The following is a 113,583-nucleotide window of genomic DNA, read 5'->3' on the forward strand; positions in this document are numbered from 1 at the left end:
GCCGGGACGGCGACCGTCGGGGATTATGCTGGCCCGCCACAGAGAAACTCATCAAGATCCGACTCCTTCGCCGTGAGATCATCCGATCAGAGAGGGGCGGAACGGGACGACTGTACCCGCCGCCCCCAAGCAGCCGGAGACGCGAAGGAATAGCCAGGGACCTAACCTTTATTTTTCTTGAAGTCCGGCTTTACCCCGACTTTCCGGTGCATTGTCGGCGACTTATCCCGCCGCCTCTGCGCCGCATCGCCGGGCGTAACGTCCGGATTTTCAAATACTGTAACCGCGCGTGTTCACGTCGTTACGGTCACAGGTCGCGGTCGGCACACCTCGGCACTACGCGGCGTGCTCCAGCACCACCTTGCCGAAGACCTGGCCGGAGAGAAGCCGGGAGAAGGCCGTGCGGACCTCCGGAAACGGGTACCTGCCGTCGATCACCGGCCGAATCTCCCGCCGGACGCAGAGGTCCAGCAGCTCGGCCAACTCCGCCGCCGTCCCCATGCTCGAACCCAGGATCTCCAGCTGCATGGCGAAGACACGGCGGAGGTTCACCGATGGCTCGTACCCGGCCGTCGCGCCGCAGACGACGATCCGGGCGCCCGGGGCCGCCGACTTCAGCGAGTGGTCGAAGGTGGCGGCACCGACCGTCTCGATGACCACGTCGACCCGCTCCGGCAGCCGGGCTCCGGGCTCCACCGCCGTCGCTCCGAGTGCGGCGATGCGCTCCCGCTTGCCCGGGTCACGGCTGGTCGCGTACACCCGCTTGCCGAGCGCCACCGCGAGCACCACGGCGGCGGTCGCCACGCCGCCACCGGCCCCCTGCACCAGCACCGAATCCCCGGCCTCCACCCGCCCCCGGGCGGTGAGCATCCGGTACGCGGTCAGCCACGCCGTCGGCAGGCAGGCCGCCTCGGCGAAGGAGAGACCGGCCGGCTTCGGAACCAGATTGGCGCGCGGCACCGCGACCCGCTCGGCCAGCGTGCCCTGGTGCCGCTCGGAGAGCAGCGAGAACCCACGGGGGTCGGCCCGATCCGGGATCACCGGATAGAGCACGACCTCGTTGCCGTCCGGATCCACCCCGGCGGCGTCACAGCCGAGGATCATCGGCAGCAAGTCGGTGCCGAGCCCGACCCCGCGCAGCGACCACAGGTCGTGATGGTTGAGCGAGCTGGCCCTGACCTGCACCGTCACCCAGTCCGGCTCCGGATGTGCCGGCTCCGGCCGATCCCCGACGACCAGGGCGGCGAGGGGGTCGTCGGCATCGAGGGTCGAGGCGTAGGCGGCACGCATGATCGAAACGCTACACCCGGTCGACACCCTCCGTCCCCGCCCGGCCAGCCCGAGCGTGCCCTTCCGCTCAGGCGCGGGCCACGCCGTCGCGTCGGGCCGCCTCGGCCACCGCCTCGGCCACCGCCGGCGCGACCCTCGGGTCGAGCGGTGACGGGACGATGGCGTCGATCCGGAGCTGCCCGACGTCGGCACCGTCCCGGCCCGCACCGTCCCGGCCCGCACCGTCCCGGCCCGCACCGGCCGGCTGTGCGCCATCCTGATGGGCACCGTCCTGATGGGCACCGTCGGACCACGCCGCCTCGACGGCGACCGCCGCGATGGCGTCCGCGGCCGCCACCTTCATGCCCTCGGTGATCCGGGTGGCCCGCGCCGAGAGCGCGCCCCGGAAGATACCGGGGAAGGCCAGCACGTTGTTGATCTGGTTGGGGTAGTCGCTGCGGCCGGTCGCCACCACCGCCGCATACCTGGCGGCCACCTCGGGGTGCACCTCCGGGGTCGGGTTGGCGAGCGCGAAGACGGCGCCGCCGGGCGCCATCCCGGCCACCGCCTCTTCAGGAATCTCGCCACCGGAGACGCCGATCAGCACGTCGGCGTCACGGAGCGCCTCGGCGACCCCGCCGACCCGGCCGGCGGCGTTGGTCAGCTCGGCCAGCTCGGCCTTTGACGCCGTCAGGTCCGGCCGGTCGGGATGCAGGATGCCCCGGGAGTCGCAGACCACCACCTCGTCCGGGTTGACGCCCCCGGCCGCCAACATCTTGGTCACCGCGACACCAGCCGCACCGGCGCCGCTGACCACCACCCGCAGGTCGCCGAGCTTCCGGTTGAGCAGCGTGGCGGCGTTGCGCAGCGCGGCGAGCACCACGACGGCGGTGCCGTGCTGGTCGTCGTGGAAGACCGGGATCGGCAGCGCCTCCTCCAGTCGGCGCTCGATCTCGAAGCACCGCGGCGCGCTGATGTCCTCCAGGTTGATGCCGCCGAAGGACGGTGCCAGCGCGGTCACCAGCGCGACGATCTCGTCGGTGTCCTGGGTGTCCAGGCAGATCGGCACCGCGTCCACGCCGCCGAACTGTTTGAAGAGCACCGCCTTGCCCTCCATCACCGGCATCGCCGCACGCGGGCCGATGTTGCCCAGCCCCAGCACTGCCGAGCCGTCCGTGACCACCGCCACCGTGTGCGAGACCCACGTGTAGTCGTCGACCAGGGCGGGGTCGGCGGCGATCGCCTCGCAGACCCGGGCCACCCCCGGGGTGTACGCCAGAGACAGGTCCTCCCGGGTGGCCAGCGGCACGGTCGAAGCGACCGAGAGCTTGCCGCCCCGATGCAGTTCGAAGGCAGGATCGGACGGATCCACAACAGTGGGTGACATGGTGACTCCAGGAATCGCGACGAGCAGTGGAGCCGTCGGCTGGACGCGAGATCGGCGGCCGCCAGCGGCGGTGCGGGGGTCACCCGGGTATGGACTACAGAGCATAGTGCCGCCGGACGGTCCGGTTGGCCCGCAGGGTCACACCGACGGGACGGCGAACCCTTGCAGGGTCACACCGACGGGACGGAGAACCACGTCGGGCGGGGCCAGTACCGCAGGACGACCCGACCGAGGACGTCGGCCACGCCGTACACCCGGGAGTCGTCGGTCACCAACGCGTTGTCGCCACGCAGTTCCCAGCCACCGTCCACGGGACGCGCCGCACGCTTGACCACGAGCAGGTCGGGCCGGGTCCGGAAGGTGCCGACCACCAGGTCGCCGGCGCGGACGGCGCGACCGCCGCGCCGCACCAGCAACGCGTCGCCGTGCCGCAGGGTCGGCGCCATCGAGGGCCCGACCACGAGTACGGCGAAGAGCGGTCCACCGGGCCGCCCGGCAGCGGCCGAAGGGGCGGTGGACACCGAGTTTCACCTCCGCCCCTTCGGGGACATATCGCAGGAGTACTGTCATCCTGGATCATCACAGACGTGCCTTGGAGGGTCCCATGCGGCTTCCACGCATCCTTACACCACGCCTCGTCGCCCGCGCCCACTGCGACCTGCCCTGTGGGGTCTACGACCCCGCGCAGGCTCGGATCGAGGCCGAGTCGATCAAGGCCATCGACGAGAAGTACGCGGCGAACACCGACCCCGAGTTCCGCACCCGGGCGCTGATCATCAAGGAGCAGCGCTCCGAGCTGGTCAAGCACCACCTCTGGGTGCTCTGGACCGACTACTTCAAGCCCCCGCACTTCGAGAAGTACCCGCAGCTGCACCAGCTCTTCAACGAGGCCACCAAGCTCGCCGGTGGTGGCGGCGGCACCAAGGCCACGACCGACGCCTCAAAGGCCGACGAGCTGCTGCAGAAGATCGACGAGATCGCGAAGATCTTCTGGGAGACCAAGCAGGCGTGAGTCCTGCCACCCGCCGGAGGTCAAGTCCCGGCGGGACAGCGTCGGCGGCGTGCCGGCCGGATCGCGGATCCGGTCGGCACGCCGGTGCGACGGGCCGGTAGAGTCCGAAGACGGGGGGCAGCGCTGGTGACTTCACTGACCACACCGCCGACGACCGGCGACGACGTCGTCCTGCTGACCGTGCCCGCCGACGGTGGATTCCTCGGCGTGCTGCGGACCGCGACCGCCGGTCTCGCCGCGCGCCTGCACTTCGCTCTCGACGAGATCGAGGATCTGCGCATCGCGGTCGACGAGGCATGCGCCATGCTGCTGGCCGTGGCCACCCGGGACGCCGAGCTCGACTGCCGGTTCGCGGTCACCGACGACGCGCTCACCGTGGAGGTCTCGGTCCCCACCACCCGGGGAGCGCGGCTGCCGGCCGAGTCGTCGTTCGCCTGGAAGGTACTGACCGCGCTGACCACCTCGGCCACCGCGACGGCCACCGGTGACCGGGCCACCATCACCCTGCTCACCCGGCGCGCCGCCGAGGTCTGACCTGCCGCGAGGTGTCACCTACCGCCGAGGTCTGACCTGCCGCGAGGTGTCACCTACCGCCGAGGTCTGACCTCCTGCCGGTCCGACTCCGGTCGAGCCCTGCCGGAGCGTCAGGCCCGTTCGGTGTCGAAGCCGAGGGCGCGGTTGGTCGCCGTGCTGATCAGCAGACCGACGACCAGCAGGCCGAGCACGATCAGCGGTCCCCCCAGCCAGGCCAGCCCGCCCTGGATCATGAAGTAGCCGATCGGCAGCAGCATGAGTTGCAGCACAATGGCCGGGGCCCGGGCCGCCGGCCGGCGCCGGCTGAGCGCGGTGCCGATCAGCCAGAGCGCCGCCGCGCCACCCGCCGCGAACGCGGTGACCAGTACTGCGGAGAGCAGGTCGGTCGCGGTAGCGGTGAAGAGCTCGAAGAGCAGGAAGAGCGTCAGCAGCGCCAGCCCGACCCCCTCGGCGCGGAGCAGCCAGACCGCCCAGCGCAGTGGCCCGGGTGCCGGTTCGGGACGGGTTGTCACGGCCGCCACGATACCCCGGTGGCTCGCGGTACAGTGCCGCCCATGCGGGCCATCCTGGTGGTCAACCCCAAGGCCACCACCACGACGGGTCGGGGCCGGGACGTACTCGTCCGCGCGCTCCGCAGCGAGGTGGATCTCACCGTCGAGTACACCCGACGGCGCGGCCACGCTGTCGCGCTGGCCCGGACGGCCGCCCGACAGGGCGTCGATCTGGTGGTGACCCTTGGTGGTGACGGCACCGTCAACGAGGTGGTCAACGGGCTGATGACGGCGGGGGCCTCGGGCAACGCCGAGGACCGGCTGCCGGCCGGGCAGCTGCCGGCGCTGGCGGCGGTGCCCGGCGGCTCGACCAACGTCTTCGCCCGGGCGCTGGGCCTGCCCCGGGAGTGGCCGGAGGCGACCAGCATGATCCTGGAGGCACTGCGGGTGGGCCGCAGCCGCACCATCGGCCTGGGCCTCGCCGACGACCGCTACTTCACCTTCTGCGCCGGGCTGGGCATGGACGCGGCGGTGATCCACCGGGTGGAGCGGGCCCGGCGCCGGGGCCGGGTCTCCACCCCTGGGCTGTATCTACGGTCGATCGTCAGTCAATATCTCGTCGGCGCCGAGCGGCGGCATCCGGGGATCAGGCTGGAGCGGCCGGGCGAGACCACCGAGGGCGAGCTGGCGACGGTGGTCATCCAGAACACCGCGCCCTGGACGTACGTCGGGGACCGCGAGGTCAACCCGAACCCGGACGCCTCGTTCGACCTGGGCCTGGACGTGTTGGCGCTGCGCCGACTGCGGGTGCCGAGCGCCACCCGGATGGTCACCCAGAGCCTGTCGCGGCGACCGGACCCGCGCGGCCGACAGATTCTGCGGCTGCACGACCTGGAGGAGTTCACCCTGGTCGCCGAGCAGCCACAGGCGTTCCAGCTGGACGGCGACTACCTCGGGGAGCGAAACAAAGTCCGGTTCACGTCCGTCGCGGCCGCACTGCGAGTAATCTGCTGAGCCTGGGGTACAGCTACCGGTAGCGAACCTGTGCGGCAACTTGCGAGGACGGTGCCGGAAATGCCAGCAATGTCGGGCGGACTGTACTATATTGATTCTCGGCTGTGGCGCACCGGGTGCCGACGAGGGCGGAGATCCGGACAAATGGGCCGTGACCTGTCTCACCCGTCCAGAGTTTTTCCGGGCGCTACCCTTGACATCGCGAGTGTTCGTGAAAGTATTCACAAGCGAACTTGAGTTACCGGGAGATTGCGTGGGCGCGGTCGATCGATGACCGACCGGCGCCGCGTGGGTCCCACAACACAAAGCCTGCTCTCGCGCTGCCGAACCGACGGGCTCCACGCCGTCGTGATCGGCACCGCGGACGCATATAGAAAAGATCCACAAAGCACTGCCGCCCACCCAGATTGAGGAGTGTTGCCGCCATGGACTGGCGCCACCATGCTGCCTGCCGCGACGAGGACCCGGAGCTGTTCTTTCCGATCGGAACGTCCGGCCCCGCCGTCCTGCAGGTCGAGCAGGCCAAGGCCGTCTGCCGGCGTTGCTCCGTGACCGACGAGTGCCTGCAGTGGGCGCTCGAGTCCGGTCAGGACGCCGGCGTCTGGGGCGGAATGAGCGAAGAAGAGCGGCGCGCCGTCAAGCGCCGTGGCGGCCTTCGGGTTCTGCGCGCTCACTCCGCCTGACCAACCGCAAGACATCGGACGCCCCGGGGGGATCGACCTCCGGGGCGTTCTGCTGTTCCGCACTAACACGTTCTGTCATTCGCGGAACGCGTTCTGCTGCTGCCGTAACGATGGAGAGTGGATCGACGACATTCCGCTGACCAATTCGTCGATCGAGAACCCGTAAGGCGATTTCCCTTCGTCGGGCGGGTGATTCCGAACGAGCGTTCACACCCCCGCGGCCCACCGAACCATCGCCGGCACCGGCTCTGCCACGCCGGCAGCGGCGGTCTGCCGCGTCGCATCGCCGACGACTACGGTGCGTGGTCACGCACGGCTACGGTGAGTTGTCGCAATCCTCTGTCGACCCACTCCGCCGTGACCGCTACGGCGCGTCACCGGTCGCTGCCGCGTCCGCCCGGGCCAGTACGAGCCGGACCAGTTCCGGCGCGTCGCCCAGCGGGGCGGCCAGGGCAACCGCACCGGCCTGCCGGGCCGAGGCCATTGCCGTCTCGCAGAGCCGGCCCGGCGCCAGGAAGTACGTCGCCACCGCCACCCGCCGGGCGCCGGCACTCCGCAGCGCGGTGACCGCCGTACCGGCCGTCGGTGGCGCCGCGGAGGCGTACCCGACCCGGGCTGGAAGGCCCAGCCTGGCGCCGAGCGCCTCGGCCACCTGCTCCACGGTCTCCCGGGCCGCCGCGTCTCGGGTGCCGGCGGCCGCCAACACCACGGCATCGACCCCGCCGGCCAGGCCCGCCGCATCGTCAACCCCGCCGACCGAGCCCGCCGCAGCACCCCCGTCGGCCGAGCCCGCCGCATCGTCAACCCCGCCGACCGAGGCCGCCGCATCGACCCCGCGCTGCCGGCTCGTGGCGGTGCCGAGCGCCTCGGTGAGCCGACGCAGCAGCCCCGCGACGAGTCGATGGTCGACGCCGGCCGCCGTGGGCCCGAGCACGTCGGCCGTGCGTACCGGCATGCGCAGCCCCGCCCGCCGGGCCGCCTCGACGGCACCGGGAATGTCGACCCGCCCGTGGTACGCGGCGGTGAGCAGCAGCGGCACCAGGACGGCCCGCCGGTGCCCGGCCGCCTCCAGCTCGGCGAGCACGGTGCCGGGCCGGGGCGGGCCGTGGTCGAGATAGCTGGCCAGGGCCAGCAGGCCGGGCCGGGCCGCTGCCACGGCCCGGGTCAGCGCCTCGGTCGCCCGGGCGGCCCGGGGATCCCCGCTGCCATGCGCCACCAACACGACCGGGGCCGGCACCAGCCCCGACGCCGACCCTTCGGGCAGGGCGTCGGTCCGGGCTGGCGCCGCTCCGGCGGCCTCGGCGGTCACATGTGTAGGCCGCACTCGGTCTTCTCGAACATGGCCCAGCGGCCCGCCCGGGGGTCTTCACCCGCCTTGGTGCGGCGGGTGCAGGGCCAGCAGCCGATCGAGGTGTAGCCCTGCCGGAACAGTTCGTTGACCGGCACGTTCCACCGGGAGATGTAGGCGTCGACATCGGCCTGGGTCCAGGCGGCGATCGGGTTCACCTTGACCTTGCCGCGTCGCGGGTCGAAGCCGACCACCGGAGTGTTGGCCCGGGTCGGTGACTCGTCCCGGCGCAGGCCGGCGGCCCAGGCGTCGTAGTCGGCCAGGGCCCGCTCCAACGGCTCCACCTTGCGCAGCGCGCAGCACTCGTCCGGTGCCCGGGAGAAGAGCCGGGGGCCGTACTCGCCATCCTGCTGGCCGACGGTCTGCCGGGCCCGGATGGAGCGTACGTTGACCGGCAGGGTGCGGGCCACGGTGTCGCGTACCCGGAGTGTCTCGGGGAAGTGCAGTCCGGTGTCCAGGAACAGCACGTCCACTCCGGACGCGACCCGGGACACCACGTGCGCGAGTACGGCGTCCGCCATCGAGCTGGTGACGCAGAACCGGCCGCCGAACTCGTCGACGGCCCAGCGGACGATCTCCTGGGCCGGCGCGCCCTCGAGTTCGCGGTTGGCTTCCTCGGCCAGCGCCCGCAACTCGGCCGGATCCCGCCGCGACGGGTCGGCCGGCGCCTCCGGCCCGAGCGTGACCAGGCCGAAGCCGGCCGCGACGACAGGGCTCACGACAACCGTCCCTCGTCCGATACGGCGGTGGCGAGCAGGCCGGTGAACTTCACCGTGAAGACCCGGGCGCAGGCCCGGCACTCCCAGGCACCGTGCGACGCCTCGTGAGGTCGCAGGTCCTCCTCGCCGCAGTACGGGCAGTACAGCGGTGCGGCTCGGGTCTCACCACTCATCGCAGCTCCTCCTCCTCGACTCGCACAACCCAGTTGGCGAAGCTCTCGCCCTCGGTGCGGCCGTCCAGATAGCGCCGGGTCAGCCGCTCGACGTACTCGGGAAGCTCCGCCGCGGTGGTCTTGAGGCCGCGCAGCTTGCGGCCGAAGCCGGCGGAGTGGCCCTGCGCCATGCCCAGGCCGCCGCCGAGGTGCACCTGGAAGCCCTCCACCTGGCGCCCGTCCGGCCCGACCACGAGCTGGCCCTTGAGGCCGATGTCGGCGGTCTGGGTCCGGGCGCAGGCGTTCGGGCAGCCGTTGATGTGGATGCTCAGGCCCGCCTCGCCGAGGTCGGCACCGGCGAGCCGTTCCTCCAGCCGGGCCACCAGCTCCTGCCCCCGGGCCTTGGTCTCGACGATGGCGAGCTTGCAGAACTCCAGGCCGGTGCAGGCCATGGTGTCCCGCCGCCAGACCGACGGGAACGCCTCCAGGCCGATCCGGCGCAGCGCCGCGACCAGCGAGTCGGTCCGCTCCGGCGGCACGTCCAGGACCAGCAGCTTCTGGTACGGCGTGAGCCGCACCCGCCCGCTGCCGTGCTCGGCGGCGGCGTCGGCCAGCTCGGCGAGTTGGGTGCCGGAGACCCGACCCACCACGGGGGCGGCGCCGACGTAGTTGCGCCCGTCCCGCTGCCGGTGCACCCCGATGTGGTCGATCGGCTTTCCCGGCAGCTCCGGCGCCGGCCCGTCGAGCAGCCCTCGACCGAGGTATTCCTTCTCCAGCACCTCGCGGAACCTGGCGATCCCCCAGTCGGCGACCAGGAACTTGAGCCGGGCGCGGTGCCGCAGCCGCCGGTAGCCGTAGTCACGGAAGATCCCGACCACCCCGGCCCAGACATCCGGCACCTCGTCGAGCGGCACCCAGACGCCGAGCCGCTGCGCGAGCATCGGGTTGGTGCTCAGCCCGCCGCCGACCCAGAGGTCGAAGCCGGGGCCGTGCTCCGGATGCTCGACGCCGAGGAAGGAGATGTCGTTGACCTCGTACGGCGTGTCGACCAGCCAGGAGATCGACGACTTGAACTTACGCGGCAGGTTGGAATATTTCGGGTCACCGACGTAACGCCGGACGATCTCGTCGATCGCGGGCGTCGGGTCGAGCAGCTCCGCCTCGGCCACTCCGGAGACCGGGCTGCCGAGCACCACCCGGGGGCAGTCGCCGCACGCCTCGGTGGTCTGCAGCCCGACCGCCTCCAACCGGCGCCAGATCTCCGGCATGTCCTCGACCCGGATCCAGTGCAACTGGATGTTCTGCCGGTCGGTGATGTCGGCGCTGTCCCGGGCGTACGTCTGGGAGATGTCGGCGATGGTCCGGAGCTGCTCCAGGTCGAGCTGGCCGCCGTCGATGCGGACCCGGAGCATGAAGTATTCGTCTTCGAGCTCGTGCGGCTCCAGGACCGCGGTGCGACCGCCGTCGATCCCGGCCTTGCGCTGGGTGTAGAGCCCCCACCAGCGGAACCGGCCGCGCAGGTCCTGCGGGTCGATCGAGGCGAAGCCCCGGTGCGCGTAGATGTTCTCGATCCGGGCCCGTACGTTGAGCGGGTTGTCGTCCTTCTTGGTCCGCTCGTTGGGGTTGAGCGGCTCGCGGTGGCCGAGCGCCCACTGCCCCTCGCCCCGGGGCCGGCGGGCCGGTCGGGCCGCACGTGCGCTGCCGCCCGCCGGTGCGCTGCTGGCGCCGGGCCGGGCCGGGGTGTCACTGACCGCCATCGCGGCGTCCTCCGTTGTCTGCTGTGGCTTCGGGGGGCGCGCGGGGCGGCGGCGCGCGGCCCGAGGGGAGCCGGAACGCCGAGGGGCCGGAACGACGATGTCGACAGCGACGGTGTCGGAGAGGCCGGGGCACCGCGCGCCCGGGACGGAACTGGTCCGAGCGGCGTCAGTGGGCCGGACAGATCGCGCTGCGAACGCGGCCGTAGTCCACGTGGCGGCGGGATGTGAATCCCGGCCTCGCGAAGCGGCGCTCGGCGGCGGTCATACCCGTCATGCTGCCACATCCGTATCCACCGGACCACCGGCAGCGAGTAAGAGTCCCGCCTGGCGGACCCGCTGTGGCCGGCTTCACGCTACGATCTCGAATATTGGAACTAATACGACGAAAGGGGCACCGCTCGAATCGGGTCGTGCCTCGGCCCGGCGCCGGCCCCGGCTGCCGGATCGGCTCGGCCGGGCGTACTGGCTCTGGCCGGGCCTGCTCACCCTCGTCGTCACCGCCGTCCAGCTCGACCGCGCGCCGCTGTGGCGGGACGAGTTGGCGACCTGGAGCGCCGCCACCCGCTCCCTCGGCGACCTGTTCCGGCTCGTCGGCACCATCGACGCGGTCAACGGGCCGTACTACCTGCTGATGTGGGGCTGGCTCGCGGTCGCCGGGGACTCGGTGACCGCGCTGCGACTCCCGTCCGCGCTCGCCATGGCCGGCGCCGCCGCGCTCACCACCCTGCTCGGCACGCGCCTCTTCGGACCCCGGGCCGGGCTGCTCGCCGGACTGCTCTTCGCGGTGCTGCCCAGCACCTCCCGGTACGGCCAGGAGGCCCGCCCGTACGCCCTGGTCACGCTCCTGTCGCTGCTCGCCACCCTGCTGCTGTGCCGGGCGCTGGACCGGCCCTCTCCCGCCCGCTGGGCCGGCTACGCGGCGGCGGTCGCCGGACTGGGCCTGGCCAACCTCGTCGCGCTCAGCGTGCTCCTCGGGCACGCACTCGCCGCCGCCACCCACCGGCCGGCCGGGTCCGCCGCCACCCACCGGTCGGCCGGGGTACGGCCCCGCTGGGCGCTCTCGGTCCTCGCCGCCGGGCTGGTGCTGGCGCCGCTGGCCGCGCTCGGCCGGGGCCAGCAGGGCCGGCAACTCGACTGGGTCGGCCGGCCCGGCGCGGCGAGCCTGCTGGGGCTGCCCGCCACTGTGGTCCAGGCCGGTGTGGTCGGCGGGCTGCTGGTCGGGCTCGCCGCCGTCGCCGTCGCCAGCCGGGGACGCCGGGGCGTGCTGCTGGGGCTCGCCGTGGCGCTGCCGACGCTGCTGCTCTTCGTCGCCGGCCAGGTCACCCCGCTCTTCGTGCCGCGCTACCTGCTCTTCGTGGTGCCGTTCGCCGCCCTGCTGGCCGCCGCGACCCTCGCCCCGCTCCGGCTCGGCGCCGCGCTGGCGATCGTGCTCGCCGCCGGCCTGCTCGGCGCGCCGGAGCAGGCCGCCCTGCGCCGCACCCACGAGTCCCCCCGCAGCGCACCTGTCGACTACCCGGCGGCGATACGCATCGTCGGCACGGGCCAGCAGCCGGGGGACGCCATCGTCTACGCCCCCCGGGACGGCTGGGCGTTCCTCGACCTGGCGACCGCGTACTACCTGCGGTCCGACCGCCCCCGCGACGTGCTCCTGGTCCGGGACCAGGCGCGCCGGGGCGACTTCTGGGCCACCGAGTGCCCCCGACCGGCGGAGTGCCTGGCCACCGTCGACCGGCTCTGGCTGCTGACCTGGGGAGAACACCGGGACCCGCTGGCCGGGGTGCCGGCCGACCGAGCCGACCCGCTGCGGACCGGATTCCGGATCGACAAACGCTGGACGGTGCGCGGACTCACCGTCGCGCTGCTGGTCAGCACCCGCCCGTGACAGCAGGTCCCGCCGCGGCACCGGGTCCCCGACCGGGAGGGCCCTCGCGGTGCCCCGCCCACGCTACAATCCGCCGCTATCGACACTTCTCAGATGCCGGCCGTGTCGGCGGATCTGGACGACGACACCCCTGGCCGACCCGCGCGGCGCACCCTCCTGCCGGCCCCGGTCCGCCGGGTGCGGCTGCCCGGCTGGACCTACCGGGTGGTCTGGCTCTGGCCCGCCCTGGTCACCCTGGCGATCACGACCACCCAGCTGAGCCGGGCCCCGCTGTGGCGCGACGAGCTGGCCACCTGGACCGCGGCGTCCCGCCCGGTCGGCGACCTGTTCCGGCTCACCGGCAACGTCGACGCGGTCAGCGGGCCGTACTACCTCCTGATGCACGTCTGGATCGCGGTCGCCGGCGACTCCACCGTCGCGTTGCGACTCCCGTCCGCGCTCGCCATGGCCGGGGCCGCCGCGCTCACCACGCTGCTCGGCGCGCGTCTCTTCGGCCCCTTCGCCGGACTGGTCGCCGGGCTGCTCTTCGCGGTGCTGCCGAGCACCTCCCGCTACGGCCAGGAGGCCCGCTCGTACGCCCTGGTCACCCTGCTGGCGATGCTGGCCGGCCTGCTGCTGCTCCGGGCCCTGGACCGGCCGAGCTGGCCGCGCTGGGCCGGCTACGCGGCGGCCGTGGTCGGAGCCGGGCTGGCCCATCTGGTCGCGCTCCTCCTGGTCACGGGGCACGCACTCGCCGTGCTCGCCTGCCGCCGGCCCGGGATCCTGTGGCGCTGGGCGGTCGCCATCGGAGCTGCCGGACTGGTGCTGGCGCCGCTGGCCGCGCTCGGCCGGGGCCAGCAGGGTCGGCAACTCGGCTGGGTGGAGCAGCCCGACTTCACCACCCTGATCGGGATGCCCGGCGCGCTGACCCAGGCCAGTGCGGTCGGCGGCCTGCTGCTCGGACTGGCCGCCGTCGCGGTCGCCAACCGGGGACGGCCGGGCGTGCTGCTGGGGCTGGCCGTGGTGCTGCCGGTGCTGCTGCTCTTCGCCGCCGGCCAGGTCACCGACCTCTTCGTACCCCGCTATCTGCTCTTCGTCGTGCCCCTCGCCGCCGTGCTGGCCGCGGCGACCCTGAGCACGCTCAGGCCGGCCGCCGTACTGGCGATCGTGGTCGTCGTCGGACTGCTCGGAGTGCCGGTACAGCGCGAGTTCCGACGGACCCACGAGTGGCCGCGCAGCGCCCCGCTCGACTTTCCGGCGGCGGCCGCGATCATCGCGGAGCGGCAACGGCCGGGCGACGGCATCGTCTACGCGCCCCGGACGGGCACCGGGCGCCTCGACCTGGCGACCGCGTACTACCTGCCGGGCGACCCGCCCCGGGACGTGCTCCTGGCCGAGGACCCGGTGTCCCGGGCCGATCTCTCGGCGACCGAGTGTGACCGGCCGGCGGAGTGCCTGGCCTCGGCGCGGGTCGACCGGATCTGGCTGCTGGCCCTGGGTGAGCAACGGGACCCGTTGGCCAGGATGCCCGCCGACCGGGCCGACCCGCTGCGTGCCGGGTTCCTCGTCGAGCGTCAGTGGACCGTTCCCGGTCTGACGGTGGCGCTGCTCGTCCGCCGGCCCGCCACCTGAAGCCGCCGCCCCGCAGCCGGCTGAACCCGCGGCTCCCGCAGCCGGCTGAACCCGCGGCTCCCGCAGCCGGCTGAACCCGCGGCTCCCGCAGCCGGAGGACGTCCCGCCCAACCGCCGGCCCGCGTGGGTCGGCCGCGGCCCGCCGCCGCTCAGCGGGCCAGTGGGACCACCAGCAGCGCCTCGGTGCCGGCCTCGGCCCGGTTGCGCAGCTCGATCGTGCCGCGCAGCTCCCCGGTGGCCAGCGCCCGGACGATCTGCAGGCCGAGCGTGGCGCCCTGGTCGGCGTCGAACTCCGCCGGCAGCCCCTGACCGTTGTCGGCGACCGTGACGTGGAGCTGCTTGCGGAACCGGTGGGCCGAGACGACCACCTCGGCCGGCGCGGTCGCCGGCGGCACGCCGCCGTCAATCTCGCCGGGCTCCGGAAAGGCGTGCTCGACGGCGTTGAGCAGCAGCTCGTTCAGCACGATCACCAGCGAGGTGGCGATCTCCGCCGGTAGTACCCCGAAGCTTCCCTCCCGGCGCATCCGCACCGGCACGTCGGTCGCGGCCACCTCGGCGGCGGCCGCCGCCACCCGGTCGACGATGCCGTCGAACTCGACCGCCTCGTCGCTGGACATCGAGAGGGTCTCGTGGACCAGGGCGATGGAGGCGACCCGGCGTACCGACTCCTCCAGGGCGGCCCGGGCGGCCGGGATGCCTACCCGGCGGGCCTGGAGCCGGAGCAGCGCGGCGACGGTCTGCAGGTTGTTCTTCACCCGGTGGTGGATCTCCCGGATGGTGGCGTCCTTGGTGATCAGGGCGCGGTCCCGGCGGCGTACCTCGGTCATGTCCCTGACCAGGACCAGCGCGCCGATCGGCACCCCGGCCGGCATCAGCGGCAGTGCCCGGGTGAGCACTGTCGCCCCCCGGGCCTCGATCTCCCGGCGCGGCGGCGCCTCGCCGCGCAGCGCGGCCAGCACCCGGTTCGCCGCCTCCGTCCCCTCCAGCGGGTCGGCGGCGAGCCGGCCGTTCAGCGCCGCCAGGTCCTCGCCGACCAGGTGCGAGGCGAACCCCAACCGGCGGTACGCGGACTGCGCGTTCGGGCTCGCGTAGGTGACCTTGCCGTTGGCGTCCAGCCGCACCAGCCCGTCACCGACCCGGGGCGCCGTGGTGGTCTCGCCAGGGTGCCGGACCGGCGGAAAGGTGCCGTCGGCGAGCATCTGGGCGAGGTCGTCGGCGGTGGTCAGGTAGTTCAGTTCGAGCTGGCTCGGGGTGCGCGCGGTGGAGAGGTTGGTGTCCCGGCCCACCACCGCGATCACCTCACCGTGCTCGCCGTCGCCGGTGCGGAGCCGGACCGGGATCGCCTCGTGCCGGGCCGGGGTGTCGCCGTACCAGACCGGGTCGCCCTCCCGCCAGATCCGGCCCTGGGTGTACGCGATCGCCAGGTGCGCCACCTCGGGGCCGCCGAAGATCCGGCCGACCTGGTCGTCCTGATACGCCGTCGGCGCCGTCGTCGGCCGCACCTGGGCGACACAGACGAAACCGTCGGTGCCGGTGACCGGCACCCAGAGCAGCAGATCCGCGAAGGAAAGATCGGAGAGGAGTTGCCAGTCGCCCGCCACCCGGTGCAGGTGGTCGATGTCGACCGGACGCAGGGTGGTGTGCTCCTCGGCGAGATCGCGCAGCGTGGACACGGGGCAAGCCTGCCACGCCCACCCCGGGCCGAGGTGCAAGGAGGGGGCCCTTCTTATCGGATTCTGTTGTAGAAGGGCCCCCGCCTTACACCTCAGAGGGTGGCGGTGACCTTGTGGAGGCCGCGGGGGGCGTCGGGGTCCTCGCCGCGGGCGAGGGCGAGGGCGAGGGCGAGCCGCTGCACGGGGAGGATGTCCAGCAGCGGTGCGTACCGCTCGTCGACCTCCGGGACGGGCAGCTGGGCGGCTGTTCCGGCCACCTCGCCGGGACCGACGACGACCAGGTCGGCGCCGCGCTCGGCGACCTTGGCGACCACGTCCCGCATGGCTGCGCCGCCGGCCCCGCCACCGACCACGGCCAGCACCGGTACGTCCGGGTCGGTCATCGCCAGCGGGCCGTGCAGCAGGTCGGCGCCGGAAAAGGCCAGCGCCGGCAGGTAGGAGGTCTCCATCAGCTTCAGTGCCGCCTCGCGGGCGGTGGGGTAGGCGTAGCCCCGGCCGGTGGTGACCATCCGGTCGGCGAAGCGGTAGCGGGAGGCCAACTGCCCCGGCGTCGGGTCGGCGAGGGTGCGCCCGGCCAGCTCCGGCAGCGCCTCCAGCGCGGCCCGCTCCTGGGCGGGGAGTGCGCCGTCCCCGGCCCGGATCCCCTCCACCAGCATCAGCAGGGCGAGCAGTTCGGCGGTGTACGTCTTGGTGGCGGCGACCGCCCGCTCGTGCCCGGCCGCCACGTCGACGGCGAGCTCCGCCGCGTTGCTCAGCGGGGAGTCGGGGGCGTTGGTCACCGCCAGGGTCAGCGCGCCGGCCTCCCGGGCCACCCGCAGCACCTCGGTCAGGTCGGGTGACCCGCCGCTCTGGCTCACCCCGACGACCAGCGCCTGGGAGAGGTCGGGCCGGGCCCCGAAGACGGTGATGGTGCTCGGCGAGGCGAGTCCGGCGGGGAGCCCGAGCCGGATCTCGGTGAGGTACGCCGCGTAGAGCGCCGCGTGGTCCGAGGTGCCCCGTGCGGTGAAGACCACGTGCTTCGGCCCGCGCTCCGCGACGACGGCCGCCACCTGCGCGATCGCCGCCGTGGAGGCCGGTTCCAGCAGTCGTGCGAAGCCCTCCGGCTGCTCGGCGATGTCCGCCGCCATGCCGGCTCCCGGTTGCGCCACGATGACCTCCTCATGCGCGATTCCCGCGCGTTCCATGCTCAATCTTGCACGATTTAACGTCTCCGAGCAATCTAACGATCAGTTCTGAGCAGTAGATCACCACCTCGCCTCCCCATGCCCTAGGCTCCCCAACCCAGGGGAATTTCCACGTACGTGAAGGGTCGACCCGGTGCCCGAGGGAACGGACGACCCCCGGCTCTCGGCCGAGGGGGAACTCGCGCTGGCCCGGCTGGCGCTGGACGAGGGCGATCTCGAGCACGCCGCCGGTCACCTGGCCGGGGCCATCGCGTACGCCCCGACCATGCCCGAGGTGCACGAGGCGCTAGCCCAGCTCGCCGCCCGCTCCGGCGGCGGGGTCGAGCTCTTCCCCCTCGACCAGCACCCGTTCATCGGCACCGTGGTGGCCCGCGCGCACCTGCTCGCCGCCGCCGGTCGACCCGGCGACGGGTTGGAGCTGCTCGCCGCCGCCACCGGCCACGTGCCCTCGGCCGACTGGGCCGGCGTGCCCTGGGTCAGCGCACCCGAGCTGCCCGGAAGCCTCGACCCGGACCGGATCGCCCGGGTGCTGATGCAGGTCTGCGCCGGCATCTCCGACCCCGTGCCGGAGCCCGCTCGCGAACCGCTCTGGCCCTACCTGCGACTGGCCCGGCACGCGGTGGCGGCGCATCCCCGGCACGGCCTGCTGCTCGGCGCGGCCTCCGCGCTGGCCCGCCGGATCGGCGCGGTCGGCCAGGCCGTCGAGTGGGCCGGCCAGGGGGCCCGGGAGCTGCCCTCGAAACTCTCCGAGGTGTGGCTCGGCTACGCCTACCGCAGCGCCGGGCGTACCCGGGAGGCGCTCGCCGCGCTGCGCCGGGCCGTCGACCACGACCCGGACGACCTCTCGGTGTACGCCGACATCGCCGGCACCCTCGCCGACCACGGCCAGCTCGACGAGGCGCTGGACTGGATCGACCGGGCGCTGGACCGGGACCCGTCCTTCGACTGCGCCGTGCACACCGGTCACCGGCTGCGCTACCGCCGGGACGGCTCGCTCGCCCACCTGGTGGCGCTGGCCGACTTCACACGCGAGCATCCTGACGACTCGCACGAACACAGCGACCTCGCCGAGTGCTGCCAGAGCCAGCCGTGGCTGGGCCGGGTGCCGCCCGCCACCGAGACGGTGGCGATGGCGCTGCGCCAGCGGCTGGCCACCGGCGAGCCGACCGACGGCACCCGGCTGTGGCTGCGCGGCCCGGAGCCGCCGAGCGCAATGCGCGCGCTGCACGACACGGCCCCGAAGCTGACCGTCGCGGTCGACACCACTCCGGCGCCGGATCCACGCGAGCCGCGCCGGCCGGTCGGGCACCGGCTCTGGCAGTACACCGGCGACAGCCTCACGCCGGCCGTGCCCGCACCCTCCGAGCCGGCCGTACGCCGGATCCAGCAGTTGGCCCACCCCGCCTGGCCGCATCCGCCGGCCGCCTACGACGCGGCGGTCGGGCTCGCCACGCTCGAACTCGACGACCTGCTCGGCCTGCTGGCCCATCCGCCGCCTCCACCGCCGACCGAGCTGGGTCGCACCCTGAGCCGTCACGACCCGACGCTGTGGGTGCGCAGTGTCCAGGTCTGGGTCTGTCTCGGGCTGCTGCACCACCGCACCGACGAGCCGTGGGCCGACTCGACCCGCCGCGGGGTCCTGCTCGACCTGCTCTGGGGTGTCGAGGACTGGGTCACCGAGGCGGCGCTCTTCGCCCTGGTCACCGCCGCCTGGGTGGACCCGTCGGTGCGTGCCGAGGTGGCCCGGGAAGGTGCCGAGCGGCTGGCCGACGCGGTCGAGGTGGCCCAGCGGCGGCCGGTCACGATGCTCACCTCACTGGCCCATCTGGTGCTGGCGGCCCCGGACGCCCCACCGGCCGCGGTCGACACCGCCCGGCTGCTGCTCACCCGGGACAACGCCCGCGCGGCGGCGCCCAGGCAGCGCCGGTTCGGCCGGCTGTTCGACCGGATGTGGCGCCGACTCACCCGCCACGGCTGACCGCCTCCCACCCGGCACCGCGTTGTGCGGCGTGCCCAGGCACCGCGTTCGGCGCGACGTCAGGAGCACATCGGCGTGGCCCGGCAGCACGCCGGGCCACACCATGCTTGTTCCGCCGGGTCAGCGGACGGGCGGCGTCGCCAGGGCAGTCTCCGCCTGCTCCTCGGGGCTGTCGGCCGGCACCTCCGTGGCGGGGCCGCCGCGCAGCGGGATCTCCTTCACGAACCAGGCCAGCACCGCGACGATCAGGGCGAACGGCACCGCCCAGACGAAGACGGCGCTGATCGCGTCGGCCAGGCCGCCGAGCACCACGTGCTGCTGTTCCGCCGGCAGCCCGCGCAGCGCGACCAGGTCCACCCCGGCGCCCTCGCCGGCGCCGCCGAGCATCGCGCCGGCCGGCGAGTCGGCGAGCCGGTTGGCGAAGACCGCGCCGAAGAGCGAGATCCCGAACGAGCCGCCGATCGACCGGAAGAAGGTCGCCGCGCCGCTCGCCGCGCCGAGGTCCTTCTGCTCGACGCTGTTCTGCGCGATCAGCATCGAGGTCTGCATCAGGAAGCCCATACCGACGCCGAGCACGACCATGTAGGCCGAGGACTCCAGCTTGCTGGTGCCGACGCCGAGCATGGTCAGCAGCGCCATCCCGGCGGTCATCGCGATACCGCCGACGATGGGATAGATCCGGTACCGGCCGGTCCTGGTGATCGCCCGGCCGACCACGATCGACACCACGAGCATGCCGAACATCAGCGGCAGCAGCAGCAGCCCGCTGTTGGTCGCCGACGCGCCCTGCACGGTCTGCTGGTAGAGCGGCAGGAAGTTCATCGCGCCGAACATCGCGAAACCGAGCAGGAAGCCGACCACCGAGATCACCGCGAAGTTGCGGTTGGCGAAGAGGCTCAGCGGCAGGATCGGCTCCGGCACCCGGCGCTCGACGAGGGCGAAGGCGAGAAGCGAGACCACGGCGACGGCGGCCAGGCCGAGGATCTGCCCGGAGACCCAGTCGTACTCGTTGCCGCCCCAGGTGGTGACCAGCACGATCGCGGTGATACCGACCGAGAGCAGCGCGGCGCCGAACCAGTCGATCCGGTGCTCGGTGCGGTACTTCGGCAGGTGCATCCGGGTGGCCAGCAGGAGCAGCGCGACCCCACCGAGCGGAAGGTTGACGTAGAACGCCCAGCGCCAGGAGAGGTGGTCGGTGATGAATCCCCCGACCAGCGGGCCGGCCACCATGGCGATGGCCATGATGCCGGCGATCATGCCCTGGTAGCGCCCCCGCTCCCGGGGCGGGACCAGGTCCCCGATGATCGCCATCACACCGACCATCAGGCCACCCGCACCGAGTCCCTGCACCGCGCGGAAGGCGATCAGCTCCATCATCCCGTCGCCGGGGCCGCCGAGCAGCTCCGAGCCGGCCATCCCGCAGAGTGCCGACCCGAGCAGGAAGAGGACGATCGAGCTGAGGAAGACTGTCTTGCGGCCGTACAGGTCGCCGAGCTTGCCCCAGATCGGCGTGGAGACCGTCGAGCCGAGCACGTACGCGGTGACCACCCAGGTGAAGTGGTTCAGCCCGCCGAACTCGCCCACGATCCTGGGCAGCGCGGTGCTGACGATCATGTTGTCGAGCATCGCGAGCATCATCGCGATCATCAGGCCGCCGAGCACGACCCGGACATTGACGGGTCGTGCCGGTGCCTGTGCCGCCACCGTCGTCATGATTAGGCTCTCCCCCCGAGTCGTGGACTCGCTTACTTGCCGACCGGCTAGTGATTCTACTTGCCGGACGGTAAGTTAGGGGCCAGTCAACCGTCAAGCGATTACGAGAGGTGGTCCCGGTGACCGGCAGCACAGGCGACACGCGGTCCCGGATCCAGGCCGTAGCGCTGGAACTCTTCACCGAGCAGGGCTACGAGAAGACCTCGCTCCGGGAGATCGCGGAACGGCTCGGCGTCACCAAGGCCGCCCTCTACTACCACTTCAGAAGCAAGGACGACATCGTCGACAGCTTCGTCTCCGACCGGCTGGAGCGGCTGGACCGGCTGATCGAGTGGGCGGCGGAGCAGCCGGCGGACGCCTCCGGACGCCGCGCTACGCTCCGCCGCTACTCGCAGGAGTTCTTCGGCGACGACGGGCGCAACGTGATGCAGTTCTTCGAGCAGAACCGGACGGTGGTCAAGCACCTCGCCTCCGGCCAGATGATGCGGGACCGGATGCTCCGCATCGCCGAGCTGCTCTCCCGGGCCGACCCGTCGCCGGCCGGGCAGCTCCGGGCGATGCTCGCACTCTTCGCCGTACACGGAAGTCTGTTCGTGTTGCGCGGCGACGTCAGCGCGGCGGAGCGGCATGATCTCGCGTTGGAGATCGCCAACGAGCTGCTCGACCGCCTCGGGGAGGAGCCTGCCGGCCGGTCCGGGCCCGCATCCGGGGAGCACCCCGGGCATGCCTGAGGTCTTCAGGACCGGCTGACCGCTCCGGCCGCAGGGCCGGCCGGGGTCGGCCGCGGCAGCGCGGCGGCCAGGTCGAGGCGCAGGGCGATCAGGTCGACGCCGGGCATCGGCGACCAGTCGCGGTCCGGCGTACGGACGAAGCCGAAGCCCGCGTAGAGCCGGTGCGCCGGCGTCGAGAAGCTGCGGGCGCAGATCACCACCCGGGCACAGCCGAGCGCCCGCGCCCGGTCCAGGCAGGCACCGACCAGCGCCCTGCCGGCGCCCCGACCCTGTGCCCGGGGGTCCACCGCGAGCATCCGGAACTCCGCCTCGCCCGGCCCGGAGATCTCGGCGTACGGGGTGCCGGGCAGGACGAAGAGCACGGCACCGAGCAGCTCTCCGGTCGTCCCGTCGGCGGCGACAAGCAGCTCGCCGGCGCCGGCCCGGGCCGGGACATCGGCCAGCACCCGCTCGTACCCGTGCTCGCTGTCGAGCTGCCCGTCCGCCCGGTACGCCGCCACGGTGAGCCGGGCGATCGTGCCGAAGTCCGCCGGTTCGGCGGCCCGGACCACCAGCCCCGTCGGCTGCCCCGACCGCCCGGTCATTCGATGACGGCGATCAGGTCGCCGTCCTGCACCACGTCACCCTCGTTGACGGCGAGCTCGCGGACGACTCCGTCCGACTCGGCGACGACGGGAATCTCCATCTTCATGGACTCGAGAATCACCAGCGTGTCGCCTTCGGACACCGAGTCCCCGGAGGCCGCGACGACCTTCCAGACGTTCGCCACCATCTCGGCGCGGATCTCCTCGGCCATGGGTTCCCCCTCGTCGTCGCCGTTGCCCTGCGAACGGTATCCAATCACGCGGCGCCCGCCGGCGTGCGGACACGCGTCGAGCCCGCACCACCATCCGTCCGGGCGCGCCCGGGCGGACCGCCACCGGTGGGACGTGCCGGTCGTGGGAGGATTGCCCGTCGCGAGCAGAACGCGGGCGGTCGACGGCGGCGGTCGTGGCTACGATCGCCGCCGCCCCACCCCAGGAAGACAGACGGAGGAGAGCATGGCGAAGAAGGCGCGGAAGAAGAAGGCGCGGAAGAAGAGTTCCGCCAACCACGGCAAGCGCCCCAACTCCTGAGCGCCGGCGCTACGCGCCGAGCCGGGGACGGCCGGGCCGGGCAGGGGATCCGGGCAGGGGATCGTCGACGATCGCGGTGAGCGCGGGTGACGCCCGCCCCATCCGCCGAACCAGCCCGGCCCGCCCGGCGATCCGCCGAACCGCGGCCCGGTCCGGCGGATCCTCGTGTTCAGTCGGGCAGGTACTCCCGGGAGTCGGTCTCGAAGACCAGTTCGGCAAGGCGGACGCGCAGCCGCTCCCGGAGTTCGGCGGGCGCGGTCTCGTTGCCGCAGTAGCGGGCCACCAGCGCCTTCACCTCCTGCTCGATGCCGTACTCGCGCAGGCAGGGCGAGCACTCGTCGAGGTGGTTCCGGATCAGGTTGCGCCGCTCGTCCGCGCACTCCAGGTCGAGGTAGAGGTAGACCTCCGTGAGTACCTCACGGCAGTCCGTCTCGTGCGGGTCACCGCAACTCATTCGCTCACACCTCCCGGCCGGCCGCGGCGGACCTGGTCGACGGGGCGGACGAGAAGCCCCGCTCGGCAGCGTAACGCTCAAGCAGCTTGCGTAGGTTCCGTCGGCCACGGTGCAACCGGGACATCACGGTGCCGATCGGCGTTCCCATGATGTCGGCGACCTCCTTGTAGGAAAACCCCTCGACGTCGGTGAGATAGACGGCGAGCCGGAACTCCTCCGGGAGCTGCTGCAACGCCTCTTTCACGTCGCTGTCGGGCAGGCGGTCCAGCGCCTCGGTCTCGGCCGAGCGCAGACCGCTGGAGGTGTGCGACTCGGCCTCGGCGAGCTGCCAGTCGGTGATCTCCTCGGTGGGCGCCTGCACCGGCTGCCGCTGCCGCCGACGGTAGGAGTTGATGTAGGTGTTGGTCAGGATCCGGTAGAGCCACGCCTTGAGGTTCGTGCCCTCCTCGAACTGGTGGAACGCGGCGAACGCCTTCAGGAAGGTCTCCTGGACCAGATCCTCCGCGTCGGCGGGGTTACGGGTCATCCGCAGGCCGGCGGCGTACAACTGGTCGACGAAGGGCAGCGCGTCACGTTCGAACCGGGCCCTGCGCTCGTCCGTCTTCTCCGCTGTCAACCGGCCGTCTCCCTCGCCTCGGTACCGAACCGGCGCGGCGACATTCTTCCCCACCGCCGCAGCGTTATTCGGCTGTCCCGCCGAGGATACGCGGAAAGCACGCCCCCGCGACTCGGTTCGGGCGGTGCCACCGCCCACGCCGGGCCGGTCCGCACCCACGCCCGGCCGGTCGCCGGAGGGTCGCGAGGGCGGCCCGTTCCGCCACCGGTCGGACCACCGCGCCCCGCGGTCGTGTTCCAGGCTCCGTGTCTCGGTCGACACCGGGCAAACCCCCTCGTGGCTTCACTGGCTTCCGGGAGGTGTAACCGCCACAGCCGGGCAGGCATTCCGGCCACCGCCCATCCCTGGCCCCGGCCGCGGCCGATCCGTTCGGAGCGTCCACGGCTGGGACCAGGAAGGGCCTGGGAGGATGAAACCGGGCCCCGCACCCGATCGGTGACCAGGTGCGGTGTCCGGCATCAGATGTAGCAACGATCACGCCGGCAGGACAGAAACGGCCGAACCGCCGCCGCGGCTCCGGTCAGCCCGCCCAGCCCTGTCCGCGGAGCCAGCCGAGCACCAGCGCGGCGGTCCCGGCCGGGTCGACGCGTAGGTCGTGACGTTCACCCGGCCGCACCTCGACCCGGATCCCCCGCTCGCCGGGCGGCACGCCGAACGGATCACGGTCACCGTTCACCACCAGGGTCGGCAGCCCGGTACGCAGCTCCGCCGCCCGGGACCGCTCCGGCCGGCCGGGCGGATGCAGCGGAAAGGCGAGCGCCACGACACCGGACGCCCGCAGCGTGCCGGCCGTCCGGCAGGCGACCCGGGCGCCACTGGAGCGACCGCCGACGACCAGGGTGGCGGCCGACCGGCAGCGGGCGCGCAGCTCCGCCACGACCGCCACCCAGGCCTCGTCGAGATGAGCGGCGGGTGCGGGGGCCCGCCGGCCGGCCACCCGGTACGGCTGGGTGACCCGGGCCACCGCCACCCCGGCCCCGACCGCCGCGTCCCGGAGCGCCACCAGGTCCGGCGCGTCCACGCTGCCGCCCGCACCGTGCCCGAGCACCAGCAGGGTCGTGGGCACGGTAGGCGGCAGGTCGAGATCCACCCGGGCCCGGCCCCGTGGGGTCTCGATCTCGTTACCGTGCCGCACGGCGCCACTGTATGGCACCCGGCGCCCATCTTCGCCGCCAACCGCAGCGCCGCCCCCGCGGACCCGTCGCATCGCCCGACCCCACACACCCTGGGGCGGCGGTGGACGGGTCAGCGGCGGCTCGAACTGAGCGGAAGGAGCGTCAGCAACCGGTCGCGGACCGGTGGTCCGGCATCGCCGACCGCGTCCGGGTCGTGCTCCACCTGATCCCGCCAGGCGACCAGCATGGCCCTGCGCTCACGCGGCGTGGTTGCCCCCCACACGCCGTGGCAGTCACCCACCTCGAGCGCCCAGGCGAGGCAGGGCCCCTGCACCTCACAGGTCCGGCACAGCGCGACGGCCGAGTCGGCCGGCTCGCTGGGCGCCGGGAAGAACGTCTCGGGATCCACGCTCTGGCACACCCCCCGGGTACGCCAGGCATCGTCCAGACGCCGCTCGCTGAGGGCCCGAAGCAACCTCGGGTCTCGTCGCGCAGCGGCAACCTCGTGCGGGCGTGGCATCCGCGCCCGTGTCATTCACCCACCTCCCCCGTGGGACCGACGAAGATCGATGAGTGCCGCCCGCCCCGTGCGAGCCGACACCCACTGCCGGCGCTGTGTTCTATCGCACCACCACGATGCGTGACAAGGGCTCCCCGCAAAGGTGTGGAAAAGTCGGTACGACGATCTACCCCGAACAGTGGCAAATCGGTGCAGGCAAATACCCCGCTCCGTAGTCAGAACAGCGTCGTTGCAATCGGCTCTTCTGGTAACGCCCGCAGCAGCGCGGCCGGCACCCGGGCGACCAGTTCCGGCCCATCGTTGCGGACGTCTCCCACGCCCCGCCCGACCGGCCGGATCTCGATCTCGGCCAGTGATTCCCCGTCCGGCGGCGCGAGGAGCACCGCCGGGTCGTCATCGCCGTCGAGCCAGTCGGACCAGCGCCGCCGGGGCAGCAGCAGCGGCATGCGGTCGTGCACCATGGCCAGGTCGCCGAGTGCCGCCGTGGTGACGACGCTGCAGGTCAGCAGCGGGTCGCCGGCGCCGCGCCAGAGTGACCAGAGACCGGCGAAGGCGAGCACCGCGCCGTCGCGCGGAGTCATGAAGTACGCCTGCCTGCCGCCGTCCCGGCGGACCCACTCGTACCAGCCGTCGGCCGGGACGAGACAGCGACGCCGGGCGAAGGAGCGCGCGTACGCGCGGGTGGTGGCGACCGTCTCGGCCCTGGCGTTGATCATGCGGGCGGCACCCCTGGTGTCCTTCGCCCAGTGCGGCAGCAGGCCCCACCGGGCGACGGAGAGCGCCGAACCGCCCAGCTCGGCGGAGAACCGCACGATCGGGACCGGATCGGTCGGCGCGACGTTGTAGTCGGCCGCGAGCCGGCCACCGGTGTCGTCGTACGCCTCGAACAGGGCGCTCAGATCGGCCGCGCTACGGGTGGTCGCGTACCTGCCGCACATGGTGGCCACGCTAGCGCGCCCCGCTCCGGCCCGGCCGCCCCGCCGGCTGTCCCGTCAGCAGATGTCCCGCCGGCAGCCGTCCCGTCAGGCGGGAGGGGGCGGGGCTGCGGGTCGGGGCACCCGGCGGCGCGGCAGAATGTACCGGTGCCGAACCTGACGGCGGTCCGCCCACTCGAGCCCTGGACCGCGCCGACCGCGACCGACCCGGTCGCCTCGACCGTGCGGCTGCCCGGCTCCAAGTCGCTGACCGCCCGCGCGCTGGTGCTCAGCGCGGTCGCCGACGGCCCCTCCACACTGCGGCACCCGCTGCGCGCCCGGGACACCGAGCTGATGGCCGCCGGCCTGCGGGCGATGGGCACCGACGTCTCTACTGTGGACGACGAGCGGTGGCTGGTCCGGCCCCGGCCGCTCCGGGGGCCCGCCCACCTCGATGTCGGCCTCTCCGGCACGGTCATGCGGTTCCTCCCGCCGATCGCCGGGCTCGCCGACGGGCCGGTCACCGTCGACGGCGACCCACACGCCCGGCTCCGCCCGCTCGGCCCGCTGGTCGGTGCGCTGCGCTCCATCGGGGTACGCATCGATGCCGCCGAGACCGGTGGCCTGCCGCTCACCGTGCGGGGCGCCGGAGAGGTGCGCGGCGGCGAGGTGGTCATCGACGCCTCGGCCTCCAGCCAGTTCGTCTCGGGACTGCTCCTCGGCGCGGCCCGGTTCACCCACGGGATCGTGGTCCGGCACGACGGCCCGCCGGTCCCGTCCGCGCCACACCTGCGGATGACCGTCCAGATGCTCCGGGCGGCCGGTGCCACGGTCGACGACGCCACCCCGGACGAGTGGGCGGTGGAGCCGGGGCGGCTCTCCGCCCGCGACTGGGAGATCGAGCCGGATCTCTCCGGTGCGGTCCCGTTCTTCGCCGCAGCCCTGGTCACCGGCGGCGCGGTCACCCTGCACGGCTGGCCGCACCGCAGCCTGCAGCCGGTCGACACGCTGCGCGAGCTGCTCGCCCGGATGGGTGCCGAGGTGAGCCTGGGCACCGACAGCCTGACCGTACGCGGCACCGGCGCGGTACACGGGATCGACGCCGATCTCTCCGACGTCAGCGAGTTGACCCCGGTACTGGCCGCGCTCGCCGCCCTGGCCGACGCGCCGTCCCGACTGCGGGGCGTGGCACACATCCGGGGCCACGAGACCGACCGGCTCGCCGCGCTGGCCCGGGAGCTGAACGGGCTCGGCGCCGACGTCACCGACACCCCCGACGGCCTGGAGATCACGCCCCGTCCGCTGCGCGGCGCGACCTTCCGGACCTACGCCGACCATCGGATGGCGCACGCGGCGGCGGTGATCGGGCTCGCCGTGCCGGGTATCGAATTGGACGACGTGGCGTGTACCTCCAAGACCATGCCCGAGTTCCCGGCACTATGGTCGACGATGGTGACCGGCGGCGACGGGCGCGGGTAGCCGGGGCCGATGGCGCACCCGCGCCGATCGTCGCCGGCCGACGACGAGACGGGGAGCGCGGAACTGGCGGGCAGGCGGCGGGAGTACGACGAGGACGACGTACGGGTCAGGCCCGGCCGCTCGTCGCGCCCGCGTACCCGGACCCGGCCCCGGCACTCCGACGCCGTCGACGGGTTCGTCATCGCCGTCGACCGGGGCCGCTACACCTGCGTGATCGACGACACCCCGGCCACCGGCAGCGGCCGGGAGCGGGGCGGCAGCCGGGACCAGGGCCGGAGCGACAGCCGGGAGCCGGGCGGCAGCGGGACGGTCACCGCGATGCGCGCCCGGGAGCTGGGGCGCAAGTCCGTGGTGGTCGGTGACCGGGTCGCCCTGGTCGGCGACACCTCCGGGGCAGCCGGGGCGCTGGCCCGGATCGTCCGGATCGCCGAGCGGACCTCCGTGCTGCGGCGTACCGCCGACGACGACGAGACCACCGCCGAGGGGCGTCTGGAGCGGGTCGTGGTGGCGAACGCCGATCAACTGGTGATCGTCAGCTCGCTGGCCGACCCGCCGCCGCGTACCGGGTTCGTCGACCGGTGCCTGGTGGCCGCGTACGACGCGGACATCGAGCCACTGCTCTGCCTGACCAAGGCGGACCTGGCACCGCCCGAGGGGGTGCTCGGCTACTACGCGGAGCTGGACCTGCCACACGTACTCGTCGAGCCCAACTCCGACCTCGACGAGCTGCGCGGGCTGCTCGCCGAGCGCATCTCGGTGCTGGTCGGGCACTCCGGGGTGGGCAAGTCGACGCTGGTGAACCGGCTGGTCCCGGCGGCGGACCGGGCGGTCGGCACGGTCAGCGCGATCGGCCGGGGCCGGCACACCTCCACCAGTGCGGTCGCACTCCGGCTGCCGGCGCTCGAAGGCGGCGGCCGGCGCAGGCATCCCGGCTGGATCGTGGACACTCCCGGGGTACGCAGTTTCGGGCTGGCGCACGTCTCGGCCGAGAGCCTCCTGCACGGCTTTCCGGACCTGGTCGAGGGGACCGTCGAGTGCCCGCCCAACTGCGAGCACACCCCGGACGAGGCGGACTGCGCGCTGGACGGCTGGGTGGCGGCCGGCAACGCCGACCCGCGCCGGCTGGCCTCGTACCGCCGGTTGCTCGCCTCCCGGGCCGGCGAGATCGACTAGGGCTTACGTCGAAGCCGCCACCGGTCGACGTCGCTACCGGTCGGCGCAGCGGTCCGGCGGGCCCCGATGCCCGCCGGACAGGCCGTGCTGCGGTCAGCTGATCCTGCGGCGATAGATGGCCATGGCGAAGACGTACGTGACGACGAGGATGCCGAGGCACCAGGCGAGGGCGATCCAGATGTCGGTGCCGACGGGCTGCTGGGTGAGCAGATCGCGGATCGTGTTGACGATGGCCGTCACCGGCTGGTGCTCGGCGAAGACACGCACCGGGCCGGGCATGGTGTCGGTGGGCACGAAGGCCGAGCTGATGAAGGGCAGGAAGATGAGCGGGTAGGAGAAGCCACTCGCCCCGTCCACGGACTTGGCGGTGAGGCCGGGGATGACGGCGAGCCAGGTCAGGGCGAGGGTGAACAGGATCAGGATGCCGGCGACCGCGAGCCAGGCGAGCACTCCCGCTCCGGAGCGGAAGCCCATGAGGAGAGCGACGCCCACGACGACCACCAGCGAGATGAGGTTGGCGGCCAGCGAGGTCAGCACGTGCGCCCAGAGTACGGACGACCGGGCGATCGGCATGGACTGGAAGCGTTCGAATATGCCGCTCTTCATGTCGAGAAAGAGTCGGAACGCGGTGTAGGCGATGCCCGACGCGATCGTGATGATGAGGATGCCGGGCAGCAGGTACTGCACATATGAGTCCGACCCTGTGTTGATCGCGCCGCCGAGCACGTAGACGAAGAGCAGCATCATGGCGATCGGCGTGATCGCGGTGGTGATGATGGTGTCCACGCTGCGGGTGACGTGCGTCAGGGATCGACCCAGCAGAACGGCGCTGTCGCCGACGAAATGCCTTGCCATCATCGTTCCTCTCACTTGTCCGCGCCGACGTTGCGATCCTTGCCCACGCCGCCCCCGCCGTCGGCGCCGCTCCCGCCTTTGGCCCCGACGATGGCGAAGAAGACGTCCTCGAGGGTCGGCTGCTTCTCGACGTATTCGACCTTGGCGGGCGGGAGTATCTGCTTGACTTCGGCGAGGGTGCCGTTGACGACGATCCGGCCCTCGTGGAGGATCGCGATCCGGTCGGCGAGTTGTTCGGCCTCGTCCAGATACTGCGTCGTGAGCAGCACCGTCGTCCCCTGCCCGGCGAGTTCCCTGACGGCCTGCCAGACCTCGATGCGGGCCTGGGGGTCGAGCCCGGTCGTCGGCTCGTCGAGAAATATCACCGGCGGATTCCCGATGAGGCTCATCGCGATGTCGAGGCGGCGGCGCATGCCGCCCGAGTACGTCGACACCCTCCGCGCCCCGGCATCGGCCAGCGAGAACCGGTCGAGCAGGCCGTCCGCGACGGCGCCCGGATTCCTGAGGTGCCGCAGCCGGGCGACCAGCACGAGATTCTCCCGCCCGGTGAGGATCTCGTCGACGGCCGCGAACTGTCCGGTGAGACTGATGGACTCCCGCACCTTCCCCGCCTGCGAGGCGACGTCGAAACCGTTGACGCCGGCCGTCCCCGCGTCCGCCCTGAGCAGCGTGGACAGGATTTTCACCACAGTGGTCTTGCCGGCTCCGTTCGAGCCGAGCAGCGCGAAGATGCTGCCCGCCGCCACGTCGAAATCCACGCCGCGCAGCACGCGCAGCTCCTTGTACGACTTCTCCAGGCCGCGAACCTGAATCGCGGGCCCTCGGACGTGCGTGGTCGTCACCGGTTCTCCTCCTCTCGCTCGATGTCGTCGATCGTGTGAATCAGCCGCGCCCGCTCCCGGTCGACGTATCCGCCCTTCGAGTAGTTGCGGACCAACGCCTCCACGAACTCCACCGGGTCGTCGCCGACGATCTCGCGGATCGGTGTCCCGTCCGCCGCGGCCCGCTCGAAGAGATCGGCGACATCCTCGAACAGTGCGGCTGCGTTGTCCGCGGTAACCGGCCCGAAGTGCATCAGGTACCGTTCGATCGCCTCGACCGCCGTGCGGTACTTCGGCGGCAGCTTCTTCACGCGCGCCTTGTATTCCCACCAGCGCCGCTTGGGACCGATCACCCTGGCGATGAACCCACCCTTTTCAGCGTCAGACATTCTTGTCTTCTCCTTCGTGGAGTTGTTCCAGTCGTTCGGCAAGGAAGCTCCAGGTCCGCCAGAACTCTTCGAGGTATTCGCGTCCCTGAGCGTTGATGGTGTAGACCTTGCGCGGCGGGCCCTTCTCGGACGGGACCTTCTCCACGTCGACGAGGCGCCGCTGTTCGACCCTGACGAGCAGGGCGTAGACGGTGCCCTCGGCGATGTCGGAGAAGCCCTGCCGCCGCAGCCACGCCGTGATCTCGTAGCCGTACGCGGGCCGCATGGCCAGGATCGCCAGGACGATGCCCTCCAGCGTGCCCTTGAGCATCTCCGTCATCTGCCTGCCCACGGATCACCTCCCAGCTACTCAGCAATATTGACTACTGGTAGATAGTAACACTGACTACCGGAGCCGCAAGGGGCCCCGTGGTGACCGGTGGTGAGTTGGTTCGGACCCGGCCGGCCAAGGGCGGGCCCCGGTTCAGCCGGCTCGCGCCAGGGTGAGCCAGGCCAGGGTGATCAGGTGTCGAGGTCGAGGTCGACCGGGCCGCCGCTGCGCCAGTAGACGCCCTCCCGGCGGGTCAGCAGCACCTCGTCGACCAGATAGCGCCGCAGCGCCGCGTAGTCGTCGTGCCAGGCCCGCAGCAGCGCGTTCACCTCCCGCTCGGAGTAGCGCACACCCGGCTCGAAGACCGTCGCGACGTGCTCCAGCAGCAGCCGGCGCTTGCCCCGGGCAGCCGGCATCTGGCTGATCCGGCCGTCCCGGAGAAAGGAGCGGAGCACGGCCGCGGTGGCCCGGTCCGGGTCCAGCTCCACCGGGGTCCCGCCGGAGGCGGGCGGATGCGACCGTACCGCCGCCTTGAACGCGCCGACCACGGCGACCGCCCGCCCGTTCACGGTCTCGACCAGGCCGCCGGACTCCAGCCGGCGCAGCGCGGCGACCACGGTCCGGGCGGGCAACCCGGTCCGCTCCGCCACCTCGGCCGGATCGCCCGCGCCGAGCACCACGGCCGCGAAGGTTGCCAGCCGGTCCGGCTCGGCGAGCAGTCCGACGAGGAGATCCGGAGACGGGTCGGGAGACGGGTCGGAGCCCGGTTCGGTCGCCACGGCGCGGGATGTTAACGCACCGGCTGGACCGGATCGAGTACGTTTCCGCCATGGCCCGGTACGCGGACGACCTGTCCCTGGCGCACGTGCTCGCCGACACCGCCGACTCGATCTCGATGGCCCGGTTCCGCGCCCTCGACCTGCACGTCGCGGCGAAGCCGGACCTGACGCCGGTGACCGATGCCGACACCGCGGTGGAGAAGGCCGTCCGGGCCACCCTGGCCCGTACCCGTCCCCGAGACGGCGTGCTCGGCGAGGAGTACGGCGCCTCGGCCCCGCCCGCCGGGGCCGGCTCCCGGCAGTGGGTGATCGACCCGATCGACGGCACCAAGAACTTCGTCCGGGGCGTGCCGATCTGGGCCACCCTGATCTCGCTGATGGACGGGGACGTCCCGGTGGTCGGGCTCGTCTCCGCCCCGGCCCTCGGGCGCCGCTGGTGGGCGGCGACCGGGCTCGGCGCGTACGCGGGCCGGCACCAGGCCGCCGCCTCGCCGATCCGGGTCTCCGGGGTCGGCCGGCTCGCCGACGCCAGCTTCTGCTACTCCTCGCTGCACGGCTGGGAGGAGAGCGGCCGGCTCGACCCGATGCTCGACATCCTCCGGACGGCGTGGCGCAGCCGGGCGTACGGGGACTTCTACGGCTACATGCTGGTCGCCGAGGGCGCGGTGGACGCGATGGTCGAGCCGGAGCTGTCGCTGTGGGACCTGGCGGCGCTGATCCCGGTCGTGACCGAGGCCGGCGGCACCTTCACCGACCTGGCCGGACGCCCCGGGCCGGGCGGTGGCAGCGCCGTGGCCAGCAACGGCAAACTGCACCAGGATCTCCTCCACCGGCTCGGCTAGCCGGCAGCGCGACGCGACGCATCAGCCTCTATCCTCGCCAGGTGTCCCCCGGTTGGTGCTTCCTCGCGGCCATGGTCGCCGTCTACGGCGTGGCCAACCTGCTCCAGTCGGTGGCGGCGGCCCGGACGACCCTGCACCACACCTTCGACCCCGGACTGCTGCTGCGGCTGGCCGGGCACCGCAGCTATCTGGTCGGCGTGGCCTGCCAGATGCTCGGCTTCGTCCTCGCCTTCCTGGCCCGGCGCGACCTCCCGCTCTTCCTGGTGCAGGCGAGCGTGGCGGGGGCGCTGGGCGTGACCGCCCTGCTCGGGGTGCTGGTGCTCAAGTGGCGGCTGCCGGCCGCCGAGGTCCTGCTGCTGGTGCTCCTGCTGGTCGGGATCACCGCGCTGGTGCTGGCCGCGAAACCGGCGCCGTCCCGGCAGCTCGGCACCGCCGGCGTGGTCGCCCTGGTCGCCGCGCTCGGCGTGATCGGCGGGCTCGGCTTTCCCGCCGTACGCCTGCACGGCGCGCCCGGCTCGGTGGCGCTCGGCGCGCTGGCCGGGCTGGCCTTCTCGGCGGCGGCGGTCGCCGCCCGGCCGCTCGCCTCCGAGCACTCCTTCGACGCCTTCCTCCGGGACCCGCTGCTCTATCTGCTGATCACCCACTCGATCGTCGGGCAGTTGCTGCTCGGCCTGGCGATGCAGCGCGGTTCGACCACGGCGGCGGTGGCCGCGATGGACGCCGCCGGTGCGGTGCCGGCGGCGATCGTCGGGCTGCTCCTGCTCGGTGACCGGATCTGGCCGGGCCGGGAGTGGCTCGCCGGGATCGGCTTCCTGGTCACCCTGGCCGCGGTACTCGGCCTGACCCGTTACGCCGAGCCACAACACCAGCACGTACTCCTCCCCGACCAGCGCGGCCACCGCCGGCCCGAGCCGCACGGCCAGCGACCGGCAGCGGGCCGCCCGGGGCGCACCGGCGCACCGGCGCTCGGCCCGGCCGCTCCTCCCGCGCTCGGCCCGACCGTTCCTCCCGTCCTGGGGCCGGCGGGGGCCGCCCGGTCACCGGCCGGTCAACTGGCGGCGGGCTGGCGGCGGCGTACCACCCGCTCGTAGAGGCGCTCCAGCGCACCGGCCGTACGGTCCCAGGTGTAGCTGCACCGCACCCGGTCCACCGCCGCGTGCCCGTATGCGAACCGCTCCGCGTCGGCGGCGAGCAGCCGGCGCAGCGTCACGCCCAGCCCGCGTACGTCGCCGGGCTGGACGAGCCGGCCGGTGACATCGTCGACCACCGTGTCCGCGATGCCGCCCATCGAGTAGCCGACCACCGGTACCCCGCAGGCCATCGCCTCCAGAGGTATCCGCCCGGCCGAGGCGTACCGGGGGGTGCAGGCCACCAGGTCCGCCGAGCGGTACCAGGCGGACATGTGGTCGTGCGGCACCGCGCCGACCAACTGGATCTGGTCGGCCACGCCGCTCTGCTCGGCGACCTCCCGCAACCGGCGGGCCTCGGCGTGGTTGCCGAGATTGTCGGCGGGCGGCCCACCGGCGATGACGAGTTCCGCGTCCCCGACCAGCCGCAGCGCCCGGATCAGGTCCTCCTGTCCGTGTCCCGGCTCAAGGCCGCCGGCGGCGAGGATCCGGGGTCGCCCGTTCCGGGGCATCGCCTCGCCCTCCGGGGTGAAGAGTTCGATGTCCACCCCACCCGGCACCATCACCACCGACGCGCGTTGCAGGCCCATCCGGGTCAGCTCGTCGACCTCGGCGGTGCAGCCGGCCACCGCCATGTCGACCGCCCGGGTCAGCGCGAGTTCCAGCGGGATCCGCTGGCCCGGCCCCCGGTACGCCTCGCCGAGGTGCCGGCGCTGCTCGACACCGAGCGAGTGGAAGGTCTGCACGACCGGGATGACGGTCTCCCGGACCGCGCTGGCCGCCGCCAGGCCCCCGATCCAGAAGTGTCCGTGCACCACCTCGGGCGCCCACTCCGCCGCCCAGCGTCCGGTCAGCCAGCGGCCGAGTTCGGGGACGTGCGGCACCAGCTCCTCGGTGGCGGCACGCCGGGCCGGGCCGACCGGCACACGTTCCACCCGGTAGCCGTCGACCTCGCTGGTCGGCGGCGCGTCCGGGTCGTCCAGCCGCTCGTACACCCGTACGTCGTGACCTCGCTCGGCCAGCTCGGCGGCCACCCGGGCCACGTGCTGGTGCGTGCCGACGTACCGGTTGCGGCGGGCCGGCGGCGGGCCGGCGTGTGCGCAGACGAGGCCAACGCGCATGGGTCACCTCCAGCGACGGGTACGGGCAACGGTCATTCGATCAGAGGCTCCCATTAACCACGGCAGGTCGAGCGGAAACCTGGCAAACCGGTCCGCCTTCTCCTACCGGCCCGCAGCCGTGTGGCCGACCGGCTGCGGAGCGTTCCTCCGCCCCCGGTCCGCGTTCGCCCGGTTACGGGTACCCAGGGAGCGGGTAGTGACCTGTCATGCGCGATGACGAGTTTCCGACGCCCGTGTCCGACCCGGAGGCCGAAGGACTGCCCGACACCGCCGACGACGACTCGACGGCGTGGGACGATGTCGCCAGCGGTCGGGAGGCGGACGGCCGGGATCCCGCCGAGCTACCGGCCGACCTGCCGCTCGGTGTGAACCGGTTCGGCAACACCGCCGAGGAGCAGGCCGACGGCGAGACGCTGGACCACAAGCTCGGGCGGGAGCAGGTGGAGCGTCCGGTCGACGACCCGCTCGCCGGCCCGGTCGACCCGGCGATCGCCGCCGAGGCGGACAGCGAGGAGGCCGCCGCCGAGGCACAGCTCGACGCGGACGTGATCGATCCCGGTCCGACGTCCGACCCGCACTCTCCCGTCTCCATCTACGACCACGGCAACCTCGGGGACGCACCGGGGGGTGGCCCGGTGGGCCGGCTGGTGGAATCGGACGAGGGTGCCCGCACCGACGACGAGACCGACTCGGTCGCGCACGACGCGGGCGCCGCGGGCGGCGGCGCGAGCGCCGAGGAGCTGGCGATCAACGAGACCCAGCCTCCGCCGTGACCCGACCCGCGTCCAGCCATCGAGCCCGCGTCCAGCCATCGAGCCCGCGCTCAGCCATCGAGCCCGCGCTCAGCTATCGAGCCCGCGCTCGATGGCGTAGCGGGTGAGTTCGACCCGGTTGTGCAGTTGCAGCTTGCCGAGCGTGTTCTGCACGTGGTTCTGCACGGTGCGGTGCGAGAGCCCGAGCCGCGCGGCGATCTGCTTGTAGGACATTCCCTTGGCGACGAGCCGCAGCACCTCGGTCTCCCGCTCGGTGAGCCGGGGAAGGTCGTCGCCGGCCGGTGCCGGGGTGACGGCGAGCCGCCGGTACTCCCCCAGCACCAGGCCGGCCAGTCCCGGGGTGAAGATCGCGTCACCCGCGGCGGTACGCCGGACCGCCTCCAGGAACTCCGCCGGCCCGGCCGACTTGAGCAGATAGCCGGTCGCCCCGGCCTTGACCGCGTCGAGCACGTCCTGCTGCTCGCCGCTCGCCGAGAGCATGAGCACCCGTACCCGGGGCAGCTCGGCCAGCAGGCCCCGGAGCACCTCGACCCCGGAGATGTCCGGCAGTTGCAGGTCGAGCACGACCACGTCGGGCCGGGTGGCGGGGGCGACCCGGACCGCCTGCCGTCCCTCGCCGGTGGTGGCGACGACCTGGTAACCGGCCTCGGTGAGGTCGCGCGCCACCCCTTCCCTCCACATCGGATGGTCGTCGACCACCATCACCCGGACGGCCGCCGCCACGCCCTCGTCGGTCACATTGGCGAGCCTAGACGTCGGGGCTACCCCGGGGCACCCACGGCCCTTCGGGGCACCCGCAGCTCGACCTCGGTGCCTCCGCCCGGGACGGAGCTGATCCGCACCGTGCCGCCGAGGTCGGCGACCCGGCCCTCGATCGACTGGGCGACGCCCAGCCGCCCCTGACCGGCCGCCTCGGCGAGACGCCCCGGCGGGATCCCCGGCCCGTCGTCGCGGACCGAGACGGTCACCGCCGACCCGTCGTCCTCCACCAGCACCCAGCCACGCCCGCCGCCGTGCCGGGCGACGTTGTCCACCGCCGCCCCGACCGCCGCGGCCACCTCCCCTGCCGCCGCGGCGGGCAGCGGCACCGGTGTCGCCGGGCCGGCGATCGAGACCGTGGCCGAGGCGTACCGGCCGAGCAGCGAACGCAGGTCGACCTCCTGCCGGTCCAGCCCGGTCGGCGTCCGGCCCGCGACCTCCTGCCGGTCCAGCCCGGTCGGCGTCCGGCCCGCGACCAGCGACCGCAGCGCCGCCTCCTGCTCCCCGGCGAGCCGGGCCAGCTCACCGGCCTCGCCGTCGAGGTGGGCGCCGCGCCGCTGCACCAGGGCGAGCACCTGGAGGACCGAGTCGTGGATTCCACGGGCCAGCCGCTCCCGCTCCCGGTTCGCCGCCTCCAGCTCGACCGCCCGCTGCAACCGCTCCTCCGCGATCACGGCCAGCCGGGCGACGTGCCCGACGGCGATCCCGGCCAACAGCATCAGCGCGGCGCCGGTCAGCGACCCCTGCGCGAAGCGCTCCCGGGCGGCCAGGTCGGCGCCGCCGATGACCAGGGCCGCCACCACGCCGCGCCGCCGCCCACCGGAGACCGCCCAGGCGAGCACCGGCCCGGCCAGCCAGGCGACGCTCGGCGGCGGCACGCCGGCGTCCAGCATGTCCCGGCCGACCACCCGGGGGGCGGCGACCACCACCGCCAGCACCACCGCCAGGTCGGCCAGGAGCAGCGGCCAGCGCCGCCAGGCCGGATCGGCGTACGCATAGCTGCCCGCCACCGTCGCGCCGGTCATCACCAGCAGCAGCACCGCACCCGCCACCGGGTGCGCGTAGTCGTTCAGGTTCCGGACCGCCAGCACGGCGACGTACACCAGGGCGGCGAAGCGGTAGACGGCGATCGACCGCCACAGCGGCGCCTGCAGGCCGCCCGGCGGGTCGCGGCGGCGACCACCCGGCCCGTCGGTCGACACATCCGGCACGGTCCGACCCTCGCACAGCCGGATCCCTCGGGCGACCCCCCGGCCGGCGTCGGCCGCACCCCTGCCCTGGATGCGCGGCTACATACCCTGACGTAGGGTGGGAAAGCCACGAAAGGACTCCACGACCAGCGGCGGGACGGCCATGAGCGACCTAGACCCCCTCGCCCTCACGGCTGTGGCACGCGACAACACGCCCCCGCTGCTCGCCGTGACCTTCGACGGCGACCGGGTCACCGAGCTCCGGCACGCCGTGACGACCCGGGCCGAGGAGGCCGGGCTCGACGGCGACCGGCTGGACGACTTCGTGCTGGCCACCAACGAGCTGATCACCAACGCCGTACGGCACGGCGGCGGGCAGGGCTGGCTGCGGCTGTGGCGTACCGGAAAAATCCTCTACTGTCTCGTCTCCGACACCGGTGTCGGGATCGGTGCCGACCGGCTCGACGACCGGAGCCGGCCCACGCCGGAGATCGCGGGCGGCTGGGGGCTCTGGCTGGCCCGGCAGCTCAGCGACGAGATGGTGGTACGCAGCGGCCCGGAGGGCACCACCGTGCGGATCAGCGCCAGTCTCGCCACACCGGAGCCGGACCAGCCGACCGGGTGACGCCGTCGGTGGGGCCGGGTACGGTGCTGCGAATGACCGGTCAGTTCGTCGCCGCGATCGATCAGGGCACCACCTCCTCCCGGTGCATCGTCTTCGACGCCGCCGGCGCCGTCGTCTCGATGGCCCAGCGGGAGCACCGGCAGATCTTTCCGCGACCGGGCTGGGTCGAGCACGACGCCGAGGAGATCTGGGCCGCCGTCGAGCGGGTGGTTCCGGGGGCGCTGGCCGAGGCGGGGATCGGCGCCGACCGGCTCGCCGCGATCGGCATCACCAACCAGCGGGAGACCACGGTGGTCTGGGACCGGGCCACCGGTCGGCCGGTGCACCACGCCATCGTCTGGCAGGACACCCGCACCGGCCCGCTGCTGCGCCGGCTCGACGCCGACCACGGCGAGCAGCGCTTCCGGGAGCGCACCGGGCTGCCGCTGGCCACCTACTTCGCCGGCCCGAAGCTGCGCTGGCTGCTCGACAACGTCGACGGGCTGCGCGAGCGGGCCGAGCGCGGCGAGGTGCTCTTCGGCACTATGGACAGTTGGCTGATCTGGAAGCTCACCGGGCGGCACGTGACCGACGTGACCAACGCCAGCCGGACGCTCATGATGGACCTGCGCACCCTCGACTGGGCTCCGGAGCTCCTCGACGTGCTCGGCGTCCCCGCCGCGATGCTGCCGGAGATCCGCTCCTCGGCGGAGGTCTACGGCACCGCCACGGGGTCCCTCGCCGGGGTGCCGGTGGCCGCCGCCCTCGGCGACCAGCAGGCGGCACTCTTCGGCCAGACCTGCTTCCACCCCGGCGAGGCCAAGTGCACCTACGGCACCGGCAGCTTCCTGCTGCTCAACACCGGAGAGAGTCCCGTGGTGTCCCGGCACGGGCTGCTGAGCACGGTCGGCTACCGGATCGGCGACCGGGCGGCGACGTACGCCCTGGAGGGGGCGATCGCGGTCACCGGCTCCCTGGTGCAGTGGCTCCGGGACAACCTCGGGCTGATCTCCAGCGCCCCGGAGATCGAGGAGCTGGCCCGGACGGTCGAGGACAACGGCGGCTGCTACGTCGTACCGGCCTTCTCCGGGCTCTTCGCACCGCACTGGCGCAGCGACGCCCGGGGGGTGATCGCCGGGCTGACCGGTTATGTCACAAAGGGCCACCTGGCCCGAGCGGTGCTGGAGGCGAGCGCCTGGCAGACCCGGGAGGTGGTCGACGCGATGAACGCCGACTCCGACGTGACGCTGCGCCGGCTCCGGGTCGACGGCGGGATGACCGCCAACAACCTGCTGATGCAGTTCCTCGCCGACGTGCTCGACGTGCCGGTGGTCCGTCCCCGGGTCAGCGAGACCACCTGCCTCGGCGCCGCGTACGCCGCCGGCCTCGCGGTCGGTTTCTGGCCGGACCTGGAGACGCTGCGGGAGCAGTGGCGAAAGGACGCCGACTGGAGCCCGGCGATGGATCCGGCGCACCGGGAGCGCGAGCTGCGCAACTGGCACAAGGCGGTGGCCCGCACCCTCGACTGGGTCGAGGACGAGTGACGGTCTCACCACGATCGGTCGACACGGAGATCCGCGAGCTGGCCGAGGCGCTGGGCGGCACGGTCCTGGCCAGCCGCCGCCTGGCCGGTGGCTTCTCGCACGAGACCCGCCTGGTCACCCTGACCGACGGCCAGGTCGTCGTCCGGCTCGGCGGCCCAGACCCGGCCATCGAGGCCGCGGTGATGGGCGCGGCCCGGCGGTACGCCCCGGTGCCCGAGGTGCTGCTCGTCGTGCCCGCGGTGGCCGGGGCACGCCCCGCGATGGTCGTCGAACACGTGCCGGGCACCTCGCTGGAGCAGGTGCTCGGCGACGCCGACGTCTCCGACGATCTCGATGGTCTCGGTGATCTGGGCGCCGAGGTGGGGCGGGTGGTGGCCGGCATCGGCACGGTGGCGTACGACCGGCCGGGCTTCTTCGCCGACGCCCGCCTCGGCGTGCGCGCGGAGCCTCCATGGTCGGAACAGTTGCCCGAGGTCGCGGCGAGCTGCTTGGCGAAGGCGCCCGGGGGACGACTCGACCCCGCGACCCGGGATGCCTGGGTGACGCTCTGCCACGCGCACGCCCCGGCGCTGGCCCGGGTCGACGGCCACGCCCGGCTGACGCACGCCGACATCAACCCGAAGAACCTCCTGGTACGGCGGGACGGTCGCGGCTGGCGGGTCGCGGCGGTTCTCGACTGGGAGTTCGCCTACTCCGGCTGCCCGTACGGCGACGCCGCCAACATGCTGCGATTCGGCGCCGACTATCCCGCGGAGTTCGTCGACGGCTTCCGGGCCGGGTTCGCCGGTCATCAGCCGACCGACCTGCCGCTGCCCGAGGACTGGGCCTATCTGGGCCGGGTGCTCGACATGTTCGCCCTCAGCGACCTGGTCACCCGCGCCGCCGGAAACCCCGTCGCCGACCAGGCGGCACAGGTGATCCGGCACTGGGTCCGCTGCGGAGTGCCCGACCTCTGACGGCGGCGCACGAGCCGTTACCGCTGATCGAGTGCCGCCACCCGGCGCGGTCCGGCTGTACGCCGGTAGCTGGCGTCGAGCAGCTCGCCGATCTCGTCCCAGTCGGTGTCGTCGGTCAGGTCCACCCCGACCCACCCGGACGCGCCGAGGTACATCGGCAGATAGCAGTGCTCGCCGGTCAGCAGCGCCGCGCGCTCGTCAGGATCGGCCAGCACGACCACGGACTGATCGTGTTGCCGGTAGCCGCCGTCGGTCTTCACCGATCCGCCGTAGTAGGCGAAGACCTTTGTGGTGTAGAAGGCGGGCCGCCCGTGGGAGATCTTCTCCGCCGCGTCCGGGAACGCCAGCGCGAGTGACCGCACCCGGTGCAGGAGCGGATCCGCCTCGTCGAACATGATGGGATGTCCCATGTCGGAAGCTAAGCACACGGCGACCGGCCGGACCTACCTGCCACCGCGCCTGTCACACCGCTCGGGCGCAGCGCCGGATACCTGGCGTGGCGCCGGCAACCGCAGTCGCGCGGGACGTCGCGGCCAGCGGCACGACCCGCAGGGTGATCGTCGGCCGCTCGGCGGCGTCGAGCAGGGCGTGGAGCTGCCGGACCATCACCCGTCGGCTGCCGAGCACCCTGGGCAACACTCCTTCATCCACGATGACGTGCAGGGCCGGCGGTTCCTCTCGGGCGAGCGGCGCACCTTCCTCCTCGACGGCGGGCAGGCCGCCCGAAGCTGAGCTACGCCGCCGGTCCGACGGCACGGGCTCCGCTCCTCGCTTCGTCGCTGACAGTTCGCCCTGAGGTCATGATGCCGTGACCTGGACGGTGGGGACCTGCACGACGGTGGGCGCATGCGGATCGCGATCGTCACGGAGTCGTTTCCGCCGGACGTCAACGGAGTGGCGAACTCCGTCGTCCGGGTCGCCGAGCATCTCGTGCGGCGGGGCCACCGACCGCTGGTGATCGCCCCACAGCCGGCGGCCGGCACCAGGGACGCCAGCGCCGCGCTGCCCTATCCGGTGGTCCGGCTCCCCTCGGTGCCGATGCCCGGCTACCCGCAGTTCCGGCTCGGCCTGCCCGGCCGGGACCTGACGGCGGCGCTGCGCGCGCACGGCACCGACGTCGTACACCTGGCCAGCCCGTTCGTGCTCGGCGCCCGGGGCGTCTCGGTGGCCCGGACGCTGGGGCTGCCGTCGGTCGCGGTCTACCAGACCGACGTCGCCTCCTACGCCCGCGCGTACGGGGTCCGGCTGACCGAGGCGACGGCGTGGCGCTGGCTGCGCCGGGTGCACAACTCGGCGAGCCGCACCCTGGTCCCGTCCACCGCCACCGCCGCCGCCCTCGACGAGCACGGCATCGAGCGGATCTGGCTCTGGCAGCGGGGCGTGGACAGCGAGCGGTTCCGCCCGGACAACCGGAGCGCCGCGCTGCGCCGGGCACTCGCGCCCGGCGGAGAGGTGCTGGTCGGCTACGTGGGCCGGCTGGCGCTGGAGAAGCGGGTGGACCTGCTGGCCGGGGCGAGCCTGCTGCCCGGGGTCCGGGTGGTGGTGGTCGGCGACGGACCGGCCGCCCCGGCGCTGCGCCGGGCCCTGCCGAACGCGCTCTTCCTCGGCCCCCGGCACGGCCGGCAACTGGCCCGGATCTACGCCAGCCTCGACGTCTTCGCGCACACCGGCCCCTACGAGACGTTCGGCCAGGCGGTGCAGGAGGCGATGGCCAGCGGCCTGCCGGTGGTGGCCCCGGCCGCCGGTGGACCGCTGGACCTGGTGCGGGACGGGCAGACCGGTCATCTCGTCCCGCCCGACGACGCCGAGGCGTTCACCACCGCGATCGCCGGACTGGCCACCGACCCGGAGCGCCGGGCCGCGTACGGGCAGGCGGGGCGGGCCGAGGTACGCGGGCGTACCTGGGCGGCGATCGGTGACGAGTTGATCGGGCACTACGCGGCGGTGCTCGCCGAAGCCCCGGTGGTCGGCAGCGGCTCCCGGTCGGGCCGGCTCTTCCGGCTCCGGCAGGCGGCAGCATGAGGATCGTACGGCTGGCCAACTTCATCACCGAGAGCTCCGGCGGACTGCGTACCGCACTGCGCCAGCTCGGCGCCGGGTACGCCGCCGCCGGGCACGAGCCGGTGCTGGTGATGCCGGGCCGGCGCGACAGCGACGAGGAGACCGAGCAGGGCCGGGTGATCACGCTGGCCAGCCCGGCCGTGCCCTGGATGGGCGGCTACCGGGTACTCGTCGACGGGGTCCGGCTCACCCGCCTGCTACGCGAGCTGCGCCCCGACCGGCTGGAGATTTCCGACCGTACGACGCTGCGCTGGACCGGCGCCTGGGCGCGCCGGCACGGCGTACGCAGCATGATGGTGTCGCACGAGAGCCTCGACGGGCTGCTCCGGCTCCTCCCCGGTAACCAGCTTCGCCGGGTCGCGGACCGGTTCAACCGACGCACCGCAGCCGGGCACGACCAGATCGTCTGCACCACCTCGTGGGCGGCGGCGGAGTTCCGCCGGATCGGCGCCGCCAACCTCACGCAGGTGCCGCTCGGCGTCGACCTCGAACACTTCCGCCCCGACCGGCACGACCGCCGGCTGCGCTCCGTCTACGCCGAACCCGACGAGCTGCTGCTGCTGCACTGCGGCCGACTCTCGCCGGAGAAGCGCCCCGAGCGGTCGCTCGCCGCACTGGCCGGGTTGCGGGCCCAGGGCGTACCCGCCGTGCTGGTGGTGGTCGGTGACGGGCCACGCCGGGAGAAGCTGCGTGCGGCGGCGGCCCGGGACGACCTGCCGGTCCGGTTCCTGCGCTACGTCGCCGACCGGGACCTGCTGGCCGGGCTGCTTGCCACCGCCGACGTGGTGCTGGCACCCGGACCGGTGGAGACGTTCGGCCTGGCCGCCCTGGAGGCGCTGGCCAGCGGGACCCCGGTGGTGGTGAGCGCGGAGAGCGCGCTGCCCGAGGTGGTCGGCCCGGCCGGGCTGGCCGCGCCGGGCGAGGGGCCGGCGTATGCGGATGCCGTGCGGGAGCTTGCCGGCCGGCCGGAGCCGGAACGCCGGGCGGCGGCCCGCCGGCAGGCCGAGCGCTTCCCGTGGTCGGCGGCGGTGGCGGGCTTCCTCGCCGCGCACGACCTCCCGGTACGAGTGCCGTCGCACGACAACCGATAGGCGTCGCGTCGCCGGAGCTGGGCAGAAGCTGCCGGCTACCAGCGGCGGCCGGTGAGCACTTCGTAGACCTCGACGTAGCGGTTGCGGGCCGCCTCGACGACCTCGGGCGGCATCTCCGGCGCCGGGCCGCTCCGGTCCCAGCCGGTGCCGACCGCCCAGTCCCGGACGAACTGCTTGCTCAACGAGAGCTGGTCGCGGCCGGGCTGGTAGGAGTCGGCCGGCCAGAACCGCGACGAGTCGGAGGTGAAGAGCTCGTCGCCGAGCACCATCGTGCCGTCCGGCGCCCAGCCGAACTCGAGCTTGGTGTCGGCGACCAGGATGCCCCGCTCGGCGGCGATCTCGGCGCCGCGCCGGTAGACGTCCAGGGTGACGTCGCGGAGCCGCTCGGCGGTCTCGGCGCCGACCTTCGCCACCACGTCGTCGAAGGTGATCGCCTCGTCGTGCTCCCCCTGTGGCGCCTTGGTGGTCGGCGTGAAGATCGGCTCCGGCAGGATCGACGCCTCCACCAGCCCCGGTGGCAGCGGTACGCCGCAGACGGCGCCGGTCTTCCCGTACTCCTTGATGCCGGAACCGGTCAGGTAGCCCCGCGCGACGCACTCGACCGGGATCATCTCCAGCCTCCGGACCCGGATCGCCCGCCCGGCGAACTCGGCGGGTACGTCGGTGGCCGAGATGACGTGGTTCGGCACCAGGTCGGCGAGTTGCTCGAACCACCAGAGCGAGAGCGCGGTGAGCAGTTTGCCCTTGTCCGGGATGGGGGTCGGCAGCGCCACGTCGTAGACCGAGACCCGGTCGGAGGCGACCAGGATCAGGTCGCCGCCGTCGGTGTAGACGTCCCTGACCTTGCCCGAATGCAGCAGTTCCACGTGCGCAAGTACATCACGGGCCCCGTCGAGGGCCCCGGCCCGGCCCGGCCGGCCGGGCCGCCGAGCCACCCGGGTCGTTCCGGGCGGCGAAGTGGACGATCTTGCCCCTACGGACGTTGACACCCGCCGAGGACGACTGTGTAAATGGTCCGGTTGCCGTCACAGCTGACCATGTGCCGTCAGGAGTTGTCGTGCCCCTCCCCCTCCCCTCCCCCACGACCCGCGGTCCCCGGGCCGGCCGGCTCGGCCGGCGGCTGGGCGCCGCCCTGCTCGTCGTCGTCATCACCGCCCTCTCCGCCTGCACCGCCGAGGACGCCGCCCCGGAGAACGACAAGATCCAGCTCTCCGTCTTCTGGTGGGGCGGCGACCGGCGCGCCGAGCTGACCAAGCAGGCGCTGGAGCTCTACACCCAGCGCTATCCCGACGTCACCTTCGAGTTCACCCACCAGGGCAACGCCGGCTACTACGACAAGCTCTCGATCGAGGCCGCCGCCGGCAACGCCCCGGACATCTTCCAGATCGACGACAACTACCTCACCGAGTACGCACAGCGCGAGATCCTGCTGGACCTGACCGACTACGTCCGGGAGGACCTGCTGGACCTGCGGAAGCTGCCGGCCGGCCTCGCCCAGTCCAGCCAGGTGACGGGCCGCACCGTCGCCGCCGCGGCGGCGGAGAACACACCCGGGCTGATCTACAACAAGAGCCTGCTCGACCGGCTCAACATGCCCGAGCCGCAGATCGGGATGTCGTATTCGGACTATCTCAACTGGGCCGACGAGATCACCGACCGCAGTGGCGGCAAGGTCTTCGGCACCATGGACCCGTCCGCCGACTACAAGGCATTCTGGCTCTGGCTGCGCTCACAGGACAAGGAGCTCTACCGGGGGCGCCAGGTGGGATTCACCGAGAGCGACCTCACCCGCTGGTTCGAGCTGTGGGCCGGGGCGCGGCAGCGCGGCGCGGCGCCGCCGGCGAAGGTGATCCAGCCGGCGAACAGCGGCGACGTCACCAAGCAGTTGGTGACCAGCGGCAAGGCGGCGACGTCGTTCGTCTGGTCCAACCAGCTACCCGAGTTGCAGAAGCTCAGCAAGGACACCCTCAAGGTGGTCAGCTACCCGGGCGACCCGGCCGCGCACTGGGCCCGGGCCTCGCTCTACTGGGCCGCCTTCCGGGGCACCCGGCACCCCGACACCGCGGTGCACGTGATCGACTATCTGGTCAACGACGCCAGGGCGGGCGAGATCCTCGGTACCGAGCGCGGGCTCAGCGCCAACCTGGACGTGCGGCGGACGGTGGAGGCGTCGCTGACCGACGAGAGCATGAAGCAGTCGGTCGCGTTCGAGACCGCCATGGCGGACAGGTTCGGGCCGGCTCCCGCACCGCCGCCGAAGGGCCATGCCACGATCAAGCAGTTGCTGATCACGGCGGCGGAGAGCGTGCAGTTCGGCAGGGCTTCCCCCCGCTCGGCGGCGGCGTCCTTCATCAGCCAGGCGAACGCCGCCCTCACCAGCTGAGTGCAAGGAAGGCTGAGTGCAAGGAAGGCTGAGTGCAAGGAAGGGCCCCCGCTACAACAGAAAGCGATATGCGGGGGCCCTTCCTCACCCGGCGGGTGCGCGTCGTGCCGGTCAGCGCCGCCCGGAGCGGCGGTTGCGCATCACGAAGACCAGCACGGCCACGATCACGCCGACCACTATCAGGCAGCAGACCAACCCCCAGATCCCGAAGCTGCCCCGGGTCCGGCGGCGGGCCGCCTCCACCACCATCTCGCCGGGCCCCGTCGACGCCCAGGCCACGGCCGGAATGAACACTGTCAACGCCGCCGTACCGAGCACTGCGGCCAAGCGGACCCACCAGTTCCGGAAAATCTCCATGCCTACATCCTCGGCGCTGCGGGCAAGTCCCGCCGGCAACGCGGCCGGAACGGCCGACCCGGCCCTCAGTCGCGTCCGCCGTGCAGGGCGAGCGCGACGAGGAGCAAGCCGAAGGCGATGGTGCTGAGGACGACCCGGACGAGATTCCACGTCCGCCACCGCCTCTCGCCGAAGGCGCGCCGCACCTCGGCGAGGTCGGTGATCCGGTCCGGGTCACCGGCCGCCTTGATGGCGTCGTTGAGTGGCATGTTCACCGCCATGGTGATGATCATTACGATCAGGTAGAGCACGAACGCCGCGACGATCCACGGCAGTTTGCCGCGCCCGCTCTCCCCCAGATGCAGCGCGCCGGCCACGCCCGTGAGGATCAGTGCGCCGAAGAAGCACAACAGGAACCACGGGTTGACGATCGACCGGTCGATCGCCTGGAACGCGGCGACGAAGGTGCGGTCGTCGGTGCGACCCAACCCGGGCATGATCGTGTGTGCGTAGAGCAGGAACACGCCGGCCACGAGGCCGGTGGTCAACGCGGCGGCGACAAGCACAGCTCCGGTGAACAATCTTCTGCCTCCCGTCGGTTTCGCCGGCAGTCCGGCGCCGGGCACGCCCGATCCGGCAGCATCCGTACCGTAACCGACATCAGGGCCGAGGGCGCGGTCGAGCAGGCCGGCGCACGGCGGCCGACAGTGGATCACCCTCTCGGTCGACGCATGGGCGCAGCTGGTCGGCTGCGCGGCCGGGTCGCCGCCGCCGAGCGGCGCCGGGCGTGGTCCGCGCAGGGCCGGAAGCCGGCCCGGCGGCTGGCGGAGGAGACCGGTGCGGCGGTGGTGTACCAGGGTTGCAACAAAAGTGCCCGCCGGTGCCGTTCTACCTCCGTACCGGTAGTTCTTCGAAGGGTGTCAGATGCGCTTGAAACGACTCCTGATCGCCGTGGTGGCGTTGGCCCCCGTGCTGGTAACGGCCGCTCCGGCCGCCGCAATCAGCGGCGGTGAACGGGCTGCGCCCGGTGAGTTCCCGTGGATGGTCCGGCTTCTGCCGGTGGGCTGCGGCGGAACCCTTATTCACCCGCAACTGGTGCTCACCGCCCAGCATTGCGTCGACGAGCAGCCAGCCGACAGCTTCACCGTCGTCTCCGGCACCGTCGACCTCAAGAACCCACGCCGGACGATGACCAGATCCACCGCCTACATCGGCGGAACCGAGTGGTGGAATGGACCGGACTGGGCGGTGATCAAGCTGGAACGGCCGCTCGACCTGCCTATCCTGCGGCTGGCCACCGAGCCCCGACAGCTGCAGACGCTGACCGTGACCGGCTGGGGCACCAAGAAGTCAGGTGGCCCCCAGGAACGCTTCCTCAACAAGGTGAAGCTGCCGTTCCTGCCGGACGAGCAGTGCTTCGACGACCCATGGTGGGATGAGCACCCCGAGTACCCGAGGTCGACGATCTGCGCAAAGTCGGTGAACCAGAAGAGCCACTGCCCCGGCGACTCCGGCGGGCCAGCACTGCACCGGCTTCCCCACGGCGCCTGGGAGCAGGTCGGCATCGTGAGCGCCGGTTCGGACTGTGACTGGGACATCGGCGAGGAGCCGACCCCCAACTACACCGACGTCGCCTACTTCAGCCAGAGCATCCAGCGCGCCGCCGGCCAACTGCTCTCACGCTCCAGCTGATCACCACCCCGGCAGTGGTAGCCCGACCGATACGGCGCTGACGCTCGCGTCGGCGCCGTATCGGGGCGATCCTGAGGCCGAGTACGCGAAGATCAGTGGTCAGCATTGTGCCGCCACCGTGACACGCTACCGGGCGCCTCACGTCGAGCAGGGCCTGAAACATGACATGAGGCCCTGACCAGCATTTCAGCTGATCAGGGCCTCATCTAGGTAGCGGGGACAGGATTTGAACCTGCGACCTCTGGGTTATGAGCCCAGCGAGCTACCGAGCTGCTCCACCCCGCGTCGGCTCGTTAACACTAGCGCACCTGGCCCAGCCCCTGCAAAACGGGGGGCGAACTACCCGGCGGCGGACATGTCGCCGCCGCCGGGAGGCACGCGGACGGGCTGGTCAGCCGCTCGGGGAGGCCGGTGGCGGGTTCGGGGTGGCGCCGCCGCCCGCACCCGGTGACGGGTTGGTGCCCGCCGCCCGCTGGGCCGCCTGGAACTCGCTCATCGCCGCGTCGAGCGCCTTCAGGGCCTGGCCGTACCGCTCGAAGTCGCCGGAGGTCTGGGCCGCCCGGACCTCCTCGATCGCCGCCTGCACCTTGGTCGCGGCGGCGGAGAGTTCCGGGGTCAGCTGCCCGCCCGGGGCCGGCGGCGCCGTCGTCGGCGGTGCCGTGGGCGTGGGTGTCGGGTTCGTGCCGCCCCCCTCCGGCGGGGGTGGCGGCGTCGGCGTGGTCGGCGCCCCCTGCTTGCCCTGCTCCACGAGCTGCTTGATGCCCTCTTCGAGGCTGTTGGCCAGGACGACGTACTGGCCACCGTCGCCGTACGAGATCAGCACCCGTTGCAGCAGCGGATAGGCGTTCTGCTGGTTGCTCTTCACGTACACCGGCTCGACGTAGAGCATCCCGTCGCCGAACGGCAGCGAGAGCAGGTTGCCGTACTGCACCTGCGCCTGGTTGGAGGTGAGCAGGTTGAGCTGCTGCCGGATGTCACCGTCGTTGGTCATCTTCTGGTGTACCTGCACCGGCCCGGAGACCGCCGTCTGGTCGGGCAGCTCCAGCACCTCCAGCCGGGGCTGGCCGTTCAGGTACGACCCGCTGATCAGCGCGGCGAGGTTCTGCCGGCCCGCCGGGGTGACCGCCGCGGTGAGCTGGAAGCGGGGCGTGTCCTGACCCGGATACTGGGTGTAGAGGTAGTACGGCGGCTGCTTCTGGCCGGTGTCCGGCGCGTCCGGGACGTTCGGCACCTCCCAGAAGTCCTGTCCCGAGAAGAACTCCGACGCGTCCGTCACGTGGAATCGCGCCAGCAGGTTGCGCTGCACCTTGAACAGGTCGGCCGGGTAGCGGAAGTGTTCCGCGAGTTCGGCCGGGATCTCCGACTTCGGCTTCACCAGGTCGCCGCCGAACGCCTTGTTCCACGCCTTCAGCACCGGGTCGGCGTCGTCGAACTGGTAGAGCGTGACCGTGCCGTCGTACGCGTCGACGGTCGCCTTCACCGAGTTGCGGATGTAGTTGACGTTCTCCCGGGCGAGTTCGAAGGTGCCGAGCCCGGTCAGCTCGTCGGCGGTCTCCTGCTGGAGGTTCACCTGCTCCGCGTAGGGGTAGGTGGCCGCCGTGGTGTAGCCGTCGACGATCCACTGGATCCGGCCGCCGATCACCGCCGGGTAGGGGTCGCCGTCCAGGGTCAGGAACGGCGCCACCTTCTCCACCCGCTCCCGGGGGTTACGGACGTAGAGCAGCTTGGAGTCGTCGTTGACGGCACCGGAGAGCACGAAGTTCGGCTCCTGCTCCTTGATCGCGTAGAGCAGCCGGCGGCCGAACGAGCCGATCTCCACGCCGCCGGAGCCGGTGTAGGTGTAGTACTGCTCGCCGCCCTGGCCGGTAGGCCGGTCGAACTCGACCGGGTTGTTCCCCTCCGGCTGCCCGACGATCGCGTAGTCGCTGCCGTCCATCTGTTCGCCGTAGTAGATCCGAGGCTGGGTGGCCGGGATCGCCTCGGTGCCCGAGGCGCAGCCCTCCTCGGTCCGCTCGCCGAGGAAGCCGGAGACGAAGTACGGCTGCCCGCCGCAGACCACCCGGTTGGCGGGCGCGCCGACCAGGCCGTACCCGTGGGTGAAGACCGTGTGCCGGTTGATCCAGTTGCTCTGCTGCGCGGTCAGCTCCAAATAGTTGATCTCGCGCATCCCGACGACGTAGTCCTGGGTCTCCCCGCCGACCTGGTAGCGGTCGATGTCGAGCTTCGGGCCGAAGTCGTAGAAGCCCCGGACCTGCTGGAGCTGGGTGTAGGTCTCGGAGACGAGCTGCGGGTCGAGCAGCCGGATGTTCGGCACCACCGAGGTGTCGGTGGCCAGCGACTCCGGCGGCCGCAGGTTCTCCGCGCCGTATGGCGCCATCACGGTGCCGGCGAGCCCGAAGGCGTCCCGGGTGGCCGTGATGCTCCGCCCGATGTATTCCGCCTCCTTGTCCCGCACGCTCGGCTTGACCTCGAAGGTCTGCACCGCCCAGGGGTAGATGCCGCCGATCGCCACCGCCGAGATGCCGAGCAGGGCCAGCGAGATGCCGGGCCAGACCAGGTTCCGGATGACGGCGTTGGAGAAGATGATGATCGCCAGCGCGACCACCACCGAGATGTAGGCCAGGATCTCCTTGGCCGGCAGCAGCGCGTTGATGTCGGCGTAGCCGGCACCGTAGAGGTTGACGCCCTCGTTGAACTCCAGCAGCATCGCCCGCCGGTCGAGCACGTACGCCAGGGCCTTGAGCAGGACGAAGACCGCGACCAGCGTGGTCAGGTGGGCACGGGCGGCGGCGGTCATCCGGTCGCCGACGCCCTGCAGCCGCACCCCGCCGAAGATGTAGTGCATCGCGAGCGAGCCGATCACGGCGAGCACCACGGCGGTGAAGCCGACCCCGAGCAGATAGCGCAGGAACGGGAACTCGAAGACGTAGAAGCCGATATCGATCTTGAATTCCGGATCCTCGATGCCGAAGCTCTGCGAGTTGCGGAAGAGCATCCACTGGCCCCACCGCGTCTGCGCGGAAAGGCCGGCGAAGAGTCCGACGATCAGCCCGACCGCCACCAGCCAGGTGCCGATCCGGGGTGCCAGCACGGAACGGTAACGCTCCAGCGTGATCTGTTCCGGTGAATTCGGCCGGAGCACCGGCCGCAGCCGGTAGGCGAGCCACATGTTGCCGGCGACCAGCAGGGCCATGCCCAGGCCGATGACGACGAAGAGCAGGATCCGGGTGACCAGCACACCACTGAAGACCCGGGTGTAGTCGACCTCCTCGAACCAGAGCCAGTCCGTCCACGCCTGGACGCCCCAGCCCAGCAGGGTGAGGAGCAGGAACACCCCGAGGAGTACGCCGACCGTGGCGCGACCGCGTCGGCTCATTCTTGGTAGGGGGCTGCTACGCATGACCACTGTTGGCTCCGCACGCTCGGAAGTGACCGGCTCTGATCAGAGCCCCTAGACTACGGGGTGTTCCTGAGACCGATCGGTCCCCCCGTGGGGCGGCGAGCGGGTCGGTGCCCGGGCGGTGAGCGGCCGACACGGCGGCCCGGTCAGCAGGCCGGCGGCCGACCCCCGGCTCGGATGGTCTCCAGCGCGCTCAGCGCCTCGCCGAGGGTGCCGACCCGGGCCATCGGCAGACCCGGTTGGGCATTCTGGACCGCCTCCGCGCAGTTGCCGGCCGGCACGAGAAAATACTTCGCGCCCGCGTTCTTCGCGCCCACCAGTTTCTGCGGAATGCCGCCGATCGGTCCGACCTCACCCAGATCGTTGATGGTGCCGGTGCCAGCAATGATCTTTCCGCCGGTCAGATCCTCGCTCCTGAGCTTGTCGACTATGCCGAGTGCGAACATCAGGCCGGCGCTCGGCCCACCGATGTCGTTCAGGTCGATCTTCAGCTCGAACGGGTGCGGCTGTCGCTGCTCGATCTCCACGCCGATCCGGGGCGGGTTGTTGTCGGTGGCGGCGCTGACGACGGTCGCGGTCGCCGGCCTGCCGTCCCGGGTGTAGCCGATCGAGAGCGGGGAGCCGGCCGGCCGGGCCCGCACCAGGTCCGTGACGCTGCTCGCGGCGGGCACCGGCTTGCCGTCGACCGAGGTGATCACGTCGCCGGCCTTGAGGATCCCCTCCGCCGGGGCACCCGCCGTGACGTTCTTGACCACCACCTGGATGGGATAGCCGAGCTCACGCAGCGCCGCCGTCTCGGCGCTGGTCTGCGACGCGGCGAAGTCCTCGGCGTTGCGCTCCTCCACCTGCTGCTGCGTCTGACCCGGCGGGTAGATCAGCTCGTACGGCACCACGGCCTCGTCCGAGGAGACCCAGCCGGCGATCGCGGTGAGCAGTTTGACGTCGGGCTGCACGCCGACCGTGGTGAGCCGCAACTGCCCGGCCGACGTCGAGGTCTCCTGTCCGGAGACCTGGATGACGTCCTTGTCGTCCTGCCGGCCCAGGGTGTCCACCGTCGGCCCGGGCCCGAGCACCACGTACGGGATGGGTGCGGCGAGTACGCCGATGCTGAGCAGTGCGGTGATCACCGCGCCGAGCAGTACCGTGACCCCGCGACGTCTCATAGCCGCCGAGCGTACCCGGGGACCGTTGCCCGACTGCCCCCCGAACCCCCGAGTTCGCCCACGGCGTGACACCTGGGCGGGCAGCGCACCCCCCGGCCCGCGTACCGTGGACGGGTGCCTGATATTCCGTTCGGCTTCGCCCTGCCGGGTGGCCAGCCGCCCGACCCCAACGACCCGCAGCAGATGCAGCAGTTCATGGCGCAGCTCCAGCAACTGCTCGCCGCGCCGGGCAGCGGCCCGGTCAACTGGGATCTGGCCCGCCAGGTCGCCGCCAGCCAGCTCTCCTCGGCCGGCGACCCGGCCGTGACGCCGTACGAGCGCAACGCCGTGGAGGAGTCGCTCCGGCTGGCCGATCTCTGGCTCGATCCGACCTCGGCACACCCCTCCGGGATCCGCGCCTCCGTGGCGTGGAACCGGAACGAGTGGATCTACAAGACGCTGGACGTCTGGAAGAAGCTCTGCGATCCGGTCGCCGGCCGGATGGTGGCCGCAATGGGTGACCTGGTGCCGCCGGAGGCCCGGGCACAGCTCGGTCCGATGCAGGCCATGCTCACCACGCTCGGCGGTGCCCTCTTCGGCGGCCAGCTCGGGCAGGCGCTCGGCTCGCTCGCCGCGGAGGTGCTCTCGGCCGGCGACATCGGCCTGCCGCTCGGCCCCGCCGGCACCGCCGCGCTGCTGCCGGCGAACATCCGGGCGTACGGCGACGGCCTCGAACTCCCCGAGGACGAGGTACGCCTCTACGTGGCGCTGCGCGAGGCCGCACACCAGCGCCTTTTCCAACACGTGCCGTGGCTGCGCGGCCACGTGCTCACCAGCGTGGAGATGTACGCCACCGGCATCACGGTGAACCGTGAGGCGATCGAGGAGGCGATGGGCCGGATCGACCCGACCAACCCGGAGTCGATGCAGGAGCTGGCACTGGAGGGCATCTTCACCCCGGAGGACACCCCGGCGCAGAAGGCGTCGCTGAGCCGGCTGGAGACCACGCTGGCCCTGGTCGAGGGCTGGGTGTGCCACGTCGTGGACACCGCCGCCGCCGAGCGGCTGCCGAACGTGAACCGGCTCGGCGAGGCGTTCCGCCGGCGCCGGGCCGCCGGCGGTCCGGCCGAGCAGACCTTCGCCGCCCTGGTCGGCCTGGAGCTGCGTCCCCGCCGGCTGCGCGAGGCCGCGGCGCTCTGGGCGGCGCTCACCGAGCACCGGGGCATCGCCGGCCGGGACGCGCTCTGGGGGCACCCGGATCTGCTCCCCGCCGAAGCGGACTTCGCCGATCCGGATGCCTTCGCCCGGTCCCAGCTCGACCTGGGCGACCTCGACGACTTCGACTTCGGCAGGCCCGAGGACGGATCCGACCCCGACCGCTCCGAGGAGGGCCCCGGCTCCGGCAGGCCGGAGGAGTAGGTCCCCCGCAGGAGTTGAGCTGGCAGCGGCGGGCCGACGGACAGCCGGGTGGTCAGCTGCCGAGGAGTACCCGGGTGGCGTCCCAGCCCTCCAGGGCCGGGTCGAGCGTCGCGAGGTCGGCCGGTGTCCGCAGCCGCCGCCAGCCGGGGGTGACCGCCACCTCGGCCGGGCGGGGTGCGGCACGCCGGACCAGGGCGGCGTCGGCAGCGTCCAGGTCGAGTTCGGGCAGCCAGTCCGGCGCGGGTAGCCGGGCGGCCAGCCCGAGCAGCCCGGAGCCGGGGTTCGTCGCGGGAGCGACCGCGACGGCCCGACTGGTCAGCGGCCGGAGCAGCTTGCCGAGGACCAGGCCGGGCAGGTCCGGCGCGTCGGCGACGAGCAGGGCGGCCTGGTCGTAGCCGTCCCGGGCCGCGGCTTCCAGCGCGGCGCCCACCCGGTTGGCCGGCGCCTCGCCGGACCGGTCGGCCGGCAGGTCGTACACCGGCATGCCGGGCCAGGCGATCGCGTCCGCCAGCGGACGGTCGGCCCCGGTCGCGGCGATCGCCGGCTCCACCTCGGCCAGGGTGGCGACCAGGTCGACCACGTCCTCGGCGAGCGCGGACCGCCAGCGGGCCGGGTCGGCACCGGGCGGCGCCCACGCGACGGGTCCGAGCATCACCACGATCACACGGCGGGTCACCCGCCGACCCTACCGACCTCGGGCGCCGGGTGGGACCGACGGTCGCCGGGCTCACTCCGGCAGGACGATCCCGGCCGCCGCGGCGATCCCCTCCAGGTAGCCCCGGGCCCGCTCCGTCTTCGGATAACGCCCGACCAGCGCCCAGAACCGGGCGTTGTGGCTCGGCACCACCAGGTGGGCCAGCTCGTGCAGCAGCACGTAGTCGATCACCCACTCCGGCATCTCCTGGATCCGGTGCGAGATGCGGATGGTCCGGTCGGCCGGGGTGCAGGAGCCCCAGCGGCCGTTCTGGTTCGTCACCCACCGGACGCTGGCCGGCACGGCCGCAGCGCCGTGCTCGCGCAGGTAGCGGTCGATGAGTCGCCGGGATCGGAGCAGCAGCTCCTCGTCGGAACGGCCGAGCCGCTCCTCCCGGGCCGCGAGCCGGGCGAGCATCCGGTCCACCCACTCGCTCTCCTCGGCGCGAGAGAACTGGTCGGGGATCAGCACCACGACCCGCTCGCCGTCCCGGTACGCGGACACTGTCCGGCGCCGGCGCTGGCTGCGCCGTACCTCCACGACCGGCTTCCGCAATCCCGCCATTAGCGGTCCGCGCAGCCCCGGGTTTCGTTCACGAAGGAAAACTAATGCGTAGTGACCAGGTCACCGCAAGAGTCAACCCGCAGATAGCCGCCGGAAAAATACCGGTTGGCGGTGACCCGTCCGGAAAAAATTCATTGCGGTGATCGTCTGGAGCGTCGCGTCCGCCGCCCCCGGGACTTCCCGGGCACGCGGGGGCCGGGCACCGGAGGCAACGGTAAACGATCATCCGCCACCCCCGCCAGATCCCTCGATCAGCGATCTGACGCGGTTCATCCGGCGTGTCCCTGCGAAACTGACTTATCCGACCTATTCCGGCATGCACACTCTGGGCGTCGGCTTCCTCACAGTGTCGACAGATCGCTGACATGGAACTGCCCGGAACTGGGTAGGGTCCGCGGACCGGCGGTCACAGTGGTGACCGCGGAGAAGTCCCAGCGCTGGCGCCCTAACATGGCCGCCCGCCGCCGGGCGCACGCCAGGCTCGCAAGAGCCGGCGGAAGAGACGAGGAGGGCACCGTGGCCGAGAAGGCCCAGACCTACAACGGGTACTGCGTGAAGTGCAAGGAGAAGCGTGACTTCGAGGGCAACGTCGAGGTTTCCAAGACGGGGATGAACATGGCCAAGGGCAAGTGCCCGGTCTGCGGCACGACCGTCAACCGGATCCTCGGCAAAGCCAAGGTCTGACCGTCGAGCAGCACAGCGGAACTGCGGGAAGGGGTGGCCGGGGCGCCACCCCTTCCCGCTTTCCTGTCGGGCTACGGACACCCCGCGTGATGTCCGGGCGGCGACAGAAGTTACCCGCCGGTTGTGGATAACGCGGTGGATCCTGTGGATAGAGCAGTGCATCGCGCGTACCGGCTGTGGAAAACACCGACCGGTCCGCACCTGGACGGTGACAGCCTGTTGCGTCATGACCAGAACCGTGCTGCCCCGCCCCACCCTGCTGCCCGGCCTCACCCGACTCTGGCGCGACCGGCACACGCTGCAACTCGGCCTCGACCCCCGGCGCGCCGTCCTGCTCGAGGTCGCGAATCCGGCCGCCGCCCGGCTGCTCGACCTGCTCGACGGCAGCCGCAGCGAACGGGCCGTCCTGGACCACGCGGTCACTGTCGACGTGACCCGCGACGACGCTCGTACGCTTATCGACACCCTGCGAGCCGCCGGCCTGGTGGTCCCCGCGCACACCCTGCTCCCCACCGACCTGCCCGAACCGGCCCGGCAGCGGCTCGCCGCCGAGGCCGCGGCGCTCGCCCTGCACGGACGGGACGTGCCCGGCACCCCGGCCCAGCTGCTCCGCCGCCGGGCCGCCGCCCGGGTCGTGGTGACCGGTCAGGGTCGGCTCGCCGCTCCGGTGGCGGTGGCCCTGGCCCAGGCCGGCGTCGGACAGGTGCACCCGGACCTACGCGGCCGGGTCGGGCCGGCCGACACCGTCGCCAGCGGGCTGCTCGCCACCGACGTACGCCGGCCGTGCGCCGCCGCGGTCGCGGACGCGATCGCCCGGTCCGCGCCCGGCACCGCGACCCGGTCCGTCCGGCGCGGCAGTGCCGACCTGGTGCTCCAGGTGGGTACGGACCGCCCCGCCGGCCTGCTCGCCGCCGGGTACGCCCAGCACCGCCAGGCGCACCTGCTGCTCACCCTGCGCGACGGGACCCCGGTGGTGGGTCCACTGGTCCGCGGTGCCGGCTCACCCTGTCTGAACTGTGTCGACCTGCACAGACAGGACCGCGACCCGGGTTGGCCGGGCCTTGCCGCCCAGCTCGCCGACCTCGACGGTCCGGAACCCTGCCTGACCGCGACCCTGATCACCGCCGTCGGCTACGCGGTGAGCGAGGTCCTCACCTTCCTCGACGGCGGTACGCCCGAGACGGTGGGCGGTGCCGTGGAGGTGACCGCCGCCGGCCGCCTCCGCCGCCGGAGCTGGCCGCCGCACCCCCGGTGCGACTGCGCCAGACGACGGCGGCGGAGCCGAGGCACGACCGCCCCACCACAGGCTCCCCCGAACCAGATCCCCGGGACGAGGTGATAGGAAGGGCCCCTTCTTATACAAAAACCGATAAGAAGGGGCCCTTCCTTTCGGGCAGGGGTGGCCGGTGCCACCCGCCGACGGCCGACTTCACCCCGCCGAGTCGGTAACAATGATCTGGTGACCGACATCCCGCGCCGGGCCGTCTCCCGGACCGCCAAGCTCGCCGCTCTTCCGCTCGGCTTCGCCGGCCGGACCGTGCTCGGCGTGGGCAAGCGGGTCACTGGACTCGCCTCCGACGTGATCTCCAACGAGATCCAGCAACGCACCGCCGAGCAACTCTTCAGCGTGCTGGGCCAGCTCAAGGGCGGGGCGATGAAGTTCGGGCAGGCACTGTCGGTCTTCGAGGCGGCCCTGCCCGAGGAGATCGCCGCACCCTACCGGCAGGCGTTGACCAAGCTCCAGGAGGCGGCTCCGCCGCTGCCGGCGGCGAGCGTGCACAAGGTGCTCGCGGAGCAGCTCGGGCCGGATTGGCGGTCGTTCTTCCTAGAGTTCGACGACAAGCCGGCTGCCGCAGCCAGCATCGGCCAGGTGCACCGGGCGATCTGGAAGGTCGGGCCGCCGCCGAGCGGCCGGCGACGCGGCACCAGGGCAGGCGCCGCCACCAGGTCGGGAGCCGGCGCCGGGGCGGTGGCCCGGGCCGGCGCGAGCGCTCCGGCAGGGCGTCCGGTGGCGGTCAAGGTGCAGTACCCGGGCGCCGGACCGGCGCTGCTCTCCGACCTGAAGCAGCTCTCCCGGCTCGGTGCCATGTTCCGGGCGATCCAGCCTGGCCTGGACATCAAGCCGCTGCTCAGCGAGTTGCGCGACCGGATCAGCGAGGAGCTGGACTACGAACTGGAGGCGGAGTCGCAGCGGGCCTTCGCCGCCGCGTACGCCGGCGATCCGGAGATCTTCGTGCCCGAGGTGGTCGCGGCCGCACCCCAGGTGCTGGTCACGGACTGGGTCGAGGGCAAGCCGCTGTCGGCGATCATCGACTCCGGCACCGAGGAGGAGCGGAACCTGGCCGGCCGGCTGATGGCCACCCTGCACTTCTCGGCGCCGATGCGCGCCGGGCTGCTGCACGCCGACCCGCATCCCGGCAACTTCCGGCTGCTGCCGGACGGGCGGCTCGGCGTCGTCGACTTCGGCGCGGTGGCCCGGCTGCCCGGCGGGCACCCGGAGCCGATCGGCCGGCTGGTCCGGCTCGCCCTGGCCGGCGAGGCCGAGGCGGTCGTGGCCGGCCTGCGCGAGGAGGGGTTCATCCGCGGTGACTTCCCGCTCGACGCGCAGGCGGTACTGGACTTCCTGATGCCGATCCTGCAGCCCCTCTCCGTCGAGGAGTTTCGCTTCACCCGGGCGTGGTTGCGGGTCGAGGCGACCAGGCTCGGCAACCCGCGCTCCCCGGCGTACCAGCTCTCCCGGCAGCTCAATCTGCCGCCGTCGTACCTGCTGATCCACCGGGTGACCCTCGGCTCGATCGGGGTGCTCTGCCAACTGGAGGCGAAGGCGCCCTACCGGGGCATCGTGGAGCGCTGGCTGCCCGGCTTCGCCCCGGTGGCCTGAGCAGGGCCACCTCCACCCCTACGCGCCGGGCCGGCCGTGGCGGGGGGCATCACCCCTCGCCGACGACCGGCCCGGATGGGATCTCGGATTCGGTTACGTCCCGGCGGCAGTACGCCGTGGGATCAGATGCTGCCCAGTTCGCGGGCGGCCCGGCGGCGGGCCTCCAGCGCGATCATGCGGGCGGATCGGGTTGCCTCAGTGCTCGTGGTGCTGCGACCGGCCTGAGGCATCCGCATTCGTGCCCGGGACAACGCTTCGTGGATGAGATGCATCTTGGTGGCTCCGTCTCGGATGGGCATGGCAGTCGTGGTCAATCTCGACACCACGGCCATCGCGGTGTCGGGCGCCGATACCAGACCGGCGTTCGTACGGATCGGGTTCATGTCAGGCCGCCAACCGGACCGCGCTGCGCGACTCGGCAAGGCCACTGGCCGCCAGCCGCGCCTGGGCCTCGACCCGCAGCGCCGCATCCCGGGCGACGTCCTCCTTGCGCGGACGGCCACGGGGCCGCTTGCGCGGAACGACCGCGCCACGCTCGAAGATCTCGCCGCCCCAGACGCCCCACGGCTCCGCCCGCTCCACCGCACCGGCCAGGCACTCGACGCGCAGCGGGCAGTCCCCGCAGAGCGACTTGGCCAGCTCCAGCTCGGCAGGCGAGTCGGCGAACCACAGGTCGGGGTCGAACTTCCGGCAGGGCAGGTTCGCCTCCAGCTCGACGTTCGCGTCGAGGGGGGCCAACGCCAGACTCATCGCCCGGTCACCTCTCTCTCGTGTCGATCTCGTAGATCGCTGTTCCGACTTACTTCGGCAGTGCGGAAATGACTAAGGCCGCGGATCCCGGTGTACGGGGTCCGCGGCCTCGAGGTGAGCCGGCTGGTCTGTGTTAGACCGGTCTCCCTCGAGGTGGAACCCCGCTGACATCCATCCGCTTGACGCCGACACGGATGCCATTGCCCGTGAATCCATTGGTCCCCCGGAGCTCGGCGGACGCGTGGGCCTGAACCAGCTCGGCCTGGATCGGGGCCTGGTGCGCCTGCGAACGCTGGAGGAGTTCAGTGGTCAGCATGCCGCCGACCTCTGACACCGGAGCGGGGACAGCAGGCAGCGCCCACGGTCGCCGGGTGACATAGGTCGTCCCCATCGGGGCCACCTCCTGACTCTCACTCGTCGCCAACATCGGACTCGTCCCCCTCTTGAACAGCCTGAAAGCCGCCGCTCACGAGGTGTGCCATGAGGCTATGCCTCCTCCGGGCGGCAGGGCAAACGAATTACGGCGAGATCTCGGAACTTTCTTCCGACACTTTCCGACAGCCGGTCGGTCAGCCCGGCGACGCCTCGGCCCCACCCTCCGTGAGCAGCACATCCTGCACCGCGACACCCTCGACCAGGGCGAGCACCGCGTCGCCGTACAGGGCGACCTTGCGGGGACCGATCCCGGCGATCGCCAGCAGCTCGGTGGGGCGGGTCGGGCGGCGTTCGGCGAGCGCGACCAGGGTGGCGTCGGTGAAGACCACGTACGCCGGGACCCGCTGTGCTCCGGCGACCCGGCCCCGCCAGTCCCGCAGCCGCTCCAGCAGCGCCTCGTCGAGATCGGAGGGACAGGTCGCGCATCGGCCCAGTTTCCGGTCGGCCCCGGCCAGCAGCGTCGCCCCGCAGACCCGGCAGGAGACGACCTGCACCCGCCGACGGTCGGGTTTCCGACCACCGGCAGCGGACGCCTCGGCCGGACGGCCACCGCCGGAGCGCTCGAGCTGGGGGAGGAAGCGGCACGGGCGCCGGAGCCGGCCACCGGGCGAGCGCGCCGCGGCGTACGACAGCCAGAGCCACTGCCGGGCCCGGGTCACCCCGACGTAGAGCAGCCGGCGCTCCTCCTCCACCTGCTCGGCGGTCTTCGCGTAGCTCGTCGGCAGCGTGCCGTCGGAGAGCCCGACAAGGAAGACCGCGTCCCACTCCAGCCCCTTCGCCGAGTGCAGCGAGGCCAGCGTCACCCCCTCGACCGTCGGCACGTGCTGCGCGGCGGCCCGCCGGCCCAGGTCGGCACAGAAGTCCGCCAGGGAGGGTGGCCGTTCCACGGCAGCGGCCTCGCCGATCGGCAGGACGGTAGGGGTGGCCGCGTACTCCTCGGCGAGCTGGACCAGGGCGGCGAGCGCCTCCCAGCTCTCCCGGGCCGCGCCGCCGGGCGGGGCGGCGTCCGGTGCCCAGCCGACCGCGGCCAGCGCCTCGACCACGGCCGGGACCAGCGGCGCCTCGCCCGGCGTCGACCGGGTCGCGGCGCGGAGCGCGACCATCGCCTGACGGATCTCGGGCCGCTCGAAGAAGCGTTCCGCGCCCTGGACCTGGTACGGCACCTCCGCATCGGCCAGCGCCTTCTCGTACGCCTCGGACTGCGCGTTGGTCCGGAACAGCACCGCGATCTCCCGGGCCGGCGTGCCGGCGGCGACCAGGTCGCGGCAGCGTGCCGCCACGGCGGCGGCCTCGGCCGGCTCGTCGGGGAAGATCCGCAGGTCCGGCTCGGGGCCGGGTGGACGCTGCCCGACGAGCTCCAGCCGCAGCCGCGCCTCGGCGCCCCGGGCCTGCCGGATCACCGCGTTGGCGAGCCCGACCACCTGCGGCGTCGAGCGGTAGTCCCGGACCAGCCGCACCACCACCGCGTCCCGGCGCAGCCGGGGAAAGTCGATCAGGTATGCCGAGGTGGCGCCGGTGAACGAGTAGATGGTCTGGCTGGCGTCGCCGACCACGGTCAGGTCGTCCCGGCCACCCAACCAGACGTCCAGCAACCGCTGCTGGAGCGGGTTGACGTCCTGGTACTCGTCGACCACGAAGTGCCGGTACTGCGCCCGGATCTGCTCGCCGACGTCCGGGTGCTCCTCGATCCCCCACACCGCCGCCCGGAGCATGTCCTCGAAGTCGATCACGCCGTTGGCGCGTTTGACCTTCTCGTATCCGGCGTAGACCTCCGCCACCTTCGCCGGGTCGTGCGGGGTCTCGCGCAGCGCCTTGGCCGCCGCGACGACGTACTCGCCCGGCTCGACCAGGGACGACTTGGCCCACTCGATCTCGCCGGCCAGGTCCCGGGCGGCGGCCCGGTCGGTGCGCAGTCCGGCGCGGGCGGCGGCGAGGGTGACCAACCGCACCTTGCTGTCCAGGAGTTCCGGCATCTCCCGGCCGGCGAGCAGCCGGGACGCGAAGTAGCGGACCTGGCGCAGCGCGGCGCCGTGGAAGGTCCGGGCCTGCACCCCCGGTACCCCGAGCGCGCCGAGCCGGGCCCGCAGCTCGGCGGCGGCCCGTGCGGTGAAGGTGACCGCGAGCACGTGCCGGGCGGCGATCTCGCCGGCCGTCACCCGGTACGCGATGCGATGCGTGATCGCCCGGGTCTTGCCGGTGCCGGCGCCGGCCAGGATGCAGACCGGCCCGGCCGGCGCGGTCACCGCGGTGCGCTGCTCCGGATCGAGTCCGTCCAGGATCCGCGCCAGGTTCGAGTCAGCCGCCACAGCTAGGAATCATGGCAGCCCTTCGCGGTGTTGCACCTTTAGCCTGTGTGATCGGCACCCCGTCCGATCCGACACCCGACCGGCCCGATCGGTCGGGCCGGCCGGCTAACGACTGAGCACCGCGGAGGTCTCGACGATGTTGACGATGTATTCCACGCCCTGGTGTGGCTACTGCCACCGGCTCAAGTCACAACTGGACCGGGAGGGCATCGGCTACGTGGTGGTGGACATCGAGCAGGACCTGGCCGCGGCGGAGTACGTGATGAGCGTCAACGGCGGCAACCAGACCGTACCGACGCTGAGGTTCGATGACGGTACGGCGCTGACCAACCCGTCGATCGTCGACGTCAAGAAGCACCTGGCCGCCCGCGCACAGAGCTGACCCTGCCGAGCACCCCCGGGGCCGGGTCGGGCCGTGGCACCGGCCGTGGCATCGATGCGGCGTCCCGCGGCGCGGAACGTGCCCGCCCGGCCCAGAGGTATCCGGCCGCAATCGTCATCACCACCGCGATCACCACGAAGAGCAGCCGGTAGTCGACGACGGCGACCAGCAGCGCCCCGCTGCCGATGGAGATCGCCTGCGGGCCGCTGATCAGCGCCTCGGAGGCGGCGGCGACCCGGCCCAGCAGTGGTCCGGGGGTGCGGCGCTGGATCAGCGTCTTGAGCCCGACGAACGCGATCGGCAGGCCGAAGCCGAGCAGCACCAGGGCGACGAAGGCCAGCCACAGCGTCGGGTACGCCAGCAGCAGCGCGCCCGACGCGAAGACCGCCACCCCGACGGCGAGCGCCGCCAACTCGCCGAACCGGCGTACCACGGCCGGGGAGGAGAGCCCGCCGAGCAGCCCGCCGATGCCCTGCACGGCGACCAGCACCCCCACGAAACCCGGCTGCCGGCCCAGCCCCTGGTCCACGTACGCGAAGATCAGCGACTCGCTGAAGCCCATCACCAGCACCGCCAGGGCGGCACCGACGACCGCGCGCCGCAGGGCGGGTTCGGCGACCATGTGCCGCAGCCCGGCACCCACCTCGGTCACCCAGCGGAGCTGCGCAGGTCCGGGCACCCGCTCGGCGATCCGCAGCGCGGAGACCGCGCAGGCGGCACCCACGAAGCCGACCATGCCGACCGCCGGCAGGGTCCAGCCGCCGGCCCCGGTGTAGAGGGCCGCCCCGGCCAGCGGGCCGATCAGCCGCAGTCCCTGCTTGACGGTCTGCAGGACGCCGTTGGCCTGGGCCATCAGCTCCTCGGGCACGATCTCTTTGATCAGTCCGTTCAGGGTCGCGCCGAGGGCGACGTAGGAGAGTCCGTACAACGCGCCCACGACGTAGATCACCCAGACGTCCCCGCGGTCCCGGACCAGGAACAGCGGGGTGAGCACCACCGCGGTGGCCAGGTTGGCGAGCAGGAAGAACGGGCGGCGGCGAAACCGGTCCACCACCCAGCCGACGAGCGGGGCGAGGGCCATCGGCGCGACCATGGCGAAGATGGTGGCGCCGGCCATGCCGTCCGAGCCGGTCAGGTCCTTCACCCAGACGGCCAGCGCCAACAGCATGATCGACTCCGCGGTCATGCTGAAGACGAGGCCGGCGAAGAGCAGCCGGAAATCCGGCCGACGCAGGATGGTTCGCATGCGAGGGGTCCCTTTCGAGGTGGCGGCGAGCAACACGCCGGACCCCGGACGCCCGGTCGTCAGGGTGGTCACCGCCGACGGGTGAGGACGCGGGCGCCGGGTCGCCCGCGGTGGTTCGTCCGCCGTACGGGGGCGCGCCAGGGGATGGCGTACGGCGTGGTCGTCGTCGTGAACAGGCCTGATCGTCCTCGAGAAATCGTCGCAATCGATGGTGCGGTGCCGCCCGGTTACGGTCGGAACTGGATCGGCTTTCCGACGGCACCGCCCCGGAAGGTTCCGGAGGGCCCTTCCCATTTAGACACGCCGTTACCATCCGGCGGCACGCCGTGAGCGGGGCGCGGCATACTGGACCGCCGGGAGTGTGACCGCGACGGTCCGCACCTGCCCGGCGACGGGCGAGACGCGATCGAGAGCGAGGATCCAGTGCCTGCTCCTCAACCCAGCCCGATCCTGCGGCGACGCCGGCTCGGCGCGGAACTGCGCAAGCTGCGGGAGTCGGCCAGGCTCACCGGCGACCAGGTCATCGAGGCGGTGGGCTGGGCCTCGGCCTCCAAACTCTCCCGGCTCGAGAACGGTCGAAGCCGGCCCGACCTGCGGGACGTCCTCGACCTGCTCGATCTCTACAAGGTCACCGGCGACCGGCGCGAGGAACTGACCGCGATCACCAACGAGGCCGGCGACATCCGGGCCTGGCTGCGCTCGTACGCGACGATGACGCCCCGCCAGCGCGGCTACGCCGAACTGGAGGCGGGTTGTGCGGAGATCCTCGAGTACAGCCCGGTGATCGTGCCCGGCCTGTTGCAGAGCAAGTCGTACGTCAAGCTACGGATCCTCTCCTCCCGGCAACTGGTCAACGACCCCGGCCAGGACGACACCGAGGACGCCGACACCGAGGTGAAGGCCCGGTTGGCCCGGCAGTCGCTGCTCACCCGCGAGGTAGAGCCGCCCCGCTACTCGGCCGTGATCGAGGAGGCCGCACTCGGCGGCCGGGCCGGCCCGCGCGAGGTGCTGCGCACCCAATTGCTCCAGTTGCGCAAGCTCGCCGGGCTGCCCAACGTGACGATTCAGGTACTGCCCACCGAGCAGACCATCGCGGACTGGTATCTGCCGCACACCGGGTTCTCGCTCTACCGGTTCGCCGAGCCGGAGGATCCGGAGACCCTGGCGATCGAGGGACTGGCCACCAACCTGATGGTGACCGACCAGAAGGAGATCAGCACGTACTCCATGGTCTTCGAGTGGCTCCAGGACGCGGCGCTCGGTCCGGAGGAGACGATCACCTGGCTGACCGAGCGGGCGGAGCAGCGCGCGTCGGGTCCGGCCCGCAAGCCCGCGAGCCGCGACCCGGGAATGCCGCCGACCCAGCGCAGTCGCCGCTCCGGCCGGCTGACCGAGCAGTAGCCGCACCGGGCAGTAGCCTGACCGGGCAGTAGCCGCACCGGGCAGTAGCCGCACCGGGCAGTAGCCGCACCGGCCGACTGACCGCAGGACAGCCGAGCCCGCCGGACGGGCCGCGTCCACAGCCGTGCGTACACAGCCGCCGGCTCCCGTACGGGAGCCGGCGGCCTCGTCGTGCGCCACGGAGGACAGTGACCGGTATCACCTGATCGGACGAGCGATTACTCCAATCGGCGCGTTTCACTTGCCGACCGACCCGCAATGGGTGAACATAGCCGAAGGGGGACGTGGAAGTTCCACGAAATGACTTCGTTAGGTAATCGCAGGATCATCGTCCGTCACCGGCCCTCGGAGACAGCCATGCGGTTTCTCATCGTTCGCACGGATATCCGCGCCGCCGCCGATGACGAGTTGGCCGCCGCCTGGGCGCAGGGGCAGCGCCTCCGCGACGAACAGACCTCCCCGGAACAGCGCCGTCAGATCCTCCGGGCCGACGACCGGGACGCCGCACTCCTGCTGGCCAGGGCCCTGTCCACTGTGGGCGCGGTCCGGTCCGGACGACAGCGGGTCAAGGTACTGCCGGTGGGCAGGCCCGACCGGCGACTCCACGCGGAGACCCGCACCGGCAACCCACAACCGACGAATCTCGGCCCACAGTCGAGATCCGGCTAGACGACCGTCGTCGGCCGGGCGGCGTCCCCCGCCACGCTCCATGCCACACCCGGCTGCGACGGCCTGTGATCTTGGCTCGTGATCGTCGCGGCAACGGCGATCGCGAGCCAAGATTTTTGTGCCGCAATCCAGCGGGAGAGGCTCGGCGCCATCCGGAACCACCGGGCGCTGCCATCCGGGCTAACGGATGCCGTCCAGCCATCGGCGGATCAGGAAGAGTGCGATCGACGACGGTGGCGGCAACGCCAGCCGCAACCCGTCGCCGACCTGCACCACCTCCCCGTCGAGTACCGCGGTGATGTCCCGGCGGCTGAACCAGTCCGCGTGCGCGATCTCCACCGGGTCGAGCCGCAGGGCCCGGGCCGGGTCACCCAGGGCGGAGAAGCCCAGCATCAGCGAACCCGGAAACGGCCAGGCCTGGCTGGCAACGTACCGGATGTGCCCCGGCACCAGGCCGACCTCCTCGGTGACCTCCCGGACCACCGCGTCCTCGGCCGACTCGCCCGGCTCCACATAGCCGGCCAGGCACGAATACCGGCGCACCCCATGGGTCGACCGCCAGGTGGCGTTGTTGCCGAGCAGGCAGCGACCGTCCGGGCCGGAAACGCCGTCGTGCACCAGCACGATCATCGCCGGATCGGTACGGGGCCAGAGCGGGTTGCCCGCCTCGTCCCGCCGGGACCAGCCGCCGTCCCCCACCACCGTGGCGAGGCCGGTCTGCGACGAGTACAGGTGCCGGGCGTGCCAGTTCGCCAATGCCAGCGCGGTGGTGAGCAGTCCGGCGTCCCGGGCGGCGAGCAGGTGCCCGATCTCGCGCAGGTTCGCCGGCCGGGTACCGGCGATCTGCGGCAGCGGCGCGTCGATCGCGAACACCGGCACCCCGTCCGGCTCGACGCCGAGGAAAAGCCGAGCCTCCGGCGCGCTGTCCCGTGCCGCGTCCGGACCGAGCAGGATCAGCTCGGTCCCGGGACCGGAATCCTCGACCAGGGCCCGCCCGCCACCGGCGACGTCCACCACCAGCACCCGGGCCCGCCGCCACGCCTCGGCCAACCACCGCTGGTCGGTCCGCCGGTGCGCGGCGCGGTCGAGCGTGGACCGCGCAAGCGGCGGCTGCCCGACCGGCGGCTGCCCGACCGGCGGTGGAGGATCCGAGGTCACGAGGTCACGACCCTGCGGCCTCGGTCCGCACCGGTCCCAGCACGCCCAGCGGCGCCTCGACCTGGCCGGCGTCGCCGAGCACCACGGTGACGGCCCGGGCCGGCGCCAGGTAGGTGGCCGCCGCCGCGGCCACCTCCTCTCGGGTCGCCCGCGCCAACCGGGCGGCGTGCTCGGCGAGAAACTCCAGCCGGAGCCCGGAACCGGCGTACGCGCTGGCCACCGCCGCCAACCCGGCCTGGGTGGAGATGCCGAGCTGGAGCGTGCCGAGGGCGTACTGGCGGGCTTGCTCCAGCTCGTCCTCCTTCGGCGGCAGCGAGGCCAGCCGACCCAGTTCGTAGATCGTCTCCAGCAGCGCCGGGCCGGTCACCTCGGTTGCCACCTCGGCGGCGACGACCAGGGCGGACCCGGCGACCGAGTGCTCGACGACCGAGTGCGGCCCGTACGTGTAGCCCTTGTCCTCGCGGATGTTCTCCACCCAGCGGGACGAGAAGTAGCCGCCGAAGACCAGATTGGCCAGTTGCAGCGCGGCATGGTCCGGATGGGTGCGCGGCACCGCCGGCAGTGCCAGCCGGAGCGACGACTGTACCGCCCCGGGGCGGTCCACCAGCAGCAGCGGTCCCGGCTCCAGCGGCGGGGTCGGTGGCAGCTCCCCCGGCGCGCCGTCCCCGGTCCAGCCGCCGAGAGCCCGCTCCACCGCGTCGAGCGCCCGAGCCGGCTGCACGTCGCCGACGAGCAGCAGCACCGCCCCGGCCGGACGCACCCGACCCGCGTGCAGGGTACGCAACTGGGCCGGCCGGACCGCCTCGACCTGCTCCGGCTCCGGCGTCTGCACGGCGTACGGATGCCTGCCGTACATCCGCTTCAGCAGAGCCCTGCGGACCAGGTGGGCCGGCTGGCTCTGTGCCATCCGGATCCCGTCGATCAGCCGCGCCCGCTCGGTGGCGACCTCGTCGGCCGGATAGCTCGCCCCGGTCACCACCTCGGCCAGCAGTTCCAGGAGCCGGTCCAGCCCGGTGCTGAGGCCGTTACCCGAGATCATCAGCCGGTCGGCGTCGGCCCCGGCGGAGAGCCCGCCGCCCACCTTCTGCAACTCGGCGGCGAGCCGCACCGAGGACATCGTGGCCGTGCCGGAGAGCAGCGTCTGCGACAGCATCAGGCCCCGGGCCAGGTGGGCCCGGCCGAACGGCACCCAGAGCCGCACCTCGACCAGCGGGACGGCCGGCCGGCGCAGCACGATGACCGTCAGCCCGTTCGGCAGCGTGTGCTCCACCTCGCGGGGCAGCTTGAGCTTGCGGTTCGGCCCGAGCGCGGGCAGCGTACGGATGCTCACCTGGCACCTCCACCCGGGACGACCTCGACCGCGGCCCGGCGCTGCGGTCGCAGCGTGGCGGCCGCCGCGCGTACCTGCTCCCCGGTCACCTCGCCGACCAGCCGGGGCAGCTCGCCCAGCAGCCCCGGATCACCCCGCTGCTGCTCGAGCACCGCCATCTGCAGCGTGCGGCCGAGCACCGCATCGGTCTCCCGGAGCAGGTGGGTGGCCATCCGGGCCTGGGTCCGGGCCAGCTCCTCGGCGTCGAGCCCGTCGGTGGCGAGCCGGTCGATCTCCTCGTCGACTGTCTGGAGCACCTTCTCCACCCCACCGCCGGGCGGCAGGTGGGCCTGGAGCACCAGCGCGGTCGGGTCCCGCACGTCGAACGGGTCACCCATCAACCCGAGATAGCCGCCGACGCTGGTCACCGTGCGGTCCCGCAGCACCAGCCGCTCCACCAGCCGGGATGCGTCGCCGTCGGTGAGCACCTCGGCCAGGACCACGTACGGCAGGTAACCGGCGAAGTCGTCGATCGGGTCCGGCACCCGCCAGGCCGCCGCCACCGCGGGCAGCGGCGCCAGCCGGTCGACGTACGACTCCCGCCGCTCTCCGGCCAGGTCCGGCTCGGCGAAGTCGGGCCGGACCGGCGCCGGCCGGGCCGGCACGTCCCCGAAGTGCCGCTCGATCAGCTCCGTCGCCTCCGCCACGTCCAGGTCGCCGCCGACCGCGAGCACCGCGTTGCCGCAGGCGTAGTAGCGGTCGAAGAAGTCGATCGCGTCGGCGATGCGCGCATTCTCCAGGTCGTCGAAGGAGCCGTACCCGTCGTGCGCGTTGGCGAAGGTGTCGAAGAGCACCGGCGGCAGTCGCAGCCAGGGAAAGCCGCCGTACGGCCGGTTGAGCACGTTGACCCGGATCTCCTCCTTCACCACGTCGACCTGGTTGCGGAGATTCTCCTCGGTGAGCCGGGGCCCGCGCATCCGGTCGGCCTCCAGGAAGAGGGCCCGCTCCAGCGCGTTGCTCGGCAGCGTCTCCCAGTAGTCCGTGTAGTCCAGGTGCGTGGAGCCGTTGAAGGTCCCGCCGGCACCCTGGACGTGCCGGAAGTGCGCCAGCTTCTCCAGATTCTCCGAACCCTGGAACATCAGGTGCTCGAAGAGGTGGGCGAAGCCGGTCCGCCCCTCCGGCTCCGACCGGATGCCCACGTCGTAGATGACCGCCACGCCGACCACCGGGGCGCTACGGTCCGGTGCCAGCACCACCCGCAGGCCGTTCTCGAGGGTGAACCTCTCGATCGAATGCTTCGTCGCTGGAATTCTCGATCTTCCCGCCGCCACGAACCGACCCTAGCGCGTCCCACCACCATCGGTGACCGCCCTGCACCTGCCGGCCGTTTCCTACACCCGCGCGGAGGCTCCCTACACCCGGACGGAGGCGAGAGCGTGCTCGACCACCCAGTCGAACTCCCGATGCGTGCCGGGAATCGAGATGTAGAGGATCGCGGCGGTCGACCGACCGACGTCGATGCAGGCCACCGCGGCCAACTCGTCGGTGGCCCGCAACCCCGGCCGGGTGAAGTGCAGCCGGAACACCGACACCCAGGCCGGGCGGCCGTCGAGCGTCGTCCGGCCGTCCCGGATCGACTCCAGCCGGTTCGGCTGCGGGTAGTACTCCGTCCGCACGTCGGTCGTCACCTGCCGACCGACACACTCGAGGTCGAAGGTGAGGGCGTCGTTCTCCGCCGCCGGCACCGCCGCGGAGAGGATGGAGGCGTGGTAGTTGCTGAAGCCGTCGTACTCCGACTCGGTGACGAAGTGCTGCCCGGTCCGGTACGGCACCTCCAGGGTGCCGGCGCTCCAGACCGTGCGCCACGGCTGCCACGGGGCACCGTAGGCGGCGTACGAGATGCCCGCCTCCGGATCGACGGTGCGCTCCGGGAGCGGCTGCCCCGGACCGGGCGGCGGCACCACGGGCTCGACCGGCTCCGGCGCGGCCGGCCCCGGCGAGCCGGGCACACCGGGCGTCGGTGCTCCCGGTGCGGCCTGGCCCGGCGAACCCGGTGGCGGACACTTCCGGGCCAGCGGGGGCCGGACATCCGTCGGAGCCTCCGGTCGGCTCCAGATCGGCTCGACCCCGCCGGACATGGTCAACCCCAGCACCACCACCAGACCGATCACCAGCACGGCGGCGGCCGCACCACCGAACCACCACAGGCGACGGTTCCCCGGACCCCGCCCACCGCCGGGCGGTGCCGGAGGCGGCTCCGGTGCCGGTGCGGGTAGGCCGGTCCGGGTGACGACGCCCGCTGCCCAGGCGGTGCCGGACGGCGCCTGCGTACCGTCGGCGTGGCGCGGAACGTTCACCGGCATGGTCCTAGTCAACACCACGGGCCGGCGGCCGGCCGAGCGCGTCGGGCGGGCGCCCGCGGCTCGACCGCCCCCCTCCGCACGCCTGACCTCCGGTTGTGGACCGCTGGAGAGCCGGCGCGACCGATTCGCTCAGCCGTCACCCGCGACGGTCATCCCGATGTCCCCGGATTCCGTACCCGTCGGAGCGTGCAACTCGACCACCTCGACCTCGGGCACCCCGGCGGCAAAGCCGTACCACGGCGTGAACGCGGCGATCGTGGCGAGCATCAGGCCACCGACCGCGAGCGCAAGCACCACAAGGATCTCCCGCATCGCCCCCTGGCCGACACGCACGGTCATTGCAACCTCCCCCAGTGCGACCCTTCCCCAAGGTCGCTGGTTCCCCCAGGACAGGATGGCCGGCCGAGAGGCCGCACACAGTCACCCATCGGACCCGATCAGGTGAATTCACGGGCATAGTTGTCCTGACCGATCGGCGCTCCGATCATGCGACCGGCAAGCGTCGATCATGCGGCCCGGTCGGCGGCCGTTCCTGCGGCGCCCTCAGGCGGCCCGGCGAAGGCGGCGCGGCCGGGACCTTCCACCGGCCACCCGTTTCCCGGAACCGCGCTTCGGCACCGCACTCGCCGCCACGGTCGGTGCGCCGCTCGAAACTGCGCTTGAAGCCGCGGTCAGAGCCGCGCTCGAAGCCGCGGTCTGCGCCGCAGTCGAAGCCGCGGTCGAAGCCGCAGTCTGCGCCGGGACCCGCGCTCCGGTGAGCCGCACCAGCGCCTCGTCACCGGGGCGGACCGCCAGCGTCTCGGGCCTGATCCCGGCATCTCCGAGGAGCCGGGACATGTCGCGGCGCTGCTCCGGCAGCACCAGCGTGACCACCCGACCGGACTCACCCGCCCGGGCCGTACGGCCACTGCGGTGGAGGTAGTCCTTCGGGTCGGCCGGCGGGTCGACATTCACCACCAGGTCGAGTCCGTCGACGTGGATGCCCCGGGCCGCCACATCGGTCGCCACCAGGGCGGTCACCTGGCCGGCCCGGAACTGCTCCAGGACCCGGGTCCGCTGCGGCTGCGACTTCCCGCCGTGCAGCGCCGCCGCCCGTACGCCCCTGGTCAGCAGCTGTCGGGCCAGCCGGTCGGCCCGGTGCTTGGTACCGACGAAGAGGATGGCCCGACCGTCCCGGGCCGCGATCTGCGCTGTCGCCGCCGCCTTGTCCGGCGCCTCCACCTGGAGAACGTGGTGGGTCATCGAGGTCACCGTGGCGGTCGTGGGGTCGACGGAGTGCGACACCGGGTCGGTGAGAAACCGGCGGACCAGCCGGTCGACGCCACGGTCCAGGGTGGCCGAGAAGAGCATCCGCTGCCCACCCGGCGCGACCTGGTGCAGCAGGTCGGTGACCTGCGGCAGGAAACCCATGTCGGCCATCTGGTCGGCCTCGTCGAGCACGGTGACGGCGACCTGGTCGAGGCGGCAGTCGCCCCGGTTGACCAGGTCCGCGAGGCGACCCGGAGTGGCGATCACCACCTCCGCTCCGGCCCGCAGCGCCTCCGCCTGCCGGTGCAGCGACAGCCCGCCGACCACGGTGGCGCAGCGCAGTCCGAGCGGGCGGGCGTACGGGGCGAGGGCCGTGGTCACCTGCTGTGCCAGCTCGCGGGTGGGCACCAGTACCAGGGCGAGCGGGCGGCCGGGCCGGGCCCGGCGCCCAGCGGTGCGGGAGAGCAGGGGCAGGCCGAACGCGAGGGTCTTGCCGGAGCCGGTACGCCCCCTGCCGAGCACGTCCCGGCCGGCCAGGGAGTCGGGCAGGGTTGCCGCCTGGATCGGGAACGGCGTGACGATGCCGTTCGCGGTCAACGCGGCGTGCAGCCCGGGAGCCAGCGGTGCGTCCGCGAACGAGCGGATGGGGCGGGTGGGGCGGGTGGAGCGGGTCATTACGGGACCTTCCTCGAAGCGGTACGTGTCGAGGAAGGTCGCCGGCGGCAGCACCGGCGGGCTGGGCCACCGGCCGTTCTCGCCCGGTGACCGCAGCCACGGACCGGGAAATACGCGGGAGCCAGCCCGTGCCGTCGGGCGCGGGCTGGCCGCGTCACCACGCCGGTCTGGGCGCGGTGGTCGAACGTGGTCTCCGGGCTGTGTCACCGCAGAGGCCGCACTTCCGGGCTGTCGCCCGGAGATGCCCGGTCAGAGCGGGCGGATGTTCTCCGCCTGCGGGCCCTTCTGGCCCTGGGTGACCTCGAACTCCACCCGCTGGTTCTCGTCCAGGCTGCGGTAGCCGGAGCTCTGGATCGCGGAGAAGTGGGCGAAGACGTCGGCGCCGCCGCCGTCCGGGGTGATGAAGCCGAAGCCCTTGTCGGCGTTGAACCACTTCACGGTGCCAATTGCCATGTGTTTCGTCTCCTGACGGAACGTTACGGTCCGCACCTGTTGCGGACCGAAGTTGTGCCCACCGGAGCGGTGGGTCGCTGTCGCTCTGGTCGCCCCGCCCGGAGAACTCCGGACACAACAAAGCGCGCCTACGGTCACAATCCCGTAGGCGCACACAGAGTCTCTGGGAACCAAAACTGCAACGCCACCACGCTAGCACACCGCCGGCCCGGCGACGTCAATTCCGGCAGATTCGCGTGCCGAACCCCCGCCGGGCGCTCACCGGCGCCGGCCCACCACACGACGGCCCACCACACGACGGCTCGGCGGACGACGGCTCGGCGGACGACGGCTCAGCGGACGACGACCGCTTCCGGCACTCGCGACACCAGGGCGGCCAGGCCGTCGGCGTCGAGCAGGTCCGCCGGTCGGACGGTGACGTTCTCGCGTACGTAGTGGAAGGCCGCCCGTACCCGCTCGACCGGAACACCGGCCAGTTCCGCCCAGGCCAGCCGATAAGCCGCCAACTGCACCGCCGCCGCCTCCGCCTCGCCCCCGGTCGGCCGCCGGCCGGTCTTCCAGTCGACCACGTCATAGCGCCCGCCGGGCAGGCTGAAGACCGCGTCCATCCGGCCCCGGACCAGCAGCCCCCCCACCAGAGTGGCGAACGGCACCTCGACCTCGATTGGTGTGCGGTCGGCCCACTCGCTGCCGAGGAACCGCTCCTGCAACTCGGCAAGCGCCTCGTCCGGGGCGGCGTCCGAGTCCGCCGCCCCGGGCAGCTCGTCGACGTCGAGCAGCCGACTGACCCCGTACCGCTGCTCCAGCCAGGCGTGGAACGCGGTGCCCCGGCGAGCGTACGGCTCGGGCGGCCGGGGCATCGGCCGGCGCAGCGTACGGGCCAGTGCCGCCGGGTCGCGACGCAGCATGACAAGCTGCGAGACGGAGAGATGTTCGGGGAGCGCCACCTCGGCCGGCCCTGAGCGATGCATCAGCATCTCCCGCTCGGCGAGCAGCAGGTCCGCCTCCCGCCGCCAGGCCACCACCTCCGGCTCCACCACCTCCGGCTCCACCACCTCCGGCTCCGGCTGGGGGAAGGTGTTAGGAAGGGGCCCTTCTACAACAGAAAACGATAACGGGGGGCCCTTCCTTTCGCCTTCGGCGATGAGCTGGCGGACGAGCGCGGCGGCCTCGGCGAGCACCGGCCGGCGGGCGCCGAGCGGATCCGCCGGCCACTCGGCCCGGAGTACCACCTCGGTGGTCGGGTTGGTGGCGTCGGCCGGCGGCTCCGGTGTCCAGGCGTCGACCACGAAGCCACTCCGGCCGTCCTCGGCCGGAGTGGCGAGGCACCAGTCGTAGATTTCGGTCAGGAACGCCGAAGGGCCGCGCGGGCGCTTCGTCCCCTCGCCCCACCAGTAGCCGGAGCAGAGCAGCAGCCGGCGCGGCCGGGTCACCGCGACGTACGCCAGCCGGCGTTCCTCCCGCTCGTCGTGCGCCCGCCAGTCGTCGGTGAAGGCGGTCAGCGCCCGCGCCACCGCCTTCTGGTCGTCGGCGTCGGCCAGGGCCAGCCTCGGCAGCCCGTCCGCGTCGCCGCGCAACGGAAACGGCAGCACCCCGAGGCCGAGCAGGTAGTGGTCGGAGCCGCGGGCGGCGCCGGGCCAGACGCCCCTGCTCAGCCCGGCGACCGAGACGACGTCCCACTCCAGCCCCTTGGCGGCGTGCGCGGTGAGGATCTGCACCGCACCCTCCACCACCTCGACCTCGCCCGGGGAGAGGCCCCGCTCCTCGTCCTCGGCGGCGGCGAGGTAGGCGAGGAAGGCGTGCAGCGGCGCGCCGGCCGAGTCACCGGCGAACCGGGCCGCCACGTCGCCGAGCGCGTCCAGGTGCCCCCGGGCCAGGCCGGCGTCGCCGCCCCGGCCGTCGCTGCCGGCGCGTACCGCCACCTCCACGTCGAGGCCGATGGTCCGCTCGACGTCCGCGAGCAGGTCCGGCAACGGCTGGTCCAGGCGGTGCCGGAGCAGGCCGAGTTCTTTCGCGTACGCCCGCAGCCGGGCATAGCCCTCCGCCGAGTACGCCTGCGCCGGGCCGAGGTCGGCCAGCGCCTCGACCAGGGTCGCCTCGTCCAGCCGGTCGGTCACGATCTCCGGCTCGGCGTCGTCATCGTCACCGCCCCGGGGCAGTGCCTGCCGGGCGCGGGCGATCGCGGTGGCGCGCCGGTGCAGGGCCACCAGGTCACGCGGCCCGATCCGCCAGCGCGCCCCGGTCAGCAGCCGGAGCAGCGCGGCGCCGTCGGTCGGGTCGGAGAGCACCCGCAGCGTGCAGACCACGTCCCGCACCTCGGGGGTGTCGAGCAGCCCGCCGAGCCCGACCACCTCGACCGGCAGCCCCCGGTCCCGCAGTGCCGCCTCGATCGCCGGGATCTGGCTGCGCAGCCGGACCAGCACCGCCGTCGTCGGCCGGGCCACCACGGGTATCTGCTCGGGCAGCGCGTCCGGCATCCGGGCCGCCCCGCGCCACGCCGCGAGGATGCTGTCGGCGATCCAGTCGGCCTCGTCGGCGTACGTGTCGAGCAGCGCGCAGTGCACGGTGCCGCCCGGGTAGCCCCGGGCGCTGCGCCCGGGAATCTCCTCGTCCACCCGGTAGGCGGCGGCCAGCTCGGCGACCTGGGCCCCGGCGGCCCGCAGCGGTGCGGCGAGCCCGTTGGCGACGTCCAGGATCTGCGGCCGGTTGCGCCAGCTCGTGGTGAGGGTGCGCACCTGGGCCGGGGTGCCGTCCGACCCGGCGAACTCGGCCGGGAAACGGTCCAGGGTGCCGGCGCTGGCGCCCCGCCAGCCGTAGATCGACTGGCACGGGTCGCCGACGGCGGTGACCGGGTGCCCGCCGCCGTAGAGGGAGCGGAGCAGCACCACCTGGGCGTGGCTGGTGTCCTGGTATTCGTCGAGCAGCACCACCCGGTAGCGTCCGCGCTCGATCGCGCCGACCTCCGGGTGGTCCCGGGCGACCAGCGCCGCGCGGGCGAGCTGGTCGCCGAAGTCCATCGCCTCGAAGTCGTCCTTGCGCTGGGCGTACGCCCGGACCAGCGGTAGCAGCCGCAGCCGGAGCTGTTGCAGGTGCAGCGCCCTGCGCACGTCGGCGTAGACCCGGCCGGGCCGGGACTGCACCTCGGCGAAGAACCGTCCGGTCCAGGCGGCCAGGTCGTCCGGGGTGACCAGGTGTTCGGCCAGATCGGCGGCGAGCGCGAGGACGGCGTCGGTGATGGTGCTCGGCTGTCGCTCCACCTCGGACATGTCCCCGTCGTGGTTGCGGACGATCGAGTCGACGATCTGCCAGCGGGACGCCTCGGTGAGCAGCCGGGTGGAGGGCTCGTAGCCGCCGCGCAGGCCGTGCTCGGTGACGATCCGGGCCGCGTACGAGTGGTACGTCGCCACGGTCGGCTCGCCGCCGAACGGGTCGTCGTCGCTGTTGCGGCTGTTCCGGCCCAGCCGGCGCACCAGTTGGCCGAGGCGGGTCCGGATCCGGGTGCCGAGTTCGCCGGCCGCCTTGCGGGTGAAGGTGAGGCCGAGGACGTGCCCCGGTTCGACGTACCCGTTGGCGACCAGCCATACCACCCGGGCGGCCATCGTCTCGGTCTTGCCGGAGCCGGCCCCGGCGACCACCAACAGCGGTTCGACCGGCGCCGAGATGATCGCGGCCTGCTCCCGGGTCGGTGCCGGCAGCCGGAGCAGCTTGGCCAGCTCGACCGGGGTGTAGCGCGGGCCGGCGTCGGCGACCCGCTGGGGCGGCGCCGAGGTGAACAGGGATGGCTGGGTCACCGTCCCTCCCCGCCGTCCCGCTGGCTGGGCGGCCTCGGCGCCGGGTCATCGTCCGCGCGGGTGTCGCCGGGGCGGCGCCGGGTGGGCGGCTCGACGACCTGCCGGCCCTGACCGGAGATCGGGCAACTGGTCCGCACCGGGCAGACCCGGCACTTCGAGTTGGCGACGGCGGAGAAGGTGGCCGCCGCCATCGTGTCGGCGGTACGCCGGACCATCGCCCGCGCCCAGCTCCCGGTCTCCTCGGCCGGGGCAACCGGCGGCTGGACCTGCTCCCTGGCGTCCTGGGTCGGGGTGCCGAGCTGCACCAGCGCGGCCCCGCCCGGCTCCGACCCGGCGCCGAACTCCTCGAAAGCCCCCGCCTCCACCGCCGCCTGGTAGGCGCCGAGCTGCGGATGCTCGGCCAGCTCCGACGCGGTCACCGCCGTCGACCTGCCGGTCTTGAGGTCGATCACCACGAGCCGGCCCTCGGCGTCCACCTCCAGCCGGTCCACCCGGCCGGTCAGCTCGATCGGGCGCTTCGGGTCGTCGAGGCGTACCGCGAACTCGTGCTCGATGGCGAGCAGCCGGCGCGGGTTGCCGGCGAGCCAGCGCAGCAGCTTGTCCACCATCACCTCGGCGCGGGCCCGTTCGGTGCCGGCCATCCAGCGGGCGGCGAGTTCGATCACGTCGAACCGGGCGGCGACGTATTCCAGCAGCTTCCCCCGGTCGGCGCTGGCGTCCTCGGCGAGCATGGCGGCGGCATGCACCAGGTTGCCGACCCCCTGCGCCGAGCTGGCCGGCGCCCGGCCGCCGTGCCGCTCCAGCAGCCACCGCAGGCTGCACCGCAGCGCGCTCTCCATCCCCGACGGGGTGACCCGGACCGGTTCGCCCTCGTCGACAAGCGGCCGGTCGTCGGAGAGCGCCCGCAGCCCCCACCAGTCGTCGGGGTGCGCTCCCGGCACTCCGGCCACCGCCAACCGGGCCAGCTCGGCCGCCGCCGCCCGCCGCCGGCCCGGCGACGCCGCCGGATCCGTCACGGCGGTACGCAGCTCGGCCACCAGCGCCGCCAACGTCAACGCCCGCGGCGGCCGTGCAAGGAAGGGCCCCCCGTTATCGCTTTCTGTAGAAGAAGGGCCCCCGCCTAACACCTCATCCGGCCCGGCGCCGGACGGTGCGCGCGGGGCCGCCGGGTCCGGGTCCGGGTCCCGCGGGGCCGCCGCGTCCGGGTCCGGCGGGGCGAGTTCGTAGAGGAAGCGGCTGGGCTGCTCCTCGTGGTCGGCGACCCCGACCGCCGCCGAGGCGACCGCGCTCACCAGCAGCCTCCGCCGGGCCCGGGTAGCGGCGACGTAGAAGAGCCGGCGCTCCTCGTCCAGGATCGCCGAGGTCTGCCCGACGAGCGTGGCCGCCTCCCCGGCCCCCTCACCCCGCCCGGCGAGCAGGTCGACCAGCCGCTCCGAGCCGAGCAGGCTGCCGCGCAGCCGCAGGTCCGGCCAGATTCCCTCCTGTACGCCGGCCACCACCACCAGGTCCCACTCCAGCCCCTTGGCCGCGTGCGCGGTGAGCAGGCGTACCGCCTCGCCCCGGTCGGCGCTCGGCGCGATCGTGTCGGCCGGCAGGTCCTGCCCCATGACGTGGTCGAGGAAGACCTCGGTACGCGCCCCGGGCAGCCGGTCGACGAACCGGGCCGCCGCGTCGAAGAGTACGACGACCGCGTCCAGGTCCCGGTCGGCGGCGGCGGCCCGCCAGCGCAGCCCGGTGTCCTGGGCGCCGGCCGTGGTCTGTGACCGGGCCAGGGCGGCACTCCAGCGCTCGGCGAGCCCGCTGGCCCGCCACACCGTCCAGAGCACCTCCTCGGCCGTCGCCCCCGGCACGGCGGCGGCCTCCCGGGCGGCGGCGAGCAGGCTCGCGACCGCCTGGGCCGGCGCCGCCCAGCGGCGTTCGATCGCCAGCAGGTCACCCGGCTCCCGTAGTGCCTCCACCAGCAGGTCGCCGGAGGGGCGCCGGTCGCCGCCGGCCAGTGCCAGGGCACGCAGCCCCTGCCGCAGCCGCCGCTCGGCCAGCGGGTCGGCCCCGCCCAGCGGGGAGTGCAGCAGCGTGACGGCCGCGTCCTCGTCCAGCCGCTCCGGCTCCAGCGCACAGCGCAGCAGCAGCAACAGCGGCGCCACCGCCGGTTGCAGGTGCAGCGGCAGATCCTCGGCGTGCACCACGGTCGGCACCCCGACGGTGTGCAGCGCGCGCTGCAACGGCGGGAGTTGCAGGGCTGTGGAGCGGAGCAGCACCGCCATCCGCGACCAGGGGACCCCGTCGAGCAGGTGCGCCGAGCGGAGAGCGTGGGCCAGATAGGCGGCCTCGCTGGTGCCGGAGCGGAACGTGCGGATCTGCACCGTCCCCGGCGCGGCGCCCGGCACCGGGCGCAGGTCACGGTGGGCCACCGGCCCGCGCAGCCGCCGCGCCAACCGCCGGGTCGCGGCCAGCAGCTCCGGCCCCGACCGGTACGACGTGTGCAGCAGCCGGGTGCCGGCCACCGCCCCCGAGGCGGTACGGAACCGGTGCGGAAAGCTGTGCACGATCTCCGGGTCGGCGCCCCGGAAGGCGTAGGTGGACGAGTCCGGGTCACCGAAGGCGACGAGTGACCTGCCGCCGCCGGCCACCAGATGCAGCAGGTCGATCTGGGCCGGGTCGGTGTCGGCGAGGTCGTCGACGTAGACGTGTGCGAGCCGGGCCCGCTCGGCGTCGAGCAGGTCGGGGTCGTCGGTGAGCAGACCGGAGGCGGCCCGGACCAGTTCGGCCGGGTCGTAGGCGACCGAGCCCCGGGTGCTGACGTCGCGCAGGGCGAGCACCGCGACGTACTGCCGGAGGAACCGGGCGGCGGCCGGCCAGTCGGCCCGGCCGAGCCGTTCGCCGAGCCGGGCCAGCTCGACCGGCCCGATGCCGCGCTCGGCGGCCCGCATCAGCAGGTCGCGGAGCTGTTCGGCAAAGGCCCGGGTACGCAGCGCCGCACGCAACTCCACCGGCCAGCCGACCGGGTCGTCGGGTTCGTCCGCCGCCGGCCCGGCCTCGCCACCGTCACCGTCGACCTCCTCGAGACCGATCACCCCGAGCAGCTCCCGGATGATCAGATCCTGCTCCGGGCCGGTGAGCAGCCGGGGCGAGGGCTCGCCGCGCTCCGCCGCCGACCGGCGCAGCAGCCCGAAGGCGTACGCCGGGAAGGTGCGGACCAGCGGCTCGTGCAGTACCCGGTTGGTGGTCTCGGCGATCCGCGCCTCGATCCGGTGCCGCAGCGCGGTGGCGGAGCGGCGGCCGAATGCCAACACCAGGATGCGTTCCGGGTCGACGCCCTCGGCGACCCGGGAGACGACCGCCTCGACCAGGGTGCTCGTCTTGCCGGTGCCCGGTCCACCGAGGACCAGCAGCGGGCCGTCGGTGTGCGCGACGACCTCCCGCTGCTCTGGGTCGTCGTGTCGGGCCGGCCCGGCCTCGGCCGGCCGGCGAACCAGCCGGTACGCCTGCACGTCGCCCATCACACCACGCCGCCCCGACGAGCGACCCTCAGGTACGCCCGTGTCACGCCTGTCCGAGTGGTCCGACCGAGGACCGTCGCGTCACAGGAATACTCCGTCTCGTGGGCGGCGTGTCGGTCGGGATGTGGGGTTGTCGGGTCGGGGTGGCCGTTCGGCGAACTGTCGAGCTGCGCCGGTTACCATCCGGCGGGCAGTCGGGGTGGCGATTCCGGTCAGTCCGACCCGACGTCAGAGGGGTGACCTGACCGTGAAGGTCGCGGCGGCCCGGTCCGGGGCGCCGCTGGGGGTCCGGATACGCAACTCCGATCCGCTGTGCCAGAGATAGCGGCTCGGATAGTTGCGCGAGCGTAGCGAGATTCCCTCGCCGGCCAGTCCGGGAATGGCACAGAACGTGGCGTCGGCGGCGAAGAGTGCCGAGCCGTCGCGGCGGTGCAGATAGATCCTGAAGTTCTGGTGCCGCAGGTAGTAACCCGGATAATTCACGGATTCGAGGGAGACGCAGCGCCGGTCGGCCAGGCCGGACCGGATCACGAATGTGGCGTCGAGCCGGTCGTGCCACCTGCTGCCCGTGCCGATCCGGTCGACCCGTCCGACGAATCGCGCGTGCCGGATCCGGAACCCCGATCTCGTGACCGGCTCCAGCCCGACCCGGGCGCCCTGGGCGAGCGTGGGCGGCTTCGGCGCTTCCTCCGCCTTCGGCGGCGCGGTCGTACGGCCCGGGGACGTCGTACGGGTTGGCTGTTTCGCGGGGGCGGGCGGCGTCGTACGGCCGGGTTTCGGGGTGGGGTTGCGTGCTTCGCTCACCATCCCGACCTCCGCCGCCGGGTCCTCACCGTCCGGCTCCGGCGGATCCGGGCTCGGTGCACCGGGGAACGACAGGTCGTCGAGGGGCACGCTCGACCGGATGTCGGGCAGGACCGGCGCGGATTCCCACTCCATCCGGGTCTGGCCGGCACCCTGTGCCAGGAAGACGGTCGCGAGCGTCGCGAGCATCAGCAGCGCGGTGGTGCCGGCGAGCAGCACGCCGGAGGAGGAGCGCTCCCCGGAGCCGTGCCAACGGTCCCGCCGGGCCACCCCCGCGACGCGCCGCCAGGACCGCTCCCGATCCGTTCCCACCGGAACCGGTCCGGCGCCGGTGTCGACACCGCCGCCGTCGACGCAGGTGGACGTCGATGAATGCGAAACCGCAGCTCGACGGGCTCGACCGGCTTCATGAGAAGGCAGCCACCTGCCGATTCGCAGTGCTCCGGCAATGTCGTCCTCAGACACGTGTGCTCCATTCCAGTCGGCCGCCGCTACACCCCGACTGCCCCGCGCGGAAGCTTCCTCGCGTCGCGGGACGTGTCACTTTCCCACCTGATCGAGGTGGAGTACAAGTCTCGACTGATCGTGACGATTGGAGTAATGGGCACCGCACGGAATCAAATTCCGACCCGTACCGGCAACCATGCCGAGGGTCAGACGGCGGTCAGCCAGAGCAGGGCGGCGGCGCCGAGCGAGGCCAGCACGAACCAGCAGGCCAGCAGCGGGCCGACCGGCGGTCGTGGTGGCTCTACCGTCGGTGGCGGTACCGCGCCGGCAGTCGCGAGTGCCTGCTCGCGGGCGTACCGGAGGGCATTGGCCAGTTCGTCGGCGGTACGCTCGCCCGGCGCGGCCGGGAGCAGCCGGAAATGCCTCCGCGCCACCACCGCGACGAACGTTTCCCCGTCGTCCTCATCGTTCTCGTTCTCGTCCTCGTCATCCTTCTCGTTCTCGTCCTCGTCGGCGATGACGAGCACGCCGCCACCTTCGGTCTGCTCCACCCGGGTCCGGGCCGACCAGGTGATCTGGACGATCCGCCACGGCGTCACCTCGACCAGACCGCCCGCGTTCCAGCACAGGTACGGGCGCAGCCACCGCCTCCATCCGAAGTAGAGCGCGGCGGCGGTCAGCGGCGCCGCGATGCCCACGGCCGCCACGGCGTCCAGCGGGGCGACCAGGCCGGCGACGAACTGACCGACGGTCGCCAGTGTCACCGGAACGGTACCCAGCGCCCTGGCCCAGGCGAGCAGCGGATGCATCCGGTGCAGACGCAGCTTGGCCGGGGTGGCCCGCCGGTCGGCGGCGGCGAGCAGGGTCAGCTCGACGGCGGGCTCGTCGGCCACCGGAAGGTGTTCCCCCGTGACCGTGTCGACCGACACGTCGAGCAGCGACTCCACCGGGCCGGATGGCATCCGGAGCCGGCCACCGACGCGCACCGCGCACCACCTCCCCGGCCGGGGGTCGCCGTAGAGCACCGCCGGCACCGGCACGTCCTCGGGACGGGTATCGGACGGATCGGCGTCGGACGACTCCGCGTCGGACGACTCCGCGTCGGGCGGATCGGCGTCGGGCGGATCGGCGTCGGGCGGATCGGCGTCGGGCGGATCGGCGTAGACGGCCGGCATCGTGGCCACGGCTGCCCGGCCGGGGCCACTGCCGGGCAGGAAGACGTACACCTCGTGGTAGTTCTCGACCGCGCGTACCGCCCGGACGGGTTGCGCCGTCGCGAAGAGCCGGCGCAGCGCCGCATTGGCGTCGAGGGCACGCAGGGCGCCGGCGAGGGCGACCGAGCCCGCGATCGCCGCCAGGGCCAGCCAGCCGGTCGCGTCGTAGGGCTCGCTGACCGGTTGGCGGAGCCCCCGGCCGTCGACGTAGAGCGCTATCGGGCCGCCGACCGGATGGTCGGCCGCGTCCAGCACGTCCACCTTCACCGAGCTGCCGTCCGGCAGGTCGACCCGGGCGGTGAACTCGTCGACATGCTCGCGCACCGTCCCGGTGACCTGCCGGGCCGCCCGCTGCTGGGCGTCCTTACGCGCCTGCTCGGCATAGGACCACCAGGTCAACGCGGCGACCCCGACGGCGAGCACGCCGGCCAGGGCGAACCAGCGCCGGCCGAGTACCGGCAGCCGGGTGTCCGGGGCCGGGGCCGGCCGGTGGTCCGTCACCGGCGGCGTCACGGCCGGACCCGGGTCGCCGGCCCGGCGGGCCGGATCGGAGACGTACCAGCCGACGGCGGCATGCCCGGCCACCACCGGGTAGACCCACCACGACATGACCGGGTCGGCGATGTCGGCCAGCACGAATGTCACCGCCATGGCGGTCGCCAACCAGGCCGCGGTACGCGCGTGCAGGTATACGGCGATCATCGATCCGGCGAGCAGGCCGATCGAGGTCGCCGAGACCGCACTCGGCCGGCACGGCTGCGCCACCGAACAGGGCCGGGCCAGCTCCGCACCGGCTATCGCGGCGGTGACCACGGCGGCGCCGGTGAGCAGGAGGAGCAGGCGGGGATCGCGCCACCAGGGCCGGTTCGGGGACATCGGCTGATCATGCCCGGCCGGTCCAGTCTCGGACACGGCCGTTCGGTCCTGCCGTGGTGGAACGGCCGGACCGGGGAAATGCCCGGCACTCGGACCAGCGACTGGCCGGGCTCTCCTCAATCAAACCGTCAGCATATTAACGCTCTTCGTGGTCGGACAAACACAAACGGTATCGCCATGGTGGGCGGATGCTGAGAACGTCCAATGGGGAGGCGACATGAACGAGGCCGTACGGATTGCCATGGCCGAGCTGGGCGAGACCGCCGAGCCGCTGGCAGAGAAGGTCGCGGTCGACCCGAAGACCGCCGCGCGGTGGGTGAACCCTGGCCGGATCGCCGACCGCCGACACCGCGGCACGTCCCGGGAGCTGTTCCATATCGTGGGCGGCGCGCTGCGGCCGGGCCTGTCGGATCAACCTTCGGCGAGGCGGTCGGCCGTCGGACGCGTCATGCCCGCCGAGTTCCACGCCGCACTCGACGTCATCCAGGGCACGCACCAAATCCCGCGTCGGCAGGGACGGGTGAAAGCGGGTTGAAGCCGGCCGTGGCTAGTTTCGCCGGGTCGAGCCGTACCGCCGGCACGTCGATCCCTTGGAGGAAGTCATGGAGCATTCACAGGCAGCGCGGGTAGGACAGGGAGCGGTGGCCGGGACGCGCCGGGCGTCGACGTGGCGCCGGGCCGCCCGGGTGGCAGTCGTCGGCGTGCTGGCCGGCGCCGCCGTCGGCCTCGCCGGCTCGCCCGGCCTCGCCGCCACCGGTCGGATCAGCATCTCCAGCCCGACCGGGCCGAACGTCACGTTGCTGAACCCACCCGCCGGCTGCCACAACATCCAGGCCAGCCTCCCGGCGGGCACCGTCGTGCGGAACCAGACCGACGCGACCATCGTGGTCTATCCCGCGCTCGGCTGCTCCGGCCTGCCCTCCGTCGTGCTGCCACCGGGCGGCTCCACCGCGTTCTCGCCGCGAAGCGTCGACGTGCTGTCGTAGCCGACGCGTCCCGGCGTTCCGTCGTGGCCGACGCGTCCGTCAGTACAGGCAGCGCCGCCGTCAGCGGAAGCCGCCGTCATGCGGGCGTCCGCGCCGGGCGTCAGCGGGAGCCGCGCCGCCGCCCGGCCGCCGGCTGCTGAGCCGCCGACTGCTGAGCCGCCGACTGCCGGGCCGCCGACTGCTGGGCGGCCTCGGCCTGGGCTATCGCGCTCTCCTGGATCGCCTCCTGCTCGGCGGCGAGGGCCGCGTCGGCCTCCACGATGTGCCGGACGGCGGCGCTGACGTCGTCGGTGATGATGATCAGTTCGAGGTCGGCAGGGCCGATCTTCCCGTCGGCCGCGAGCGTGTCCCGGAGCCAGTCGATAAGCGGGCGCCAGTACGCCATTCCCATCAGGACCACGGGAAACCGGGTCACCTTGCCGGTCTGCACCAGGGTCAGCGCCTCGAAGAGTTCGTCCAGGGTGCCGAAGCCACCCGGCAGCACGACGAACGCCTGGGCGTACTTGACGAACATCGTCTTGCGGGCGAAGAAGTACCGGAAGTCGATCGCCATGTCGACCCAGTCGTTGAGGCCCTGCTCGAACGGTAGCTCGATGCCGAGCCCGACCGAGAGGCCGCCGGCCTCCGTCGCGCCCCGGTTGGCGGCCTCCATCACCCCGGGTCCGCCGCCGGTTATCACCGCGTAGCCGGCGGCGGCGAGCGCCGCACCGAGCTGCTCGGCGAGCACGCACTCCGGGCTGTCGGGCTTGCTGCGGGCAGAGCCGAAGACGCTGACCGCCGGGGGCAGGTCGGCGAGGGTGTCGAAGCCCTCCACGAACTCCGACAGGATGCGCAGGGCCCGCCAGGCGTCCTTGGTCTTCCAGTCGCCGCGGCTCCGGGAGTCGAGCAGCCGCTGGTCCGCCGTACTCAACGGGATCGCTTCGCGGCGCAGCGTGACCGCCCCCCGGTGCCGTTCCGGTCCCGGGCCCCGGCCGCCGTTCCGGCTCTCGCTGTGGTTCATGGGCTCCACCGTAATCCCGTGGACCGGCGCCGGGGTGGCGTGATCCGGTACGCCGCGGGACAAACATCCGGCGCCGGCGCAACCAAACATGTCTCACCAGCGTCTTACCATTCACAAAGGGAAACGCGCGGCGCCCACACCACGGCCGCGCACCTTCCGGGGGGCAATTGTGATGACCAACGGGGAGATCATCCGGCTTCGCCGACAGATGCAGCGCCGGATCAGGGCGGTGGTGGCCGAGCGCCGGTTGGCCCGCACCACCGCGCCGGTCGGTGCCGACGACGGTGAGCCGGGGTCGGCCCAGGAATCGCTGACACACCAGCACGTCGACGGCTAGTCCGCCGACTGACAGCCCGGGGACAGCGGTCCGGGCCGGCGGCAGAGGGGTCACCGCCGGCCCGGACCGTACCGGGATCGGGGTGCCGGGCCGGGCGAGCCTCAGCGCCGGAGCCCGAGCCGGCAACGCCGGAGTGCAGACCGGGCCGCCTCAGTGTGAGGCAAGCCAGCGGTGCAGGGTGGCCGCGCCGTCCCGGATCTTGCCGATCTCGACGTGCTCGTCGGGGGCGTGCGCGAGGTTCGGGTCACCGGGGCCGAAGTTGAGCGCCGGGATGCCGAGGGCGGCGAACCGCGCCACGTCGGTCCAGCCGAGCTTGCCGATCGGGTCCGCGCCGACCGCCGCCAGGAACTCCCGGGCCGGTGCGGCGGTCAGCCCCGGCAGCGCGCCCGGTGCCGAGTCGATCAGCCGCACCTGGTAGCCGTCGAAGGTCTCCCGGAGGTGCAGCTCCGCCTCCTGCGCCGTACGGTCCGGCGCGAACCGGTAGTTGACCTCCAGCTCGCAGAGATCCGGTACCACGTTGCCGGCGACGCCGCCGCCGATCCGGACCGCGTTCATCCCCTCCCGGTAGACGCAGCCGTCGATGGTGACCATCCGGGCCTGGTAGCCGGCGAGCCGGTGGATCGCGTCGCCGATGCCGTGGATCGCGTTCACCCCGTTCCACGACCGGGCCGAGTGCGCCCGCCGGCCCGCCGCGCTGACGACCGCCCGCATGGTGCCCTGGCAGCCCGCCTCGACCACCCCGTGCGTCGGTTCCAGCAGCACCGCGAAGTCGGCGGTCAGCCACTCCGGATGAGCCTGCGCGACCAGGGTCAGCCCGTTGTAGCGGGACTCGATCTCCTCAGCCTCGTAGAAGAAGTACGTCACGTCGTAGCGGGGCTCGGGCACGCTCACCGCCAGGTGCAGCGCGTACGCCACCCCGGACTTCATGTCGGAGGTGCCGCAGCCGTAGATCAGGTCGCCCTGCACGCTGGACGGGAAGTTGTTGTTCAGCGGCACGGTGTCCAGGTGCCCGGCCAGCACCACCCGCTGGGCCCGCCCCAACTCGGTACGCGCCATGATCGTGTTGCTGTGCCGCGCCACGGTCAGGTGCGGGACGTCCCTCAGCACCTCCTCGACGCAGTCCGCGATCTCCTTCTCGTTCTTGGACACGGACTCGATGTCGACCAGGGCGCGGGTCAACGCGACCGGATCGGCCAACACCTCGGGGGTGAGCGGGTTCTCCATGGTGGGAGACGGTACCGTCAAGGTCGTATCGGCGGGACGCGTCCACGGCTCGGAAATGACGTTCCACACGTCCGCCTGAGTCGAATCCTGCCCGGATGACGGAGAGGTGCACCGGTGACGACCGCACAGCCCGCCTGGGGGATCGGCGTAGCCACGCTCGCCGGGGACCAGGTGCTCGACACGTGGTACCCGACCGGCAAGCTCGGCCTCGGCTCCTCGCCGCTGGTCGCCGGCGAGGACGGCGACGTGCTCGACCTGCCGCCGGGTGCGCTCGGCGAGCGGGCGCTGCCAGGGTTGCGTACCGCGGTGGTGGTCACCGAGATCGGCTCGCTCGCCGACCCGATCAAGGACGCCTCCGACGCGTACCTCCGGTTGCACCTCCTCTCCCACCGGCTGGTCCGGCCCAACGAGCTCAACCTCGACGGCATCTTCGGGGTGCTGGCCAACGTCGCCTGGACCTCGGCCGGGCCGTGCCCGCCGGAGCGGGTCGACGAGCTGCGGGTGGTCGAGCGGGCCGCCGGCCGGCACCTGGCGGTCTACGGGGTCGACAAGTTTCCCCGGATGACCGACTACGTCGTCCCGTCCGGGGTACGCATCGCCGACGCCGACCGGGTACGCCTCGGCGCCCACCTGGCCAGCGGCACCACCGTGATGCACGAGGGTTTCTGCAACTTCAACGCCGGCACGCTCGGCGCCTCGATGGTCGAGGGCCGGATCGTCGCCGGTGTGGTGGTCGGGGACGGCTCCGACGTCGGCGCGGGCGCATCGATCATGGGCACGCTCTCCGGCGGCGGCAAGGAGAAGGTCCGGATCGGTGAGCGCAGCCTGCTCGGCGCCAACGCCGGGATCGGGATCTCGCTCGGCGACGACTGCGTGGTGGAGGCGGGCTGCTACATCACCGCCGGCTCGAAGGTGACCCTGCCGGACGGCCGGGTGGTCAAGGCTCGCGAACTCTCCGGGGTCGACGGGCTGCTCTTCTGGCGTAACTCGGTGACCGGCGCGCTGGAGGCGAAGCCGCGTACCGGCCGGGGCATCGAGCTGAACGCCGCCCTGCACGCGAACGACTGAGCCGGGCGGGTCCGACGCGGTGGGCACCGACGCGGATCCGCGCTCCCAGCGGGAGCGGATGCTCGCCGGCGACCTCTACCGGGCCGACGACCCGGAACTGGTCGCCCTGGCCCGCCGCGCCAGCGTGCTCGTGCGGCGCTACAACACCACCGACGCGGCCGCGCCGGAGCGGCACGCGGCGCTGCTGCGCGAGCTGCTCGGTGCCGTCGGCGCGGACGTGGTGGTCCGGCCGCCCTTCCACTGCGACTACGGCACCCAGATCCGCCTCGGCGACCGGTGCTACCTGAACGTCAACGCGGTGCTGCTGGACGTCGCGCCGATCGAGATCGGCGCGGACGTGCAGATCGGGCCGAACGTGCAGCTCCTCACCCCACACCACCCGCTGGCGGCCGAGCCCCGGCGGGCGAAGTGGGAGGCGGCCCGGCCGATCGCCATCGGCGACAACGCCTGGCTCGGCGGCGGGGCGATCGTGCTGGGCGGCGTCACCATCGGCGCGGACACCGTGGTCGGCGCCGGCAGCGTGGTGACCCGTGACCTCCCACCCGGGGTCCTCGCCCTCGGCAACCCGGCCCGCGTCCACCGCCGCCTCTGACACCGCACGTCCTCCACCGACAGCACCCGCCGGAACCGGGCTCTGCAGGGCGACACCGAGCTCTCCGGGGCGACACCGAACTCTCCGGGGCGACACCGAACTCTCCCGGTCAACCGTCGAGCCAGCCCAGCACGTCCGAGTCAGGCAGCGGCCGGGCGAAGAGGTAGCCCTGCCCGGAGGCGCAGCCCATGTCGAGCAGGACCGTCCGGACCGCCTCCGTCTCCACCCCCTCGGCGATGACGTCCAGGCCGAGCGTGCCGGCGAGCCGGATGATCCCCTCCACCAGCAACCGCTGCCGCCGCGACGTGGCCACGGTCTCGGTGAACGACCGGTCGATCTTGAGTACGTCGGCCGGCATCTGCTGGAGGTAACTCAGCGACGAGAACCCGGTGCCGAAGTCGTCGATGGCGACCCGTAGGCCGAGGGAGCGCAGCTCGGCCAGCTCGGCCCAGACCGGCTCCTGGTCGCGCAACAGCAGGCTCTCGGTGATCTCCAGCATCACCCGGTCCGGCGGCACCTCGGCGGCGGCCAGCGCCGCGCGTACGGTGGTCACGAAACCGGGCGTCCGCAGCTGCCGGGCCGAGACGTTGATGCTGACGTACGGGGCGTGCCCCCCGCCCCGGTCAGCCCGCCACCGGGCCATCGCGGCCGTCGCCTGGCGCAGCACATAGTCCCCGATCGGCTCGATCAGCCCGGTCTCCTCGGCGAGCCCGATGAAGAGCGCCGGCGGCACCGGCCCCCGGGCCGGATGGTGCCAGCGGGCCAGCGCCTCGAAACCGACCGCCGCTCCGGTCCGCATGTCGACGATCGGCTGGTAGTCGACCGAGAAGCTGAGCTTCGCCACCGCCTCGGCCAGCGCGGCCCGCAGCTCCAGCCGCTCCACGATCGCCGTGTGCAGCTCCGACTGGTAGCGGCACCAGCGGCCCTTGCCGGCCCCCTTGGCGACGTAGAGCGCGAGGTCGGCGCGTTGCAGCAGCTCACCGGCGTCACTGGCGTCGGCGGTGGTGGCCACCCCGACGCTGACCGAGCCGTTGACCACGGTGTCGCCGACCTCCAGCGGTTCGGCGAGCGCCCGGACGAGGTGGTCGGCGACCCGCTCCACCTGCGCCGGGTCGTCCGCGTCCGGGATCAGTACGGCGAACTCGTCCCCGCCGAGCCGGGCCACCAGGTCGTTCGGCCCGGCGATCTCCCGCAGCCGCTCACCGGCGGCGATCAGCAACGCGTCGCCGATGGCGTGTCCGTGGGTGTCGTTCACCGCGGTGAACTCGTCGAGGTCGATGGAGAGCGCGCCGACCGTGCGATCGGCGTCCCGGGCCTTCTCCACCGCCTCGTAGACCTGGTCCTGGTAGGAGGCCCGGTTGGCCAGGCCGGTGAGCGAGTCGTGCACCGCCCGATGGGTCAGCTCCTGCTCCAGCCGGACCCGCTCGGTGATGTCCCGCAGGGTCAGCACGAAGCCGCGTACGGTCCGGTCCCGGCGCAGGTCCCGGCAGGTCACCTCGAGCTGTACCCGCTGCCCATCCGGGAGGCGTACGCACCAGTCGATCCCGCGCCGCTCCGGCTCGCCGGCCGCCGGGGTGAGCAGGGTGGCGACCGGGAGCTGCTCCTCGGCGGAGAGCAGTGTGCCGAGATCGGTGCACTCCGCCGGCTCGACGCCGAGGACGCTCCGGACGGAGGGGCTGGCGTAGCGGATCCGCTGGTCGTCGTCGACGATGAGGATCACGTCCGCCGCGTTCTGCACCAGGCTGCGGAAGTATGCCTCGCTCTCCCGGCGGTTGATCTCCTGGGCCAGGCCGATCCGCTCCAACGCCATCGCCGCCTGCGCGGCCAGCACCTCCAGCGAGTCCCGCAGCGAGGGCAGCAGCCGGCTGTCGGTGGCGACCAGCAGCGCGCCGACCCGGGGCGCGCCGCTGGCCCGGCCGCCGCCAGGCGTACCGCCGGTCCGGCCGTCGCCGACGACGGCTCCGGTCCGGCCGTCGCCGACCAGCGGGCAGAGCGCGACGGTCTCGAAGCCCTGGAGCTGCTCGGCCAGCGCCGGTTGCAGGGTCCGGACCCGCAGCAGCCGGCTGCGCCGGGCGACGGCGGGAGTCGGCGCCGGATAGAACGGGGACGCGGCTGCCATTCCCGGCCCCCAGATACTGGTGGTGGCCGCCGGCACCCCGTCGCTGTGGTTGATCGAGAAGACGATCCGGTGCGCGGCCTGCCTCGGCACCAGCCGGGCCACGGCGGTGCGTACCGCCCGGCGGACCTCGGCGGTGTCGGTCGCGGCCACCAACTCGGCGCCGGCCTGGCGCAGCCCGCGCTCCCGGGCCACCGCCTGCCGGTGCCCGTCCACCGCGTCCGCCAGGCGGCTCAGCACCAGGGCGAAGACCACGCCGCCGACCACCGCGATCACCGCGCCGTCCCGGACGTCCCCGTTCAGCACCTCGTAGAGCAGCACCGCCGGGGCGAGGGTGGCGGCGATGCCGAGCAGGACCAGCCGGGTCTTGCCGATCTCGCTGTCCGGCGGTTCGGCCGGCTCGGTCAGCGTCGCCATCGACGGATGCAGCGCGGCGGCGCCCCAGGCGACGTAGAAGCTCAGCCAGCCCAGCTCGTCCGGGCCGCCCGGCTGCCAGCCGCCGCGCAGCAACGCGGCGCCGTAGCTGAGGTCCGAGACGAGCATCCCGGCCGCGCCGAACACCAGCAGCAGCCCGGCGGCGCTGCCCCGCGAGGTGACCGCGATCCGGGCGGCGGTGGCCAGCAACAGCACGTCCAGCAGCGCGTACGCGGCCAGCACCGACTGCTCGAACGTGGTGGGCCCCGGACCGACCAGGTACGGCCGGATCACCAGCACCCAGAGCAGGAAGGCACCGGCGGTGGTGAAGATCAGGAAGTCGAGGAGCCCGGACCGGTCCCGGGCGCCGGTGGTGGAGCGGGTCAGCCCGAGCAGCCCTGCACCGATCAACGGCAGCATCACCAGGTAGAAGAGGTCCGAGACGAGCCCGGAGTCTGCCGGGGAGTCCCCGAGCGGAAAGTTCGCGGCGAGCAGGTAGACGGTGTCGCCGGCGGCGAAGACGACGAGAGCCGCGCCGAGCAGCCACCAGGCGTACGCCCGGTCCGGCCGGTAGCGCCGGATGCCGATCGCCACCGCCGCCATGCCGGCCAGCCCGAACGCGGCGGCCACCACCGGACGCGGCACCGGCAGGGCGAAGAAGCAGACCACCAGCGCAGCGTTGAGCCCGGCGTACCAGGACATCAGTTTCCGAACTGACACGGCTCTCCTGCCGATCGTCGCCGCCGGCTGCGTAGAGGGTCGAAGCAACAGGGTCGAAACAGCTTCGCCGATCGGTCTACCAGTCCTCGATGCGCTTCGCCATCACCCCGCCGGGTACTGGTACCGGCCGATGGGCAGTGAGCAAGGACGCCGGTCAGGCCGAATTGGACGGTGCCATCCGGACGACGAGGTCGGCGCGACCGATCGTGCCGGCGATCAGCTCGGCGTTGCGCTGGTCGGTGCCGCGGGCCCGGGCAGCCGCCTCGGCCGGTTCGCGGCCGAACGCGATGTGCCGGTCGGTCAGCCGGCGCAGCCGTTCGGTCTCGTCGACGTCGAGATACCAGACCTCGTCGAGGAGGTCGCGTACCTCGCCCCACGGCCGCTCCGGGACCAGCAGGTAGTTGCCCTCGATCACCACCAGCGGCACCGACGCCGGCACCGGAATCGCCCCGGCGATCGCCTCCTCGATCTCGCGACGGAACTCGGGTGCGTACACAGTGTCGGGTCCGGCGGTCCGGAGCCGGCGGAGCAGCGCGACGAAGCCGGCACCGTCGAAGGTGTCGAGCGCGCCCTTGCGGGCGTGCCGGTCGAGCCGGCGCAGTTCGTCCTCGGCGAGGTGGAAGCCGTCCATCGGCACCAGCTCGGCGACGCCGTCGAGGGCCGCCACCACCAGCCCGGCCAGGGTCGACTTGCCCACTCCGGGTGGGCCGGTGATGCCGAGCAGCCGGCGCGGGCCCGTCGAGGCCAGCGCGGCGGCCCGGTTCACCAGCTCGGCCAGGTTGTGCGAGAACGGTGCGGTCACTGCCCGGCGATCCGGGGCGGGGTGATCTCGAACCGGGCCTCGACGGCCGCCTGCACGGTCTGTGGGCGCGGGTCGAGCTCGAGTTCCGGGAGTCCCGCGTCGGCGGCCCGGTAGGCCATGCCGTGCCCGGCCAGCGCCATCATCGGCTGCACGCCGGTGCCGGTGTCGGAGAGTTGGATCAGGGCACTGACCTCGACATCGAGCGCCTCGGCGTACTCCCGGGCCCGGTCGAACGCCGCGCCGACGGCGGCGCGCCGCGCCTCCCGGTACGCCGGGCTCTCCGGCCGCAGCTCCCACCACGGCCCGGCGACGGTGCTCTGGTCCTGGTCGGCGAGCCGGAGCATCAGCTCGCCGAGCACCCCGAAGTCGGTCACGGTCACCGTGGTGGTGGCGCTGGCGGCGTATCCGGTCACCTTCTCGCCGGAGCGCTTCAGCTCGGGGCGTACCCAGAGCTGGCCGGTCTCCCGGCGCTCGATCGCGTCGCCGTAGCCGTCGATCAGTGCCCGTACCGCCTCGGCACGCTCGGCCAGCCGGGCCAGCGCGGCCCGGCGGTCCCGGTCGCGGGCGGAGACGGTCACCGTGAACCGGGCGATCTCCGGAGGCACCTCCCGGACCACCTCGCCGCGCACCACCACGATCGGTCGATCCGTCATCCGTCCACCCTAATGCCCGCTCCCCGGCGACTCCGGCTCGGCAATGGACCCGTCGGTGCGCCCACCTCCGGTGTACCAGGACCGGCCGCGGATCAGCCGGGCAGCCGGGCCGCGGCGGCGGCGACCCGCTCGTCGGTGGCGGTGAGCGCCACCCGGATGTGCCGGTCGCCGGCCGGGCCGTAGAAGGTGCCGGGCGCCACCAGGATGCCACGCTCGGCGAGCCAGTCCACCGTGGCCCGACTCTGCTCGCCCCGAGTGGCCCAGAGATAGAGCCCGGCCCCGGAGTGTTCGATCTCGAAGCCCGACCTGACCAGCGCGTCCCGCAGCACCTCGCGGCGGGCGGCGTACCGGCTGCGCTGCTCGGCCACGTGCGCGTCGTCGGCGAGCGCCGCGACCATCGCCGCCTGCACCGGAGCCGGCACGATCATCCCGGCGTGCTTGCGGACCGTGAGCAGGGCGTCGACGAGCGTGCGGTCACCGGCGACGAACCCGGCCCGGTAACCGGCCAGGTTGGAGCGCTTGGAGAGGGAGTGCACGGCGAGCAGGTTGGCGTGGTCGCCGCCGCAGACCTCCGGGTCGAGAATCGAGGTCGGCGTCTCCTCCCAGCCCAACGAGAGGTAGCACTCGTCGCTGGCCACCACGACGCCGCGCTCGCGGGCCCACTCCACAACCTTGCGGAGGTGCTCCGGCGGCAGGACCCGCCCGGTCGGGTTGGCCGGCGAGTTGATCCAGATCAGCCGTACCCGGGGGTCGGGTCCGAGGGCGGTCAGGGCGTCGGCCCGGACCACCTCCGCGCCGGCCAGCCGCGCCCCGACCTCGTACGTCGGATAGCAGACCTGCGGGATCACCACCACGTCGCCCGGGCCGAGCCCGAGCAGCGTCGGCAGCCAGCCGACCAGTTCCTTGGAGCCGATCGTCGGCAGCACCCCGACCGCCTCCGGATCGGCACCGCAGTGTCGGGCCACCCACTCTGCGAGCGCGGCGCGCAGCGTCGGCGAGCCGGCGGTCAGCGGATAGCCGGGCGCGTCCGCACTCGCGGCCAGCGCGGTCCGGACCAACTCGGGCACCGGGTCGACCGGGGTGCCCACGGAGAGGTCGACGATCCCGTCCGGATGCCGCGCGGCCAGCGCCTTTGCCGGCTCCAGCAGGTCCCACGGGAAGTCGGGCAGGTTTCCGGCGCGGCCCGGGGCAGCCCCGCCGGGCCGCCGGGTGGCAGCCGGGGTGGTGCCGCTCAGTGCTCGCCCCGTGGCGGCTGCGCCGCGACGAACGGAGTGTCCTTCTCCACCTTACCGATCTTGGCTGCTCCGCCCGGCGAACCCAGGTCCTCGAAGAACTCGTAGTTCGCGGTGGTGTAGTCCTTCCACTGCTCCGGCACGTCGTCCTCGTAGAAGATCGCTTCCACCGGGCAGACCGGCTCGCACGCCCCGCAGTCGACACACTCGTCGGGGTGAATGTAGAGCATCCGGTTGCCTTCGTAGATGCAGTCGACCGGGCACTCCTCGATGCACGCTTTGTCGAGCACATCCACGCACGGCTCGGCGATGATGTAGGTCACCGATCTTCTCCTCCGCAGGCTCCGCCGCGATCGACCGCGACAGTAAGAGCCTAGTATGTCGCCGGGGAGGGGGTCGATCGTGCTGGGACGCCGCGATGTGGGACACCGGATCGTCGTGCGGCGCATTGTCGGAGATCGCGGCGGTCGCACGCTCTTCAGCGACGCCCTCGGCGAGCTGGTCGACCTGACCGAGACCCATCTCACGCTCGCCACCGACAGCGGGCCGCTGCGGGTGCCGCTGGGCGAGGTGCACCGGGCCAAGCGGGTGCCACCGGCCCGACGCCCGAACGCGGCGGCGGTGGTCGAACTCGAACTCGCCTCGGACGAGGCGTGGCCGGCTCCGGTCCGGGCGCGCCTCGGCGACTGGCTGCTGCGTACCGCCGAGGGGTGGTCCGGGCGGGCGAACAGCGCCCTGCCGGTGGGCGACCCGGACCGGCCGCTGGACGAGGCGATCGACGCGGTCACCCGCTGGTACGCCGAGCGCGGCCGGCCGGCCATGGTCAACGTGCCGTTGCCGCTGGCCGCCCCGGTCGGGGCGGCACTGGACGCCCGCGGCTGGTCGGCCCGACCGCTGGTACTGGTGCAGACCGCACCGCTGACGGCGATCCTGGACGCCGTGCCGCCCCGACCGGAGCTGCCGGCGCCCGAGCTGGCCGAGACCCCCACCCCGGGCTGGTACGCGCTGGCCGCCCGACGCAAGGCGAAGCAGTCCCGCGACCACGCCGGGCCCGACGCCGCGAACCGGGCCGGCGCTCCGCGCCCGGCCGCCACCCCGCTGGGTGGCGGGCCGGCGGTCGAACTGCCGGACGCCGCCCGGCACATCCTCACCGCCGTGCGGCAGGTCCGTTTCGTGCACCTCTACGCCGGCCCGCCCGCCGACGGCCCGGGACCGGTTGGCGGCGACCGGCGGGAGCTTGTCGCGGTGGCCCGGGGCACCGTCACCGGTCCGGGACGCTGGCTCGGCCTGAGCCTGATCGAGGTGGTCCCGCAGGCCCGGCGCCGAGGGCTCGCCCAGCAGGCGGTCCGGGCACTGGCCGGGTGGGCGACCGGACTCGGCGCGACCCGGGCGTTTCTCCAGGTGGAAGAGCACAACGAGGCCGCCGTCTCGCTCTACCGGCGGCTCGGCTTCACCACCCACCACACCTACCAGACGCGGGTCGAGCCGCGACGGGGCTGACCCGGACGGGTCGGTGGGACGGTCAGCGGCGTACCACCCGGCGCGGCTTGGCCTGCTTCGCCTCGGCGTACCGCTTCAGCGACTGCGACCGGTAGTCCCAGCCGAAGGCGGTGAGCAGCAGGTAGCCGACGAGTACGCCGCCGAGGGCGCAGCCGGCGTAGAACCAGATCTGCGCGAAGAACGCCCCGGCACCCGCGGCGAACGGCTGGTTGCCGCTGATGAACGGCCCCACGAAGATGGTCAGCACCATCGCGACCAGTACGGCGAGCGCCATCTCCCCGCCCCAGTCGGGCAGCGGGCGGCGCCGGCCCCGGACGAAGGCCAGGGTCGCCAGCACCACCCCGATCGCGGCGAACATGCCCAGCGAGATCCGGTCCTGCATCTCGGTGTCGTCCCCGAAGGCGAACCGGGCGACGAGCCGCGCCACGACGTTGATCCCGAACAGCACACCCGCGAGTACTCCGACCGGCAGCCAGCGCTCCTTCATCGCACGTCCTCTTGGCGTCCGGCCCCCACCGGACCGGGGGCCACCTGCCACAAGGTTCTACCATCCGTCGCCGCGTGGATCCATGGTGCGAACGACGGGGAAACCGACGCACGCCGTAGCCGCCCGGCGCGGCCCAGCACGACGGGCGAGGTCAGGGCCGCGAGGTCAGGGCCGCAGCAGCGGTGAGTCCGGGCCGCGCGGATTCATGATCATGCGGAAGCCCACGACCGCGAAGGTGACCGAGCCGGCGAAGATCATGGCGATGCCGACCCAGTTGTTGCCGGCGATCAGGATGTCGCCCTCGCTGGTGCCGCCGGCCGCCACCACCATCACGGCGAACCAGACGCCGGCGGGGAGCGCGAGCGCCCACCGCCGCCCGACCGCCCGGGGCGCGAACCAGCCCAGCGCCGCATTCGCCAGCACCGTGACCAGCACCGACACCCCGATCAGCACACCACCGACCCGAAGCGTCGAGAGGATCAGCTCCAGCGCGGCAGTGGCTGCCGCAGCCACCACCGCGACCACTCCGCCCACCACCCGCAGCGTCAGGTCGACCGCCCGGCGCAGCCCCGGCCGGCCGGCGGGCGGCGGGCCCGACTCCTGCTCCGGCGAGGTCGACACGGACGCGCTCGGCAGGGTCACCGCGCCGCCGCCACCTGAGCCGATGACGACGCCCGAGCCGAGGTCGGCCCCGGCTCCGCCGTCGACGGCAGGCCGGCGAAGAGATCGTCCTCCCAGCCGTACGGCCCGAAGCCCGGGCCCCGGGTCCCGGCGGCCAGGGTGTAGTACTCCACCCCCATGAACTCACCGCCGAAGTTGCTGGCGATCGAATAGAGCCACGAGTTGTCCGGGATCTGGGTGGCGTGCGCCCGCATCGCCGCCTCCTTGGCGGTGTGCTGGTCGGTGCCGTCGATCCGGGCCGCGAGCTCGTCGTCCGGCGTGCCGAACGGCAGGTCGTCGGCGTGCTCGGCGCCGGCGAACGGGTTCTCCTCGGCCTCGGCGAAGGCGACCAGGCCGGCCTCCAGCACGCTCTTCGGCATCGCCGTCCAGTAGATCTTGGCCGGCCCGAAGCCCTCGGCGGCGGCCAGTTCGGCGGCGCGCATCGCCACCCGGTGCGCCTGGATGTGGTCCGGGTGCCCGTAGAAGCCGTTCGGGTCGTAGGTGACCAGCACCTGGGGGCGCACCTCCCGCATGATCTCGACCAGGTGCGCCGCCGCCTCGTCGAGGTCGGCCCGCCAGAAGGCCCGCGGATGGTCGTTGGTCGGCAGCCCCATCATCCCCGAGTCGCGGTAGCGCCCCGCGCCGCCGAGAAACCGGTGGTCCCGCACACCGAGCGCGGCGCAGGCGGCGGCCAGCTCCGCGATCCGGTATCCGCCGAGCTGGTCGGCCTCGGTCGCGGCGAGCCCGGCCAGCGCCGGCACGTGGATCTCGCCCTCCTCGCCGAGGGTGCAGGTCACCAGGGTGACTCCGGCGCCCGCCGCCGCGTAGTACGCCATCGTCGCGCCCGTGCCGATCGACTCGTCGTCGGGATGCGCGTGCACCAGCAGCAGCCGCCGGGCCGGCCGGTCCTGGCCGGCCGAGGTCGGATACGTCACCCGGGCAACTCTACGCCGCCGCACCCGCACGCCCTACTCACCGAAGCCGGTCGCCACTCCCGGAGAGTCACCAGGTCACTACCGGTACCGGACGGGGGCGCGATGGCCGGCTCGGCCACATCGCCGCGCGCCCGCCTCTACGATCACGATGTGGACTACCCGGAATTGGCCGCCCGCACCCGCCGCTTCAACCGCGGCGCGCCGCGGTCCGTGACGGTGGCGAACGACGGCTCGCGGGTGCTCTTCCTCCGCTCCGGCGGCCCGACCGACCCGGTTGACGCGCTCTGGATGCTGGACGTGGCAACCGGCACCGAACGCCTGGTCGCCGACCCCGCCGACCTGCTCGCCGAGCCGGCGACGGACGCGGACCCGACCGGCACGCCGCACCCGGCCGAGCAGGCGCTGCGCGAACGGCTCCGGCTGAGCGCCGCCGGCATCGGCTCGTACGCCACCGACCCGCCCGCCCGGGTCGCCGTCTTCGCGCTCGCCGGCCAGCTCTTCCGGGCCGACCTGCTGCACGGGGACGTGGTCGAGATCGCCGTCAACGGTCCGGTGCTCGACCCCCGCCCCGACCCCACCGGCCAGCGGATCGGCTACGTCACCGACGCGGCCGGCGACGGCCGCGTCGGGCAGTTGCGGGTGGTCGACGCCGACGGGACCGACACGCTGCTCGCCGGCGAGGACGCCGGGGTCACCTGGGGGCTGGCCGAGTTCATCGCGGCCGAGGAGTTCGACCGGTTCCGCGGCTACTGGTGGGCGCCGGACGGGCGTTCCATCCTGGCCGCCCGGGTCGACGAGTCCCGGCTGCCCCGCTGGTACCTGCACGACGCCGGTGACCCGGCCAGCCCGCCCCGCTCGGTCGCGTACCCCCGGGCCGGCGGGCCGAACGCCGAGGTGAGCCTGCACCTGCTCGACCTCGACGGCGGCTGGGTCGACGTGCACTGGGACCGGGAGACCTATCCCTACCTGGTCGGGGTGGAGTGGGCCGAGACCGGGCCGCTGATCACCGTACTGCGCAGGTTGCAGCAGCACGGCCTGGTGCTCGCCGTGGACCCGCGTACCGGCGAGACGCAGGTGCACGCCGAGCTCGCCGACCCACGCTGGGTCGAGCCGGTCGCCGGCACACCCCGGCACCTCCCCGACGGCCGGGTACTCGTCGGCGGCGAACTCGCGCACGACGGCTACGACGCCCGCTGCCTCTTCGCCGACGGCACCCTGCTCACCCCACCCTCGCTCTACGTACGCCGGGTGGTCGGCTGGCTGCCGAACCGCAACGGCAGCCCCGACCTGCTCGTCGAGGGAAGCGAGGGGGAGCCGAGCCAGCAGCACCTGTTCCGGGTGCGTACCGCGATCGGGGCCGGCGGGATCGACGCCCGGCGGATGACCGCCGACCCGGGCTGGCACGGCGGCACGGTCGGCGGCGACGTCCTCGTGGTGCAGTCCCGCTCCCTCGACGTGCCCGGCAGCACCTGGACGGTCTGGCAGGGCGACCGGGAGGTGGGCAGGCTGCGCTCGCTCGCCGCAACCCCGCCGTACGCGCCCCGGCCCGCGCTGGAGCGGGTCACCGACCGCCGGCTGCCGACCGCGGTGCTCTACCCCGGCAACCACGTCGCCGGCCGGCGGCTGCCGGTGCTGCTCGACGTCTACGGCGGGCCGGGCCACCAGGAGGTGGTGGCCGCCCGGTCGGCGTGGCTGGAGCGGCAGTGGTGGGCCGACGCCGGCTACGCGGTGGTCACCGTCGACAACCGGGGTACGCCCGGAGTCGCGCCCTCGTTCGAGAAGGTGGTGCACCGGCGGCTCGCCGACGTCATCCTGGCCGACCAGGCGGACGCGCTGACCGCGCTCGCCGGCAAGCACCCCGACCTCGACCTGGGCCGGGTGGCGGTCCGGGGCTGGTCGTTCGGTGGCTGGCTCGCCGCGCTGGCCGTGCTGCGCCGGCCCGACCTGTTCCGGTGCGCCGTCGCCGGTGCGCCGGTGACCGACTGGACCCTCTACGACACCGCGTACAGCGAGCGCTATCTCGGGACCCCGGCCGACAGCCCCGAGGTGTACGCCCACCACTCGCTCCTGGAACTCGCCGCCGAGCCGGTACGCGACCCCGAGGAGGCCCGGCCGATCCTGCTGCTGCACGGGCTGGCCGACGACAACGTGGTGGCCGCGCACACGCTCCGGCTCTCCGCCGCGCTGCTGGCCACCGGCCGGCCGCACTCGGTCATCCCGCTGACCGGCGCCACCCACATGGCGGCCGGCGGCACCGCGGAACGGCTGCTCGCCCTCGAGCTCGACTTCCTCCGCCAGCACCTCTGACCCTCGGCGCACCGGCAGAATCTCTCCCGGCCGGATGTCCGGAACCACGGCGCGGCAGGTGCCGGTCAGGTCTTGCGGGCCACCCCACCCACGACGGTGTGGTAGGTGTCGGTCTGCCCTGCGTCCTCGTCGCCGTCCGGGCGCCACTCCGCCACCGGGACCAGCCCGGGCGGCAGCAACTCCAGGTCGCCGAAGAAGGCGAGGATCTCCTGGTGGGTACGCCACCGGCCGGTGCCGAGGGTCTCGTTGAAGATCTTCTCCACCCCCCGGACCTTCTGCGAGATGTCCGGGTGGGCATCGCCGGGGTCGTGGAAGTGCGAGATCGCCAGGTAGCTGCCGGAGGGCAGTGCGGCGGTGAGCCGGCGGGTGACGGCGCCGGGCTCCTCGTGGTCGTGCAGGTGATGCAGGATCGCCATGAGCAGCAGCCCGACCGGCTGGTCGAAATCGATCATCCGCCGGACCTCGGGATGGTCGAGGATCTCCTCCGGCTCACGGACGTCGGCCCCGACCACGGTGGTGGTCCGGGCGTCCGCGAGCAGGGCCCGCCCGTGCGCGAGGGCCATCGGGTCGTTGTCGACGTAGACCACCCGGGCGTCCGGGTCCACCTCGTGGGCGATCTCGTGCACGTTGCCCTGGGTCGGCAGTCCCGAGCCGAGGTCGAGGAACTGCCGGATGCCGGCCTCCGCGGCGAGGTGTCGCACCGACCGTCGGAGGAAGGCCCGGCAGGCCCGGCCCGCCTCCAGACCGTCCGGCGTGATCTTCAGCGCCATCTGGGCCGCCTGCCGGTCGACCGCGAAGTTGTCCTTGCCACCGAGGAGGTAGTCGTAGACCCGGGCGATGCTGGCCCGGTTGATGTCCACACCCGGTGGGGCGTTCTCGCTCGTCAAGCCTCGATCCCTCCGAACGGGCACGATGTGGGCACGCCATCGACGCCTGGCCTGAGGGGTTCCCGTCACCGGGCCGGCGTCGGTGCCGGGCGGCGTCACCGGGCGTATCTGCCACGAGATTAGATGAGCTCGCCTCGTACGTCGATCCTGCGACAGCAGGTCTGGACGACACCGCCGTCTCACAGTCCGCGACGATTCCGGCCCGGTCCGGACCCTTTCGGGTAGTCTTGGACCTCGGTCGAGAGGCGCTGCAACGGGCTGACCTGCCCGCCACGCTCGACCCGAGCATTGATCTCTCCAAGGGCGCCTCCGTTCGACGACGGAGGTGGTTTGGTTGGTAACGACGCCGAGTGTCCCCGGCACGCGGGCAGCGCGCACCCGGGCGCTGCGCGAACTGCTCGCCGAGCGGGTCGTGGTGCTCGACGGCGCCTGGGGCACCATGCTCCAGGGCGCCGGCCTCACCCCCGCCGACTACCGGGGCGAGCTGCTCGCCGACCACCCGCAGGACGTGACCGGCGACCCGGACCTGCTCAACCTGACCCGGCCGGACGTCATCCTCGACGTACACCGGCGCTACCTGGCGGCCGGCGCGGACATCACCTCGACGAACACCTTCACCGCGACGAACATCGCCCAGGCCGACTACGGCCTGGAGGCGCTGGTCCCGGAGATGAACCTGCGCGGCGCCCAGCTCGCCCGGCAGGCCGCCGACGAGGCCGGCGGCAGGTTCGTCGCCGGCTCGGTCGGGCCGCTGAACGTGACCCTCTCGCTCTCCCCCCGGGTCGACGACCCGGCGTTCCGGACCGTGACCTTCGACACCGTCCGGGAGGCGTACGCGGAGCAGATCCGCGCGCTGGCCGACGGTGGCGTCGACATCCTGCTCGTCGAGACGATCTTCGACACGCTCAACGCCAAGGCCGCGATCGCCGCCGCCCGGGAGGTCGCGCCCGACCTGCCGCTCTGGATCTCGGTGACCATCGTCGATTTGAGCGGCCGGACCCTCTCCGGGCAGACCGTGGAGGCGTTCTGGACCTCGGTCGCGCACGCCGAGCCGCTGGTGGTCGGGGTGAACTGCTCGCTCGGCGCCGCCGAGATGCGCCCGCACGTCGCCGACCTGTCCCGGCTCGCCGGCACCTACGTCGCCTGCCACCCCAACGCCGGGCTGCCGAACGCGTTCGGCGGCTACGACCAGCAGCCCGAGGAGACCGGGCGGCTGATCCGCGAGTTCACCGACGCCGGCATGGTCAACATCGTCGGCGGCTGCTGCGGCACCGGCCCGGAGCACATCGCCCGGATCGCGGCGGCGGTCGACGGGCGGCCGCCCCGTCCGGTGCCGGCGATCCCGGACGCCACCCGCTTCAGTGGCCTGGAGCCCTTCGCCATCGGCGCCGACACCGGCTTCGTGATGATCGGCGAGCGGACCAACGTCACCGGCTCGGCGCGGTTCCGCCGACTGATCGAGGCCGACGACTACCAGGCCGCCGTCGACGTGGCGCTGGAGCAGGTACGCGGCGGCGCCAACGTCCTCGACGTGAACATGGACGCCGACCTGCTCGACAGCGAGCGGGCGATGACCACCTTCCTGAACCTGATCGCGACCGAGCCCGAGGTCGCCCGCATCCCGATCATGATCGACAGCTCGCGGTGGAGCGTGCTGGAGGCGGGGCTCAAGTGCGTGCAGGGCAAGGGGATCGTCAACTCGATAAGCCTCAAGGAGGGTGAGGAGGCGTTCCTGACGCAGGCCCGCCGGATCCGGGACTACGGCGCCGGCGTGGTGGTGATGGCCTTCGACGAGATCGGCCAGGCGGAGACCACCGAACGCAAGGTCTCGATCTGCGCCCGCGCCTACGACCTGCTCACCCAGCGGGCCGGGTTCGCACCCACCGACATCGTCTTCGACCCGAACGTGCTGGCCGTGGCGACCGGCATCGCCGAGCACAACGGCTACGCCAAGGCGTTCATCGACGCGCTTCCGCTGATCAAGGAGCGCTGCCCCGGGGCCCGGACCAGCGGCGGCATCTCCAACCTCTCCTTCTCGTTCCGCGGCAACGACGTGGTACGCGAGGCGATGCACTCGGCGTTCCTCTTCCACGCCGTACGGGCCGGCCTGGACATGGGAATCGTCAACGCCGGACAACTCGCCGTCTATCAGGACATCCCCGCCGACCTGCTCGAACTCGTCGAGGACGTGCTCTTCGACCGGCGGCCGGACGCCACCGACCGGCTGGTCAGCTTCGCCTCCACGGTCAGCGGCTCCGGCACCCGGCGGGCCGTGGACCTCGGCTGGCGGGAGGCGCCGGTCGCGGAACGGCTCTCGCACGCCCTGGTGCACGGCATCGTCGACTTCATCGAGGCGGACACCGAGGAGGCACGCAAGCAGGCGGACCGCCCGCTCGACGTGATCGAGGGGCCGCTGATGGACGGGATGAAGGTCGTCGGCGACCTCTTCGGCTCCGGCAGGATGTTCCTGCCGCAGGTGGTCAAGAGCGCCCGGGTGATGAAGCGCTCGGTCGCCTACCTGGAGCCGTACATGGCGGCGGAGAAGGAGCAGGCGCTGGCGGCAGGGCTGATCGAGGAGGGCCGCGGCCAGGGCAAGGTGGTGCTGGCGACGGTCAAGGGCGACGTGCACGACATCGGCAAGAACATCGTCGGCGTGGTGCTGGGCTGCAACAACTACGAGGTGGTCGACCTCGGTGTGATGGTGCCGGCGGCGAAGATCCTGGACACCGCCGTCGCCGAGGGCGCGGACGCGATCGGGCTCTCCGGGCTGATCACCCCGTCTCTGGACGAGATGGTCGCGGTCGCCACCGAGATGCGGCGGCGCGAGCTGACGATGCCGCTGCTGATCGGCGGCGCCACCACCTCCCGACAGCACACGGCGGTGCGGATCGCCCCGGCGTACGACGGCAGCACGGTGCACGTGCTCGACGCGTCGAGGGTGGTCGGGGTGGTGTCCGACCTGCTGCATCCGGGGCGCGCCGCCGAGTTGGACCTGCGCAACCGGGCGGAGCAGCAGCGGCTGCGCGAGCAGCACGAGAGGCGGGACCGGGTCCCGCTGCTCACCCTCGCGCAGGCGCGGGCCAACCGCGAGGAGGTCGACGTCACCGAGCTGCCGGTGCCGGCCTTCACCGGCGTACGCACCCTCTCACCCGAGCTGACCGCGCTGCGCGAGATGATCGACTGGCAGTTCCTCTTCCTCGCCTGGGAGTTGAAGGGGAAGTTCCCGGCGATCCTCGACCAGCCGGTGGCCCGGGAGCTCTACGACGACGCCAACACGCTGCTCGACCAGATCATCGCGGCGGGCTCGCTTACCGCTGTCGGGTCCTACGGCTTCTGGCCGGCGCACGCCGACGGTGACGACATCGTGCTGGACGACCCGGCCGGCACCCGCTTCCCGATGCTGCGGCAGCAGACCACCAAGCCGGCCGGCCGGCCGAACCGCTGCCTCGCCGACTACCTCGCCCCGGCCGGCGACCACCTCGGCGGCTTCGCCGTGGCGGTGCACGGCGCCGAGGAGCTGGCCGCCGGCTTCGAGGCGCGGCACGACGACTACCGGGCCATCATGGTGAAGGCGCTGGCCGACCGGCTCGCCGAGGCGTTCGCGGAACACCTGCACCTGCGGGCCCGCCGCGACTGGTACGAGCCGGACGCCGACCCGGCGATCGAGGACCTGCACGCCGAACGGTTCCGGGGGATCCGCCCCGCCCTCGGCTATCCGGCCAGTCCCGACCACAGCCTCAAGCGCGATCTCTTCGAGCTGCTCGACGCCGAGCGCCTCGGGATGGGGCTGACGGAGTCGTACGCGATGACCCCGGCCGCCAGCGTCAGCGGCCTGCTCTTCGCGCACCCGGCGTCGCGCTACTTCACCGTCGGCCGGCTCGGCCGCGACCAGGTCGAGGACTATGCCCGGCGGCGCGACCTGCCGCTCGCCGAGGTGGAGCGCTGGCTCCGCCCGAACCTCGGCTACGACCCCGAGCAGTAGCAGGTCCGGCGGGATCCAGCCTCATCCACCGTTGCGGCGAGATTACTCTCGATAGATCGATTTACGCCTATCCGCCGTTCGGCTCACTACCCTGGTCAGTGGCGGCCAACGGGAGGAGATGCCGGTGGAACTGCGAGGCCCGACCTCTTGGCGGATCGGCATCCGCAGGCAGGAGTTTCTGCTCGACTGCGCACTGTGGATCCGGGCGAGCGAGCGAATCGAGGTGCCGGCACACCGGCTGGTGCCCGGTCCGCTGGACATCGAGGAGATCCCGGAGCCGGCCCGATCGGTCGAGCACGTGCCGGGCGCCGAATGGCTCGGCTGGTGGCTTTCGCTGGTCGACCCGGCGGGTCAGCGCCCGCAGCCCGGCGCCGGTCTGGAGCCCGCCGACGACACCCCCGACCCGCTCGGCCTGGCGCCGTGGCCGACGCTGCGCCGGGTCGTCGCGGAACGCTGGCAGGAGGCCCACGAGTGGCACTCCGCACGCCGGCAGGACGCCCTCCCCCGGCCCGGCCCCGGCACACTGGTCGTCAACCGGGTGGTGGACGAGGTCGAACACTCACTGGGCCGCTCGGTGCGCCCGTTCAGCCTCGACATCGTGCTGCTCCCGGTACGCGACGACGTCATACGCCGGGTGGATCACGAGCGCTATCTGGTCCCGGAACGGGTGCACGACAGTCCACGGTGGCCGGTCTGGCTCCGCAGCCTCGTGCAGCGGATCGGCTGACCGGCGCCTCGTCCGGGGATCGGCTGACCGGCGCCTCGTCCGGGGATCGGCCGACCGGCCTGGACTGTCGGTGGCAGTCGGTATCGTCCCGGTGGTCCGTCAGCCTGCCCGGGATGTCCCCGGCCGTGGACGTGGGAGGAGTCACAGATGCTCGACCTGGGACCTGCCGCTCAGGAGGTGATCCGGCTGCTCGACGGGGTGACCGACGACCAGTTGTCACACCCGACGCCGAGCACCGACACCTCGGTCGCCGCGCTACTCGACCACCTGATGGGCCTCTCGCTCGCCTTCACCTGGGCCGCCCGCAAGTCCGACGGCGACGGCTCCGGCCCGCCGGAGGCCAGCGCCGACAACCTCGACCCGGCCTGGCGTAGCCTCCTGCCGCGCCGGCTCACCGAGCTCGTCGAGGCCTGGCGTGCACCGGATGCCTGGACCGGCATGGCCAGCGCCGGCGGCGCGACCCTGCCGGCCGAGTCCATGGGCGTGGTCGCCCTCGACGAGCTGGTGCTGCACGGCTGGGATCTGGCCAAGGCGACCGGGCAGCCGTTCCACTGCGACCCGGCCAGCACGGAGGCGGTGCTCGCGTTCACCGCCGAGTCGGCCCGGCCGGAGCAGGCCGCCGGCCGCGAAGGCCTGTTCGGTCCGGTGGTGCCGGTGCCGGCCGACGCACCGCCCTTCGACCGGGCGTTGGGCTTCTCCGGCCGCGATCCCCACTGGACGCCACCGGCCTGAACACCGGGCGGCCGGCGAGGGGTAGGGTGCCGCCGTGGCGAATCTCTGGAAGGGCGTGACGGCGACGGTCAACCGGGTGGCCCGGCGCAGCCCCAGGCCGGCCCCCGGCCCCATCCCCGCCCAGCTCGCACGGCGGCGCCAGGTCACCGCGTTGCAGCGCCGGGAACTGGTCTACGCACCCGAGTTGGACGGGCACGCCGATCCGGGCGAGATCGTCTGGACCTGGGTGGCATACGAGGACGATCCCCGGCAGGGCAAGGACCGCCCGGTGCTGGTCGTCGGGCGGGTCAGCCGGACACTGTTCGGCCTGATGCTCTCCAGCAAGAGTGACCGGGACGGCCAGCGGCACTGGCTCGCGCTCGGCCCCGGCGAGTGGGACCGGGACAACCGGCCGAGCTGGATCCGGCTCGACCGGGTCCTCACGATGCGGGAGGACAGCATCCGGCGGGAGGGCGCGATCCTCGACCGGCCCCGCTTCGACCGGGTCGGCCGCGCCCTCCGCACCAGCTACGGCTGGCGCTGACCTTACGTGCAAGGAGGGGGCCCTTCTTATCGTTTTCTGTATAAGAAGGGCCCCCTCCTAGCACCGCAGCGCTACTGCTTGAGGTAGCTGTTGTAGAAGACCGGGGTGCCGAACTGCTCGGAGATGATCAGTCCTCCGACCTTCGCGCCGCTGACCATGAACGTGTTGTCCTGGAAGAGCGGCACGACCGGGGCGTACTTCTCCATGATCATCTGGTCGACCTTGGCCCACTCCGGGCCCGCCTCGCCGGCCGGCAGGTTGCTCACCCGGTCGATCTCGGCGTTGACGTCGTCGGCGTTGAAGTACGACACGTTGGAGTTGCCCTGCGGGCCGAGCTTGCGGCCGTCCCAGAGCACCGGGATCGTCGAGACGGCACTCGGCCAGTCCGCCGCCCAGTTCGACAGGTAGATGTCGTACGGGTTGCCCCGGGTCCGCGCCGTCGGGTTGTGGTCCTCGACGTACTGCACGGTGACGTCGAATCCGGCCTTCTCCAGGCTCTGCTCGACGATCGGCGCGGTCTCCTGGCCGAAGGCACTGGTGCGGGACATGAAGACCAGCTTCGGCTGCTGGCCGCCGAGCAGCTCCTTGGCCTTCTCCGGGTTGCCGGTCGGCCCGCCGTCGTAGGGATTCGGGTAGTTGGTCTGCCCGATGGTGGTGTCGGCCAGCAGGGTGTGGGTCAGCTTGCCGGCGGCGTCGCCGCCCTGGGTCGCGAGCAGCCCCTGCTTGTCGATCGCGTACGCGATCGCCTGCCGCACCTTGACGTCGGAGATCCGCTCGTTGTTGATGCTCAGGTACCAGACGGAGGGTGCGGTCTTGCGCAGCACCCGATCGCCCAGCGATTTGTCGCCGAGCACCTGGTTGACCAGCGCCTGCGGGATCTCCTCCCAGGCCACGCCACCCTGGTCGGCACCCTGGCCGGCGAGCACCCGCTCGGTGGCGGCGGTGTCGTTGGGGCCGATCTCGACCTCGATGGTGTCCGGGTAGGCGTGCCGGAGCGGGTCGGTCTTGGCGTCCCAGTTCGGGTTGCGCTCCAGCACGAAGCGGGTGTCCGGGACGTACTCCTTGATCTTGTATGGCCCGGAGGAGACGACCCGGCGGTCGTACTCGGTCTTGGTGTCCTGGGCCTTCGGCACCGGCACCGAGGTCGGCAGCGAGAGCGCGAACGGCAGGTCGCAGTGCGGCTTGGCAAAGGTGAAGACCAGGGTCCGGTCGTCTCTCACGGTCAGCCCGGGGACACTGTCGCTGCCCGAGGTGTACGGCCCCTTGTAGCTGGCGTTGTAGGTCGGGTTGTCGGCCAGCCACTCCTGGATGTAGGTCGGGCCGCCGTCGATGCTCTCCTCGAAGGAGCGGGCGATCCCGTACGCCACGTCGGCCGCCCGGATCGGCGAGCCGTCCTCGAACTTCACCCCCTCCTTGAGGGTGTACTCCCAGGTCCTACAGTCGTCGTTCACGTCCTTGCCCGGATCGGTGGCGAGGTCGCCGACCAGCAGCACGTTGCCCTTGCCGTCCTCCTTGAAGACGGTCAGGGTCCGGGCGAACATCTGCTGGATGGACATGCCGAGGAAGGTGTAGGTCCGCTGCGGATCCAGGTGCTCGAAGTCCTCCTCCTTGTAGAGCTTCAGCACACCGCCGGGCTGCGCCCCGGGCACCTCGGCCGCCGGCCCCTGGGAGTCCTTCGGATCCGTCGCGATCGAGCTGGTGAACTGCTTGCCACCGCCGTTGTCGGAGTCACCGTTCTCTCCGGTGTTCTCCGAGCAGGCGGCCAGCGCACTGGCCGCGAACACGAGCGCGGCGCTCGTCGCGGCCACCGCGAGCCTGGGTCGCATGGGAATTCCTCCTGGTCTCGTTCCCGCAGGTCAGAATCTGATCGGCGTTGATCTGTTGAAGGAAATATTCATTCAAGCAGACTTGAAGGTAAGTTTCATAGCAGTAACAATGGGACAACGTTTCCGCAGCCGCCACCGGCCGCCATGTGCCGGTCATCCGGGCCGGAGCCGGTCATCCGAGCCGGACCCGGGGATCGACGACCGCGTACAGCACGTCGACCAGGACGTTGGCGGCGACGACGAAGACGGCGGCTAACAGCACCGTCGCCATCACGATCGGCATGTCCAGGTTGAGCGCGGCGTTCAGCGCCGTCCGGCCGAGTCCGGTGAACCCGAAGACCGTCTCGGTGATGACCGTGCCGCCGAGGTAGGCGCCGAGGTCCAGCCCGGCGATGGTGATGATCGGGGTGATCGCGGCACGCAGCGCGTGCCGGCCGTACACGGTGATCTTGGCCAGTCCCTTGGCCCGCGCCGTCCGGACGAAGTCCTCGGAGAGGGTCTCCAGCATCTGCGCCCGGGAGAGCCGGGCGTAGGTCGCGGAGTTGAGGAAGCCGAGCGCGAACCAGGGCAGGATCATCGCCGTGGCCCAGGCCACCGGGTTCTCGGTGAGCGGCGTGTAGCGGGGATAGTTCAGCAGGCCGGTCTCGTAGACCAGGCCGATCAGCAGCAGCGGCCCGAAGAGCAGGATCGGCATGGAGGCGCCGACCAGCGAGGTGCCGACCGCGAGCCGGTCGAAGACGGTGCCCCGGCGCAGCGCCGAGACCATCCCGATCGAGACGCCCAGCACCAGCCAGACCACGGCGGCGCCGAAGACGATGCTCAGGGTCACCGGCAGGGTGCGGCCGACGATCCCGGTCACCGGCTCGTCGCTGCGGAACGAGAAGCCGAGGCAGGGCGCCGGGCAGTCCCGGGCCGTCTCGCCGCTGCCGATCGTACGGCCGACGAAGATGCCGCGCATGAAGTCGCCGTACTGCACGACGATCGGCCTGTCGAGCCCCATCCGGCGCTCGATCATCTCGATCCGCTCCGGGCTGCAGACGTTCTTGCTGTCCCCGCACATCAGCTCGGCCGGGTTGTTGGGGACCGCGAAGAACAACCCGAAGGTGACCACGCTGACCGCGAACAGGGTGCTCAGCGCCAGCAGCACCTTCTTGACCACGAACCGCAGCACGGACGACGCCTCCTTCCTGCCCGCCCTCGGACTCGACTGCCTACTCGACTATCCGTTTCGGTTACCTGCTCGACTTCGGGTCGAGCGCGTCGCGCAGCGAGTCTCCGAAGAGGTTGAACGCCAGCACCAGCAGGAAGAGCGTGGTGCCGCCGACGATGGTGAAGCTCGGCACGTCCCGGATGTAGCGGACACTGTCGTTGATCAGCCGGCCGAGGTCGGGGGTCGGCTCCAGCACCCCGATGCCGAGGAAGGACAGCGCCGCCTCCGCCGTGATCAGGGCTGGGACGTTGAGCGAGAAGGTGACCAGGATCGGTGCCCAGAGGTTCGGCAGGAGCTGCCGGAACAGGATGTGCCCGAGCCCTGCCCCGGAGGCCCGCGCCGCCTCCACGAACTCGCGCTCGCGCAGCGAGAGCACCTGCCCCCGGACCAGCCGGGCCGAGATCGTCCAGTTGAACAACACGAAGATCATCACCAGCAGCGCCGGCCGGAACCACGGCGACACCTCGTCGCGCGGCCCGTAGAACTGGTTGACCGCGAGCGGCACGAAGGCGAAGCAGAAGATGTAGAACGGGAAGGCCAGCGCCAGGTCGATGACCCAGGTGATCGCCGCGTCGACCCAGCCGCCGACGTACCCGGCGACGATGCCGATCACGACGCCGAGCGCGATCGTCAGCACCGCGGCGGTGAAGGCGATCATCAACGAGGTACGCAGCCCGTAGACGACCTGGATGAAGATGTCCCGGCCGATCCCCGGCTGGATGCCGAACCAGTGCTCGCCGGAGACCCCGGCGTAGCCGAGCGGGAAGCCGTTGCGGTCCAGCCGTTCCGGAAAGCGCTCCTGCGGACCCTTGCCGTAGAGCCGGGCCACCAACGGCGCGGCCACCGCCAGCAGGACGAAGAAGACCAGCGTGGCGCCGCTGACCAGCGCCACCCTGTCCCGGCGCAGCCGCCGCCAGGCGAGCTGCCCCGGCGACCGCCCGACGAACCCGTCGCCCGCCGCGACCGGTGCCGCCCCGGCCTCCGGTGCGGCGGCACTGTCCGGCGGCGACCCGGCCGGCAGCATCCCGTCCGGACCCGGCCCGGCGGCGGGAGCCGGCGGCACCGGATCGACTCCCGCCGCCACCGCCCCGGCCTGGGACGCCATCTGCTGCTCGCTCATTGGTGCAGCTCACCCTCCTCCGGGAAGTGGCAGGCCACCGCGCCGGTCCGACCGGGATGTCCGGTCAGCGCCGGTTCCTCGGCCGCGCAGATCTCCTGCGCCTTCCAGCAGCGGGTCCGGAACCGGCAACCGGAGGGCGGGTCAAGGGGCGTCGGCACGTCCCCGGCCAGCCGGATCCGCCCCGCCGGCCCCAACTTCGTCACGTCCGGCACGGCGGAGAGCAGCGCCCGAGTGTACGGATGGCGGGGCCGCTCGTAGATCTCCGCCCGGTCACCGGTCTCCACGATCTTCCCGAGGTACATCACGGCGATCCGCTGGCAGAAGTGCCGGACCACCGCGAGGTCGTGCGCGATGAAGACGAAGGCCAGCCCCAGCTCGCGTTGCAGGTCGCGGAGGAGGTTGACCACCTGCGCCTGGATCGAGACGTCCAGCGCGGAGACCGGCTCGTCGGCGACGATCAGCTTCGGCCGCAGCGCGAGCGCGCGGGCGATCCCGATCCGCTGCCGCTGCCCGCCGGAGAACTCGTGCGGGTAGCGGTTGTAGTGCTCAGGATTCAACCCGACCAGTTCGAGCAGTTCCCGGACCCGCTGCCGCACCCCGCCGGGCGGGACGATCCCGTTGACCTGCAACGGCATCGCCACGATCCGGCCGACGGTGTGCCGGGGGTTCAGCGACGCGTACGGGTCCTGGAAGATGATCTGGAGGTCCTGTCGCAGCGGGCGCAGCTCGGCCCGGGAGGCGTGCGTGATGTCCCGCCCCTCGAAGACGATCCGGCCGGCGGTCGGCTCCAGCAGGCGTACCAGCAGTCGGCCGGTGGTGGTCTTGCCGCAGCCCGACTCGCCGACCAGGCCCAGGGTCTGCCCCGCCCGCACCTCGAAGTCGACCCCGTCCACCGCGCGGACCAGCCCGGCGCGGCGGAACCCGGAGCGCACCGGAAAGTGCTTGGCCAGCCCGGTCACCGACAGCAGTGGCCCGGCGGCAGAATCGGCGGGGTCGGCGGGCAGCGGCGCCGCCCCGGCCCGCTGGTCCACGCTCACCGTGCCACCCCCACCTGGGCGATCTCGTCGGCGTAGTAGCGCTGCCGGTCAGCCTCGGACAGGTGGCAGGCGACCAGGTGACCCGGCTCCGCGACCGGCAGCAGCTCGGGGACCTCGGTCGAGGCCCGGCCGGCGGTGCGGTCGGCGTAGCGGCAGCGGGGGTGGAAGGCGCAGCCGGCCGGCAGGTGGATCAGGCTCGGCGGGTTGCCCGGAATCGGCACCAGGTCCGCGTCCGCGTCACCGTGCAGCGACGGCACGCTGGAGAGCAACCCCCAGGTGTACGGGTGCTGCGGCCGGCGCAGCACCTGCTCGACGCTGCCGTGCTCGACGGCCCGGCCGGCGTACATCACCAGCACGTCGTCGGCGACCTGGCTGACCACCCCGAGGTCGTGCGTGATCAGCACGATCGCCGAGTGGAACTCCGCCTGCAGGTCGGCGAGGAGGTCGAGGATCTGCGCCTGCACGGTGACGTCGAGCGCGGTGGTCGGCTCGTCCGCGACCAGCAGGTCCGGGTCGTTGACCAGCGCCATGGCGATCA

The 113,583-nt window shown here is 72.7% G+C and carries 105 protein-coding genes, 1 tRNA gene, 1 pseudogene and 1 riboswitch (2 of these 108 running past the window's edge); of the genes and pseudogenes, 39 read left to right on the plus strand and 68 right to left on the minus strand.

Annotated features, from left to right (window positions below; translation table 11 throughout):
• From ACN28C_RS00230 to ACN28C_RS00245, 4 genes and pseudogenes are all read right to left on the minus strand, one after another.
• Positions 1-52, minus strand: partial view of a hypothetical protein gene (locus tag ACN28C_RS00230; protein ID WP_422771612.1) — the start only. It extends 1,304 nt beyond the left edge of the window; only the first 52 of its 1,356 coding nucleotides appear in the window; it begins with the start codon at positions 50-52; its stop codon lies beyond the left edge, outside the window.
• A gap of 284 nt (positions 53-336) precedes the next feature.
• Complete coding sequence (locus ACN28C_RS00235) at positions 337-1,290, minus strand: zinc-binding dehydrogenase (RefSeq protein WP_422771613.1); 954 nt, start codon at positions 1,288-1,290, stop codon at positions 337-339.
• Positions 1,291-1,585: 295 nt separating this feature from the next.
• A pseudogene (locus ACN28C_RS00240) lies at positions 1,586-2,656 on the minus strand (NAD(P)-dependent malic enzyme); the annotation flags it as partial.
• A gap of 170 nt (positions 2,657-2,826) precedes the next feature.
• Positions 2,827-3,102, minus strand: coding sequence for a S24/S26 family peptidase (locus tag ACN28C_RS00245; protein ID WP_422774909.1), 276 nt, complete (start codon positions 3,100-3,102; stop codon positions 2,827-2,829).
• A 158-nt stretch (positions 3,103-3,260) separates the two neighbouring features.
• Here ACN28C_RS00245 and sodN point away from each other — a divergent pair, with 158 nt between their 5' ends.
• Together sodN and ACN28C_RS00255 are read left to right on the plus strand one after the other, a co-directional pair.
• A complete protein-coding gene (gene sodN, locus ACN28C_RS00250) occupies positions 3,261-3,668 on the plus strand; it encodes a superoxide dismutase, Ni (protein WP_422771614.1) in 408 nt (135 codons plus the stop codon).
• A gap of 126 nt (positions 3,669-3,794) precedes the next feature.
• Positions 3,795-4,202, plus strand: coding sequence for an anti-sigma regulatory factor (locus ACN28C_RS00255; protein WP_422771615.1), 408 nt, complete (start codon positions 3,795-3,797; stop codon positions 4,200-4,202).
• Between the two features lie 110 nt (positions 4,203-4,312).
• Here the strand turns inward: ACN28C_RS00255 and ACN28C_RS00260 are convergent, their stop codons facing one another.
• The gene (locus tag ACN28C_RS00260) at positions 4,313-4,714 is read right to left on the minus strand and encodes a hypothetical protein (RefSeq protein WP_422771616.1); all 402 of its coding nucleotides are present in this window, start codon (positions 4,712-4,714) and stop codon (positions 4,313-4,315) included.
• 42 nt (positions 4,715-4,756) lie between these two features.
• On the opposite strand from ACN28C_RS00260, the gene ACN28C_RS00265 reads away from it, so the two are divergent.
• Together ACN28C_RS00265 and ACN28C_RS00270 are read left to right on the plus strand one after the other, a co-directional pair.
• Complete coding sequence (locus tag ACN28C_RS00265; protein WP_422771617.1) at positions 4,757-5,707, plus strand: diacylglycerol/lipid kinase family protein; 951 nt, start codon at positions 4,757-4,759, stop codon at positions 5,705-5,707.
• Between the two features lie 425 nt (positions 5,708-6,132).
• Positions 6,133-6,390, plus strand: coding sequence for a WhiB family transcriptional regulator (locus ACN28C_RS00270; protein WP_130464821.1), 258 nt, complete (start codon positions 6,133-6,135; stop codon positions 6,388-6,390).
• A gap of 364 nt (positions 6,391-6,754) precedes the next feature.
• Here the strand turns inward: ACN28C_RS00270 and ACN28C_RS00275 are convergent, their stop codons facing one another.
• From ACN28C_RS00275 to ACN28C_RS00290, 4 genes are read right to left on the minus strand one after another with little or no spacing between them, the layout of a single operon-like run.
• Complete coding sequence (locus ACN28C_RS00275) at positions 6,755-7,654, minus strand: sirohydrochlorin chelatase (RefSeq protein WP_422774910.1); 900 nt, start codon at positions 7,652-7,654, stop codon at positions 6,755-6,757.
• Between the two features lie 41 nt (positions 7,655-7,695).
• Positions 7,696-8,457 (minus strand): phosphoadenylyl-sulfate reductase, encoded by a 762-nt coding sequence (locus ACN28C_RS00280; protein WP_422771618.1) that lies wholly within the window; start codon positions 8,455-8,457, stop codon positions 7,696-7,698.
• On the minus strand, positions 8,454-8,630 hold the full coding sequence (locus tag ACN28C_RS00285; protein ID WP_422771619.1) for a hypothetical protein: 177 nt from the start codon (positions 8,628-8,630) through the stop codon (positions 8,454-8,456). The genes ACN28C_RS00280 and ACN28C_RS00285 overlap by 4 nt, the downstream gene beginning before the upstream one ends.
• Positions 8,627-10,366: a nitrite/sulfite reductase gene (locus tag ACN28C_RS00290; RefSeq protein ID WP_422771620.1), complete on the minus strand. Its 1,740-nt coding sequence runs from the start codon at positions 10,364-10,366 to the stop codon at positions 8,627-8,629. Before ACN28C_RS00290 ends, ACN28C_RS00285 begins: the two co-directional genes overlap by 4 nt.
• 436 nt (positions 10,367-10,802) lie before the next feature.
• Here ACN28C_RS00290 and ACN28C_RS00295 point away from each other — a divergent pair, with 436 nt between their 5' ends.
• The gene (locus ACN28C_RS00295; protein ID WP_422774911.1) at positions 10,803-12,248 is read left to right on the plus strand and encodes a glycosyltransferase family 39 protein; all 1,446 of its coding nucleotides are present in this window, start codon (positions 10,803-10,805) and stop codon (positions 12,246-12,248) included.
• Positions 12,249-12,341: 93 nt separating this feature from the next.
• Complete coding sequence (locus tag ACN28C_RS00300; RefSeq protein ID WP_422771621.1) at positions 12,342-13,859, plus strand: glycosyltransferase family 39 protein; 1,518 nt, start codon at positions 12,342-12,344, stop codon at positions 13,857-13,859.
• Positions 13,860-14,008: 149 nt separating this feature from the next.
• On the opposite strand, the gene ACN28C_RS00305 is transcribed toward ACN28C_RS00300, so the two are convergent.
• Complete coding sequence (locus ACN28C_RS00305) at positions 14,009-15,532, minus strand: histidine kinase N-terminal domain-containing protein (protein WP_422771622.1); 1,524 nt, start codon at positions 15,530-15,532, stop codon at positions 14,009-14,011.
• 92 nt (positions 15,533-15,624) lie between these two features.
• On the minus strand, positions 15,625-16,659 hold the full coding sequence (locus tag ACN28C_RS00310; protein ID WP_422774912.1) for an SIS domain-containing protein: 1,035 nt from the start codon (positions 16,657-16,659) through the stop codon (positions 15,625-15,627).
• A 190-nt stretch (positions 16,660-16,849) separates the two neighbouring features.
• Between ACN28C_RS00310 and ACN28C_RS00315 the strand changes: the two genes are divergently transcribed.
• Positions 16,850-18,694 (plus strand): tetratricopeptide repeat protein, encoded by a 1,845-nt coding sequence (locus ACN28C_RS00315; RefSeq protein ID WP_422771623.1) that lies wholly within the window; start codon positions 16,850-16,852, stop codon positions 18,692-18,694.
• 120 nt (positions 18,695-18,814) lie between these two features.
• On the opposite strand, the gene ACN28C_RS00320 is transcribed toward ACN28C_RS00315, so the two are convergent.
• Positions 18,815-20,407 (minus strand): MDR family MFS transporter, encoded by a 1,593-nt coding sequence (locus ACN28C_RS00320; RefSeq protein ID WP_422771624.1) that lies wholly within the window; start codon positions 20,405-20,407, stop codon positions 18,815-18,817.
• A 119-nt stretch (positions 20,408-20,526) separates the two neighbouring features.
• On the opposite strand from ACN28C_RS00320, the gene ACN28C_RS00325 reads away from it, so the two are divergent.
• Positions 20,527-21,138, plus strand: a complete 612-nt coding sequence (locus ACN28C_RS00325; RefSeq protein ID WP_422771625.1) for a TetR/AcrR family transcriptional regulator — start codon at positions 20,527-20,529, stop codon at positions 21,136-21,138.
• A gap of 5 nt (positions 21,139-21,143) precedes the next feature.
• Here ACN28C_RS00325 and ACN28C_RS00330 read toward each other — a convergent pair whose 3' ends face one another.
• Positions 21,144-21,722 (minus strand): GNAT family N-acetyltransferase, encoded by a 579-nt coding sequence (locus ACN28C_RS00330; protein ID WP_422771626.1) that lies wholly within the window; start codon positions 21,720-21,722, stop codon positions 21,144-21,146.
• Positions 21,719-21,934, minus strand: a complete 216-nt coding sequence (locus tag ACN28C_RS00335; RefSeq protein ID WP_422771627.1) for a biotin/lipoyl-binding carrier protein — start codon at positions 21,932-21,934, stop codon at positions 21,719-21,721. The genes ACN28C_RS00330 and ACN28C_RS00335 overlap by 4 nt, the downstream gene beginning before the upstream one ends.
• Before the next feature lie 244 nt (positions 21,935-22,178).
• Between ACN28C_RS00335 and ACN28C_RS00340 the strand changes: the two genes are divergently transcribed.
• Positions 22,179-22,253, plus strand: a complete 75-nt coding sequence (locus ACN28C_RS00340; protein WP_369752275.1) for a 50S ribosomal protein bL37 — start codon at positions 22,179-22,181, stop codon at positions 22,251-22,253.
• 169 nt (positions 22,254-22,422) lie between these two features.
• On the opposite strand, the gene rsrA is transcribed toward ACN28C_RS00340, so the two are convergent.
• From rsrA to ACN28C_RS00365, 5 genes are all read right to left on the minus strand, one after another.
• Complete coding sequence (rsrA, locus tag ACN28C_RS00345) at positions 22,423-22,707, minus strand: mycothiol system anti-sigma-R factor (RefSeq protein ID WP_422771628.1); 285 nt, start codon at positions 22,705-22,707, stop codon at positions 22,423-22,425.
• Positions 22,708-22,711: 4 nt separating this feature from the next.
• Complete coding sequence (locus ACN28C_RS00350) at positions 22,712-23,584, minus strand: sigma-70 family RNA polymerase sigma factor (protein WP_422771629.1); 873 nt, start codon at positions 23,582-23,584, stop codon at positions 22,712-22,714.
• A gap of 259 nt (positions 23,585-23,843) precedes the next feature.
• The gene (locus ACN28C_RS00355; RefSeq protein WP_422771630.1) at positions 23,844-24,458 is read right to left on the minus strand and encodes an alpha/beta family hydrolase; all 615 of its coding nucleotides are present in this window, start codon (positions 24,456-24,458) and stop codon (positions 23,844-23,846) included.
• A gap of 110 nt (positions 24,459-24,568) precedes the next feature.
• Positions 24,569-24,973: a WhiB family transcriptional regulator gene (locus ACN28C_RS00360; protein WP_421497157.1), complete on the minus strand. Its 405-nt coding sequence runs from the start codon at positions 24,971-24,973 to the stop codon at positions 24,569-24,571.
• Positions 24,974-25,173: 200 nt separating this feature from the next.
• Positions 25,174-25,896 (minus strand): SOS response-associated peptidase, encoded by a 723-nt coding sequence (locus ACN28C_RS00365; protein ID WP_422771631.1) that lies wholly within the window; start codon positions 25,894-25,896, stop codon positions 25,174-25,176.
• A gap of 144 nt (positions 25,897-26,040) precedes the next feature.
• Between ACN28C_RS00365 and aroA the strand changes: the two genes are divergently transcribed.
• Both aroA and rsgA read left to right on the plus strand, forming a co-directional pair.
• Positions 26,041-27,351 carry a 3-phosphoshikimate 1-carboxyvinyltransferase gene (gene aroA / locus ACN28C_RS00370; RefSeq protein ID WP_422771632.1) on the plus strand — a complete coding sequence of 437 codons (1,311 nt, stop codon included), beginning with the start codon at positions 26,041-26,043 and terminating at the stop codon, positions 27,349-27,351.
• A 9-nt stretch (positions 27,352-27,360) separates the two neighbouring features.
• Positions 27,361-28,524: a ribosome small subunit-dependent GTPase A gene (gene rsgA / locus ACN28C_RS00375; RefSeq protein WP_422771633.1), complete on the plus strand. Its 1,164-nt coding sequence runs from the start codon at positions 27,361-27,363 to the stop codon at positions 28,522-28,524.
• Positions 28,525-28,617: 93 nt separating this feature from the next.
• On the opposite strand, the gene ACN28C_RS00380 is transcribed toward rsgA, so the two are convergent.
• The 5 genes from ACN28C_RS00380 to ACN28C_RS00400 all read right to left on the minus strand — a co-directional run bounded on the left by ACN28C_RS00380 (position 28,618) and on the right by ACN28C_RS00400 (position 31,678).
• A complete protein-coding gene (locus ACN28C_RS00380) occupies positions 28,618-29,379 on the minus strand; it encodes an ABC transporter permease (protein WP_422771634.1) in 762 nt (253 codons plus the stop codon).
• A gap of 11 nt (positions 29,380-29,390) precedes the next feature.
• The gene (locus ACN28C_RS00385) at positions 29,391-30,221 is read right to left on the minus strand and encodes an ABC transporter ATP-binding protein (RefSeq protein WP_422771635.1); all 831 of its coding nucleotides are present in this window, start codon (positions 30,219-30,221) and stop codon (positions 29,391-29,393) included.
• Positions 30,218-30,589, minus strand: a complete 372-nt coding sequence (locus ACN28C_RS00390; protein WP_422771636.1) for a DUF1048 domain-containing protein — start codon at positions 30,587-30,589, stop codon at positions 30,218-30,220. The genes ACN28C_RS00385 and ACN28C_RS00390 overlap by 4 nt, the downstream gene beginning before the upstream one ends.
• On the minus strand, positions 30,582-30,920 hold the full coding sequence (locus tag ACN28C_RS00395) for a PadR family transcriptional regulator (protein WP_422771637.1): 339 nt from the start codon (positions 30,918-30,920) through the stop codon (positions 30,582-30,584). Before ACN28C_RS00395 ends, ACN28C_RS00390 begins: the two co-directional genes overlap by 8 nt.
• A 170-nt stretch (positions 30,921-31,090) precedes the next feature.
• Positions 31,091-31,678 (minus strand): DUF2087 domain-containing protein, encoded by a 588-nt coding sequence (locus ACN28C_RS00400; protein ID WP_422771638.1) that lies wholly within the window; start codon positions 31,676-31,678, stop codon positions 31,091-31,093.
• A gap of 50 nt (positions 31,679-31,728) precedes the next feature.
• Between ACN28C_RS00400 and hisN the strand changes: the two genes are divergently transcribed.
• Positions 31,729-32,520 carry a histidinol-phosphatase gene (gene hisN / locus ACN28C_RS00405; RefSeq protein ID WP_422771639.1) on the plus strand — a complete coding sequence of 264 codons (792 nt, stop codon included), beginning with the start codon at positions 31,729-31,731 and terminating at the stop codon, positions 32,518-32,520.
• Between the two features lie 71 nt (positions 32,521-32,591).
• A complete protein-coding gene (locus ACN28C_RS00410) occupies positions 32,592-33,611 on the plus strand; it encodes a hypothetical protein (RefSeq protein WP_422774913.1) in 1,020 nt (339 codons plus the stop codon).
• On the opposite strand, the gene ACN28C_RS00415 is transcribed toward ACN28C_RS00410, so the two are convergent.
• On the minus strand, positions 33,569-34,768 hold the full coding sequence (locus ACN28C_RS00415; protein WP_422771640.1) for a glycosyltransferase: 1,200 nt from the start codon (positions 34,766-34,768) through the stop codon (positions 33,569-33,571). The genes ACN28C_RS00410 and ACN28C_RS00415 overlap by 43 nt on opposite strands.
• A 206-nt stretch (positions 34,769-34,974) precedes the next feature.
• On the opposite strand from ACN28C_RS00415, the gene ACN28C_RS00420 reads away from it, so the two are divergent.
• Positions 34,975-35,541, plus strand: a complete 567-nt coding sequence (locus tag ACN28C_RS00420) for a DUF5709 domain-containing protein (RefSeq protein WP_422771641.1) — start codon at positions 34,975-34,977, stop codon at positions 35,539-35,541.
• Positions 35,542-35,610: 69 nt separating this feature from the next.
• On the opposite strand, the gene ACN28C_RS00425 is transcribed toward ACN28C_RS00420, so the two are convergent.
• Positions 35,611-36,243, minus strand: coding sequence for a response regulator (locus ACN28C_RS00425; RefSeq protein ID WP_422774914.1), 633 nt, complete (start codon positions 36,241-36,243; stop codon positions 35,611-35,613).
• A 59-nt stretch (positions 36,244-36,302) separates the two neighbouring features.
• A complete protein-coding gene (gene macS / locus ACN28C_RS00430) occupies positions 36,303-37,511 on the minus strand; it encodes a MacS family sensor histidine kinase (protein ID WP_422771642.1) in 1,209 nt (402 codons plus the stop codon).
• A 142-nt stretch (positions 37,512-37,653) separates the two neighbouring features.
• Between macS and ACN28C_RS00435 the strand changes: the two genes are divergently transcribed.
• The 3 genes from ACN28C_RS00435 to ACN28C_RS00445 are packed head-to-tail and all read left to right on the plus strand — an operon-like array spanning position 37,654 to position 40,594.
• Entirely contained in the window at positions 37,654-38,115 is a 462-nt protein-coding gene (locus ACN28C_RS00435) for an ATP-binding protein (protein WP_422771643.1), read from the plus strand.
• A 32-nt stretch (positions 38,116-38,147) separates the two neighbouring features.
• Entirely contained in the window at positions 38,148-39,638 is a 1,491-nt protein-coding gene (gene glpK, locus ACN28C_RS00440) for a glycerol kinase GlpK (RefSeq protein ID WP_422771644.1), read from the plus strand.
• Positions 39,635-40,594 (plus strand): phosphotransferase, encoded by a 960-nt coding sequence (locus ACN28C_RS00445; protein WP_422771645.1) that lies wholly within the window; start codon positions 39,635-39,637, stop codon positions 40,592-40,594. Before glpK ends, ACN28C_RS00445 begins: the two co-directional genes overlap by 4 nt.
• A 17-nt stretch (positions 40,595-40,611) precedes the next feature.
• Here ACN28C_RS00445 and ACN28C_RS00450 read toward each other — a convergent pair whose 3' ends face one another.
• Positions 40,612-41,004, minus strand: coding sequence for an MmcQ/YjbR family DNA-binding protein (locus tag ACN28C_RS00450; RefSeq protein WP_422771646.1), 393 nt, complete (start codon positions 41,002-41,004; stop codon positions 40,612-40,614).
• Between the two features lie 52 nt (positions 41,005-41,056).
• A complete protein-coding gene (locus tag ACN28C_RS00455) occupies positions 41,057-41,350 on the minus strand; it encodes a Scr1 family TA system antitoxin-like transcriptional regulator (protein WP_422771647.1) in 294 nt (97 codons plus the stop codon).
• A 90-nt stretch (positions 41,351-41,440) separates the two neighbouring features.
• Here ACN28C_RS00455 and ACN28C_RS00460 point away from each other — a divergent pair, with 90 nt between their 5' ends.
• Both ACN28C_RS00460 and ACN28C_RS00465 read left to right on the plus strand, forming a co-directional pair.
• The gene (locus ACN28C_RS00460; RefSeq protein WP_422771648.1) at positions 41,441-42,616 is read left to right on the plus strand and encodes a glycosyltransferase family 4 protein; all 1,176 of its coding nucleotides are present in this window, start codon (positions 41,441-41,443) and stop codon (positions 42,614-42,616) included.
• Positions 42,613-43,746: a glycosyltransferase gene (locus ACN28C_RS00465; protein ID WP_422771649.1), complete on the plus strand. Its 1,134-nt coding sequence runs from the start codon at positions 42,613-42,615 to the stop codon at positions 43,744-43,746. Before ACN28C_RS00460 ends, ACN28C_RS00465 begins: the two co-directional genes overlap by 4 nt.
• Before the next feature lie 35 nt (positions 43,747-43,781).
• Here the strand turns inward: ACN28C_RS00465 and ACN28C_RS00470 are convergent, their stop codons facing one another.
• Positions 43,782-44,612 (minus strand): phosphoribosylaminoimidazolesuccinocarboxamide synthase, encoded by an 831-nt coding sequence (locus tag ACN28C_RS00470; protein WP_422771650.1) that lies wholly within the window; start codon positions 44,610-44,612, stop codon positions 43,782-43,784.
• A 191-nt stretch (positions 44,613-44,803) separates the two neighbouring features.
• Here ACN28C_RS00470 and ACN28C_RS00475 point away from each other — a divergent pair, with 191 nt between their 5' ends.
• Complete coding sequence (locus ACN28C_RS00475) at positions 44,804-46,129, plus strand: ABC transporter substrate-binding protein (protein WP_422771651.1); 1,326 nt, start codon at positions 44,804-44,806, stop codon at positions 46,127-46,129.
• 111 nt (positions 46,130-46,240) lie between these two features.
• Here the strand turns inward: ACN28C_RS00475 and ACN28C_RS00480 are convergent, their stop codons facing one another.
• Together ACN28C_RS00480 and ACN28C_RS00485 are read right to left on the minus strand one after the other, a co-directional pair.
• Positions 46,241-46,486 carry a hypothetical protein gene (locus ACN28C_RS00480; RefSeq protein ID WP_422771652.1) on the minus strand — a complete coding sequence of 82 codons (246 nt, stop codon included), beginning with the start codon at positions 46,484-46,486 and terminating at the stop codon, positions 46,241-46,243.
• Positions 46,487-46,551: 65 nt separating this feature from the next.
• Entirely contained in the window at positions 46,552-47,046 is a 495-nt protein-coding gene (locus tag ACN28C_RS00485; RefSeq protein WP_422771653.1) for a DUF1772 domain-containing protein, read from the minus strand.
• A gap of 343 nt (positions 47,047-47,389) precedes the next feature.
• Here ACN28C_RS00485 and ACN28C_RS00490 point away from each other — a divergent pair, with 343 nt between their 5' ends.
• Positions 47,390-48,157 carry a S1 family peptidase gene (locus tag ACN28C_RS00490; RefSeq protein WP_422771654.1) on the plus strand — a complete coding sequence of 256 codons (768 nt, stop codon included), beginning with the start codon at positions 47,390-47,392 and terminating at the stop codon, positions 48,155-48,157.
• A gap of 211 nt (positions 48,158-48,368) precedes the next feature.
• Here the strand turns inward: ACN28C_RS00490 and ACN28C_RS00495 are convergent.
• From ACN28C_RS00495 to ACN28C_RS00505, 3 genes are all read right to left on the minus strand, one after another.
• Positions 48,369-48,442 (minus strand) — tRNA-Met (locus ACN28C_RS00495).
• Positions 48,443-48,548: 106 nt separating this feature from the next.
• The gene (locus tag ACN28C_RS00500) at positions 48,549-51,557 is read right to left on the minus strand and encodes a UPF0182 family protein (RefSeq protein ID WP_422771655.1); all 3,009 of its coding nucleotides are present in this window, start codon (positions 51,555-51,557) and stop codon (positions 48,549-48,551) included.
• Positions 51,558-51,703: 146 nt separating this feature from the next.
• A complete protein-coding gene (locus ACN28C_RS00505) occupies positions 51,704-52,720 on the minus strand; it encodes a YlbL family protein (protein ID WP_422771656.1) in 1,017 nt (338 codons plus the stop codon).
• 183 nt (positions 52,721-52,903) lie between these two features.
• Between ACN28C_RS00505 and ACN28C_RS00510 the strand changes: the two genes are divergently transcribed.
• Positions 52,904-54,118: a zinc-dependent metalloprotease gene (locus tag ACN28C_RS00510; RefSeq protein WP_422774915.1), complete on the plus strand. Its 1,215-nt coding sequence runs from the start codon at positions 52,904-52,906 to the stop codon at positions 54,116-54,118.
• Between the two features lie 52 nt (positions 54,119-54,170).
• On the opposite strand, the gene ACN28C_RS00515 is transcribed toward ACN28C_RS00510, so the two are convergent.
• Positions 54,171-54,794: a hypothetical protein gene (locus ACN28C_RS00515; RefSeq protein ID WP_422771657.1), complete on the minus strand. Its 624-nt coding sequence runs from the start codon at positions 54,792-54,794 to the stop codon at positions 54,171-54,173.
• A 51-nt stretch (positions 54,795-54,845) separates the two neighbouring features.
• The gene (locus ACN28C_RS00520; protein WP_422771658.1) at positions 54,846-55,376 is read right to left on the minus strand and encodes a M48 family metallopeptidase; all 531 of its coding nucleotides are present in this window, start codon (positions 55,374-55,376) and stop codon (positions 54,846-54,848) included.
• Between the two features lie 516 nt (positions 55,377-55,892).
• Here ACN28C_RS00520 and ACN28C_RS00525 point away from each other — a divergent pair.
• The 3 genes from ACN28C_RS00525 (at position 55,893) to ACN28C_RS00535 (ending at position 58,941) form a co-directional block, all read left to right on the plus strand.
• Positions 55,893-56,060, plus strand: coding sequence for a DUF5679 domain-containing protein (locus tag ACN28C_RS00525; RefSeq protein ID WP_165436864.1), 168 nt, complete (start codon positions 55,893-55,895; stop codon positions 56,058-56,060).
• Positions 56,061-56,286: 226 nt separating this feature from the next.
• Positions 56,287-57,399, plus strand: coding sequence for a hypothetical protein (locus ACN28C_RS00530; RefSeq protein WP_422771659.1), 1,113 nt, complete (start codon positions 56,287-56,289; stop codon positions 57,397-57,399).
• Positions 57,400-57,519: 120 nt separating this feature from the next.
• Positions 57,520-58,941: an ABC1 kinase family protein gene (locus ACN28C_RS00535; protein WP_422771660.1), complete on the plus strand. Its 1,422-nt coding sequence runs from the start codon at positions 57,520-57,522 to the stop codon at positions 58,939-58,941.
• A gap of 122 nt (positions 58,942-59,063) precedes the next feature.
• Here ACN28C_RS00535 and ACN28C_RS00540 read toward each other — a convergent pair whose 3' ends face one another.
• The 3 genes from ACN28C_RS00540 to ACN28C_RS00550 form a co-directional block, all read right to left on the minus strand.
• Positions 59,064-59,324 (minus strand): hypothetical protein, encoded by a 261-nt coding sequence (locus tag ACN28C_RS00540; protein WP_422771661.1) that lies wholly within the window; start codon positions 59,322-59,324, stop codon positions 59,064-59,066.
• Position 59,325: 1 nt separating this feature from the next.
• Positions 59,326-59,691 (minus strand): WhiB family transcriptional regulator, encoded by a 366-nt coding sequence (locus ACN28C_RS00545; RefSeq protein ID WP_130464862.1) that lies wholly within the window; start codon positions 59,689-59,691, stop codon positions 59,326-59,328.
• A 569-nt stretch (positions 59,692-60,260) separates the two neighbouring features.
• Entirely contained in the window at positions 60,261-62,432 is a 2,172-nt protein-coding gene (locus tag ACN28C_RS00550; RefSeq protein ID WP_422771662.1) for an ATP-dependent DNA helicase UvrD2, read from the minus strand.
• A 136-nt stretch (positions 62,433-62,568) separates the two neighbouring features.
• Between ACN28C_RS00550 and ACN28C_RS00555 the strand changes: the two genes are divergently transcribed.
• Positions 62,569-62,814, plus strand: a complete 246-nt coding sequence (locus ACN28C_RS00555; protein WP_422771663.1) for a mycoredoxin — start codon at positions 62,569-62,571, stop codon at positions 62,812-62,814.
• Here ACN28C_RS00555 and ACN28C_RS00560 read toward each other — a convergent pair.
• Positions 62,780-64,060: an MFS transporter gene (locus ACN28C_RS00560; protein ID WP_422771664.1), complete on the minus strand. Its 1,281-nt coding sequence runs from the start codon at positions 64,058-64,060 to the stop codon at positions 62,780-62,782. The two genes, ACN28C_RS00555 and ACN28C_RS00560, sit on opposite strands and share 35 nt — an antisense overlap.
• Positions 64,061-64,483: 423 nt before the next feature.
• On the opposite strand from ACN28C_RS00560, the gene ACN28C_RS00565 reads away from it, so the two are divergent.
• Both ACN28C_RS00565 and ACN28C_RS00570 read left to right on the plus strand, forming a co-directional pair.
• On the plus strand, positions 64,484-65,461 hold the full coding sequence (locus tag ACN28C_RS00565) for a helix-turn-helix domain-containing protein (RefSeq protein ID WP_422771665.1): 978 nt from the start codon (positions 64,484-64,486) through the stop codon (positions 65,459-65,461).
• Positions 65,462-65,818: 357 nt separating this feature from the next.
• Positions 65,819-66,130, plus strand: coding sequence for a hypothetical protein (locus tag ACN28C_RS00570; RefSeq protein ID WP_422771666.1), 312 nt, complete (start codon positions 65,819-65,821; stop codon positions 66,128-66,130).
• Between the two features lie 180 nt (positions 66,131-66,310).
• Here ACN28C_RS00570 and nudC read toward each other — a convergent pair whose 3' ends face one another.
• The 11 genes from nudC to ACN28C_RS00625 form a co-directional block, all read right to left on the minus strand.
• On the minus strand, positions 66,311-67,288 hold the full coding sequence (gene nudC / locus ACN28C_RS00575; RefSeq protein WP_422771667.1) for an NAD(+) diphosphatase: 978 nt from the start codon (positions 67,286-67,288) through the stop codon (positions 66,311-66,313).
• A gap of 4 nt (positions 67,289-67,292) precedes the next feature.
• A complete protein-coding gene (locus ACN28C_RS00580) occupies positions 67,293-68,618 on the minus strand; it encodes a M16 family metallopeptidase (protein ID WP_422771668.1) in 1,326 nt (441 codons plus the stop codon).
• Positions 68,615-69,928 carry a M16 family metallopeptidase gene (locus tag ACN28C_RS00585; RefSeq protein WP_422771669.1) on the minus strand — a complete coding sequence of 438 codons (1,314 nt, stop codon included), beginning with the start codon at positions 69,926-69,928 and terminating at the stop codon, positions 68,615-68,617. Before ACN28C_RS00585 ends, ACN28C_RS00580 begins: the two co-directional genes overlap by 4 nt.
• Positions 69,929-70,009: 81 nt before the next feature.
• Complete coding sequence (locus ACN28C_RS00590; protein WP_422771670.1) at positions 70,010-70,954, minus strand: hypothetical protein; 945 nt, start codon at positions 70,952-70,954, stop codon at positions 70,010-70,012.
• Between the two features lie 135 nt (positions 70,955-71,089).
• On the minus strand, positions 71,090-71,299 hold the full coding sequence (locus ACN28C_RS00595; RefSeq protein WP_422771671.1) for a hypothetical protein: 210 nt from the start codon (positions 71,297-71,299) through the stop codon (positions 71,090-71,092).
• Positions 71,300-71,503: 204 nt separating this feature from the next.
• Positions 71,504-72,883 carry a DEAD/DEAH box helicase gene (locus tag ACN28C_RS00600; protein WP_422771672.1) on the minus strand — a complete coding sequence of 460 codons (1,380 nt, stop codon included), beginning with the start codon at positions 72,881-72,883 and terminating at the stop codon, positions 71,504-71,506.
• 249 nt (positions 72,884-73,132) lie between these two features.
• Positions 73,133-73,336: a transcription antiterminator/RNA stability regulator CspE gene (cspE, locus tag ACN28C_RS00605; protein ID WP_007464836.1), complete on the minus strand. Its 204-nt coding sequence runs from the start codon at positions 73,334-73,336 to the stop codon at positions 73,133-73,135.
• A 332-nt stretch (positions 73,337-73,668) separates the two neighbouring features.
• Entirely contained in the window at positions 73,669-77,127 is a 3,459-nt protein-coding gene (locus tag ACN28C_RS00610; protein ID WP_422771673.1) for an ATP-dependent helicase, read from the minus strand.
• On the minus strand, positions 77,124-80,618 hold the full coding sequence (locus ACN28C_RS00615; protein WP_422774916.1) for an ATP-dependent helicase: 3,495 nt from the start codon (positions 80,616-80,618) through the stop codon (positions 77,124-77,126). Before ACN28C_RS00615 ends, ACN28C_RS00610 begins: the two co-directional genes overlap by 4 nt.
• Positions 80,619-80,855: 237 nt before the next feature.
• Positions 80,856-81,743: an AbfB domain-containing protein gene (locus tag ACN28C_RS00620; protein ID WP_422771674.1), complete on the minus strand. Its 888-nt coding sequence runs from the start codon at positions 81,741-81,743 to the stop codon at positions 80,856-80,858.
• 341 nt (positions 81,744-82,084) lie between these two features.
• Positions 82,085-83,968, minus strand: coding sequence for a hypothetical protein (locus tag ACN28C_RS00625; protein ID WP_422771675.1), 1,884 nt, complete (start codon positions 83,966-83,968; stop codon positions 82,085-82,087).
• A gap of 217 nt (positions 83,969-84,185) precedes the next feature.
• Between ACN28C_RS00625 and ACN28C_RS00630 the strand changes: the two genes are divergently transcribed.
• On the plus strand, positions 84,186-84,503 hold the full coding sequence (locus tag ACN28C_RS00630; RefSeq protein WP_422771676.1) for a hypothetical protein: 318 nt from the start codon (positions 84,186-84,188) through the stop codon (positions 84,501-84,503).
• A gap of 67 nt (positions 84,504-84,570) precedes the next feature.
• Positions 84,571-84,954: a hypothetical protein gene (locus ACN28C_RS00635; protein ID WP_422771677.1), complete on the plus strand. Its 384-nt coding sequence runs from the start codon at positions 84,571-84,573 to the stop codon at positions 84,952-84,954.
• A gap of 100 nt (positions 84,955-85,054) precedes the next feature.
• On the opposite strand, the gene ACN28C_RS00640 is transcribed toward ACN28C_RS00635, so the two are convergent.
• Positions 85,055-85,954: a TIGR00730 family Rossman fold protein gene (locus ACN28C_RS00640; protein WP_422771678.1), complete on the minus strand. Its 900-nt coding sequence runs from the start codon at positions 85,952-85,954 to the stop codon at positions 85,055-85,057.
• Positions 85,955-86,126: 172 nt separating this feature from the next.
• Here ACN28C_RS00640 and ACN28C_RS00645 point away from each other — a divergent pair, with 172 nt between their 5' ends.
• Positions 86,127-86,291 carry a hypothetical protein gene (locus tag ACN28C_RS00645; RefSeq protein ID WP_422771679.1) on the plus strand — a complete coding sequence of 55 codons (165 nt, stop codon included), beginning with the start codon at positions 86,127-86,129 and terminating at the stop codon, positions 86,289-86,291.
• Between the two features lie 150 nt (positions 86,292-86,441).
• On the opposite strand, the gene dapE is transcribed toward ACN28C_RS00645, so the two are convergent.
• A complete protein-coding gene (dapE, locus tag ACN28C_RS00650; RefSeq protein WP_422771680.1) occupies positions 86,442-87,515 on the minus strand; it encodes a succinyl-diaminopimelate desuccinylase in 1,074 nt (357 codons plus the stop codon).
• A 114-nt stretch (positions 87,516-87,629) separates the two neighbouring features.
• Here dapE and dapD point away from each other — a divergent pair, with 114 nt between their 5' ends.
• Positions 87,630-88,583: a 2,3,4,5-tetrahydropyridine-2,6-dicarboxylate N-succinyltransferase gene (dapD, locus tag ACN28C_RS00655; RefSeq protein WP_422771681.1), complete on the plus strand. Its 954-nt coding sequence runs from the start codon at positions 87,630-87,632 to the stop codon at positions 88,581-88,583.
• A 19-nt stretch (positions 88,584-88,602) separates the two neighbouring features.
• Complete coding sequence (locus ACN28C_RS00660) at positions 88,603-89,175, plus strand: sugar O-acetyltransferase (protein WP_422771682.1); 573 nt, start codon at positions 88,603-88,605, stop codon at positions 89,173-89,175.
• A 109-nt stretch (positions 89,176-89,284) separates the two neighbouring features.
• Here the strand turns inward: ACN28C_RS00660 and ACN28C_RS00665 are convergent, their stop codons facing one another.
• The 5 genes from ACN28C_RS00665 to fdxA form a co-directional block, all read right to left on the minus strand.
• Entirely contained in the window at positions 89,285-92,425 is a 3,141-nt protein-coding gene (locus ACN28C_RS00665; protein ID WP_422771683.1) for a putative bifunctional diguanylate cyclase/phosphodiesterase, read from the minus strand.
• 154 nt (positions 92,426-92,579) lie between these two features.
• Positions 92,580-93,227, minus strand: coding sequence for a nucleoside/nucleotide kinase family protein (locus tag ACN28C_RS00670; protein WP_422771684.1), 648 nt, complete (start codon positions 93,225-93,227; stop codon positions 92,580-92,582).
• Positions 93,224-93,880, minus strand: coding sequence for an SIMPL domain-containing protein (locus ACN28C_RS00675; RefSeq protein ID WP_422771685.1), 657 nt, complete (start codon positions 93,878-93,880; stop codon positions 93,224-93,226). Before ACN28C_RS00675 ends, ACN28C_RS00670 begins: the two co-directional genes overlap by 4 nt.
• A 92-nt stretch (positions 93,881-93,972) precedes the next feature.
• Complete coding sequence (dapC, locus tag ACN28C_RS00680) at positions 93,973-95,049, minus strand: succinyldiaminopimelate transaminase (protein ID WP_422774917.1); 1,077 nt, start codon at positions 95,047-95,049, stop codon at positions 93,973-93,975.
• Positions 95,050-95,111: 62 nt separating this feature from the next.
• Complete coding sequence (fdxA, locus tag ACN28C_RS00685; RefSeq protein WP_130464890.1) at positions 95,112-95,435, minus strand: ferredoxin; 324 nt, start codon at positions 95,433-95,435, stop codon at positions 95,112-95,114.
• 79 nt (positions 95,436-95,514) lie between these two features.
• Here fdxA and ACN28C_RS00690 point away from each other — a divergent pair, with 79 nt between their 5' ends.
• On the plus strand, positions 95,515-96,612 hold the full coding sequence (locus ACN28C_RS00690; protein WP_422771686.1) for a GNAT family N-acetyltransferase: 1,098 nt from the start codon (positions 95,515-95,517) through the stop codon (positions 96,610-96,612).
• Between the two features lie 22 nt (positions 96,613-96,634).
• Here ACN28C_RS00690 and ACN28C_RS00695 read toward each other — a convergent pair whose 3' ends face one another.
• The 3 genes from ACN28C_RS00695 to mshB form a co-directional block, all read right to left on the minus strand.
• Positions 96,635-97,099: a hypothetical protein gene (locus ACN28C_RS00695; RefSeq protein WP_422771687.1), complete on the minus strand. Its 465-nt coding sequence runs from the start codon at positions 97,097-97,099 to the stop codon at positions 96,635-96,637.
• Between the two features lie 165 nt (positions 97,100-97,264).
• On the minus strand, positions 97,265-97,741 hold the full coding sequence (locus tag ACN28C_RS00700) for a hypothetical protein (protein ID WP_422771688.1): 477 nt from the start codon (positions 97,739-97,741) through the stop codon (positions 97,265-97,267).
• Entirely contained in the window at positions 97,738-98,694 is a 957-nt protein-coding gene (mshB, locus tag ACN28C_RS00705; RefSeq protein ID WP_422771689.1) for an N-acetyl-1-D-myo-inositol-2-amino-2-deoxy-alpha-D-glucopyranoside deacetylase, read from the minus strand. Before mshB ends, ACN28C_RS00700 begins: the two co-directional genes overlap by 4 nt.
• Positions 98,695-98,844: 150 nt before the next feature.
• Here mshB and ACN28C_RS00710 point away from each other — a divergent pair, with 150 nt between their 5' ends.
• Positions 98,845-101,001, plus strand: a complete 2,157-nt coding sequence (locus ACN28C_RS00710; RefSeq protein WP_422771690.1) for a prolyl oligopeptidase family serine peptidase — start codon at positions 98,845-98,847, stop codon at positions 100,999-101,001.
• Positions 101,002-101,066: 65 nt separating this feature from the next.
• Here the strand turns inward: ACN28C_RS00710 and ACN28C_RS00715 are convergent, their stop codons facing one another.
• Positions 101,067-101,888, minus strand: a complete 822-nt coding sequence (locus tag ACN28C_RS00715; protein WP_422771691.1) for an SAM-dependent methyltransferase — start codon at positions 101,886-101,888, stop codon at positions 101,067-101,069.
• A gap of 234 nt (positions 101,889-102,122) precedes the next feature.
• A riboswitch (S-adenosyl-L-homocysteine riboswitch) is annotated at positions 102,123-102,204 on the plus strand.
• Between the two features lie 18 nt (positions 102,205-102,222).
• Here ACN28C_RS00715 and metH point away from each other — a divergent pair.
• From metH to ACN28C_RS00735, 4 genes are all read left to right on the plus strand, one after another.
• Positions 102,223-105,870, plus strand: coding sequence for a methionine synthase (metH, locus tag ACN28C_RS00720; RefSeq protein ID WP_422771692.1), 3,648 nt, complete (start codon positions 102,223-102,225; stop codon positions 105,868-105,870).
• 124 nt (positions 105,871-105,994) lie between these two features.
• Positions 105,995-106,597, plus strand: coding sequence for a hypothetical protein (locus ACN28C_RS00725; RefSeq protein WP_422771693.1), 603 nt, complete (start codon positions 105,995-105,997; stop codon positions 106,595-106,597).
• A gap of 147 nt (positions 106,598-106,744) precedes the next feature.
• Positions 106,745-107,329, plus strand: a complete 585-nt coding sequence (locus ACN28C_RS00730; protein ID WP_422771694.1) for a TIGR03086 family metal-binding protein — start codon at positions 106,745-106,747, stop codon at positions 107,327-107,329.
• Between the two features lie 34 nt (positions 107,330-107,363).
• Entirely contained in the window at positions 107,364-107,852 is a 489-nt protein-coding gene (locus ACN28C_RS00735) for a type II toxin-antitoxin system PemK/MazF family toxin (RefSeq protein ID WP_422771695.1), read from the plus strand.
• Positions 107,853-107,923: 71 nt separating this feature from the next.
• Here the strand turns inward: ACN28C_RS00735 and ACN28C_RS00740 are convergent, their stop codons facing one another.
• From ACN28C_RS00740 to ACN28C_RS00760, 5 genes are all read right to left on the minus strand, one after another.
• Complete coding sequence (locus ACN28C_RS00740) at positions 107,924-109,678, minus strand: ABC transporter substrate-binding protein (RefSeq protein WP_422771696.1); 1,755 nt, start codon at positions 109,676-109,678, stop codon at positions 107,924-107,926.
• Between the two features lie 172 nt (positions 109,679-109,850).
• Positions 109,851-110,849 carry an ABC transporter permease gene (locus ACN28C_RS00745; RefSeq protein ID WP_422771697.1) on the minus strand — a complete coding sequence of 333 codons (999 nt, stop codon included), beginning with the start codon at positions 110,847-110,849 and terminating at the stop codon, positions 109,851-109,853.
• A gap of 61 nt (positions 110,850-110,910) precedes the next feature.
• Positions 110,911-112,008: an ABC transporter permease gene (locus ACN28C_RS00750; RefSeq protein WP_422771698.1), complete on the minus strand. Its 1,098-nt coding sequence runs from the start codon at positions 112,006-112,008 to the stop codon at positions 110,911-110,913.
• Complete coding sequence (locus ACN28C_RS00755; protein ID WP_422774918.1) at positions 112,005-113,039, minus strand: ABC transporter ATP-binding protein; 1,035 nt, start codon at positions 113,037-113,039, stop codon at positions 112,005-112,007. The genes ACN28C_RS00750 and ACN28C_RS00755 overlap by 4 nt, the downstream gene beginning before the upstream one ends.
• Positions 113,040-113,041: 2 nt before the next feature.
• On the minus strand, positions 113,042-113,583 hold the 3' end of the coding sequence (locus ACN28C_RS00760; RefSeq protein WP_422771699.1) for an ABC transporter ATP-binding protein. Its footprint extends 571 nt past the window's final position; 542 of the gene's 1,113 nt are visible here — the last part of the coding sequence; its start codon lies beyond the right edge, outside the window; the stop codon is at positions 113,042-113,044.

It is taken from the genome of Plantactinospora sp. WMMC1484, from assembly GCF_049315195.1.
Classification (GTDB): Bacteria; Actinomycetota; Actinomycetes; order Mycobacteriales; family Micromonosporaceae; genus Plantactinospora.

Excerpts from the sequence above, each read along its gene's own strand:
- ACN28C_RS00235 (WP_422771613.1), bottom strand. The coding sequence starts at position 1,290 with ATGCGTGCCGCCTACGCCTCGACCCTCGATGCCGACGACCCCCTCGCC.
- ACN28C_RS00245 (WP_422774909.1), bottom strand. The coding sequence starts at position 3,102 with ATGGCGCCGACCCTGCGGCACGGCGACGCGTTGCTGGTGCGGCGCGGC.
- sodN (WP_422771614.1), top strand. The coding sequence starts at position 3,261 with ATGCGGCTTCCACGCATCCTTACACCACGCCTCGTCGCCCGCGCCCAC.
- ACN28C_RS00265 (WP_422771617.1), top strand. The coding sequence starts at position 4,757 with ATGCGGGCCATCCTGGTGGTCAACCCCAAGGCCACCACCACGACGGGT.
- ACN28C_RS00270 (WP_130464821.1), top strand. The coding sequence starts at position 6,133 with ATGGACTGGCGCCACCATGCTGCCTGCCGCGACGAGGACCCGGAGCTG.
- ACN28C_RS00285 (WP_422771619.1), bottom strand. The coding sequence starts at position 8,630 with ATGAGTGGTGAGACCCGAGCCGCACCGCTGTACTGCCCGTACTGCGGC.
- ACN28C_RS00290 (WP_422771620.1), bottom strand. The coding sequence starts at position 10,366 with ATGGCGGTCAGTGACACCCCGGCCCGGCCCGGCGCCAGCAGCGCACCG.
- ACN28C_RS00300 (WP_422771621.1), top strand. The coding sequence starts at position 12,342 with ATGCCGGCCGTGTCGGCGGATCTGGACGACGACACCCCTGGCCGACCC.
- ACN28C_RS00310 (WP_422774912.1), bottom strand. The coding sequence starts at position 16,659 with ATGGCGGCGGACATCGCCGAGCAGCCGGAGGGCTTCGCACGACTGCTG.
- ACN28C_RS00320 (WP_422771624.1), bottom strand. The coding sequence starts at position 20,407 with ATGACGACGGTGGCGGCACAGGCACCGGCACGACCCGTCAATGTCCGG.
- ACN28C_RS00330 (WP_422771626.1), bottom strand. The coding sequence starts at position 21,722 with ATGACCGGGCGGTCGGGGCAGCCGACGGGGCTGGTGGTCCGGGCCGCC.
- ACN28C_RS00335 (WP_422771627.1), bottom strand. The coding sequence starts at position 21,934 with ATGGCCGAGGAGATCCGCGCCGAGATGGTGGCGAACGTCTGGAAGGTC.
- rsrA (WP_422771628.1), bottom strand. The coding sequence starts at position 22,707 with ATGAGTTGCGGTGACCCGCACGAGACGGACTGCCGTGAGGTACTCACG.
- ACN28C_RS00360 (WP_421497157.1), bottom strand. The coding sequence starts at position 24,973 with ATGACACGGGCGCGGATGCCACGCCCGCACGAGGTTGCCGCTGCGCGA.
- ACN28C_RS00365 (WP_422771631.1), bottom strand. The coding sequence starts at position 25,896 with ATGTGCGGCAGGTACGCGACCACCCGTAGCGCGGCCGATCTGAGCGCC.
- rsgA (WP_422771633.1), top strand. The coding sequence starts at position 27,361 with ATGGCGCACCCGCGCCGATCGTCGCCGGCCGACGACGAGACGGGGAGC.
- ACN28C_RS00380 (WP_422771634.1), bottom strand. The coding sequence starts at position 29,379 with ATGGCAAGGCATTTCGTCGGCGACAGCGCCGTTCTGCTGGGTCGATCC.
- ACN28C_RS00390 (WP_422771636.1), bottom strand. The coding sequence starts at position 30,589 with ATGTCTGACGCTGAAAAGGGTGGGTTCATCGCCAGGGTGATCGGTCCC.
- hisN (WP_422771639.1), top strand. The coding sequence starts at position 31,729 with ATGGCCCGGTACGCGGACGACCTGTCCCTGGCGCACGTGCTCGCCGAC.
- ACN28C_RS00410 (WP_422774913.1), top strand. The coding sequence starts at position 32,592 with ATGGTCGCCGTCTACGGCGTGGCCAACCTGCTCCAGTCGGTGGCGGCG.
- ACN28C_RS00415 (WP_422771640.1), bottom strand. The coding sequence starts at position 34,768 with ATGCGCGTTGGCCTCGTCTGCGCACACGCCGGCCCGCCGCCGGCCCGC.
- ACN28C_RS00420 (WP_422771641.1), top strand. The coding sequence starts at position 34,975 with ATGCGCGATGACGAGTTTCCGACGCCCGTGTCCGACCCGGAGGCCGAA.
- ACN28C_RS00425 (WP_422774914.1), bottom strand. The coding sequence starts at position 36,243 with ATGGTGGTCGACGACCATCCGATGTGGAGGGAAGGGGTGGCGCGCGAC.
- ACN28C_RS00435 (WP_422771643.1), top strand. The coding sequence starts at position 37,654 with ATGAGCGACCTAGACCCCCTCGCCCTCACGGCTGTGGCACGCGACAAC.
- glpK (WP_422771644.1), top strand. The coding sequence starts at position 38,148 with ATGACCGGTCAGTTCGTCGCCGCGATCGATCAGGGCACCACCTCCTCC.
- ACN28C_RS00450 (WP_422771646.1), bottom strand. The coding sequence starts at position 41,004 with ATGGGACATCCCATCATGTTCGACGAGGCGGATCCGCTCCTGCACCGG.
- ACN28C_RS00460 (WP_422771648.1), top strand. The coding sequence starts at position 41,441 with ATGCGGATCGCGATCGTCACGGAGTCGTTTCCGCCGGACGTCAACGGA.
- ACN28C_RS00465 (WP_422771649.1), top strand. The coding sequence starts at position 42,613 with ATGAGGATCGTACGGCTGGCCAACTTCATCACCGAGAGCTCCGGCGGA.
- ACN28C_RS00480 (WP_422771652.1), bottom strand. The coding sequence starts at position 46,486 with ATGGAGATTTTCCGGAACTGGTGGGTCCGCTTGGCCGCAGTGCTCGGT.
- ACN28C_RS00490 (WP_422771654.1), top strand. The coding sequence starts at position 47,390 with ATGCGCTTGAAACGACTCCTGATCGCCGTGGTGGCGTTGGCCCCCGTG.
- ACN28C_RS00500 (WP_422771655.1), bottom strand. The coding sequence starts at position 51,557 with ATGCGTAGCAGCCCCCTACCAAGAATGAGCCGACGCGGTCGCGCCACG.
- ACN28C_RS00505 (WP_422771656.1), bottom strand. The coding sequence starts at position 52,720 with ATGAGACGTCGCGGGGTCACGGTACTGCTCGGCGCGGTGATCACCGCA.
- ACN28C_RS00510 (WP_422774915.1), top strand. The coding sequence starts at position 52,904 with ATGCAGCAGTTCATGGCGCAGCTCCAGCAACTGCTCGCCGCGCCGGGC.
- ACN28C_RS00520 (WP_422771658.1), bottom strand. The coding sequence starts at position 55,376 with ATGGCGGGATTGCGGAAGCCGGTCGTGGAGGTACGGCGCAGCCAGCGC.
- ACN28C_RS00530 (WP_422771659.1), top strand. The coding sequence starts at position 56,287 with ATGACCAGAACCGTGCTGCCCCGCCCCACCCTGCTGCCCGGCCTCACC.
- ACN28C_RS00540 (WP_422771661.1), bottom strand. The coding sequence starts at position 59,324 with ATGAACCCGATCCGTACGAACGCCGGTCTGGTATCGGCGCCCGACACC.
- ACN28C_RS00545 (WP_130464862.1), bottom strand. The coding sequence starts at position 59,691 with ATGAGTCTGGCGTTGGCCCCCCTCGACGCGAACGTCGAGCTGGAGGCG.
- ACN28C_RS00555 (WP_422771663.1), top strand. The coding sequence starts at position 62,569 with ATGTTGACGATGTATTCCACGCCCTGGTGTGGCTACTGCCACCGGCTC.
- ACN28C_RS00560 (WP_422771664.1), bottom strand. The coding sequence starts at position 64,060 with ATGCGAACCATCCTGCGTCGGCCGGATTTCCGGCTGCTCTTCGCCGGC.
- ACN28C_RS00570 (WP_422771666.1), top strand. The coding sequence starts at position 65,819 with ATGCGGTTTCTCATCGTTCGCACGGATATCCGCGCCGCCGCCGATGAC.
- ACN28C_RS00595 (WP_422771671.1), bottom strand. The coding sequence starts at position 71,299 with ATGACCGTGCGTGTCGGCCAGGGGGCGATGCGGGAGATCCTTGTGGTG.
- ACN28C_RS00600 (WP_422771672.1), bottom strand. The coding sequence starts at position 72,883 with ATGACCCGCTCCACCCGCCCCACCCGCCCCATCCGCTCGTTCGCGGAC.
- cspE (WP_007464836.1), bottom strand. The coding sequence starts at position 73,336 with ATGGCAATTGGCACCGTGAAGTGGTTCAACGCCGACAAGGGCTTCGGC.
- ACN28C_RS00625 (WP_422771675.1), bottom strand. The coding sequence starts at position 83,968 with ATGTCCCCGAACCGGCCCTGGTGGCGCGATCCCCGCCTGCTCCTCCTG.
- ACN28C_RS00630 (WP_422771676.1), top strand. The coding sequence starts at position 84,186 with ATGAACGAGGCCGTACGGATTGCCATGGCCGAGCTGGGCGAGACCGCC.
- ACN28C_RS00635 (WP_422771677.1), top strand. The coding sequence starts at position 84,571 with ATGGAGCATTCACAGGCAGCGCGGGTAGGACAGGGAGCGGTGGCCGGG.
- ACN28C_RS00640 (WP_422771678.1), bottom strand. The coding sequence starts at position 85,954 with ATGAACCACAGCGAGAGCCGGAACGGCGGCCGGGGCCCGGGACCGGAA.
- ACN28C_RS00645 (WP_422771679.1), top strand. The coding sequence starts at position 86,127 with ATGACCAACGGGGAGATCATCCGGCTTCGCCGACAGATGCAGCGCCGG.
- dapE (WP_422771680.1), bottom strand. The coding sequence starts at position 87,515 with ATGGAGAACCCGCTCACCCCCGAGGTGTTGGCCGATCCGGTCGCGTTG.
- ACN28C_RS00675 (WP_422771685.1), bottom strand. The coding sequence starts at position 93,880 with ATGACGGATCGACCGATCGTGGTGGTGCGCGGCGAGGTGGTCCGGGAG.
- ACN28C_RS00695 (WP_422771687.1), bottom strand. The coding sequence starts at position 97,099 with ATGAAGGAGCGCTGGCTGCCGGTCGGAGTACTCGCGGGTGTGCTGTTC.
- ACN28C_RS00730 (WP_422771694.1), top strand. The coding sequence starts at position 106,745 with ATGCTCGACCTGGGACCTGCCGCTCAGGAGGTGATCCGGCTGCTCGAC.
- ACN28C_RS00740 (WP_422771696.1), bottom strand. The coding sequence starts at position 109,678 with ATGCGACCCAGGCTCGCGGTGGCCGCGACGAGCGCCGCGCTCGTGTTC.
- ACN28C_RS00750 (WP_422771698.1), bottom strand. The coding sequence starts at position 112,008 with ATGAGCGAGCAGCAGATGGCGTCCCAGGCCGGGGCGGTGGCGGCGGGA.